General features: G+C 71.5%; 99 protein-coding genes, 5 tRNA genes, 4 pseudogenes and 1 riboswitch (2 of these 109 cut by a window edge). Of the genes and pseudogenes, 77 read left to right on the top strand and 31 right to left on the bottom strand.

Annotated elements, in window-relative coordinates; genetic code table 11:
- On the bottom strand, positions 1-3,748 hold the 5' portion of the coding sequence (locus ACFYXC_RS24070) for a nitrate- and nitrite sensing domain-containing protein (protein ID WP_389554001.1). It extends 86 nt beyond the left edge of the window; 3,748 of the gene's 3,834 nt are visible here — the first part of the coding sequence; it begins with the start codon at positions 3,746-3,748; the stop codon falls past the left edge of the window.
- A gap of 599 nt (positions 3,749-4,347) precedes the next feature.
- Here ACFYXC_RS24070 and ACFYXC_RS24075 point away from each other — a divergent pair.
- The 9 genes from ACFYXC_RS24075 (at position 4,348) to ACFYXC_RS24115 (ending at position 8,351) form a co-directional block, all read left to right on the top strand.
- Positions 4,348-4,536, top strand: a complete 189-nt coding sequence (locus ACFYXC_RS24075; protein ID WP_388911135.1) for a hypothetical protein — start codon at positions 4,348-4,350, stop codon at positions 4,534-4,536.
- Between the two features lie 106 nt (positions 4,537-4,642).
- Complete coding sequence (locus ACFYXC_RS24080) at positions 4,643-5,431, top strand: fumarylacetoacetate hydrolase family protein (RefSeq protein ID WP_389554002.1); 789 nt, start codon at positions 4,643-4,645, stop codon at positions 5,429-5,431.
- Positions 5,424-6,938, top strand: a complete 1,515-nt coding sequence (gene gltX, locus ACFYXC_RS24085; RefSeq protein ID WP_389554003.1) for a glutamate--tRNA ligase — start codon at positions 5,424-5,426, stop codon at positions 6,936-6,938. The genes ACFYXC_RS24080 and gltX overlap by 8 nt, the downstream gene beginning before the upstream one ends.
- 49 nt (positions 6,939-6,987) lie before the next feature.
- On the top strand, positions 6,988-7,755 hold the full coding sequence (locus ACFYXC_RS24090; RefSeq protein WP_388911142.1) for an HAD family hydrolase: 768 nt from the start codon (positions 6,988-6,990) through the stop codon (positions 7,753-7,755).
- 90 nt (positions 7,756-7,845) lie between these two features.
- Positions 7,846-7,917: transfer RNA gene (locus tag ACFYXC_RS24095), tRNA-Gln, on the top strand.
- A 41-nt stretch (positions 7,918-7,958) separates the two neighbouring features.
- Positions 7,959-8,031, top strand: a tRNA-Glu gene (locus tag ACFYXC_RS24100).
- A gap of 62 nt (positions 8,032-8,093) precedes the next feature.
- Positions 8,094-8,166, top strand: a tRNA-Glu gene (locus ACFYXC_RS24105).
- 20 nt (positions 8,167-8,186) lie between these two features.
- Positions 8,187-8,258 (top strand) — tRNA-Gln (locus ACFYXC_RS24110).
- 20 nt (positions 8,259-8,278) lie between these two features.
- Positions 8,279-8,351 (top strand) — tRNA-Glu (locus tag ACFYXC_RS24115).
- 125 nt (positions 8,352-8,476) lie between these two features.
- Here the strand turns inward: ACFYXC_RS24115 and ndgR are convergent.
- Positions 8,477-9,193, bottom strand: a complete 717-nt coding sequence (ndgR, locus tag ACFYXC_RS24120; RefSeq protein WP_123997509.1) for an IclR family transcriptional regulator NdgR — start codon at positions 9,191-9,193, stop codon at positions 8,477-8,479.
- A gap of 190 nt (positions 9,194-9,383) precedes the next feature.
- Between ndgR and leuC the strand changes: the two genes are divergently transcribed.
- From leuC to ACFYXC_RS24140, 4 genes are all read left to right on the top strand, one after another.
- Positions 9,384-10,817, top strand: coding sequence for a 3-isopropylmalate dehydratase large subunit (gene leuC, locus ACFYXC_RS24125; protein ID WP_388911147.1), 1,434 nt, complete (start codon positions 9,384-9,386; stop codon positions 10,815-10,817).
- Between the two features lie 2 nt (positions 10,818-10,819).
- A complete protein-coding gene (gene leuD, locus ACFYXC_RS24130) occupies positions 10,820-11,413 on the top strand; it encodes a 3-isopropylmalate dehydratase small subunit (protein ID WP_388911150.1) in 594 nt (197 codons plus the stop codon).
- A gap of 276 nt (positions 11,414-11,689) precedes the next feature.
- Positions 11,690-11,920, top strand: a complete 231-nt coding sequence (locus ACFYXC_RS24135) for a hypothetical protein (protein WP_389554004.1) — start codon at positions 11,690-11,692, stop codon at positions 11,918-11,920.
- A 138-nt stretch (positions 11,921-12,058) separates the two neighbouring features.
- Complete coding sequence (locus ACFYXC_RS24140; protein WP_388911157.1) at positions 12,059-12,736, top strand: HU family DNA-binding protein; 678 nt, start codon at positions 12,059-12,061, stop codon at positions 12,734-12,736.
- Between the two features lie 62 nt (positions 12,737-12,798).
- Here the strand turns inward: ACFYXC_RS24140 and ACFYXC_RS24145 are convergent, their stop codons facing one another.
- Together ACFYXC_RS24145 and cofC are read right to left on the bottom strand one after the other, a co-directional pair.
- Positions 12,799-13,002: a hypothetical protein gene (locus tag ACFYXC_RS24145; RefSeq protein ID WP_388911160.1), complete on the bottom strand. Its 204-nt coding sequence runs from the start codon at positions 13,000-13,002 to the stop codon at positions 12,799-12,801.
- Between the two features lie 158 nt (positions 13,003-13,160).
- Positions 13,161-13,793 carry a 2-phospho-L-lactate guanylyltransferase gene (gene cofC / locus ACFYXC_RS24150; RefSeq protein WP_388911163.1) on the bottom strand — a complete coding sequence of 211 codons (633 nt, stop codon included), beginning with the start codon at positions 13,791-13,793 and terminating at the stop codon, positions 13,161-13,163.
- Between the two features lie 141 nt (positions 13,794-13,934).
- On the opposite strand from cofC, the gene ACFYXC_RS24155 reads away from it, so the two are divergent.
- The 3 genes from ACFYXC_RS24155 to ACFYXC_RS24165 are packed head-to-tail and all read left to right on the top strand — an operon-like array spanning position 13,935 to position 17,028.
- On the top strand, positions 13,935-14,795 hold the full coding sequence (locus ACFYXC_RS24155) for a lysophospholipid acyltransferase family protein (protein ID WP_389554005.1): 861 nt from the start codon (positions 13,935-13,937) through the stop codon (positions 14,793-14,795).
- Positions 14,792-15,811, top strand: a complete 1,020-nt coding sequence (locus tag ACFYXC_RS24160) for an NAD(P)H-dependent glycerol-3-phosphate dehydrogenase (RefSeq protein WP_388911170.1) — start codon at positions 14,792-14,794, stop codon at positions 15,809-15,811. Before ACFYXC_RS24155 ends, ACFYXC_RS24160 begins: the two co-directional genes overlap by 4 nt.
- 59 nt (positions 15,812-15,870) lie before the next feature.
- Positions 15,871-17,028: a D-alanine--D-alanine ligase family protein gene (locus tag ACFYXC_RS24165; protein WP_388911175.1), complete on the top strand. Its 1,158-nt coding sequence runs from the start codon at positions 15,871-15,873 to the stop codon at positions 17,026-17,028.
- A gap of 124 nt (positions 17,029-17,152) precedes the next feature.
- Here ACFYXC_RS24165 and ACFYXC_RS24170 read toward each other — a convergent pair whose 3' ends face one another.
- Positions 17,153-17,662 carry a DUF3515 domain-containing protein gene (locus ACFYXC_RS24170; protein ID WP_388911178.1) on the bottom strand — a complete coding sequence of 170 codons (510 nt, stop codon included), beginning with the start codon at positions 17,660-17,662 and terminating at the stop codon, positions 17,153-17,155.
- Between the two features lie 20 nt (positions 17,663-17,682).
- A complete protein-coding gene (locus ACFYXC_RS24175; protein WP_388911181.1) occupies positions 17,683-17,916 on the bottom strand; it encodes an Lrp/AsnC ligand binding domain-containing protein in 234 nt (77 codons plus the stop codon).
- 254 nt (positions 17,917-18,170) lie between these two features.
- Between ACFYXC_RS24175 and ACFYXC_RS24180 the strand changes: the two genes are divergently transcribed.
- Positions 18,171-19,136: a thiamine-phosphate kinase gene (locus tag ACFYXC_RS24180; protein ID WP_388911184.1), complete on the top strand. Its 966-nt coding sequence runs from the start codon at positions 18,171-18,173 to the stop codon at positions 19,134-19,136.
- The gene (thiD, locus tag ACFYXC_RS24185; protein WP_389554006.1) at positions 19,133-19,969 is read left to right on the top strand and encodes a bifunctional hydroxymethylpyrimidine kinase/phosphomethylpyrimidine kinase; all 837 of its coding nucleotides are present in this window, start codon (positions 19,133-19,135) and stop codon (positions 19,967-19,969) included. Before ACFYXC_RS24180 ends, thiD begins: the two co-directional genes overlap by 4 nt.
- Positions 19,970-20,103: 134 nt before the next feature.
- On the opposite strand, the gene rpmB is transcribed toward thiD, so the two are convergent.
- The gene (gene rpmB, locus ACFYXC_RS24190; RefSeq protein WP_013000438.1) at positions 20,104-20,289 is read right to left on the bottom strand and encodes a 50S ribosomal protein L28; all 186 of its coding nucleotides are present in this window, start codon (positions 20,287-20,289) and stop codon (positions 20,104-20,106) included.
- Between the two features lie 247 nt (positions 20,290-20,536).
- Here rpmB and ACFYXC_RS24195 point away from each other — a divergent pair, with 247 nt between their 5' ends.
- Entirely contained in the window at positions 20,537-22,282 is a 1,746-nt protein-coding gene (locus ACFYXC_RS24195) for a DAK2 domain-containing protein (RefSeq protein ID WP_389554007.1), read from the top strand.
- A gap of 262 nt (positions 22,283-22,544) precedes the next feature.
- Here the strand turns inward: ACFYXC_RS24195 and ACFYXC_RS24200 are convergent, their stop codons facing one another.
- Positions 22,545-25,559: a tetratricopeptide repeat protein gene (locus ACFYXC_RS24200; RefSeq protein WP_389554008.1), complete on the bottom strand. Its 3,015-nt coding sequence runs from the start codon at positions 25,557-25,559 to the stop codon at positions 22,545-22,547.
- Positions 25,556-27,394: an HSP90 family protein gene (locus ACFYXC_RS24205; RefSeq protein ID WP_389554009.1), complete on the bottom strand. Its 1,839-nt coding sequence runs from the start codon at positions 27,392-27,394 to the stop codon at positions 25,556-25,558. The genes ACFYXC_RS24200 and ACFYXC_RS24205 overlap by 4 nt, the downstream gene beginning before the upstream one ends.
- Positions 27,395-27,557: 163 nt before the next feature.
- Here ACFYXC_RS24205 and recG point away from each other — a divergent pair, with 163 nt between their 5' ends.
- The 8 genes and pseudogenes from recG (at position 27,558) to mutM (ending at position 35,408) form a co-directional block, all read left to right on the top strand.
- Positions 27,558-29,777, top strand: a complete 2,220-nt coding sequence (gene recG, locus ACFYXC_RS24210; RefSeq protein ID WP_389554010.1) for an ATP-dependent DNA helicase RecG — start codon at positions 27,558-27,560, stop codon at positions 29,775-29,777.
- Positions 29,778-30,006: 229 nt separating this feature from the next.
- Positions 30,007-30,603 (top strand): annotated as a pseudogene (rsmD, locus tag ACFYXC_RS24215) (16S rRNA (guanine(966)-N(2))-methyltransferase RsmD); the annotation flags it as partial.
- A 26-nt stretch (positions 30,604-30,629) separates the two neighbouring features.
- Entirely contained in the window at positions 30,630-31,109 is a 480-nt protein-coding gene (gene coaD / locus ACFYXC_RS24220; protein ID WP_389554081.1) for a pantetheine-phosphate adenylyltransferase, read from the top strand.
- Positions 31,110-31,219: 110 nt separating this feature from the next.
- Complete coding sequence (locus ACFYXC_RS24225) at positions 31,220-32,332, top strand: ATP synthase F0 subunit B (RefSeq protein WP_389554011.1); 1,113 nt, start codon at positions 31,220-31,222, stop codon at positions 32,330-32,332.
- 123 nt (positions 32,333-32,455) lie between these two features.
- Entirely contained in the window at positions 32,456-33,109 is a 654-nt protein-coding gene (locus ACFYXC_RS24230) for a YceD family protein (RefSeq protein ID WP_388911499.1), read from the top strand.
- A 2-nt stretch (positions 33,110-33,111) separates the two neighbouring features.
- Complete coding sequence (rpmF, locus tag ACFYXC_RS24235) at positions 33,112-33,285, top strand: 50S ribosomal protein L32 (RefSeq protein WP_028802425.1); 174 nt, start codon at positions 33,112-33,114, stop codon at positions 33,283-33,285.
- A gap of 7 nt (positions 33,286-33,292) precedes the next feature.
- Positions 33,293-34,282, top strand: coding sequence for a ribonuclease III (gene rnc / locus ACFYXC_RS24240; RefSeq protein WP_389554012.1), 990 nt, complete (start codon positions 33,293-33,295; stop codon positions 34,280-34,282).
- A gap of 265 nt (positions 34,283-34,547) precedes the next feature.
- Positions 34,548-35,408, top strand: coding sequence for a bifunctional DNA-formamidopyrimidine glycosylase/DNA-(apurinic or apyrimidinic site) lyase (mutM, locus tag ACFYXC_RS24245; RefSeq protein WP_388911209.1), 861 nt, complete (start codon positions 34,548-34,550; stop codon positions 35,406-35,408).
- On the opposite strand, the gene ACFYXC_RS24250 is transcribed toward mutM, so the two are convergent.
- Together ACFYXC_RS24250 and ACFYXC_RS24255 are read right to left on the bottom strand one after the other, a co-directional pair.
- Positions 35,381-35,779, bottom strand: a complete 399-nt coding sequence (locus ACFYXC_RS24250) for a winged helix-turn-helix transcriptional regulator (RefSeq protein WP_388911212.1) — start codon at positions 35,777-35,779, stop codon at positions 35,381-35,383. The genes mutM and ACFYXC_RS24250 overlap by 28 nt on opposite strands.
- A gap of 109 nt (positions 35,780-35,888) precedes the next feature.
- Positions 35,889-37,040, bottom strand: a complete 1,152-nt coding sequence (locus tag ACFYXC_RS24255; protein ID WP_389554013.1) for a CAP domain-containing protein — start codon at positions 37,038-37,040, stop codon at positions 35,889-35,891.
- A 132-nt stretch (positions 37,041-37,172) separates the two neighbouring features.
- On the opposite strand from ACFYXC_RS24255, the gene ACFYXC_RS24260 reads away from it, so the two are divergent.
- From ACFYXC_RS24260 to ACFYXC_RS24275, 4 genes are all read left to right on the top strand, one after another.
- Positions 37,173-37,454: an acylphosphatase gene (locus ACFYXC_RS24260; protein ID WP_388911218.1), complete on the top strand. Its 282-nt coding sequence runs from the start codon at positions 37,173-37,175 to the stop codon at positions 37,452-37,454.
- A 389-nt stretch (positions 37,455-37,843) separates the two neighbouring features.
- Complete coding sequence (locus ACFYXC_RS24265) at positions 37,844-38,047, top strand: hypothetical protein (protein ID WP_028802434.1); 204 nt, start codon at positions 37,844-37,846, stop codon at positions 38,045-38,047.
- Positions 38,048-38,261: 214 nt separating this feature from the next.
- Complete coding sequence (locus ACFYXC_RS24270; RefSeq protein ID WP_389554014.1) at positions 38,262-41,960, top strand: AAA family ATPase; 3,699 nt, start codon at positions 38,262-38,264, stop codon at positions 41,958-41,960.
- Between the two features lie 340 nt (positions 41,961-42,300).
- On the top strand, positions 42,301-43,719 hold the full coding sequence (locus ACFYXC_RS24275) for a sugar porter family MFS transporter (RefSeq protein WP_389554015.1): 1,419 nt from the start codon (positions 42,301-42,303) through the stop codon (positions 43,717-43,719).
- A gap of 94 nt (positions 43,720-43,813) precedes the next feature.
- On the opposite strand, the gene ACFYXC_RS24280 is transcribed toward ACFYXC_RS24275, so the two are convergent.
- The gene (locus ACFYXC_RS24280) at positions 43,814-44,794 is read right to left on the bottom strand and encodes an LLM class flavin-dependent oxidoreductase (RefSeq protein ID WP_389554016.1); all 981 of its coding nucleotides are present in this window, start codon (positions 44,792-44,794) and stop codon (positions 43,814-43,816) included.
- Between the two features lie 361 nt (positions 44,795-45,155).
- Between ACFYXC_RS24280 and ftsY the strand changes: the two genes are divergently transcribed.
- Positions 45,156-46,346 carry a signal recognition particle-docking protein FtsY gene (ftsY, locus tag ACFYXC_RS24285; protein ID WP_388911231.1) on the top strand — a complete coding sequence of 397 codons (1,191 nt, stop codon included), beginning with the start codon at positions 45,156-45,158 and terminating at the stop codon, positions 46,344-46,346.
- Positions 46,347-46,502: 156 nt separating this feature from the next.
- Here ftsY and ACFYXC_RS24290 read toward each other — a convergent pair whose 3' ends face one another.
- Positions 46,503-47,156, bottom strand: a complete 654-nt coding sequence (locus tag ACFYXC_RS24290) for a bifunctional DNA primase/polymerase (RefSeq protein WP_388911234.1) — start codon at positions 47,154-47,156, stop codon at positions 46,503-46,505.
- A 448-nt stretch (positions 47,157-47,604) separates the two neighbouring features.
- Here ACFYXC_RS24290 and ACFYXC_RS24295 point away from each other — a divergent pair, with 448 nt between their 5' ends.
- The 5 genes from ACFYXC_RS24295 to ffh all read left to right on the top strand — a co-directional run bounded on the left by ACFYXC_RS24295 (position 47,605) and on the right by ffh (position 55,371).
- Positions 47,605-49,092 (top strand): hypothetical protein, encoded by a 1,488-nt coding sequence (locus ACFYXC_RS24295; RefSeq protein WP_389554017.1) that lies wholly within the window; start codon positions 47,605-47,607, stop codon positions 49,090-49,092.
- Between the two features lie 411 nt (positions 49,093-49,503).
- On the top strand, positions 49,504-50,844 hold the full coding sequence (locus tag ACFYXC_RS24300) for an ammonium transporter (RefSeq protein WP_389554018.1): 1,341 nt from the start codon (positions 49,504-49,506) through the stop codon (positions 50,842-50,844).
- Positions 50,841-51,179: a P-II family nitrogen regulator gene (locus tag ACFYXC_RS24305; RefSeq protein ID WP_388911245.1), complete on the top strand. Its 339-nt coding sequence runs from the start codon at positions 50,841-50,843 to the stop codon at positions 51,177-51,179. The genes ACFYXC_RS24300 and ACFYXC_RS24305 overlap by 4 nt, the downstream gene beginning before the upstream one ends.
- A 22-nt stretch (positions 51,180-51,201) precedes the next feature.
- Complete coding sequence (locus tag ACFYXC_RS24310) at positions 51,202-53,691, top strand: [protein-PII] uridylyltransferase (protein ID WP_389554019.1); 2,490 nt, start codon at positions 51,202-51,204, stop codon at positions 53,689-53,691.
- A gap of 126 nt (positions 53,692-53,817) precedes the next feature.
- Positions 53,818-55,371 carry a signal recognition particle protein gene (gene ffh, locus ACFYXC_RS24315; protein WP_389554020.1) on the top strand — a complete coding sequence of 518 codons (1,554 nt, stop codon included), beginning with the start codon at positions 53,818-53,820 and terminating at the stop codon, positions 55,369-55,371.
- Positions 55,372-55,586: 215 nt separating this feature from the next.
- Here the strand turns inward: ffh and ACFYXC_RS24320 are convergent, their stop codons facing one another.
- Positions 55,587-56,441 carry an SAM-dependent methyltransferase gene (locus ACFYXC_RS24320; RefSeq protein WP_389554021.1) on the bottom strand — a complete coding sequence of 285 codons (855 nt, stop codon included), beginning with the start codon at positions 56,439-56,441 and terminating at the stop codon, positions 55,587-55,589.
- 879 nt (positions 56,442-57,320) lie between these two features.
- Here ACFYXC_RS24320 and ACFYXC_RS24325 point away from each other — a divergent pair.
- The 17 genes and pseudogenes from ACFYXC_RS24325 to ACFYXC_RS24405 all read left to right on the top strand — a co-directional run bounded on the left by ACFYXC_RS24325 (position 57,321) and on the right by ACFYXC_RS24405 (position 70,636).
- Complete coding sequence (locus ACFYXC_RS24325; RefSeq protein WP_388911257.1) at positions 57,321-57,917, top strand: hypothetical protein; 597 nt, start codon at positions 57,321-57,323, stop codon at positions 57,915-57,917.
- Between the two features lie 360 nt (positions 57,918-58,277).
- Positions 58,278-58,697: a 30S ribosomal protein S16 gene (gene rpsP / locus ACFYXC_RS24330; RefSeq protein ID WP_388911260.1), complete on the top strand. Its 420-nt coding sequence runs from the start codon at positions 58,278-58,280 to the stop codon at positions 58,695-58,697.
- 2 nt (positions 58,698-58,699) lie between these two features.
- Positions 58,700-58,939 carry an RNA-binding protein gene (locus ACFYXC_RS24335; protein ID WP_149515387.1) on the top strand — a complete coding sequence of 80 codons (240 nt, stop codon included), beginning with the start codon at positions 58,700-58,702 and terminating at the stop codon, positions 58,937-58,939.
- A 103-nt stretch (positions 58,940-59,042) separates the two neighbouring features.
- Positions 59,043-59,654 (top strand): ribosome maturation factor RimM, encoded by a 612-nt coding sequence (gene rimM / locus ACFYXC_RS24340; protein WP_389554022.1) that lies wholly within the window; start codon positions 59,043-59,045, stop codon positions 59,652-59,654.
- Positions 59,654-60,475, top strand: coding sequence for a tRNA (guanosine(37)-N1)-methyltransferase TrmD (gene trmD, locus ACFYXC_RS24345; protein ID WP_388911266.1), 822 nt, complete (start codon positions 59,654-59,656; stop codon positions 60,473-60,475). The genes rimM and trmD overlap by 1 nt, the downstream gene beginning before the upstream one ends.
- 137 nt (positions 60,476-60,612) lie before the next feature.
- Positions 60,613-60,963: a 50S ribosomal protein L19 gene (gene rplS / locus ACFYXC_RS24350; RefSeq protein ID WP_388911269.1), complete on the top strand. Its 351-nt coding sequence runs from the start codon at positions 60,613-60,615 to the stop codon at positions 60,961-60,963.
- A 44-nt stretch (positions 60,964-61,007) separates the two neighbouring features.
- Complete coding sequence (gene lepB, locus ACFYXC_RS24355; RefSeq protein ID WP_389554023.1) at positions 61,008-61,763, top strand: signal peptidase I; 756 nt, start codon at positions 61,008-61,010, stop codon at positions 61,761-61,763.
- Positions 61,756-62,448: pseudogene (gene lepB / locus ACFYXC_RS24360) on the top strand (signal peptidase I); the annotation flags it as partial. The gene lepB (ACFYXC_RS24355) and the pseudogene lepB (ACFYXC_RS24360), both read left to right, overlap by 8 nt.
- Positions 62,449-62,725: 277 nt before the next feature.
- Positions 62,726-63,709, top strand: coding sequence for a signal peptidase I (gene lepB / locus ACFYXC_RS24365; protein ID WP_389554024.1), 984 nt, complete (start codon positions 62,726-62,728; stop codon positions 63,707-63,709).
- A 79-nt stretch (positions 63,710-63,788) separates the two neighbouring features.
- Positions 63,789-64,535, top strand: coding sequence for a signal peptidase I (gene lepB / locus ACFYXC_RS24370; RefSeq protein WP_389554025.1), 747 nt, complete (start codon positions 63,789-63,791; stop codon positions 64,533-64,535).
- Positions 64,536-64,623: 88 nt separating this feature from the next.
- Positions 64,624-65,100, top strand: a complete 477-nt coding sequence (locus ACFYXC_RS24375; protein WP_388911501.1) for an NUDIX hydrolase — start codon at positions 64,624-64,626, stop codon at positions 65,098-65,100.
- Between the two features lie 55 nt (positions 65,101-65,155).
- A complete protein-coding gene (locus tag ACFYXC_RS24380; protein ID WP_055510545.1) occupies positions 65,156-65,464 on the top strand; it encodes a DUF2469 domain-containing protein in 309 nt (102 codons plus the stop codon).
- A 129-nt stretch (positions 65,465-65,593) separates the two neighbouring features.
- Positions 65,594-66,046, top strand: a complete 453-nt coding sequence (locus tag ACFYXC_RS24385) for a YraN family protein (protein ID WP_389554026.1) — start codon at positions 65,594-65,596, stop codon at positions 66,044-66,046.
- Positions 66,046-67,668, top strand: a complete 1,623-nt coding sequence (locus ACFYXC_RS24390; protein WP_389554027.1) for a YifB family Mg chelatase-like AAA ATPase — start codon at positions 66,046-66,048, stop codon at positions 67,666-67,668. Before ACFYXC_RS24385 ends, ACFYXC_RS24390 begins: the two co-directional genes overlap by 1 nt.
- Before the next feature lie 5 nt (positions 67,669-67,673).
- Positions 67,674-68,822, top strand: a complete 1,149-nt coding sequence (gene dprA, locus ACFYXC_RS24395) for a DNA-processing protein DprA (RefSeq protein WP_389554082.1) — start codon at positions 67,674-67,676, stop codon at positions 68,820-68,822.
- Between the two features lie 271 nt (positions 68,823-69,093).
- Entirely contained in the window at positions 69,094-69,930 is an 837-nt protein-coding gene (gene whiG, locus ACFYXC_RS24400) for an RNA polymerase sigma factor WhiG (protein ID WP_388911290.1), read from the top strand.
- A 148-nt stretch (positions 69,931-70,078) separates the two neighbouring features.
- Positions 70,079-70,636 (top strand): TetR/AcrR family transcriptional regulator, encoded by a 558-nt coding sequence (locus ACFYXC_RS24405; protein ID WP_389554083.1) that lies wholly within the window; start codon positions 70,079-70,081, stop codon positions 70,634-70,636.
- On the opposite strand, the gene ACFYXC_RS24410 is transcribed toward ACFYXC_RS24405, so the two are convergent.
- Positions 70,590-71,630 carry a peptidoglycan DD-metalloendopeptidase family protein gene (locus ACFYXC_RS24410; protein WP_389554028.1) on the bottom strand — a complete coding sequence of 347 codons (1,041 nt, stop codon included), beginning with the start codon at positions 71,628-71,630 and terminating at the stop codon, positions 70,590-70,592. The genes ACFYXC_RS24405 and ACFYXC_RS24410 overlap by 47 nt on opposite strands.
- A gap of 281 nt (positions 71,631-71,911) precedes the next feature.
- On the opposite strand from ACFYXC_RS24410, the gene rpsB reads away from it, so the two are divergent.
- The 5 genes from rpsB to ACFYXC_RS24435 all read left to right on the top strand — a co-directional run bounded on the left by rpsB (position 71,912) and on the right by ACFYXC_RS24435 (position 76,625).
- Entirely contained in the window at positions 71,912-72,856 is a 945-nt protein-coding gene (gene rpsB, locus ACFYXC_RS24415) for a 30S ribosomal protein S2 (RefSeq protein ID WP_389554029.1), read from the top strand.
- Between the two features lie 148 nt (positions 72,857-73,004).
- Positions 73,005-73,841, top strand: a complete 837-nt coding sequence (tsf, locus tag ACFYXC_RS24420) for a translation elongation factor Ts (protein ID WP_389554030.1) — start codon at positions 73,005-73,007, stop codon at positions 73,839-73,841.
- Between the two features lie 205 nt (positions 73,842-74,046).
- Positions 74,047-74,820 (top strand): UMP kinase, encoded by a 774-nt coding sequence (pyrH, locus tag ACFYXC_RS24425; RefSeq protein ID WP_388911302.1) that lies wholly within the window; start codon positions 74,047-74,049, stop codon positions 74,818-74,820.
- Between the two features lie 120 nt (positions 74,821-74,940).
- Positions 74,941-75,498: a ribosome recycling factor gene (frr, locus tag ACFYXC_RS24430; protein ID WP_149515371.1), complete on the top strand. Its 558-nt coding sequence runs from the start codon at positions 74,941-74,943 to the stop codon at positions 75,496-75,498.
- Entirely contained in the window at positions 75,498-76,625 is a 1,128-nt protein-coding gene (locus ACFYXC_RS24435; protein WP_388911306.1) for a phosphatidate cytidylyltransferase, read from the top strand. The genes frr and ACFYXC_RS24435 overlap by 1 nt, the downstream gene beginning before the upstream one ends.
- 137 nt (positions 76,626-76,762) lie before the next feature.
- Here ACFYXC_RS24435 and ACFYXC_RS24440 read toward each other — a convergent pair whose 3' ends face one another.
- Both ACFYXC_RS24440 and ACFYXC_RS24445 read right to left on the bottom strand, forming a co-directional pair.
- Positions 76,763-77,008, bottom strand: coding sequence for a hypothetical protein (locus ACFYXC_RS24440; protein WP_389554031.1), 246 nt, complete (start codon positions 77,006-77,008; stop codon positions 76,763-76,765).
- Positions 77,005-77,334 (bottom strand): DUF6233 domain-containing protein, encoded by a 330-nt coding sequence (locus ACFYXC_RS24445; RefSeq protein ID WP_389554032.1) that lies wholly within the window; start codon positions 77,332-77,334, stop codon positions 77,005-77,007. The genes ACFYXC_RS24440 and ACFYXC_RS24445 overlap by 4 nt, the downstream gene beginning before the upstream one ends.
- A gap of 129 nt (positions 77,335-77,463) precedes the next feature.
- On the opposite strand from ACFYXC_RS24445, the gene rlmN reads away from it, so the two are divergent.
- From rlmN to ACFYXC_RS24465, 4 genes are all read left to right on the top strand, one after another.
- On the top strand, positions 77,464-78,570 hold the full coding sequence (rlmN, locus tag ACFYXC_RS24450; RefSeq protein ID WP_388911315.1) for a 23S rRNA (adenine(2503)-C(2))-methyltransferase RlmN: 1,107 nt from the start codon (positions 77,464-77,466) through the stop codon (positions 78,568-78,570).
- 29 nt (positions 78,571-78,599) lie between these two features.
- Positions 78,600-78,705, top strand: a riboswitch (TPP riboswitch).
- 82 nt (positions 78,706-78,787) lie between these two features.
- Entirely contained in the window at positions 78,788-79,891 is a 1,104-nt protein-coding gene (locus tag ACFYXC_RS24455; RefSeq protein WP_389554033.1) for a thiamine ABC transporter substrate binding subunit, read from the top strand.
- Entirely contained in the window at positions 79,867-81,558 is a 1,692-nt protein-coding gene (locus ACFYXC_RS24460; RefSeq protein WP_389554034.1) for an ABC transporter permease, read from the top strand. The genes ACFYXC_RS24455 and ACFYXC_RS24460 overlap by 25 nt, the downstream gene beginning before the upstream one ends.
- 2 nt (positions 81,559-81,560) lie before the next feature.
- The gene (locus ACFYXC_RS24465; protein WP_389554035.1) at positions 81,561-82,595 is read left to right on the top strand and encodes an ABC transporter ATP-binding protein; all 1,035 of its coding nucleotides are present in this window, start codon (positions 81,561-81,563) and stop codon (positions 82,593-82,595) included.
- 189 nt (positions 82,596-82,784) lie between these two features.
- On the opposite strand, the gene ACFYXC_RS24470 is transcribed toward ACFYXC_RS24465, so the two are convergent.
- The 7 genes and pseudogenes from ACFYXC_RS24470 to ACFYXC_RS24500 form a co-directional block, all read right to left on the bottom strand.
- Positions 82,785-83,477 (bottom strand): LAETG motif-containing sortase-dependent surface protein, encoded by a 693-nt coding sequence (locus ACFYXC_RS24470; protein WP_389554036.1) that lies wholly within the window; start codon positions 83,475-83,477, stop codon positions 82,785-82,787.
- A 144-nt stretch (positions 83,478-83,621) separates the two neighbouring features.
- Complete coding sequence (locus ACFYXC_RS24475; protein WP_388911334.1) at positions 83,622-84,746, bottom strand: LOG family protein; 1,125 nt, start codon at positions 84,744-84,746, stop codon at positions 83,622-83,624.
- A gap of 42 nt (positions 84,747-84,788) precedes the next feature.
- Positions 84,789-85,196 carry a VOC family protein gene (locus ACFYXC_RS24480; protein WP_389554037.1) on the bottom strand — a complete coding sequence of 136 codons (408 nt, stop codon included), beginning with the start codon at positions 85,194-85,196 and terminating at the stop codon, positions 84,789-84,791.
- Between the two features lie 119 nt (positions 85,197-85,315).
- Positions 85,316-85,942 (bottom strand): annotated as a pseudogene (locus ACFYXC_RS24485) (hypothetical protein); the annotation flags it as partial.
- 1,475 nt (positions 85,943-87,417) lie between these two features.
- Complete coding sequence (locus ACFYXC_RS24490; RefSeq protein WP_389554038.1) at positions 87,418-88,155, bottom strand: ABC transporter ATP-binding protein; 738 nt, start codon at positions 88,153-88,155, stop codon at positions 87,418-87,420.
- A 236-nt stretch (positions 88,156-88,391) separates the two neighbouring features.
- Positions 88,392-89,789 carry an aspartate aminotransferase family protein gene (locus ACFYXC_RS24495; RefSeq protein ID WP_389554039.1) on the bottom strand — a complete coding sequence of 466 codons (1,398 nt, stop codon included), beginning with the start codon at positions 89,787-89,789 and terminating at the stop codon, positions 88,392-88,394.
- Positions 89,774-90,289: an Lrp/AsnC family transcriptional regulator gene (locus ACFYXC_RS24500; protein WP_388911346.1), complete on the bottom strand. Its 516-nt coding sequence runs from the start codon at positions 90,287-90,289 to the stop codon at positions 89,774-89,776. The genes ACFYXC_RS24495 and ACFYXC_RS24500 overlap by 16 nt, the downstream gene beginning before the upstream one ends.
- Before the next feature lie 198 nt (positions 90,290-90,487).
- Here ACFYXC_RS24500 and ACFYXC_RS24505 point away from each other — a divergent pair, with 198 nt between their 5' ends.
- Positions 90,488-91,924, top strand: a complete 1,437-nt coding sequence (locus ACFYXC_RS24505; protein ID WP_388911349.1) for a gamma-aminobutyraldehyde dehydrogenase — start codon at positions 90,488-90,490, stop codon at positions 91,922-91,924.
- A 154-nt stretch (positions 91,925-92,078) separates the two neighbouring features.
- Here ACFYXC_RS24505 and ACFYXC_RS24510 read toward each other — a convergent pair whose 3' ends face one another.
- Positions 92,079-92,627, bottom strand: coding sequence for a hypothetical protein (locus tag ACFYXC_RS24510; protein WP_388911352.1), 549 nt, complete (start codon positions 92,625-92,627; stop codon positions 92,079-92,081).
- 206 nt (positions 92,628-92,833) lie between these two features.
- On the opposite strand from ACFYXC_RS24510, the gene ACFYXC_RS24515 reads away from it, so the two are divergent.
- The 4 genes from ACFYXC_RS24515 to ACFYXC_RS24530 are packed head-to-tail and all read left to right on the top strand — an operon-like array spanning position 92,834 to position 96,183.
- Entirely contained in the window at positions 92,834-93,487 is a 654-nt protein-coding gene (locus ACFYXC_RS24515) for a response regulator transcription factor (RefSeq protein ID WP_389554040.1), read from the top strand.
- Positions 93,484-94,743 carry a sensor histidine kinase gene (locus tag ACFYXC_RS24520; RefSeq protein WP_389554041.1) on the top strand — a complete coding sequence of 420 codons (1,260 nt, stop codon included), beginning with the start codon at positions 93,484-93,486 and terminating at the stop codon, positions 94,741-94,743. The genes ACFYXC_RS24515 and ACFYXC_RS24520 overlap by 4 nt, the downstream gene beginning before the upstream one ends.
- A gap of 33 nt (positions 94,744-94,776) precedes the next feature.
- Positions 94,777-95,595, top strand: coding sequence for an SGNH/GDSL hydrolase family protein (locus tag ACFYXC_RS24525; protein ID WP_389554042.1), 819 nt, complete (start codon positions 94,777-94,779; stop codon positions 95,593-95,595).
- Between the two features lie 9 nt (positions 95,596-95,604).
- A complete protein-coding gene (locus ACFYXC_RS24530; RefSeq protein WP_389554043.1) occupies positions 95,605-96,183 on the top strand; it encodes a PadR family transcriptional regulator in 579 nt (192 codons plus the stop codon).
- 48 nt (positions 96,184-96,231) lie between these two features.
- Here the strand turns inward: ACFYXC_RS24530 and ACFYXC_RS24535 are convergent, their stop codons facing one another.
- The 4 genes and pseudogenes from ACFYXC_RS24535 to ACFYXC_RS24550 form a co-directional block, all read right to left on the bottom strand.
- Positions 96,232-97,434 carry a serine hydrolase domain-containing protein gene (locus tag ACFYXC_RS24535; RefSeq protein ID WP_389554044.1) on the bottom strand — a complete coding sequence of 401 codons (1,203 nt, stop codon included), beginning with the start codon at positions 97,432-97,434 and terminating at the stop codon, positions 96,232-96,234.
- A 124-nt stretch (positions 97,435-97,558) separates the two neighbouring features.
- The gene (locus tag ACFYXC_RS24540; protein WP_389554045.1) at positions 97,559-98,242 is read right to left on the bottom strand and encodes a glycerophosphodiester phosphodiesterase; all 684 of its coding nucleotides are present in this window, start codon (positions 98,240-98,242) and stop codon (positions 97,559-97,561) included.
- Positions 98,243-98,267: 25 nt separating this feature from the next.
- Positions 98,268-99,351: pseudogene (locus ACFYXC_RS24545) on the bottom strand (adenosine deaminase).
- Positions 99,352-99,697: 346 nt separating this feature from the next.
- A complete protein-coding gene (locus tag ACFYXC_RS24550; protein WP_389554046.1) occupies positions 99,698-100,279 on the bottom strand; it encodes an NADAR family protein in 582 nt (193 codons plus the stop codon).
- A 207-nt stretch (positions 100,280-100,486) separates the two neighbouring features.
- Between ACFYXC_RS24550 and ACFYXC_RS24555 the strand changes: the two genes are divergently transcribed.
- The 8 genes from ACFYXC_RS24555 (at position 100,487) to ACFYXC_RS24590 (ending at position 110,127) form a co-directional block, all read left to right on the top strand.
- Positions 100,487-102,007, top strand: coding sequence for a gamma-aminobutyraldehyde dehydrogenase (locus ACFYXC_RS24555; protein ID WP_389554047.1), 1,521 nt, complete (start codon positions 100,487-100,489; stop codon positions 102,005-102,007).
- A gap of 50 nt (positions 102,008-102,057) precedes the next feature.
- Positions 102,058-103,314 carry a spermidine/putrescine ABC transporter substrate-binding protein gene (locus ACFYXC_RS24560; RefSeq protein ID WP_389554048.1) on the top strand — a complete coding sequence of 419 codons (1,257 nt, stop codon included), beginning with the start codon at positions 102,058-102,060 and terminating at the stop codon, positions 103,312-103,314.
- Positions 103,314-104,531 carry an ABC transporter ATP-binding protein gene (locus ACFYXC_RS24565; RefSeq protein ID WP_388911507.1) on the top strand — a complete coding sequence of 406 codons (1,218 nt, stop codon included), beginning with the start codon at positions 103,314-103,316 and terminating at the stop codon, positions 104,529-104,531. The genes ACFYXC_RS24560 and ACFYXC_RS24565 overlap by 1 nt, the downstream gene beginning before the upstream one ends.
- Positions 104,531-105,460 (top strand): ABC transporter permease, encoded by a 930-nt coding sequence (locus tag ACFYXC_RS24570; protein ID WP_389554049.1) that lies wholly within the window; start codon positions 104,531-104,533, stop codon positions 105,458-105,460. Before ACFYXC_RS24565 ends, ACFYXC_RS24570 begins: the two co-directional genes overlap by 1 nt.
- A complete protein-coding gene (locus tag ACFYXC_RS24575) occupies positions 105,461-106,264 on the top strand; it encodes an ABC transporter permease (protein WP_388911384.1) in 804 nt (267 codons plus the stop codon).
- Positions 106,261-107,673, top strand: a complete 1,413-nt coding sequence (locus ACFYXC_RS24580; RefSeq protein ID WP_389554050.1) for an NAD(P)/FAD-dependent oxidoreductase — start codon at positions 106,261-106,263, stop codon at positions 107,671-107,673. Before ACFYXC_RS24575 ends, ACFYXC_RS24580 begins: the two co-directional genes overlap by 4 nt.
- 115 nt (positions 107,674-107,788) lie before the next feature.
- Positions 107,789-108,241: a hypothetical protein gene (locus tag ACFYXC_RS24585; RefSeq protein ID WP_389554051.1), complete on the top strand. Its 453-nt coding sequence runs from the start codon at positions 107,789-107,791 to the stop codon at positions 108,239-108,241.
- 89 nt (positions 108,242-108,330) lie between these two features.
- Positions 108,331-110,127 carry a chitinase gene (locus ACFYXC_RS24590; RefSeq protein ID WP_389554052.1) on the top strand — a complete coding sequence of 599 codons (1,797 nt, stop codon included), beginning with the start codon at positions 108,331-108,333 and terminating at the stop codon, positions 110,125-110,127.
- Here ACFYXC_RS24590 and ACFYXC_RS24595 read toward each other — a convergent pair.
- Together ACFYXC_RS24595 and gabT are read right to left on the bottom strand one after the other, a co-directional pair.
- Positions 110,066-110,794, bottom strand: a complete 729-nt coding sequence (locus ACFYXC_RS24595) for a phosphatase PAP2 family protein (RefSeq protein WP_388911396.1) — start codon at positions 110,792-110,794, stop codon at positions 110,066-110,068. The two genes, ACFYXC_RS24590 and ACFYXC_RS24595, sit on opposite strands and share 62 nt — an antisense overlap.
- A 466-nt stretch (positions 110,795-111,260) precedes the next feature.
- Entirely contained in the window at positions 111,261-112,595 is a 1,335-nt protein-coding gene (gene gabT / locus ACFYXC_RS24600) for a 4-aminobutyrate--2-oxoglutarate transaminase (RefSeq protein WP_388911400.1), read from the bottom strand.
- 272 nt (positions 112,596-112,867) lie between these two features.
- Here gabT and ACFYXC_RS24605 point away from each other — a divergent pair, with 272 nt between their 5' ends.
- Positions 112,868-113,806: the start of an ATP-binding protein gene (locus ACFYXC_RS24605; protein ID WP_388911510.1), read on the top strand. 1,185 nt of this gene lie beyond the right edge of the window; only the first 939 of its 2,124 coding nucleotides appear in the window; the start codon lies at positions 112,868-112,870; its stop codon lies off the right edge, out of view.

Genomic DNA, 113,806 nt, shown 5'->3' on the forward strand with positions numbered 1-113,806 from the left:
GGTTGGTCAGCCGACCGCGTACGTCATCGGGCGCACGCGAGACCTGCGGACCGGTTTGGTGCTGTTGCTGCTGAGCCGTCCCGGCGACGAGGTTCGCGCGGGGAACCCGGCGCGGCAGACCCGAGACGGTGACGCCACCCGCGGTGGGCTGGCGTACCCGCTCGGCCTGGCGGCCGAGTTCGTCATTGGGGGTGGACCGCCATGAGGCGGCAGCGCCGGCGGGTGCCGGACGCTGGGGTGCCGCGGGAGCCTGTGCGGGCTGCTGCGGCACCTGCTCGTTCTGGGCGCCGTCGCCGCCCTGCGCCTGGCCCTGCGACTGGTTGAACCAGTTGGTCTCCAGGGTGTCGTACAGCGGCGTACGCCCGTCGCCGGGACCCGTCGCCGGCGGCAGCTCCCAGCCGTCGTTCGGCCCCCGGACCTCGTCGGGCCGCTGCGCGGCACCCCGGGTGTCCGGCTCCTGGGGGAGCGAGGGGCGGCGCCGCGACTGCGGGCGCTGCTGCGGACGGCTGCCGCCCGCGGGCCGCTCGAACTGCCCGGTGCCACCGCCGCCCTGCCGCTCGCCGTAGCCCTGCGCCGGGAACTGGCCGGTGTCCTGCTGGGCCTCGCGGCCCTGCGCCGGGAACTGCCCGGTGGAACCGTTGTCGTAGCCGTTCGGCGCGTACTGGGCCGGGTCCTGGCGGTTGTACTGCGCCGGGTCCTGACGGTTGTACTGGCCGCCCGCCTGCGGGTTGTGCCCCGCGGCGGAAGGATTCGGGGTACCGAACACGTCCGGGCGGACGAACTGCCCGCCGCCCTGCTGCGCACCCGTACCGGGACGCGGGGCGTCGTAGTCGGGCCGCTGGAACTCGGCGGTGGAGGCGGGTCCGCCCTGCCGGTCGTCGATCCGCGGCATCTGCGAGGTGACGTCCGGCTCCTCGTGGCCGCGCGGGGCGTCCGGCGCGGAACGCGGCACCGGCGGCTGCGCGTTGTCGTCGCTCCAGCTGGGCACGCGCGGCTGCGGGTTGCCGCCCGGCAGCTCGGCGCGCGGACCGCCGCGGGGCGGCAGCTGCGGCGACTGCGGCTGGGACCGGTGGCCCTGCTCGCCGTTGCCGGCGGGCCGCTGCTGGGGCTGCTGCGGGGACCCGGGGCCGCGGTTGCCGCCCATGGTGTCCTGGCGCCCGCCGCCGAACATGTCCGGCCGGCCGGAGTCGTTGCCGAAGCCGTTGAAGCTCTGCGGAGCACCCGCGCCGGCGGGGGCCGGCCTGTTCTGCGGAGGCTGCTGCGGCTGCTGGGGAACCTGCTGGCCACGCCCGCCGGGCGCACCCGGTCCACCGGGGAAGCCGCCTCCCTCGGGCCTGGGCAGCGCGGCCCGCGGGGCGCTGCCGGCGCCGACCTGTCCGCGCTGCGGCGGCGGGTTGAGCCGGCCGCCGTTGCCACCGCCGGGAGCACCTCCGCCGAGGGCGGGACCGCTTCCGGCACCGCCCCGGCGGGCCGCCGCGACACCGGCCGCGGCCTGCGCCGCCGCCGGACCGCCGACGCCGGGGGCACCCTGGCCCTGCTTGTTGCCCGGTACCTTCTTGCCGCCCTGCGCGACGTCGACCGGCAGCATGACCAGCGCGGTCGTACCACCGGAGTCGGACGGGCGCAGCTGGATGCGGATGCCGTGGCGCTGCGAGAGGCGGCCGACCACGAACAGACCCATGCGGCGGGAGACGGAGACGTCCACGGTGGGCGGCGAGGCGAGCCGCTCGTTGATCGCCGCGAGGTCCTCGGGCGAGAGGCCGATACCGGTGTCGTGGATCTCGATCAGTACGCGGCCGTCGGGCAGCGCGTGACCGGTGACCTTGACCTTGGTCTGCGGGGAGGAGAACGAGGTGGCGTTCTCCAGCAGCTCGGCGAGCAGGTGCACGAGGTCGTTGACCACGCGTCCGGCGACCTCGGTGGTGGGCACCGACGAGAGCTCGATGCGCTCGTACTGCTCCACCTCGGAGGCCGCGGCACGCAGCACGTCGACCAGCGGGACCGGGCGGGTCCAGCGGCGGCCGGGTTCCTCACCGGCGAGGACGAGGAGGTTCTCGCCGTTACGGCGCATGCGGGTCGCGAGGTGGTCGAGCTTGAACAGCGAGGACAGCTGGTCCGGGTCGGCCTCGCGGGACTCCAGCTCGGAGATGAGCGAGAGCTGACGCTGGATGAGACCCTGGGAGCGGCGCGAGAGGTTGGTGAACATCGCGTTGACGTTGCCCCGCAGCAGGGCCTGCTCGGCGGCCAGTCGGACCGCCTCGCGGTGCACGTCGTCGAAGGCCGCGGCGACCTGGCCGATCTCGTCCTTGGAGTGCACACCGACCGACTCGACGGATGTGTCGACGTCCTGCGGGTCGGACTCGGAGAGCTGCTTGACCAGCTCGGGCAGCCGGTCCTGGGCGACCTTCGTCGCCGTGTCCTGCAGCCGGCGCAGCGAGCGGATCATCGAGCGGGCCACCACGAAGGCGCCGACCAGCGACACACCGAGCACCAGCAGGATCAGCGCACCGGAGATGATCGCTTCCTGCTCGGCCTCGTTGCGCAGCTCGCGGGCCTTCTGCTCCATCTGGTTGAGGAGCGTGAGCTCGATCTTCGACATCTCCTGGATGCGCGAGGAGTCCGCGTCCACCCAGTCCAGGTACGAGCGCTTGGCCCGCGCCTGCAGACCGTTGTTGCGCTGCAGCACGCGCTGCAGGTAGCCGTCCGCGTCCTTGATGGTCGGGCTCGGCTCGTCCAGCGGCTTGGTGAGCTCGGCCGCGTTGCCCTCGTAGATGCTCGCGAAGCTGGTGAGCTCGAAGCGCTGGTTCTCGAAGGCGGAGAGACCGTACTGCCGGTCGTTCGGGGAGAGCTCACCGAACGTCTTGTCGGTGGGAGGCAGGGCCGCGGCGATGATCGCGCGCTGGATGGACGCGTACTCCTTGGCGGACGAGAAGGCCGCCAGGGCGCGCGTGCGCTGGATCATCTCCGGGTTGCTGGTCGCCTCGGCCATGTCCTGGGAGAGGCCGAGCAACTGCTCGATGAGCCGGTGGTACGCCTCGACCGACTGGGAGGAGTTCTGGTCGTCCTGGAAGGCGTTGTTGCGGATGCCGCTGAGGGTGTTCAGCTGGGTGGCGATCGCCACCACGTTGTCCCGGACGCCGTCGAGGTTCTCGTTGTTGTCCGCGTCGTCGAGCTCGTGGGTGCCTTCCATGAAGGCGGCACGCGCACGGTCCGTCTTGTCGCGCAGGCCCTTGATCGAGACGTCGCTGGCCTTCGTGCCGTTGGCGAGCGGACCGGCCGACTTGTCACGCTCCTCCTGGAGCGCGGCGGCGAGCTCGGTCGCCTGCTTGGTCATGTCGGTCAGCAGCTTCATGTTCTCGAGCTGCTGGATCTCGTCCATGGTGTCGCTGATGCGCAGCGCGCCCAGCGAGGTGGCCGCGACCACGGGCAGCGCGAGCAGCGAGACCAGACGCGTGGAGATGCGCCAGTTGCGCAGGGCTATGCGCGGGCCCGGGCCGGGGGTCTTCGCCTTCGCCTTCGGGGACGCGGTGGGCGCGGCGCCGGGAGCGCCGTTCGCCGCGTCGGGACCGTTCTTGCCCTGAGTGCCCTTGGGCGCGCCGGGGCGAGAGCGGTCACCACTGTTGCCGGCCTGCGCCGGTCCCGGGTTCTGGGCGTGCTGGGGCGAGGAGCCGACTGCCCGGGGGCCAGTCCCGCCTTGCGGCTCCGGCTCCGCCGAAGCGCTGCCATCCCTCTTGAAACGTCCCTGCACTAGCGTCGCAACCTCTGGACCAGGCGCCCCTCCGCGTGAACGGCGGGACGGTGTCGGCGTCTTGGGAGCGCCCTGAACGCGCTCCCAGTGGTGGTCGTGAGTGACCGGCGCAGGTTCCCCTTTCCCGCCGCCACTCGGCGCTGCGTTGCGCCCCTGCGCGCCGGTTCGTTCCTGCGGCGGTCCGAGGAATTTCAGCACAGTGCCGGATCTCCAACAAGGCCCATGAGCCATGCTGTGACCTCCGTGACAGCACGTGAGGGGGGTGTCACCAGCCGTAGAGGGTGACCTCATCCATAACGGACACATGGGGACGAGACCTTCTCGGGCAAGCGGTGTCCCAGTCGCCATGATCAGGAGCGGAATGATGTCTTCCGTGGCGTAATGCCCTGTTCGTCCCCTGGGGTTGGGGGCCTGAATTGACCGGTTTGCCTAGCAGTAAGTGAGGAAACTCACACAACGATCACGGCGTCTTCACGGGTTCGACAGGGAATCGCATGTTTAGCCTGACGCTTTACAGGGATGGCAAATCCGACAACCCGCGCCTGAACGGCGGTTCCTGAGCCGCCGGCGCCACGATCGAACAGGGCCTGTAACCCCAGATGAAGACGACGATGATGTTCCGCAACATAGCCAACCCGCGACGCACCACGCTGGCGCACCTCGAGGACGCCGAAGAGCTGGGTGCGCCGGAACAGCAGGAGCACGCCGTCGAGCTCCCCGCGCAGACCGCCAACCCCCGCCGCACGATCCTGATGGACGTCCCGGTCGCGGCGGCCGTCACCGAGTAAAGCCTCCCACGGGCTCCCCGGCCCGATGCGAGCGAGGCGGCGCCCCCCGCCGCGTTAGCCTGGAGCATCAGACTCCGGCCAGCTCAGTGAGGGGCGCAACGATCCCGTGCGCATCGCCAGGTTCTCCATCGACGGCAACGTCGCGTTCGGTGCGGTCGAGGGCGAGAGCCCTCCTGGATCGACCGACGGCCTCGTGCTCGACATCATCAAGGGCATCCCGTTCGCGGACTTCGAGCTCTCCGGGACCAAGGTCCCGCTGAGCAAGGTCCGCCTCCTGCCGCCCGTGCTCCCCAACAAGGTCGTCGCCTTCGGCCGCAACTACGCGGACCACGCCAAGGAGATGGGCGGCGAGGTGCCCGACGCCCCGTTCGCCTTCTTCAAGCCGTCCACCTCGGTGATCGGCTCCGGCGACGACATCGCGTACCCCTCCTTCTCCGAGGAGCTGCACCACGAGGCCGAGCTGGCCGTGGTCATCGGCCGGATGTGCCGCGAGGTGCCGCGCGACCGCGTCAAGGACGTGATCCTCGGCTACACCTGCGCCAACGACGTCACCGCGCGTGACGTCCAGCGGCGCGAGAAGCAGTGGGCCCGCGCCAAGGGCTTCGACTCCTCCTGCCCGCTGGGCCCCTGGGTGGAGACCGACCTCGACCCGTCCGACCTCACCATCCAGTGCACGGTCAACGGGCAGCAGCGCCAGCTGGGCCGTACCGGCGAGATGATCCACTCCATCGAGGACCTGATCGTCAACATCACCGAGGCCATGACGCTGCTCCCCGGCGACGTCGTCCTCACGGGCACCCCGGCAGGGGTCGGCCCCCTCACCGTCGGCGACGAGGTCGCCGTCACCATCGAAGGCATCGGCACTCTCACCAACAAGGTGATCAAGCGTGGCTAACGCGAACTCCCCCAAGTCGTCGACTCCGCTCGGACAGGGGGTGCCCCCACGCGTACGTTTCTGTCCGTCCCCGACCGGCAACCCCCACGTGGGCCTGGTCCGCACGGCCCTGTTCAACTGGGCGTACGCCCGCCACACCGGCGGCACCTTCGTCTTCCGCATCGAGGACACCGACGCGGCCCGCGACTCCGAGGAGTCGTACGAGCAGCTCCTGGACTCGCTGCGCTGGCTGGGCTTCGACTGGGACGAGGGCCCCGAGACCGGCGGCCCCCACGCGCCGTACCGCCAGTCGCAGCGCATGGACCTCTACAAGGACGTCGCCCAGAAGCTCCTGGACACCGGCCGCGCCTACCATTGCTACTGCTCGACGCCGGAGCTGGACGCCCGCCGCGACGCCGCGCGCGCGGCGGGCAGGCCGTCCGGTTACGACGGCCACTGCCGCGAGCTGACCGCCGAGCAGAAGAGCGCGTACGAGGCCGAGGGCCGCACGCCCATCGTCCGCTTCCGCATGCCCGACGAGCCGATCACCTTCACGGACCTGGTCCGCGGCGAGATCACCTACCTCCCGGAGAACGTGCCGGACTACGGGATCGTCCGCGCCAACGGCGCCCCGCTCTACACGCTGGTCAACCCGGTCGACGACGCCCTGATGGAGATCACCCACGTCCTGCGCGGCGAGGACCTGCTCTCCTCCACCCCCCGCCAGATCGCCCTCTACAGGGCGCTGACCGAGCTGGGCGTCGCCAAGGAGACCCCGGCCTTCGGCCACCTCCCCTATGTGATGGGCGAGGGCAACAAGAAGCTCTCCAAGCGCGACCCGGAGTCCTCGCTGAACCTCTACCGGGAGCGCGGCTTCCTCCCGGAGGGCCTGCTGAACTACCTGTCGCTCCTCGGCTGGTCGCTCTCCGCGGACCGCGACATCTTCACCGTCGAGGAGATGGTCGCCGCCTTCGACGTCGCGGACGTGAACCCCAACCCGGCCCGCTTCGACCTCAAGAAGGCCGAGGCCATCAACGCGGACCACATCCGGCTGCTCGACGTGAAGGAGTTCGCCCAGCGCTGCGCCCCCTGGCTCAAGGCCCCCTTCGCGCCCTGGGCACCGGAGGACTTCGACGCCGCCAAGTGGGACGCGATCGCCCCGCACGCCCAGACCCGCCTCAAGGTCCTCTCCGAGATCACCGACAACGTCGACTTCCTGTTCCTCCCGGAGCCGGCCTTCGACGAGGCGTCCTGGACGAAGGCGATGAAGGACGGCTCCGACGCGCTGCTCGCGACGGCCCGCGAGAAGCTGGAGTCCGCCGACTGGACCTCCGCCGAGTCCCTCAAGGAGGCCGTGCTGGCCGCCGGTGAGGCCCACGGCCTCAAGCTGGGCAAGGCGCAGGCGCCGGTCCGGGTCGCCGTCACCGGCCGCACGGTCGGCCTGCCGCTCTTCGAGTCCCTGGAGATCCTGGGCCGGGAGAAGGCGCTGGCGCGCATCGACGCGGCGCTGGCGAAGCTGGCCGCGTAGGCGTGCACGGGGCCACGGGAGGGGCGGCGTCCGGCGGTACCGTCGAGCCATGACGATCCGAGCCGTGCTGTGGGACGTGGACGACACGATCTTCGACTACACCACGGCGGACCGTGCCGGGATGCGCGGGCATCTGGCGGCCGAGGGCCTGCTCGACCGGTACGCGTCCGTCGAGCAGGCCCTCGGCCGGTGGCGCGAGCTCACCGACCAGCAGTGGGCGAGGTTCGCGGCGGGCGAGGTGGACTGGGCCGGCGGCCGGCGGGACCGGGTGCGGGCGTTCCTGGACCGGCCCATGACCGACACGGAGGCGGAGGACTGGTTCGTCCGGTACCTGCGCCACTACGAGACGGCCTGGGCGCTGTTCCCGGACGTGCTGCCGGTCCTCGACCTCCTGGCGGGCAGCCACCGCCACGCCGTGCTCTCCAACTCGAGCCTTCGCGTCCAGGACCACAAACTGCGCGTCCTCGGCGTACGGGATCGCTTCGAGACGGTGCTGTGCGCGGCCGAACTGGGCGTCTCCAAGCCCGCGGCGGAGGCTTTCCACGCGGCCTGCGAGGCCCTGGAACTGCCACCGCACCAGGTCGTGTACGTCGGGGACCACCCGGAGATCGACGGGCGCGGCGCCGCCGACGCCGGACTGTTCTCGGTCTGGATCGACCGCACGGGCGTGAGTGCCGTCACGCCTCCCGGTCCGGACGCCGCGGCGGACGGGCCGGCGGATCGGCTCTCCCGCCTGCGCCGCATCGTGTCGCTGGCCGAACTCCCGGCGATCCTCGGGCCCGATACCCGTTTTGGAGCGCCGTCCACCTTCAGGTAATGTTCTTCCTGCGCCGCCGAAGAGCAGGTCGAAAGGCCGGAGGTCGGAGACGCAAGCTAAAACAAAATCCCCACGGGGGTTGAGTTTCAGTGGCCTATGGTGTAATTGGCAGCACGACGGTTTCTGGTTCCGTTAGTCTAGGTTCGAGTCCTGGTAGGCCAGCTCGCAGAGCTTATCTGCATCGCAGACACCAGTTCTGCAAGGCCCCCGTTGTGTAGCGGCCTAGCACGCCGCCCTCTCAAGGCGGTAGCGCCGGTTCGAATCCGGTCGGGGGTACAGATCCTTCCCAGGGGGACAGTACGGGTCGCACCCGCTGCCTCTCATGCAGGATCGCTAGGGCCCCCGTTGTGTAGCGGCCTAGCACGCCGCCCTCTCAAGGCGGTAGCGCCGGTTCGAATCCGGTCGGGGGTACGAGTGGTCTAGACCACTATTGGGCTATGGTGTAATTGGCAACACGACGGTTTCTGGTTCCGTTGTTCTAGGTTCGAGTCCTGGTAGCCCAGCTGGATCACTTGTGGTCCTCGCCCCCGTTGTGTAGCGGCCTAGCACGCTGCCCTCTCACGGCAGTAGCGCCGGTTCGAATCCGGTCGGGGGTACACGAACAGGAAGCCCTCCCCACCAGGGGAGGGCTTCTTCGTGCTGCGCACCGTCAGGACATCGACTCCGGCCGTTCGCTGCGGCGTTGGAGCGACCGGCCGGGGGGACGTCGAAGGGTGCGGGGTCAGCTGGTGCGGCGCAGGGCCTCGGACAGGCGGCCGGCCGCGTCGATGACCGCCTGGGCGTGCATCCGGCCCGGGTGACGCGTCAGACGCTCGATCGGCCCCGACACCGAGACGGCGGCGACCACGCGGTTCGAGGGCCCGCGCACCGGCGCGGAGACGGACGCGACGCCCGGCTCGCGTTCGCCGATCGACTGGGCCCAGCCCCGGCGCCGTACGCCCGACAGGGCCGTCGCCGTGAAGCGGGCGCCCTGGAGCCCGCGGTGCAGGCGCTCCGGCTCCTCCCAGGCCATCAGGATCTGGGCCGAGGAGCCCGCCTTCATGGTGAGCGTCGAACCGACCGGGACCGTGTCCCTGAGACCCGACAGGCGCTCCGCCGCGGCGACGCAGATGCGCATGTCGCCCTGGCGGCGGTAGAGCTGCGCGCTCTCGCCCGTGATGTCCCGCAGATGCGTGAGCACCGGGCCCGCCGTCGCGAGGAGCCGGTCCTCGCCGGCGGCCGCGGCCAGCTCCGCCAGCCGGGGGCCGAGAATGAAACGCCCCTGCATGTCACGCGCCACCATGCGGTGGTGTTCGAGTGCCACGGCGAGCCGATGTGCCGTGGGCCGTGCCAGTCCGGTCGCCGCGACCAGGCCCGCGAGGGTGGCCGGACCGGACTCCAGTGCGCTCAGGACAAGGGCTGCCTTGTCCAGAACGCCGACGCCGCTGCTGTTGTCCATGAAACGATACTCGCGTCTCACTCTGTGAAACGCAAGTTCAATTTCCCGTGGAACGCGCCACCCTGATACATACACGGCCCGCGGACCAACGGGCCCGGCGGAAGACGTCCGGTACGGGGGGTACGGACGCGGCCGCCCCGGAAATCTCTAGTTGGGCCGGCGCCCACACAGGCCGGCCGGAGGGAAAGCGATGGGTAGGACACTCGCGGAGAAGGTCTGGGACGACCATGTCGTCCGGCGCGCGGAGGGCGAGCCCGACCTCCTCTTCATCGATCTGCACCTGCTGCACGAGGTGACCAGCCCCCAGGCGTTCGACGGTCTCCGTCAGGCCGGGCGCCCCGTGCGCCGGCTCGACCTCACCATCGCGACCGAGGACCACAACACCCCCACCCTCGACATCGACAAGCCCATCGCGGACCCGGTCTCCCGGGCCCAGCTGGAGACGCTGCGCAAGAACTGCGCCGAGTTCGGCGTGCGCCTGCACTCGCTGGGCGACGTCGAGCAGGGTGTCGTGCACGTCGTGGGCCCGCAGCTGGGCCTGACCCAGCCCGGCACCACGGTCGTGTGCGGTGACTCCCACACCTCCACGCACGGCGCCTTCGGAGCGCTGGCCTTCGGCATCGGCACCTCCCAGGTCGAGCACGTGCTGGCCACCCAGACCCTGCCGCTGGCGCGCCCCAGGACCATGGCCATCACGGTCGACGGCGAACTGCCCGAGGACGTCACGGCCAAGGACCTGATCTTGGCGATCATCACCAAGATCGGCACGGGCGGCGGCCAGGGCTACATCCTGGAGTACCGGGGCTCCGCCATCGAGAAACTCTCGATGGAGGCCCGCATGACCATCTGCAACATGTCGATCGAGGCCGGCGCCCGCGCGGGCATGATCGCCCCCGACGAGACCACCTTCGCGTACATCAAGGGCCGCGCCCACGCCCCCGAGGGCGAGGACTGGGACGCCGCCGTCGCGTACTGGAAGACCCTGAAGTCGGACGAGGACGCCGAATTCGACGCGGAGGTCGTCATCGACGCCGCCTCCCTCGCGCCGTTCGTCACCTGGGGCACCAACCCGGGCCAGGGCGCCCCGCTTTCGGCGGCCGTCCCCGACCCGGCCTCGTACGAAGACGCATCGGAGCGCTTCGCCGCCGAAAAGGCCCTGGAGTACATGGGGCTGACCGCCGGACAGCCGCTGCGCGACATCAAGGTCGACACCGTCTTCGTAGGTTCGTGCACCAACGGCCGTATCGAGGACCTGCGGGCCGCCGCGTCCGTCGTCGAGGGCCGCAAAGTCGCCGACGGCGTACGGATGCTGGTGGTCCCCGGCTCCGCGCGCGTCGGTCTGCAGGCCGTCTCCGAGGGCCTGGACCTGGTCTTCAAGGAGGCCGGCGCCGAATGGCGGCACGCGGGCTGCTCGATGTGCCTGGGCATGAACCCCGACCAGCTGGCCCCCGGTGAGCGCTCCGCGTCCACCTCCAACCGCAACTTCGAGGGCAGGCAGGGCAAGGGCGGCCGTACCCACCTGGTGTCACCGCAGGTCGCCGCCGCGACGGCGGTGCTGGGCCATCTGGCCTCCCCCGCCGACCTGTCCGAAGCCGACGACCGCACGCCCGCTGGAGTCCGATAGCCATGGAAGCATTCACCACGCACACCGGCCGGGCGGTCCCGCTGCGCCGCAGCAACGTCGACACCGACCAGATCATCCCCGCCCACTGGCTCAAGAAGGTGACCAGGGACGGCTTCGAGGACGGGCTCTTCGAAGCCTGGCGCAAGGACCCGTCCTTCATCCTCAACCAGCCCGAGCGCGAGGGAGCCACGGTGCTCGTCGCGGGACCCGACTTCGGCACGGGATCCTCGCGCGAGCACGCCGTGTGGGCGCTGCAGAACTACGGCTTCAAGGCCGTGATCTCGTCCCGCTTCGCGGACATCTTCCGCGGTAACTCGCTCAAGAACGGCCTGCTCACGGTGGTGCTGGAGCAGAAGATCGTGGACGCGCTGTGGGAGCTCACCGACCGGGACCCCGAGGCCGAGGTCACGGTCGACCTGGAGGCCCGTGAGGTGCGCGCCGAGGGCATCACGGCCGCCTTCGAGCTCGACGAGAACGCCCGCTGGCGGCTGCTGAACGGGCTGGACGACATCTCCATCACCCTGCAGAACGAGGCGGACATCTCGGCCTACGAGGCCAAGAGGCCCTCCCACAAGCCGCGGACCGTCCAGGTCTGACCGGCCGCCGGACCGCACGGCTGATTCCAGCCAGGCGCAGCCCGGCGACAAGCTGCTGTACCCCCAATCGTGGACGGTTGGGGGTACATCTGTGTCTGCCCGCAGAAGGGGTGTTCCGGACTTTGTGATTGGCCTCAACTCCCCTTGTTTCAAGAGTCCTTGCTGGGGTAGCCGAGATTCGGCAGAGCCTTGTGGGCAGGTGCGCGGGAGGCCCTCGGGAGGCGGTAGTTACCCCCTGCGCAGGCGACAACTCGCCCCAGATGGCACAATCTGTGCATGGAACACGACGGCCAACTCGAGCTCTATGCGGCGGTCGCGTCCCAACTCAAGGAAGCGCACACAGCGGTGCGCGCACTGCAAGTCCCGGAGGGCGTACGGATGGCGCTGACCCGGAAGCTGCTGGTCATTACGGCCGTGGCCAAACACGATCTCGCCGATGCGACAAGGCGTCTGGAGCGGTTCACCACGGACCTCGACGAGGGCCGAATCCCCGAAGAGGAACGCTGAGGAACTTGGCGGCAGGCCCAGTTCGTTGCGGCACAAGGGTGATTAGCCCGTTTCGTGTTTGATTTGCGGTATATATCTGCCTAACGTGCGAAAAAGCTTGAACACTTTCGTTCTGGCAATGTCTCCGAAGGGGAAGACGTGAACAAGGCGCAGCTCGTAGAAGCGATTGCCGACAAGGTCGGCGGGCGTCAGCAGGCCGCCGACGCGGTCGACGCCGTACTGGACGCGGTGGTCCGTGCGGTGGTCGGCGGGGACCGGGTCTCGGTCACCGGCTTCGGTTCCTTCGAGAAGGTGGACCGTCCGGCCCGTTACGCCCGCAACCCGCAGACCGGAGAGCGCGTTCGGGTCAAGAAGACCTCCGTGCCGCGCTTCCGCGCCGGTCAGGGCTTCAAGGACCTGGTGAGCGGGTCGAAGAAGCTCCCGAAGAACGACGTCGCGGTCAAGAAGGCCCCCAAGGGCAGCCTGACCGGCGGCGCCTCCGCCACGGTCAAGAAGGCCGCGGCCAAGAAGGCCACCACCGCCAAGAAGGCGACGGCGACGGCCAGGAAGACCTCGGCCCCGGCCGCGTCCACGGCCAGGAAGACGTCCGCGAAGAAGACCACGCCGGCCGCCAAGAAGACCACCAGCACGGCGAAGAAGACGACCGCGAAGAAGACCTCCGCGGCCGCCAAGAAGACCACGGCGAAGAAGACGACCGCCAAGAAGGCGGCGGCGAAGAAGGCCCCCGCGAAGAAGGCCGCGGCCAAGAAGGCGCCGGCCAAGAAGTCGGCGGCCCGCAGCACCACCACCGCCAAGAAGGCCACCGCCCGCAGGTAGCAGGGGCGCAGGGCACACACGCGCCGGGCCGGGCTCCCTCGGGAGCCCGGCCCGCGGCGTTCTCAGAACGTCTGCAGGGTCACCAGGGTGATGCGGCGGTCGTCCTTCCCGCCCTCGGTCTCGATCCGTACGCGCTGGCCCGGACGGAGGAGTCTGAGGCCGCCCCTGTCGAACGCCGGGGCGTCGAAGGGGACGGGAGTGCCGTCGTCCAGCAGCACTTGGCCGCTGCGGGTGGCGGGGTCGTATGTGTACGCGGTCGCCTGCATGGAGGAAGCGTATGCGGTTCATCGGGGAAAGGGTCCGCGAGGCGGTGGGGGGAATGCGGGCCGGCGGGGCCGGTCGCGTGGATTCCCGCGTTCCAGGGAAGCACCCGTGCGGGCGGCATTCTCCCGAGAGGTGATCGTTCCGACGGAGGACTCGAAGCTCAGGCCGCTTTCAGGCGCTGTACGGCGGATGCCGTGCGGGGGCCCACGCCCAACGCCAATGCGGCCCGCAGGTCCGCGCCGGTGTCCACGTCCTGGCGTACGGAATCCACCTCGGTCAGCAGGAGTTCCGCGGCGCCCGACGCGCGGTGCCGGGCGCGGGAATCCGTTCCGAATGCGGGAAGCAATTCACGGTCCGCGGACGAGGCCAGGAGAGTGGTACCGAATCCGGCGGCATCCGCGAGGAAAGCGCGGGGGAATTGTGCGGCAGCGGTGAGCACGCGGGCCAATTCCGGCGGGCGCAGCGCGGGCAGATCGGCGTTCAGGGCCGCCAGCGGAGTTCGGGGGCGGTGCGCGCGTACGGCCGTCGCCGCGTGCCGCAGCGCGGCGTTCAGACCGCCACCCGGCTCGTCGGGGACGATCCGGGCGCCGAGGGCGGCCAGCTCGCGGCCGGCCAGCGCATCGCCCGTGACCACTGCCACATCCGCGACTTCCGGGCAGGCCAGCGCCGCGGCCACCGTGTCCTGCGCGAAGGCGAGGGCGAGTCCCGGACGCAGGCCGTCGGCCGCCGTGTCCGAGAGCCTGCTCTTCGCCCGCGCCAGGGCTTTGAGGGGTACGACCAGGGTCCACTGCACGAGTGCTCCGTCCCTCCTTGTCCCGCCCATTGTCACCCGCGCACCGGAGTCGGCCCGAAGCCGGGGCGTACGGTGTTCTCGACAGACAGGCGGCCCGGGGTGACACTTGTGCGGCCCCAGGCCCAAGAGGAAGGTGTTCGCGTGTCCCGCCGCAGAATCGGCTTCTGGTACCGCTTCGCCGCGGTCCTGTGCAAACCACCTCTGGTGGTTCTGCTCAAGCGGGACTGGCGCGGAATGGAGCACATTCCTGCCGAGGGCGGATTCATCACCGTGGTGAACCACAATTCACACGTGGATCCGCTCGCGTACGGACACTTCCAGTACAACACCGGCCGGGTTCCGCGCTTTCTGGCCAAGAGCGGGCTTTTCAAGAGCGGTTTCGTGGGGGCGGCCATGCGGGGGACCGGGCAGATCCCGGTGTACCGCGAGAGCAGTGACGCGCTCAGTGCCTACCGGGCGGCGATCGACGCCGTACGGCGCGGGGAGTGCGTCGCCTTCTATCCCGAGGCCACCCTCACCCGTGACCCCGACCTGTGGCCGATGACCGGCAAGACGGGCGCCGCGCGGGTCGCCCTGGAGACCAGGTGCCCGGTCGTTCCGGTGGCCCAGTGGGGTGCCAACCACCTGCTGGCCCCCTATGCCAGGAAGCCCGACCTCCTTCCGCGCAAGACGCACCACGTGCTCGCCGGACCACCGGTGGACCTCTCCCGTTTCTACGGCAAGGAGATGACGCCCGAGCTCCTGAAGGAGGCGACCGGGGTCATCATGGCCGCGGTCACCGCGCAGCTGGAGCAGATCCGTGGCGAGAAGGCCCCCGCCACGCCGTACGACCCGCGCACGGTGCGCGGCGAACAGCGGCGCAGGACGGAAAGGCGGGAAGAGCGGGGAGAGCGGCAGGAGCACGGGGAACCGCGGGAGCGGGAAGAGCACGAAGGGGCCGCGCGGGGCGAGACCGTGCGGGACATCACCGAGGCAGAGCGTGAAAAGGGGCATGGCAAGTGACGACATCCGGCACACCCGCCAGGGCGGCCGTCTTCGGAGCCGGATCGTGGGGCACGGCCTTCGGGATGGTGCTCGCCGACGCCGGGTGCGACGTGACGCTGTGGGGACGGCGGCCCGAGGTCGCCGAGGCGGTCAACTCCACGCGGACGAACCCCGACTACCTGCCCGGCATCGAGCTGCCCGAGAACCTGCGGGCCACCACCGACGCCGCCGAGGCGGCCCGTGACGCCGACTTCACCGTGCTCACCGTGCCCTCGCAGACGCTGCGCGAGAACCTGGCGGACTGGGCGCCGCTGCTCGCGCCCGGCACCGTGCTCGTCTCCCTGATGAAGGGCGTCGAACTGGGCTCCGCGATGCGGATGAGCGAGGTGATCGAGGACGTCGCGAAGGTCGGCGCCGACCGGATCGCCGTGGTCACCGGGCCCAACCTGGCCCGTGAGATCGCCGCCCGCATGCCGGCCGCCGCCGTGGTCGCCTGCAGCGACGACGAGGTCGCCCAGCGGCTCCAGGCCGCCTGCCACACCCCCTACTTCCGTCCGTACACCAACACCGACGTGGTGGGCTGCGAACTCGGCGGCGCGGTCAAGAACGTCATCGGCCTCGCGGTCGGCATCGCGGACGGCATGGGACTCGGCGACAACGCCAAGGGGTCCCTGATCACCCGCGGACTGGCGGAGACGACCCGGCTCGGGCTCGCGATGGGCGCCGACCCGCTGACGTTCTCCGGACTCGCGGGCCTCGGCGACCTCGTGGCGACCTGCTCCTCGCCGCTCTCGCGCAACCACACCTTCGGCACCAACCTCGGCAAGGGCATGACCCTGCAGGAGACCATCGCGGTCACCCGGCAGACCGCCGAGGGCGTCAAGTCCTGTGAGTCCGTACTCGACTTGGCGCGCCGGCACGGAGTCGACATGCCCATCACGGAGACCGTCGTCGGCATCGTCCACGAGGGCAAGCCGCCCGTCGTCGCCCTCAAGGAACTGATGTCGCGCAGCGCCAAGCCCGAACGGCGCTGAACGAACGGGCCCCGCGGACGCTGACTCGGCGCCCTACCACCGGGTAGTCTCAACCCGATATGAGCACCGAGAACCTCCCCCAGAGCACCGAGCAGCAGCTCCGCAAGCCGCGTGTGGCCGTCGTGTTCGGCGGCCGCAGTTCCGAACACGGAATCTCCGTGGTCACCGCCGGCGCGGTCCTGCGGGCCATCGACCGTACGAAGTACGACGTACTGCCGATCGGCATCACCCAGGACGGCCGCTGGGCGCTCACCGCCGACGAGCCGGAGCGGATGGCGATCGTCGACCGGCGCCAGCCGAACGTCGAGCAGCTCGCGGAGTCGGCCGAGGGCGGCGTGATCCTGCCCGTCGACCCCGCCAGCCGTGAAGTGGTCTACAGCGAGCCCGGCTCGGTGCCCAAGGCGCTCGGCGAGGTCGACGTCGTCTTCCCGATGCTGCACGGTCCGTACGGTGAGGACGGCACGCTGCAGGGTCTGCTGGAGCTCTCCGGTGTCCCGTACGTCGGTTCGGGCGTGCTCGCCTCGGCCGTCGGCCAGGACAAGGAGTACATGAAGCGGGTGTTCACCTCCTTCGGGCTGCCGGTCGGCCCGTACGCGGTGATCCGCCCCCGTGAGTGGGAGCAGGACGAGGCGGCGGCCCGCAAGAAGATCATCGACTTCGCGGGGGAGCACGGCTGGCCGCTCTTCGTGAAGCCCGCGCGCGCGGGGTCGTCGATCGGCATCACCAAGGTCGACGACCTGTCCGGGCTCGACGAGGCGATCGCCGCGGCCCGGCACCACGACCCGAAGATCCTCGTGGAGGCGCTGCTGCGCGGCCGCGAGATCGAGTGCGGCGTACTGGAGTTCGAGGACGGGCCCCGGGCCTCCGTGCCGGCCGAGATCCCGCCGGTGCAGTCGCACGCGTACTACGACTTCGAGGCGAAGTACATCGACTCGACCCCCGGCGTCGTGCCCGCGCCGCTGACCCCCGAGCAGACCGCCGAGGTGCGGCGCCTCGCCGTCGACGCCTTCGAGGCCGCGTCCTGCGAGGGACTGGTCCGGGCCGACTTCTTCCTCACGGAGGACGGCGGGTTCGTGATCAACGAGATCAACACGATGCCCGGCTTCACCCCCATCTCCATGTACCCCAAGATGTGGGAAGCGACGGGAGTCCCGTACCCGGAACTGGTCGACCGCCTGATCCAGGCGGCCCTGCGCAGGCAGACGGGCCTGAGGTAGGGCGCGTCCCGTCAGGGACGCGGGGAGCGGCGCAGGCCGTCGTCCTCGAAGGGGCACCGGGAACCGCGCGACCGGCCGATAGGCACCTGTAGCCGGCGCACGACCGGGGCCTCGTCCCGCGATCTCAGTCCGCGATCCCCTCGGGGACCGACTTCTTGATCGCCCCGGCCAGATCGACGAGCACGGAGGACGTGTCCCGCCCGGAGGGCACGGTGACCTCGACGTACGCGAGCCGCCGCGCGGAGGTGAAGCGGGTCGACCCGTCGTCCCGCTCCTCCATCAGCCACCCCACCCCGTTCACCCCGCCGCCTATCGCATCGGGATCGCTCCCATCGGCCACCCTCGGGTCGACCATCTTCGCGGGCCGCGACACCCCGCAGCGCAGTATGATCGCCGGGCTTCCCCAGCCCGCGGTCAACGCCGACCGGGGCTCGGGATCCTCCCGACCGAGGCCGTCCACCTTCCGTGGCAACGACTTGTCCAGGTTCCGGCACAGCTGGGTGGCCTTCGCACCCGGACGGGGAACCGAGGCCGTGGTGTTGTCGTCTGCTGAGGAGCAGCCAGTGGCAGCGATCAGCAGGACAAGGGCTGGCAGCCCGACCAGAGAAGCACGCCGGTGACGGAAGAGGTCCACCGGCCCAGCGTAGACGGGGGCTACAGGTGCACGACCGGGCAGGTCAGGGTACGCGTGATGCCGTCCACTTGCTGGACCCGCGCGACCACCATGCGGCCGAGCGCGTCCACCGTGTCGGCCTGGGCCCGCACGATCACGTCGTACGGCCCCGTCACGTCCTCGGCCTGGATCACCCCCGAAATCTTGCTGACCATCTCGGCGACGGTCGACGCTTTGCCGACCTCCGTCTGGATCAGGATGTACGCCTGTACCACGGAACCTCCAGGGCGGCCACGAGGATCATGTGGGGAAAAGGAACGCCACGGTATCGCGTCGTCGCGCGCCACGGGGAGACCCGCGGGGGCGGGGTCTTGCGCGTTGGGGTACCCGGGCCGCGCGGGTTGACGGCCGACTCGACCGTACCGAGATATGAGACGGCCCGCGACCGGGCGGCGGGCGCAGGAACAGCAGGAGACGAATCGGCCCATGGGCACGAGCGCGTGGGCACGAAGGGAACAGGTGAGACTCGGTGAAGGGAACCGTGGGCGAGTTGGGGGAGTTCGGGCTCATCAGGGAGCTCACCTCCCGGCTCACCACCACCCCGGCGGTACGCGTCGGGCCCGGTGACGACGCAGCCGTGGTGGCCGCCCCCGACCGCAGGGTCGTGGCGAGCACCGACATCCTCCTGGAGGGGCGGCACTTCAGGCGCGACTGGTCCACGGCGTACGACGTCGGGCGCAAGGCGGCCGCGCAGAACCTCGCGGACATCGCCGCCATGGGCGCCGTGCCGACCGCACTGCTGCTCGGCCTGGTCGTCCCGGCGGAACTGCCCGCCACCTGGCCCTCCGAGCTGATGGACGGCCTGCGCGACGAGTGCCAGGTCGCGGGTGCGGCCGTGGTCGGCGGAGACGTCGTACGCGGCGACACGATCACCGTGGCGATCACCGCGCTCGGTGATCTGCGCAACCACGAGCCGGTGACCCGGGCCGGCGCCCGGCCCGGTGACGTGGTGGCGGTGACGGGCTGGCTGGGCTGGTCCGCGGCCGGGCACGCCGTGCTCTCCCGCGGCTTCCGCTCGCCGCGCGCCTTCGTCGAGGCACACCGGCGCCCGGAGCCGCCCTACCACGCGGGTCCCGCCGCCGCCGGACTCGGCGCGACGTCCATGACGGACGTCAGTGACGGACTGATCGCCGATCTCGGGCACATCGCCGAGGCCAGCAAGGTGCGCATCGACGTCCGCTCGGGCGACGTCGACATCCCCACGCAGATGAACGACATCGGGCAGGCCGTCGGCGTCGACCCGCTCCAGTGGGTGCTCACCGGCGGCGAGGACCACGCGATCGTCGCGACCTTCCCCCCGGACGTGAAGCTGCCCGCGCGCTGGAAGGTGATCGGCGGGGTCCTCAACCCGTCGGCGCTGCCCCAGGTCACCGTCGACGGGGCGCCCTGGACCAGCAAGGGCGGCTGGGACCACTTCGGGGACATCGAGTCATGAGCACACCGCCCCGCGCGTCAGCCCCTGCGCCGGACCCGGTTCCGGCCCCCGTACCGCCCCGTGTGCTGACGGTCGCCGGCTCCGACTCCGGGGGCGGGGCCGGGATCCAGGCCGACCTCAAGACCATGCTCGCGCTCGGCGTGCACGGCATGAGCGTGCTCACCGCCGTCACCGCCCAGAACTCCCTCGGCGTGCAGGGTGCCTGGGAGCTGCCGGTGGAGGCGGTGCGCGCCCAGTACCGCAGTGTGGTGGACGACATCGGCGTCCAGGCGGTCAAGACCGGCATGCTCTCCTCCGCCGAACTCGTCGAGGCCGTCGCCGAGTTGCTGGGCGCCACCGACGTGCCCACCGTCGTCGACCCGGTCGGCGTCTCCAAGCACGGCGACTCTCTCCTCGCCTCCTCCGCCCTGGACTCCGTACGGACCAGGCTGCTGCCGGTGGCCACGGTGGCGACGCCGAACCTCGACGAGGTGACCCAGCTCACCGGTGTACGGGTGGAGTCGGCGGACGGGATGCGGCGGGCGGCGGCGTCCGTGCTGTCGTACGGGCCGGTCTGGGCGCTGATCAAGGGCGGCCACCTGAGCGGCGAGGCGGTGGACTTCCTGACCGACGGCTCCGACGAGCTGTGGCTGCGGGCGCCGCGGCTCGACAACCGGCACACCCACGGCACGGGGTGCACGCTCGCCAGTGCCATAGCCTCCGAGCTGGCGAAGGGGCAGCCGGTGCCGGATGCGGTCGTGGCGGCGAAGGAGTACGTCACCGGGGCGATCGCGGCCGGGTTCCCGCTCGGGGACGGCATCGGGCCGGTGCATCACGGCTGGCGGTTCGTCTGAGGAACAGCAGGAACAGCAGAAACAGCGGAGAGCCGGCGAGCGACGAAGAGCCGGACGACAGCAAAAAGCCGGTCCACCGTGAGGTGGGCCGGCTTTGAGCGGTGGACCAGCAGTGGCCGCGCGCTAGCAGAGCGTCAGCGCGAGACCTTGCCGGCCTTGATGCACGAGGTGCAAGCGTTGACGCGCTTCGGCGTCCCGCCGACCACGGTACGTACGCGCTGGATGTTCGGGTTCCAGCGACGGGACGTACGGCGGTGCGAGTGCGAGATGTTGTTGCCGAAGCTCGGCCCCTTGCCACAGACGTCGCAGTTGGCAGCCACGGGTCACTCCAAGACTTCAGATGCTCTTACGGGTTGATCCCGGCATGCCGAGATCAAGATCTAGGATCTGAGTGGCGGTGCCAGGGGGAAGGCCCGATCGGATCGGGCAACCGGAGCAGCATACAACGACTGCGTCCGTACAACGAAACTACCATGTCCCGCGCGGGGTCCGTCCCGGCCCTCTTCCGGCGCAGACCTCACCTGGGTCTACGCTGCGTCGAACGTTCGGCTGCTCAGGGAGGCGCAGGTGGCGCAGGTGCCGCAGACATTGGACGCATCCGCGGTACGCGCCTGGTGCGGACTCGCGCTGGAGGCCCTCGGCCGCGCACGCGAGGAGATCGACGCGATCAATGTCTACCCCGTCGCGGACGGGGACACCGGCACCAATCTCTACCTGACCGTCGAGTCCGCGGCCGCGGCCGTCGAGGCGGTCTTCGCGGCGCACGCCGCCGTCTCCGTCATCGGCGACACCACGGGCACCGGCACCGGCTCAGGCGGGCCGGTGATCGAACCGCCCACGCTCGCGGACGCGGTACGGGCCATGGCGCACGGCGCGCTGATCGGGGCCCGGGGGAACTCCGGAACGATCCTGGCCCAGCTCCTGCGGGGCATGGCCCAGGTGCTCGCCGCGGACGGCGGCACCGGGGAGACCGACGGGGAGGGCCTGCGGCTCGCCCTCCGGCACGCGTCCGACGCGGCCAGGCAGGCGGTCGCGCATCCCGTCGAGGGCACGGTCCTCACGGTCGCCTCGGCCGCCGCCGACGCGGCCTCGGACGCCCGGGGGGACTGCGCGGTGGTGGCACGGGCCGCCTACGAGGGTGCGCGGACGGCGCTCGCGGCGACCCCCGGGCAACTGGCGGTCCTGGAGCGGGCCGGGGTGGTCGACGCGGGTGGCCGCGGACTCGTGGCCGTGCTGGCGGCGCTGGTGGAGACGTTCACGGGCGAGGCTCCCGTGGCGGGCGCGGTGCCGGTCCTCGCGTCCCACGCGCGCGTGGTGGCCGACGCGGACGTGACGGCTCTGGAGTGCGCGGACGGCGGCCCCGTCCCGGAGGAGAGCGCGGAGAACGGGCCCGCGTTCGAGGTGATCTACCTCCTGGACGCGGACGACACGGCCGTGGCGCGGCTGCGCGCCCGGCTGGACGCGCTCGGGGACTCACTCGTCGTGGTCGGCGGGGACGGCCTGTGGAACGTCCATGTGCACGTCGACGACGCGGGCGCGGCCGTGGAGGCGGGCGTCGAGGCGGGCCGGCCGCACCGGATCCGGATCACGCACTTCGGGCCTGCCGACGCCCACACCACGGGCTCGACCGCCCGGCCGGTCCGCGAGAGGGCCCAGCGCGCGGTCGTGGCCGTCGTCCCCGGGGAGGGCCTCGCGGGGCTCTACGCCGAGGCCGGGGCCACCACCGTCCTAGCGCGCCCCGGAGAGCCGCCGGCGAGCGGGGAACTCGTCGAGGCGGTACGCCGGGCCCACGCGCTCGAGGTCGTGCTGCTGCCCAACGACGCCGAACTGCGCCACACCGCGGCCGTGGCGGCCGAGCAGGCCCGGAGCGAGGGCGTGCGGGTCGCGCTGATCCCCACGCGCTCCGCGGTGCAGGGGATCGCGGCGCTCGCCGTGCACGAGCCGGAGCGGCGCTTCGACGAGGACGTGGTCGCCATGACCTCGGCGGCCGGCGCGACCCGGTACGCCGAGGTGGAGGTCGCGGAACGCCAGTCCTGGACCATGGCCGGCATCTGCCAGGCCGGCGACGTCCTCGGCCTCATCGACGGTGACGTGGCCGTGATCGGCTCCGACATCACGGCCACCGCGGAGACGGTCCTGAACCGCATGCTCTCGGCGGGCGGCGAGATGGTCACCCTGGTCCTGGGCGACGAGGCCCCCGAAACGATCGCGTCCCACCTGGAAGCACGAGTCCGCGAGTCCTACCTGGCAGTGGACACGATCACCTACCGAGGCGGCCACCAGTCCCCCCTCCTCCTGATCGGAGTCGAGTAGCCGAACCCCACCACGACGCTCCCGCGCGTGAGGGCGGCCGGCGGCGCCACCCCGTCAGGGGCGCGGGGAACGGCGCTCAACCACGACGCACCCGCGCGTGAGGGCCGTCGGCCGGCGGCGGCGCCCCGTCAGGGGCGCGGGGAACGGCGCGCTCAACCACGACGCACCCGCACGAGAAGGCCGGCGGCGCCACCCCGTCAGGGGCGCGGGGAACGGCGCGCCCAGCCGCAACGCTCCCGCACCCACACTCACACCCCGACCCTCAGAGCCCCTCAACAGCCCGCAGCAACCGCTCCGCCTCGGCAACACGAGCCACCACGATCTCGTCAGCGCCGGAGCCAGCGCCAGCGTCGGCGTACGCGTCAAGCACAGCCCGCGCCCGCGCCCCCGCCCACCCCGCATGCTCCAGATCAGCCTCCAGCCACCCCGCGGCGAGCTGCGCCCCGGTCAGGTCGTGGAGGGCGTCCTCGCCCAGCGAGAGGAACCCGGAGACGGCCAGGGTGAGGTGCGCGAGCGCCTCCTCGAACAGCGCACGGATCATGTCGTCCGTGGCGTCGCCGGGCACGGAACGCGCGACCAGGTCACCGAACTGCCGATGCGTGTGGGCGAGCTCGGCCACGAGCCGGCCACGCGCCTCGTCGTCGCCCAAGCCCAAACCCGAGTCCTCGTCCTCGCCCTCGCCCTCGCGCACGGCGGCCTCGCCCACGCCCACCGCCCGGCCCATCAACTCCCGTGCCGCGTCGAGCCCCGCCCCCTCCGGCCCCTCGGAGTCCCGCCCGCGCACCGCGAGCCACGCGCGGGCGCGCAGCGAGCGGATCAGCCCGTGCACGTTGCCGAGACCGCGCCACAGATCACCGGCGCGCGCGTACGCCTGATCCGCCTCGGCGGGCAGCCCCGCGTGACCGAGCGCCTCCGCGGCGAGGTGGGCGAGCATCGCGTGGTCGTGCTGCTCGGGCCACTGCCGGGCGATGTCGGCGGCCCGGAGCCAGTGCTCGGCGGCCTCGCGGTGTTCCCCCAACTCGGTGAGACAGTCGCCGAGCCACCACCGGGTCTGCACGATCGCCCCGTCCCCGTGTGTCCGCGCGCTCAGCTCGGGCAGCGCCGACTCCAGGATTTCCGCAGCCTCCGCCCACCGCCCCTGGCGCAGCAGGAAGCCGCCCAGCTGGTGCCGGGCCCAGGCACCGAGCGTGGCGTCCTCGCCGGCCTCGTCGGCCCAGTGCGACGCCTCCAGGGCGTGGTCCGCGGCGGGCCCGAACCGCCCCCCGGCGCCGAGTATCTCGGCCAGCTGGAGATGCAGCTGGGCATGACCGGCCGCCTCCATGAAGGGCGCCCCGTGCTCCAGCGCCGCCCGGGCGGCCCGCTCGGCCGCCCCGGCATCGCCCAGTTGGCGGGCGAGCCCGGTCAGCCGGGCCTCGTACTCCACCGCGAACCACGGCAGCCCGGCGGCGACGAACGCCTCCGAAGCCTCCGTGAGCAGCTCCGCGGCCCTCTCGACGTCCCCGGCGTGCGCCGCGAGCTCCCCGAGCATGGCCTGCGCCTCCGCGGCGCGCGCGGCGACCAGGACGTCGCCCCCGGCATCCGGCCCGGTGAGGGCACGCAGTTCCCGCGCCGCCGTCTCCGCGGCGGCCAGGGCCGCGGCCTCGTCACCCGCCCCGTTCGTCCCGGCCGCCTCGTGCACCCGCTGCAGCAGGATCCGGGCCCGTCCGACCAGTACGGAAGCGGCCTGCCGGAGACCCGTCCCGCCGTCCGCGAAGAGGGCGAGCACCCGCTCGTACGGCTCCTCGACCGCGGCCAGCGCCGCGTCGCTCCGGCCGGACAGGGCCAGTACGTACGCTCCACGCGCGCGTGCCGCCAGGGCCTCGCCCGGGTCGCCCGCCTCCTCGTACAGCTCGGCGGCGCGGGCGAACAGCTCCACGCCCCCGGGCCCCGCACCCATCGCCTCGTGGTCGGCCATCTCCGCGCGGTCGCGCGGCGCCAGCTCCTCGTCCTCCGCCGCTGCGGCGACCGCGGCCCAGGCCGCGACGGACTCCGGGTGCAGCGACTCCGAGAGCCGGCGGGCCTCGGCGAGCAGCGCGGACAGCTCCGGCGCCGCGTCGGCGGTGGCCGTGGGCGCGGGTGCGGGCGCGGGCCGCACGGCGGGGGTGACGGCCGACGTGGCGCGTACACCCAGCGGCAGACGCTCGACCAGCGGTTGCTGGTCCATCCGCCGGCGGATCCGGTCGCTCACATGTGTCGTCCCGTTGCGCTCGTCGAAGCGCCCGGCCAGCGAAAGGGCCTCCACGCGCGCGTGGGCGGCGAGTTCGGCCGCGGTCCAGGCGCGGCCGGCCGGGCCCGGCACGGTCCGCCCGCCGAGTCCGAGGGAGGTCAGCCGGTCCGCCAGCAGGGCCACCACGGCCAGGAAGTCCATCCGGCTGCGCGGCTCCCCGCTGTCCGTGAAGTAGGCGGGCCGCTCCGCGAGCAGCTCCAGCGCACGCGCCTCGTTGCCGCTGAGCGCGCAGAACTCCACATGGTCCGCGTACGCGCCACGCATGCTCTCCATGGGGCGTACGAGCCGGAGACCCCGCAGGTGGTGGGCCCGCGCCTCGTCCGGACGGCCGAGGCGCAGCAGCGGCAGCAGCGAGGACGCGAGGACGGCGTGCGGTTCGTGGGCGCACGTGTACTCGCCCTCCAGGACCGGCCGCCACAGTGCGAGCGCCTCGGCGTCCGCGCCCCGCTCGGCCCGCCACCCGCCCTGGTCGTGCAGTTCGCAGGCGCGGCAGTCGGCCATCCGGTCCCGGTCCGCGGCGAGCCACGCCGCGTACGCGCGCTCGGCCCGCGGCAGGTCCCCGATCTCCCGCGCGACACAGAACTCGGTGCTGCGCACGGCCCGTTCGGAGTGTCCGGCGAGCCGGTAGCGGTGCTCCATCTCGCCCAGCCACTTCTCTATGGAGGCGAGCGGTATGTGCGGCTGGCCGAGCATGCCGGAGGACACCCACTTGAAGACCCAGTGCAGGGAGTGGGTCTCGTACGCGTCGAAGTCCTCGGGCCGTTCGTCCCACATGCGCAGCAGGCGCGCGAAGGGGACGAACATCTTGTCCTTCTCGGAGCTGTAGTTGTAGACCTTCAGCTGGTGGCCGAGCGCCTCGATGACGGCGAGCGGGATGTCCAGCTTCTCCGCCTCGCCGAGCAGCTGCTCGGCGCGCGCGTTGCGGGCGGGACCCTCCGGCTGCTCGTAGTTCTCCTGCATGGCCCGGCGCAGCGTCTCGAAGTCCATGGGCTGGTCTGCGGGGCGGCTCATCGGTGGCCCTCCTCCGGGGGGTTGCTGTGGGTGGCCCACTCCAGGAGCCCCAGGAAAGACCGGTTCAGGAGCGCCGAGTCCGCGGGCCGCAGCGGGCGCTGCGCCATCAGCAGGGCCTGTCCGTAGAGCGCCTCCGTGGCCGTGCCGATCAGTTCCCGGTCGTCGAGCGAACTGACCCGCCGGATCAGCGGGTTGAGGTGGTTGAGCACCAGCCGCGCGCGCGGGGCGCTGCCGCGCAGCGAACCCAGGATGCCCGCCCACAGGTCGTCGGCCTGTTCCTCGGCGTCCGCGCGGGCCTGCTCGTGGCGGGCCGCCCGGTCGTCCAGGTGCAGCGCGGGCACGGAGAGCGGATGGAAGGCCCGCAGGACGACATCGCAGCCCAGCGGGTCGAGCTTCGCCCGCGCGGCGGCCAGGAAGGCCGACAGCGCCAGTTCCAGGGCCGGGTCGACCGCGTCCAGATGCGCGGTCACCGTGTCGGCGTCCAGCTCCGCCACGACCGTCCCCCGGCGCACCGACGGCAGCGCCTCGATCAGCTCGCTGTCGTACGTGTAGCCGCCGTTGACGACGCCCACGCCCTGGGCCGACGCGATCGGCGCGACCTGGCGGTACTCCTCCACGGTCCGGGTGAAGTGCACCACCGGATGCCGCTGGGCGAACTCCTCCAGGGACAGCCGCCCGTCGGTGGTCTCGAAGGGCAGCCACGGCAGCATCGTGCGCAGCATCTCCCGGTCGTGCCGCGCCAGGGACTTCACCCCGAGGTGGTGCACCGACAGGAAGGCGGCCAGCCGCTCCGGGTCCCCGGCCGCGAGCCCCGTCAGCCAGGACCGGATCCGCTCGCCCAGCGCCTCCCGTACGCCCGCCAGGGTCTCGTCCTCGTACAGCGACTCCCGGGACGCGGTGGGCCGCAGGCTGTCCGTGTCCAGGACGCAGCGCACGAAGAACGCCCAGTCGGGCAGCAGCTGTTCGGCCCGCTCGGTGAGCAGCATGCCCTTCAGGTGCACGCGGTGACCGGCGCGCTGGGCGGGGCTCACCGCGGACGGCAGCACGTACGCCACCCCGCGGATCCCGGCCAGCGGCACGGTCAGCTCGATCGAGTCCAGCGGGGTGAACCCGAACAGGTCGTGGCAGTGCCGCGCCAGGGCGACCCGCCGGGTGGCGGGGCTGGGATACGTGCGGTCCCAGGGCGCCGGGAGATCCGTCACCTTCTCGTCGCCGACCCGGACGTCGTACGGCAGCAGCGAACCGAAGTCGCGGGCCAGCGCCAGCACCCGCCCCCCGGACAGCCAGTCGGCGGCGCCGGGCCTGGCCTCCAGGTACACCGTGGTGCCCGCTTCGGTACGGGCCTCGTCGGGCAGGGTCCGCACCCGGTAGGAGCCGTCGTCGGTCGCCGTCCACTCCACGGGCGGCGCGTCGGGCGTACGGGCGCTGCGGCTGACCACCCGGATGCGCTCGGCGACCACGAAACAGGCGAGCAGGCCGATGCCGAACTGGCCGAGGAAGTCGGAGCGCGCCGACTCCAGGCCGTCGGCCCGCTTGGAGCTGCGGCCGATGGTCGCCAGGAGGCTGTGCACGTCCGACTCGCTCAGCCCGATCCCGGAGTCCTCCACGCGCAGGGTGCCGCCCCCGGCGTACAGCCGCACCAGGGCGGGCGCGTCCGGCTGCTCGGCGCGCCGGGCGGTGATCGCGTCCACGGCGTTCTGCAGCAGTTCGCGCAGATAGACCTTGGGACTGGAGTAGAGGTGGTGGGAGAGAAGGTCCACGAGGCCGCGCAGGTCGACCTGGAACGTGTGAGGTGACGGGGATGCCTGAGAAGGCTGTGAGGTCTGGGAGTCCATCGTCGCTGCGCCGGTGGGGGGACGTGCGACGGCGCGGGGTCGGGCGGTCCCGGTACAAGGTGACCGCGAACAGGGCCGGAGCACGCCATCCTAGAGCCCGAACGAGCCGTCTGACCAGCGGATTTCCGGGACGTATACGGCATTGTCAGTGCGGTGGTGTGCAATGGATCTCGTGCCCGCGCTCGAAGAACCACTGAAGAAGGTGCTCGGATCCGCCACCGCGAAGGTGATGGCCGAGCACCTCGGCCTGCACACCGTCGGCGACCTGCTGCACCACTATCCCCGCAGGTACGAGGAGCGCGGGCAGCTCACCCACCTCGCCGACCTGCCCCTGGACGAGCACGCGACGGTGGTCGCCCAGGTCGCCGACGCCCGCCTGCACACGTTCGCCTCGCCCAGGGCCCCCCGCGGCAAGGGCCAGCGCCTCGAAGTGACCATCACCGACGGCAGCGGGCAGCTCAAACTGGTCTTCTTCGGCAACGGCGTGCACAAGCCGCACAAGGAGCTCCTCCCCGGCACCCGCGCGCTGTTCGCGGGCAAGGTCTCCGTCTTCAACCGCCGCCTCCAGCTCGCCCATCCGGCGTACGAGCTGCTGCGCGGGGAGGACGCGTCCGAGACGGTGGACACCTGGGCCGGGGCACTGATCCCGCTCTATCCCGCCACCGCCAAGCTGGAGTCCTGGAAGATCGCCAAGGCCGTGCAGACGGTGCTCCCGAGCGCCCAGGAGGCCGTCGACCCGCTGCCCGAGCCGCTGCGGGCCGGCCGGAGCCTGCTCCCGCTGCCCGAGGCGCTGCTGAAGATCCACCGCCCGCACACCAAGGCGGACATCGAGGACGCCCGCTCCCGCCTCAAATGGGACGAGGCGTTCGTCCTCCAGGTGGCACTGGCCCGCCGCCGCCACGCCGACTCCCAGCTGCCCGCCGTGGCGAGGAGGCCCAGGAAGGACGGACTGCTCTCCGCCTTCGACGCCAAGCTCCCCTTCACCCTCACCGAGGGCCAGCGCAAGGTCTCCAAGGAGATCTTCGACGACCTGGCGACGGAACACCCGATGCACCGGCTGTTGCAGGGCGAGGTGGGATCCGGGAAGACGATGGTCGCGCTGCGCGCCATGCTCGCCGTGGTCGACGCGGGCGGGCAGGCCGCGATGCTCGCGCCCACCGAGGTGCTCGCCCAGCAGCACCACCGGTCGATCACCGAGATGATGGGGGAGCTGGCCGAGGGCGGGATGCTCGGCGGGGCCGACGACTCCACGAAGGTGGTGCTGCTCACCGGTTCCATGGGCGCGGCCGGCCGCCGCCAGGCACTGCTGGACCTGGTCACGGGCGAGGCCGGGCTCGTCATCGGCACGCACGCGCTGATCGAGGACAAGGTGCAGTTCCACGACCTGGGCCTGGTCGTGGTGGACGAACAGCACCGGTTCGGCGTCGAGCAGCGCGACGCCCTGCGCGGTAAGGGCAAGCAGCCGCCGCATCTCCTCGTGATGACCGCCACGCCCATCCCGCGCACGGTCGCCATGACCGTCTTCGGCGACCTCGACACCTCGGTCCTGGACCAGCTCCCCGCCGGGCGCTCGCCCATCGCCAGCCATGTCGTGCCGGCCGCGGACAAGCCGCACTTCCTCTCGCGCGCGTGGGAGCGCGTGCGGGAGGAGGTGTCCAACGGCCATCAGGCGTACGTGGTCTGCCCCCGGATCGGTGACGAGGACGACGACCCGAAGAAGAAGGGCAGGAAAAAGCCGTCCCCCGAGGACACGGCCGAGGCCGACAAGCGCCCGCCCCTCGCCGTCCTGGAGGTCGCCGACCAGCTCGCCGGAGGTCCGCTCCAGGGTCTCGGGATCGAGGTGCTGCACGGCCGCATGGCACCGGACGACAAGGACGCCGTGATGCGCCGCTTCGCCGCGGGGGAGACCCAGGTCCTGGTCGCCACGACGGTCATCGAGGTCGGGGTGAACGTGCCGAACGCGACCGCGATGGTGATCATGGACGCCGACCGCTTCGGAGTCTCCCAGCTCCACCAGTTGCGTGGCCGCGTCGGCCGTGGCTCCGCCGCGGGCCTGTGCCTCCTCGTCACCGAGATGCCGGAGGCGAGCCCCGCCCGGCAGCGCCTGAATTCGGTGGCGTCCACGCTCGACGGCTTCGAGCTCTCCCGCATCGACCTCGAACAGCGCCGCGAGGGCGACGTCCTCGGCCAGGCCCAGTCCGGGGCCCGCACCTCACTGCGGATGCTCGCCGTCATCGAGGACGAGGACATCATCGCCGAGGCCCGCGAGGAGGCGACCGCGGTGGTGGCGGCCGACCCCGACCTCACCCACCTCCCCGCCCTCCGCACAGCCCTCCAGGCCCTCCTGGACGAGGAGAGAGAGCAGTACCTGGACAAGGGCTGAGAGCGGCCGAAACCGCCCTTGTCAGGGGCGCGGGGAACGGCGCGCCCGGCCATGACCGGCCCGCACCCGACGGACGACCTCGAAGCCAGGGACCTCGCAGGCAGGGGCCCGGCCCTGCCTGCCAGGGCACGGGGAACGGCGCGGGCAACCACGACGGACCCGCACCCGCCCACCCCACGCACACCACCCCCACCTGCCAGACTGACCCCGTGACCACCCCCTCCAGCAAGGACCCGCGATGACCCGCGTGATCGCCGGCGTCGCAGGCGGCAGACGCCTCGCGGTCCCGCCCGGCACCGGCACGAGGCCGACCTCCGACCGCGCCCGCGAGGGCCTCTTCTCCACCTGGCAGTCCCTGCTCGGCGGCCCCCTGGAGGGCGACCGCGTCCTCGACCTGTACGCCGGCTCGGGCGCCGTCGGCCTGGAGGCGCTGAGCCGCGGCGCCGCCCACACCCTCCTCGTCGAGGCCGACGCCCTCGCGGCCCGCACGATCCGCGAGAACGTGAAAGCACTCGGCCTGCCCGGCGCCGAGGTGAGACCCGGCAAAGCGGAACAGATCATCCGTACCGGCGTCCCGGAAGCCCCGTACGACCTGGTGTTCCTCGATCCGCCGTACGCGGTCACGGACGACGATCTTCGGGAGATCCTGCTCACACTCCGCGCCGAGGGCTGGCTCGCGGGCGACGCGCTCGTCACCGTTGAACGCAGTACCAGAGGCGGCGCATTCCAGTGGCCGGACGGCTTCGCAGCACTGCGCTCCCGTCGCTACGGCGAGGGAACGTTTTGGTACGGTCGCGCCGCCTCTACGTGCGAAGACGCACGATGACCGGACCGGAGAGCGAGGGATCTGAAGTGCGCCGCGCCGTCTGTCCCGGGTCGTTCGACCCGATTACCAACGGACATCTCGACATCATCGCCAGAGCGTCCAGGCTGTACGACGTGGTCCACGTCGCGGTGATGATCAACCAGTCCAAGAAGGGCCTCTTCGAGATCGAGGAGCGGATCGACCTGATCCGTCAGGTCACCGCCGAGTTCGGGAACGTCGAGGTGGAGGCGTTCCACGGCCTTCTCGTCGACTTCTGCAAGGAGCGCGACATCCCGGCCATCGTCAAGGGCCTGCGCGCGGTCAGCGACTTCGACTACGAGCTGCAGATGGCCCAGATGAACAACGGCCTCTCCGGCGTCGAGACGCTCTTCGTCCCGACCAACCCCACCTACAGCTTCCTCTCCTCCTCGCTGGTCAAGGAGGTCGCGACCTGGGGCGGCGACGTCTCCCACCTGGTCCCGCCGGTGGTCCTCGAAGCGCTCGCCGAGCGGCTGAGGAAGGACTGAGGGGAGCACGCGGGCCAGGGAGTGCGCCATCCGGTGTCGGGCGGGGCAGGAGTGGTCGTACAGTCGAACCGTCCGTCTCCAACACAGCTGTAGAGAGTGGCGAGCACACGGTGGACGTGCAGAAGAAGCTCGATGAGATCGTCTCGGCGGTCGGCAGCGCCCGCTCCATGCCCATGTCGGCCTCGTGCGTGGTCAACCGCGCCGAGCTCCTCTCCCTGCTCGAAGAGGTGCGCCAGGCGCTGCCCGGCTCCCTCGCCCAGGCGCAGGAGCTGATCGGCGGCCGTGAGCAGCTGGTCGAGCAGGCCCGCATGGAGGCCGAGCGGATCATCGAGTCCGCGCACGCCGAGCGTGGCTCGCTGATCTCCGACACCGAGATCGCCCGCCGCTCGCAGAACGAGGCCGACCGGATCCTGGCCGAGGCCCGCAAGGAGGCCGAGGAGGTCCGCGCCGAGGCCGACGAGTACGTCGACTCCAAGCTCGCCAACTTCGAGGTCGTGCTCACCAAGACCCTCGGCTCGGTCGGCCGCGGCCGCGAGAAGCTCCTCGGCACCGGGCCCGGCACCGACGAGCAGGGGTACGAGGACGAGGACGCCCCCGAGCGCAGCCACGACCCCGAGACCCTGCGCCGCAACGCCGACGAATACGTCGACGTCAAGCTCGGCGCCTTCGAGGCCGTCCTCGCCAAGACCCTGGACGCCGTCGGCCGGGGCCGCCAGAAGCTGCACGGCCGCATCGCCAGCGACGACCTGGGCGACCTGGTCCCCTTCGGGGAGGACGGGACGCCGGGGCAGCACACCACCGACGCCGAGTTCCTGGACGGCCTCGCGGAGATCCCCGAGCAGTCCGCCCGGCCCCGGGCCGCCGACCAGGTACGGCCCCCGGTGGATCACCCGGCGGGCCCGCCCCACCAGCAGCAGTACGCACAGCAGGACGCCTACGCGTACCAGCAGCAGCACACCACCGACCAGTACGGCTACCAGCAGCAGTACGCGCAGCAGGACGGCTACGGCTACCAGCAGAACGCCGACCCGTACGCCGCCTACCCGCAGCAGGGCTACGACCAGCAGGCCGCGTACGACCAGGGCGGACAGCAGGCGTACCCGTCGTCGCCCCAGACACCCCAGGCGCCGCAGGCGCACGAGAACGCGCTCGACGAGACCAGCCTCTTCGACACCACCATGATCAGCGCGGAGCAGCTGCGGGCGTACGAACAGGGCCGCTGACGCCGGATTGGGCCGAGAGCGAAAGGTCCAGTATCCTGGCTCTTCGGTCGTGTGCACATCCGCGATCAACGCTGCCCGGTGAACACCGAGGGCAGTGCTCCGAGTTCAAGATCGAAAGCAGGAATGGCTCTGAACGCCCGCCTCGACCACCGCAACCCTCTCGTGTTCGACACACACGAGCTGGGACGGCGTCCCGGTGCGCTGCAGCGCCTGACCCGCGAGATCGACGCTCCCGCGGATCTGGGTATCGCGGGGGTCATCGGGGTGCCGGAAGGCGCCCCGGTGAAGCTCGACCTCCGGCTTGAGTCGGTCATGGAAGGGGTGCTTGTCACAGGCACCGCCCGTGCACTGGCCAAGGGGGAGTGCGTAAGGTGTCTGGAGCCGGTCGAGCAGCAGCTCGAAGCGGATTTCCAGGAGATGTTCTCGTACCCTGACGCCGACGACCGGGGCCGTGTGAAAGCGGAGCCGGCCGACGACGCCGAGGATGATGAGGACACGCTCTTCATCGAGGACGGCTTGTTCGACCTCGAACCCGTGCTGCGGGACGCGGTGGTGCTCGCACTGCCGATGCAGCCGGTGTGCCAGGACGACTGCCCCGGCCTGTGCTCCCAGTGCGGAGCCCGGCTCGCGGACGACCCGGACCACCGTCATGACGCCGTCGACATCCGTTGGGCGGCACTGCAGGGACTCGCCGGTTCACTCGAAGATGGCGAGAAGGACGAGTTGGGCGGCGGCGCGCTTCCATCAGCGCACGCCGACGAGAAGCAGGAGAAGTAGCCGTGGCTGTTCCGAAGCGGAAGATGTCGCGCAGCAACACGCGCCACCGCCGGTCGCAGTGGAAGGCTGCGGTCCCCACCCTGGTTGCGTGTGAGCGCTGCCACGAGCCCAAGCAGCAGCACATCGCCTGCCCCGCTTGCGGCACCTACAACAAGCGCCAGGTCCTCGAGGTCTGAGCGGCTGGTGAGAGGCACTGTGTCCAGCCCCAAGAAGGCGGACGACGTCAAGGCGGAAGTCAGCGCCAAGGACGTCGGCGCCAAGAAAAAGGCGGAGAACACAGCCTCGTCCCACACCCTTCTGGAAGGGCGGCTCGGGTACAAGCTCGAGTCCGCCCTTCTGGTGCGTGCACTGACCCACCGTTCGTACGCGTACGAGAACGGCGGTCTGCCGACCAACGAACGCCTGGAGTTCCTCGGGGACTCCGTGCTCGGCCTCGTGGTCACGGACACGCTGTACCGCACCCACCCCGACCTGCCCGAAGGCCAGCTGGCCAAGTTGCGGGCCGCGGTGGTCAACTCGCGTGCGCTTGCGGAGGTGAGCCGTGGGCTCGACCTCGGCTCCTTCATCCGGCTCGGCCGGGGCGAAGAGGGCACGGGGGGCCGGGACAAGGCATCCATCCTCGCCGACACCCTCGAAGCGGTGATCGGCGCTGTCTATCTCGACCAGGGTCTGGACTCGGCGGGCGAACTCGTCCACCGGCTCTTCGACCCGCTGATCGAGAAATCCTCGAACCTGGGCGCGGGCCTGGACTGGAAGACCAGTCTCCAGGAGCTCACGGCGACCGAGGGGCTCGGTGTTCCCGAGTACCTGGTCACCGAGACCGGCCCGGACCACGAGAAGACCTTCACCGCTGCTGCCCGCGTCGGAGGCGTCTCGTACGGCACCGGCACCGGCCGCAGCAAGAAGGAGGCGGAGCAGCAGGCCGCGGAGTCCGCTTGGCGGGCCATCCGCTCCGCCGCGGACGAACGGGCGGCGGCAGCCGCGGCGGCCTCGGCCGCCGAGGCGGCAGCTCCGACGTCGGCCGAACCGATTGAGGCAGCCGAACCGGTCGAGGCGGCCGAGCCGGCTGAACCGGTCGAGGCGGTCGGACCGGCCGGATCGGTCAAGGCGGCCGAGGAGGAGACGCTCGACGCCTCCCCGGCACCGGCGTCCGACCCGGCGGCTTCCGCCTGACGTAACAGCCTTTGCCCGTTCCCGTCCGCCGGGGGCGGGCGAAGCTGTTCACCGGCGCGCGGAGCGCCCTGAAGGGGCGCGGGGAACTGCGCGACCGGCCCCGTGGGACCGCGGCCGGCAGCGGAGTTCCCGGCACGGCGTCGGCCGCCGTCACCGCACCGGCTGCCGGGGGCGACGACCTCGTCCCGCGCCACCAGAGGTACGCTGCGGGCGCGCGCCGCCCAGACGCCGCCCACCCGACCGGCCACCCTCCGGAGGAGACACCGTGCCCGAACTGCCCGAGGTCGAGGTCGTACGCCGTGGCCTCGAACGCTGGGTCAGCGGTCGGATCATCGCGGACGTCCAGGTACGTCACCCACGCGCGGTACGCCGCCACATCGCGGGCGGCGAGGACTTCGGAGCCCGCTTGAAGGGCCACCGCGTCGGGCTGGCCCAGCGCCGCGGCAAGTACCTCTGGCTGCCGCTTGCGGACTCCCCGAGCGCCGTGCTCGCGCACCTCGGCATGAGCGGACAGCTCCTCGTCCAGCCGTGGGACGCGGCCGACGAGAAGCACCTGCGCATCCGCGTCCGGTTCGACGACGGCCTCGGTACGGAACTCCGCTTCGTCGACCAACGCACCTTCGGCGGGCTCTCGTTGCACGAGACGTCGCCCGACGGCCTGCCCGACGTCATCGCGCACATCGCCCGTGACCCCCTGGACCCGCTGTTCGACGACGACGCGTTCCACGAGGCGCTGCGCCGCCGGCGCACGACCGTCAAACGCGCCCTGCTCGACCAGTCGTTGATCAGCGGCGTCGGCAACATCTACGCGGACGAGGCACTGTGGCGCTCACGGCTCCACTACGAGCGCCCCACCACCGGGTTCACGCGCCCGCGCACGGCCGAACTCCTGGGCCACGTACGGGACGTGATGAACGCGGCCCTGGCCGTCGGCGGCACCAGCTTCGACAGCCTCTACGTCAACGTGAACGGCGAGTCGGGTTACTTCGACCGCTCGCTCGACGCGTACGGCCGTGAGGGGGAGCCGTGCAGGCGCTGCGGCACGGTGATGCGGCGCAGGCCCTGGATGAACCGGTCCAGCTACTTCTGCCCGCGCTGTCAGCGTCCGCCGCGCGCGGTGTCGTAGCGCTCGCGCGCCCCCAGCACGTCGTCCATGTGCCCCTGCACGAACTGGATGAGGGACAGCAGCCGCCCGGCGACCTCGCGGCCCAGCGGCGTCAGTTCGTAGTCCACCCGCGGCGGGTTCGTCGGCTGTGCGTCCCGGTGCACCAGTCCGTCGCGCTCCAGGGCGTGCAGTGTCTGGGAGAGCATCTTCTCGCTCACGCCGTCCACGCGCCGGCGCAGTTCGTTGAAGCGCAGTGATCCCTCGGGCAGCGCCGCCAGCGCCCCCATGGTGAGCGCGCCCCAGCGTCCCGTGACGTGTTCGAGGGTCTCCCGGGACGGGCACGCCCTGGAGAACACGTCGTACGCGAGACCCGGCTGATCCGTGACGTCCATACCCCGAGCGTACTCGCAGGCAGCGCTGACCAGAGGTTTGCGCTAACCGGCACCCGGAGGCCACCGGTGGAACCGGACGGGACGAACCCGCCGCGTGTCCGCGCGGGTGTCAGTAGCCGAAGTCCTGCGTCCACCACGGGCCGCCCGACGCGAAGTGCGCGCCCACGCCGAGGGTCTTGAAGTCGCAGTTCAGGATGTTCGCGCGGTGGCCGGGGCTGTTCATCCAGGCTTCCATCACGGCGGCGGCGTCGGCCTGGCCGCGGGCGATGTTCTCCCCGCCGAGGTTGGCTATGCCGAGCTTCTCCGCCCGGTCCCAGGGGGAGGCCCCGTCCGGGTCCGTGTGGTCGAAGAAGCCCCTCGCGGCCATGTCCTCGCTGAAGGTCTCGGCCAGCGAGGCCAGCGAGCTGGACGCGGTCACCGGGCTGCAGCCGGCCTTGGCCCGCTCCTCGTTGACCAGGGTGAGGACCGTGGCCTCGGCCGTCGAGGGCGTGGAGACCTCCTTCGGCGGCGTCGTCCTGGCGGGCGCCTTCGTCGCCGGGGCCTTCGTGGCCGGCTCTTCCGTCTTCGACTCCTTGGCGGGAGCCTCGGCCGACGGCGTCGCGGCGGGCTTCTTCTCGGTCTTCTTCTCCGGAGCCTTCGTCGGCGAGACCGAGGGGGACGGGGAGCGCTCCAGGTCACGGCTCGTGCCCGGGTCGTCCGTGCGGTCGTCCGCGGAGCCGCTCGTGCCGCCCTGGGTCTCCACGTCGCTCGGCGTGTTCTGGGCGCGCACCTTGTCCGCGCCGCCCCCGCCGATCGAGAGGCTGTCGCTGCCCGGTATCAACCCGGACGCGACGGCGACGGCACCCATCGCGACGGCGGCCGAGACGCCGAGCAGTCCGGTGCGGACGGGGGTCACGGCCTTCTTGCGGCGGCGCTGGCCCCGGGGGCCGCGGTCGGGCGCGTAGTCGCCCGAGCCGTGGCGGGCGGTGTCGTCCGCCTCGAAGAGGTAGGTGTCGCTCTTCGAGTAGAGGTCGCCCGTCTCGTGGATGCCGCCCGGCGAGTCGTACAGGCCGGCGGTCGAGTACGGGCCGCCGGTCAGGTAGTCCCCGGCGGTGCGGTGGTCACCCGCGGTGGCGTAGTCACCCAGGCTTGCGTACTCGCCCGCGTCAGGGGTTCCGTAGCCGCCCGTGTACGTCTCGTACGACTGGTCGTACGTCTGTGTGACCCCGGTGGCGCGGCCTGTGGCGGCGCGGCCGGCGGCGGAGCGTCGGTGGCGTCCCATCTTCTGGCCTTCCTCAATCCTTGCGGTCAACGTTCCTCACCCGAACGAGTGAGGCTCATTGGGTCGGGACGGTACCCCATGGCGCAAGGGGAGGAAGTGCTCCGAGGGCAATTGGCCGGTTAGCGTGCAGCCATGAGTGAGCATGCACGGCTGGTCGCCTGGGTACGCGGGCGCGTCCAAGGTGTGGGTTTCCGCTGGTACACGCGAGCCAGGGCTCTGGAGATCGGCGGCCTGAGTGGTTTTGCTCTCAATTTGGAGGACGGACGGGTCCAGGTGGTCGCGGAGGGCCCGAAGGACGGGTGTCAGGAGTTGCTCAAGTGGCTCGTGGGAGACGACACGCCGGGCCGTGTCGACGGAGTCACTGAGATCTGGGACACGCCCAGGGGCGGTTACGACGGCTTCGCCATCCGCTGAGATCCACTCCCGCCGCCCCGTCGCGGCGCCCCGGCCGGGTCCGCGGGGCGTGCGCCGGACCCCTGCCCGAAGTGAAAAGCACCAGGTGGTTGCCAAGAAACACCTCGCCGTGGCAGGCTCCGGCAACAAGGATGATCTCCACGCCCCCGGGCCCCTGAAGTGAAGCCGCGCCGCCTTCGCCGGGCCGTGCGCCCAGGGTCGCCGCCCAATACGGGGCGTGATCGTGTTGACCGTCAAACTTTTTGGTGAGACGCTGAAAACCCCGCGCACCTTAGCTGTTTGGCATGTGGGAACGGCAGTAGAACTCAACACCGCCAAGCATCGCGGGTGCGATTCCCTCACGACCCACACCGCTTCGGTCGGTCACTCAGTGTGGAGGACCATCCATCATGGCAAAGGCGCTTCTCGGTTACGTCGGCGGTTCCGACCCGCGACTCATCGCCGAGATGCGACGGCTCCAGCAGCGCGTCCAGGACCTCGAATCCGAGCTCGTACGGATTCAGGCCGAGAACGACGCGCTCGCGGCTGCCGCGTCTCACGACTCGCTTCTCGAGAGCATCGACGTACCCCAGGCGGAGCCTGCGCTCACCTGATCACTGAACAGCGCAGTCACCAACAACAGTGAACAGGCTGCCCGTGTCAGCCGCTAACACAGTTGCAAGGGACGCTTCGGCGTCCCTTCTTTTTTGCGCCCGCGCTCCGTCGTCGACCGTTCATCCTCTACAACGTCTGATGTGCCCTGCACGTTCATGAGCGAAACCGCGCGTTCGTGGAGTGAGACGGACCCGGAAGGTAAAGTCCGGCTGCGTGCACCTCAAGGCCCTGACCCTGCGCGGGTTCAAATCGTTCGCCTCGGCCACCACGCTGCGGTTCGAGCCGGGCATCACCTGCGTCGTGGGGCCCAACGGCTCGGGCAAGTCCAACGTCGTGGACGCCCTCAGCTGGGTCATGGGGGAGCAGGGCGCCAAGTCGCTGCGCGGCGGCAAGATGGAGGACGTCATCTTCGCCGGCACCACCGGGCGGCCCCCGCTGGGCCGTGCCGAGGTCTCGCTGACGATCGACAACTCCGACGGTGCGCTGCCCATCGAGTACGCCGAGGTCACCATCACGCGGATCATGTTCCGCAACGGCGGCAGCGAGTACCAGATCAACGGCGACACCTGCCGCCTGCTGGACATCCAGGAACTGCTGTCCGACTCCGGCATCGGCCGTGAGATGCACGTCATCGTCGGGCAGGGCCAGCTCGACTCCGTCCTGCACGCCGATCCGATGGGCCGCCGCGCCTTCATCGAGGAGGCCGCGGGCGTCCTCAAGCACCGCAAGCGCAAGGAGAAGGCGCTGCGGAAGCTGGACGCGATGCAGGTCAACCTCGCGCGCGTGCAGGACCTCACGGACGAGCTGCGCCGGCAACTGAAGCCGCTCGGCCGGCAGGCCGCCGTCGCCCGCCGGGCCGCCGTCATCCAGGCCGACCTGCGCGACGCCCGCCTGCGGCTGCTCGCCGACGATCTCGTACGGCTCCGGGGGGCGCTGCGGGCCGAGGTCGCCGACGAGGCCGCGCTCAAGGAACGCAAGGAGGCCGCCGAGGCCGAGCTGAAGAAGGCCCTCCAGCGGGAGGCGGTGCTGGAGGACGAGGTGCGGCGGCCCGCCCCGCGCCTGCAGCGCGCCCAGCAGACCTGGTACGAGCTGTCCCAGCTGGCGGAGCGGGTGCGCGGCACGGTCTCGCTGGCGGACGCCCGGGTGAAGAGCGCCACCGCCCAGCCGCCGGAGGAGCGGCGCGGACGCGACCCGGAGGACATGGAGCGCGAGGCCGAGCGGGTGCGTGAGCAGGAGGCCGAGCTGGAGGCCGCCCTGGAGGCCGCCGAGCACGCCCTGGAGGACACGGTCGCCCACCGGGCCGACCTGGAGCGCGAACTGGCGGTGGAGGAGCGGCGCCTGAAGGACGTGGCGCGAGCCATCGCCGATCGCCGTGAGGGCCTGGCCCGGCTGAGCGGGCAGGTCAACGCGGCCCGTTCGCGCGCCGCCTCCGCCCAGTCCGAGATCGACCGCCTCGCCGCCGCCCGCGACGAGGCACAGGACCGCGCGGCCACCGCCCAGGAGGAGTACGAGCAGCTCAAGGCGGAGGTCGACGGCCTGGACGCGGGCGACGAGGAACTCTCCGCACAGCACGAGGCCGCCAGGACCGCTCTCGCCGACGCCGAGTCCGCGCTGACCGCGGCGCGCGAGGCGGCCACGTCGGCCGAACGCAGGCGCGCGGCCACCCAGGCCCGCCACGAGGCCCTGGCCCTGGGGCTGCGGCGGAAGGACGGCACCGGAGCGCTGCTCGAGGCGAAGGACCGGCTGTCCGGTCTGCTCGGCCCCGCCGCCGAACTGCTCTCGGTCGCCCCGGGCCACGAGGTCGCGCTGGCGGCGGCCCTCGGTGCCGCGGCGGACGCGATCGCGGTGACCACGCCCGCCTCGGCGGCGGACGCCATCCGCCTGCTCCGCAAACAGGACGCGGGACGGGCCGCGCTCCTGCTGGCCGGAGCACCGGAGCCCGCGGACGCGCCGCGGGCCACCGCCTCCGCGGCCGCGGACGGCCCCCCGCCCCGTCCGGTGCCGGACGCGCCCGCGGCGGACGACGGCCCCCGAGGCGGTCCCGCCGGTCAGGGTGATCTGCCGGGCGCCGACGGCGGCTTCGGCGGACAGCCGCACGCGCCGGCCGGCGGGGCGCCGTTCGCCGCCGATCTCGTGCGGGCGCCGTCCGATCTCGCGCCCGCCGTACGGCGACTGCTGCGCGGCATCGTCGTGGTGGGGACGCTGGAGGACGCCGAGGATCTCGTCCACGCGCGCCCGGAGCTGACCGCCGTGACCGCCGAGGGCGACCTGCTCGGGGCGCACTTCGCGCAGGGCGGTTCCGCCGGAGCGCCCAGCCTGATCGAGGTGCAGGCATCGGTCGACGAGGCGGCGGCCGAGCTGGCGGAACTGGGCGTGCGGTGCGAGGAGCTGAGCGTGGCCCAGCGCCGGGCCACCGCGCTGCGCGGCGAGCGGGCGGCTCTCGTCGAGGAGCTGGGCGAGCGGCGACGGGCCGGTGAGCGGGAGAGGTCCCAGGTCGCCCAGCAGCTCGGCCGGCTGGCCGGACAGGCACGTGGCGCGGCGGGGGAGGCCGAACGGAGCGCCGCGGCCGCGGCGCGTGCGCAGGACGCCCTCGACCGTGCCGTGGAAGAGGCGGAGGTGCTGGCCGAACGGCTGGTGGTGGCCGAGGAGATGCCGGTCGAGGAGGAGCCCGACACCTCCGTACGGGACCGGCTCGCGGCGGACGGGGCCAACGCGCGGCAGACCGAGATGGAGGCCCGGCTCCAGGTGCGTACGCACGAGGAGCGGGTCAAGGGCCTGGCCGGGCGGGCCGACTCGCTCGACCGGGCCGCGCGGGCCGAACGTGAGGCCCGCGCTCGCGCCGAGCAGCGCCGGGCCCGGCTGCGGCACGAGGCCGCGGTCGCCGGAGCGGTCGCCTCGGGTGCGCGGCAACTGCTCAGCCATGTGGAGGTCTCGCTCGGCCGGGCGGACGAGGAACGCACGGCGGCGGAGAGCGCCAGGGCGCGACGGGAGCAGGACCTCGCGCTCGCCCGCAACCAGGGGCGCGATCTCAAGGCCGAACTCGACAAGCTCACCGACTCGGTGCACCGCGGTGAGGTGCTCGGGGCCGAGAAGCGGATGCGGATCGAGCAGCTGGAGACGAAGGCGCTGGAGGAGCTGGGCGTCGAACCGGAAGGGCTGATCGAGGAGTTCGGGCCCGGCCGGCCCGTACCGCCCTCGCTGCCCGCTGAGGGCGAGGAGCTCCCGGACGACCCGGAGCATCCGCGCAACCAGCCGCGTCCGTTCCACCGCGCCGAGCAGGAGAAGCGGCTCAAGGCGGCCGAGCGGGCCTATCAGCAGCTCGGCAAGGTCAATCCGCTCGCGCTGGAGGAGTTCGCCGCGCTGGAGGAGCGCCACCAGTTCCTCAGCGAGCAGCTGGAGGACCTGAAGAAGACGCGGGCCGATCTCCTCCAGGTGGTGAAGGAGGTCGACGAGCGGGTCGAGCAGGTCTTCACCGAGGCGTTCCGGGACACGGCACGGGAGTTCGAGGGGGTCTTCGGCCGCTTGTTCCCGGGCGGGGACGGACGGCTGATCCTGACCGACCCCGACAACATGCTGACCACGGGTGTCGACGTCGAGGCACGGCCGCCGGGCAAGAAGGTCAAGCGGCTCTCGCTGCTCTCCGGCGGGGAGCGGTCGCTGACCGCCGTCGCGATGCTCGTGTCGATCTTCAAGGCGCGGCCCAGCCCGTTCTACGTGATGGACGAGGTCGAGGCGGCGCTGGACGACACCAACCTGCAGCGGCTGATCCGGATCATGGAGGAGCTGCAGGAGGCGTCGCAGCTGATCGTGATCACGCACCAGAAGCGGACGATGGAGGTCGCCGACGCGCTGTACGGCGTGTCCATGCAGGGCGACGGTGTGTCCAAGGTCATCAGCCAGCGGCTGCGCTGACCCCTGCCCGAACGGCGGTACGGCGCGTACCGCCGTTCGCGGCGCGGCGCGGCGCGGCGGCGGGCGCCGGGCGCAGGCTGTGGCGTTCCCCGCGCCGGTTCCGGGGTATGCGTAGCTACGCGGTCTCTATCTCTTCAATACTTGAACACAAGTCTGTCACTCGGTGAGCTTTCTCTTCAAAGGCCCCCCTCTTGACTTCGAAACTTGAAGGCATAGTCTCTGCTTCGTTGCTTTTACCTTCAGGTGGTGGGTGGCGTAAACGTGTGCGCCACTGGAGACACCGTCCGGAAGGGCTCGCCCCCACCCCCGGCAGTGAGGCCGGTGGCCCGAGGAGTTACACGTGACCAGCACAGCGCAGCCACCCCCGTCAGGAGCCCAGGCGGCTCAGCCCGAACATCTCGGGCACGTCATCTTCATCGCCGCGGCGGCCGCGATGGGTGGCTTCCTCTTCGGTTACGACAGTGCCGTGATCAACGGCGCCGTCGAGGCCATCCGCGACCGGTACGACATCGGCTCCGCGGCCCTGGCCCAGGTCATCGCCATCGCCCTGATCGGCTGTGCGATCGGCGCCGCCACCGCGGGCCGGATCGCCGACCGCATCGGCCGTATCCGCTGCATGCAGATCTCGGCCGTGCTGTTCACCGTCAGCGCCATCGGCTCGGCGCTGCCGTTCGCCCTGTACGACCTGGCGTTCTGGCGGATCGTCGGCGGCTTCGCCATCGGTATGGCCTCGGTCATCGGCCCGGCCTACATCGCCGAGGTCGCCCCCGCCGCGTACCGCGGCCGGCTCGGCTCCTTCCAGCAGGCCGCGATCGTCACCGGCATCGCCATCTCGCAGCTCGTCAACTGGGGCATCCTCAACGCCGCCGACGGCGACCAGCGCGGCGAGGTCATGGGCCTGGAAGCCTGGCAGGTCATGCTCGGCGTGATGGTCGTCCCGGCCGTCCTCTACGGGCTGCTCTCCTTCGCGATCCCCGAGTCGCCGCGCTTCCTGATCTCCGTCGGCCGTGACGACAAGGCCCGCGAGGTGCTGCGCGAGGTCGAGGGCGACAAGATCGACCTGGACGCGCGCGTCGCCGAGATCGAGCACGCCATGAGGAGCGAGCACAAGTCGGTCTTCAAGGACCTGCTCGGCGGCACCTTCTTCTTCAAGCCGATCGTCTGGATCGGCATCGGGCTCTCGGTCTTCCAGCAGTTCGTCGGCATCAACGTCGCGTTCTACTACTCCTCGACGCTGTGGCAGTCGGTGGGTGTCGACCCGACGGACTCGTTCCTCTACTCGTTCACCACGTCGATCATCAACATCATCGGCACCGTGATCGCCATGATCTTCGTCGACCGGATCGGCCGCCGGCCGCTCGCGCTCATCGGTTCCGTGGGCATGGTCATCGGGCTCGCCCTGGAGGCATGGGCCTTCTCCTTCGACCTCGTCGACGGCAAGCTGCCCGAGACCCAGGGCTGGGTCGCCCTGGTCGCCGCCCATGTGTTCGTCCTCTTCTTCGCCCTGTCCTGGGGTGTCGTCGTCTGGGTCTTCCTCGGCGAGATGTTCCCGAACAGGATCCGCGCCGCCGCGCTCGGCGTCGCCGCCGCCGCGCAGTGGATCGCCAACTGGGCCATCACCGCGAGCTTCCCGTCGCTGGCCGACTGGAACCTCTCCCTGACCTACGTGATCTACACGGTCTTCGCCGCCCTCTCCATCCCGTTCGTGCTCAAGTTCGTGAAGGAGACGAAGGGCAAGACGCTGGAGGAGATGGGCTGACCCGGCCCCGGCCCCGGAACTCGGGGGGACGGGCCAAGTCCCCGCCGCCCTTCTCCCCGGACTCGTGAGCGACGTACCGCCCCGGCTCGACGGCCTACCGGCCCTTGAGCCGGGGCAGTACGTTCTCGCAGAACAGGTGCATGCTGCGCCAGCCCTCGTCGACGGGCATCCCGCCGGACAGCGGATGCAGTACGTAGCTGTCGAGGCCCAGCGCCAGGCACTCCTCCGGCGTCACGATCCGGTAGACACCCTCGGCGCGCAGCTCGTCCACCGTCGTGGCCGCCGACCGCACCGCCGACCTGATGTCGGAGGACTGCCAGGAGGCGTACGTCCGTGCCTCGTGCAGGAAGTGCCTCCCGTGCTCGGCCCAGGCGCGGTCCGGGTCCTCGGCGAGGTGCAGCAGCGGGGTGACCGCCGCGGGCATCATGGTCCAGCCCGCTGTCCCGTACTCGACGAGCAGCTCCTTGTAGTACGCCTCCAGCTCCGGCAGGTGCGCGCTCGGGAAGAACGGCAGTCCGAGCCGGGCCGCGCGCCGGGCCGCGGCCCTGGAGGAACCGCCCACCAGCAGCAGGGGGTGCGGGTCGGAGAAGGGCCGCGGAGTGATCCGTACCGTACGGCCCCGGTAGTCGAACTCCTCTCCGGTCCACGCCTTCAGCAGGGTCTCCAGGAGCTCGTCCTGAAGCCGGCCGCGGCGCTTCCAGTCCACGCCGAACAGGGCGTACTCCTCGGGGCGGTAGCCGATGCCCGCCACCGTGACGAGGCGGCCGCCGCCGAGCAGATCGAGTACGGCGATGTCCTCGGCCAGGCGCAGCGGCTCGTGGAGCGGGCCGATGATCGCCGAGACCGTGACCGCGATGGTGCGCGTCGCGCCGAGGACCGCGCCCGCGAAGGTGAACGGCGAGGGTAGCCAGTTGTTGGCCACGCCGTGGTGTTCCTCGGTCTGCACGGTGGTCATGCCGCGGGCGTCGGCGTAGGCGGCCATCTCCAGGGCGGCCTTGTAGCGGTCGCCGAGGGAGGCGGGTGTGGCGTCCGGTTCGACGAGGTTGAGACGTACGACCGTCACGGGCGCGGACATGGGAGGGTCCCCCTTCGCCGGGCGGGGTGGAACGGGGTCGTGGTGGTTCCGGTGCGGTGACGGTAGCTGACGGATCGTCAGGTGGCCAGGGGTCTGCCCGCCGAGGCGTTTTCGCCCCCGCCGCCCCTTCCCGTCCCGACCCTGGGGGCTGCGCCCCCAGACCCCCCTGTCGCGCTGCGCGCTCGTCCTCAATCGCCGGACGGGCTGAGAATCAGCCCGTCCGGCGATTGAGGACCGGGGGTTCGGGGGCGGAGCCCCTGAGGTCGGGACGGGAAGGGGCGGCGGGGGCGAGGAAACGGTTCGGGCAGGCCCCCGTGGGTGACGGACGGCCGCGAGGGTGGTCGCGCATACTGGACCCGTTATGGAAATCGTCATCCTTGCTGTAGTCATCGCCGTGGTCGTGATCGGCGCGCTCGGCGGACTGGTCGTCGGCAGCCGCAGGCGCAAGCAGCTGCCCCCGCCGCCCCCCGCCGCCCCCGACATCACCGCCCCGCCGGCCGAGCCGCACGTCGGCGACGAGGCCGAGACGCCGCGCGACGAACCGCGCCGCACGATAGAGGAGGTGGATCTTCCGGACACCTCGGCGACCGCTCCGGTCGTCGTCGAAGCACCCCCGGTCGAGGTCCCGGAACCGACCGCCGGCCGTCTGGTGCGCCTGCGCGCCCGGCTCTCCCGCTCGCAGAGCGCGCTCGGCCAGGGGCTGCTCACGCTCCTCGCGCGCGAGCACCTCGACGAGGACACCTGGGAGGAGATCGAGGACACGCTGCTCACCGCCGACGTCGGCGTGCAGCCCACCCAGGAACTGGTCGAGCGGCTGCGCGGGCGCGTGCGGGTGCTCGGCACGCGGACGCCCGAGGAACTGCGCGCCCTGCTGCGCGAGGAACTGCTCACGCTGCTGGTGCCCGACTTCGACCGCACGGTGAACACCGAGTCCGGTCTCGACACGCCCGGCATCGTGATGGTCGTCGGCGTCAACGGCACCGGCAAGACCACCACCACCGGCAAGCTCGCACGCGTGCTCGTCGCGGACGGCAAGCACGTGCTGCTCGGCGCGGCCGACACCTTCCGCGCCGCCGCCGCCGACCAGCTGCAGACCTGGGGCGAGCGCGTCGGCGCCCGTACGGTACGCGGTCCCGAGGGCGGCGACCCGGCCTCCATCGCCTTCGACGCCGTCAAGGAGGGCATCCAGGAGGGTGCCGACGTCGTGCTCATCGACACGGCCGGCCGGCTGCACACCAAGACCGGCCTCATGGACGAGCTCGGCAAGGTCAAGCGCGTCGTCGAGAAACACGCCCCGCTCGACGAGGTGCTGCTCGTCCTGGACGCCACCACCGGCCAGAACGGCCTGGTGCAGGCGCGGGTCTTCGCCGAGGTGGTCGACATCACCGGCATCGTCCTGACCAAGCTCGACGGCACGGCCAAGGGCGGCATCGTCATCGCCGTCCAGCGCGAGCTGGGTGTTCCCGTCAAGCTCATCGGTCTGGGCGAGGGCGCGGACGACCTGGCCCCGTTCGAGCCGGAGGCGTTCGTGGATGCCCTTATCGGAGAGTGAGATCGCGTACGACCGGTACGCGCACGAGGAAGAGCCCCGCCCCATGGTGCAGATGGAGTGGGGCTCTTCCGTATCGGCGGTCCCGTATCGGCAGTCCCGTACCGGCAGTCCCGTACCGGCAGTCCCGTGTCGGTCTCGGTTTCCGTACCGGTGGTCCTAGGCGCGGGACCGGTGCGCCACGTACGCCAGCGTGCCCAGCAGGAGCCGGGCGGCCGGCGGTTTCGTCGCCGAGTCGAGGGCGGGGGAGCGCAGCCAGCGGACCGGGCCGAGGCCGCCGCGGTCGGACGGCGGGGCGGTGATGTGCGCGCCGGGCCCCAGGGCGTGCAGGTCGAGGGTCGCGCCGTCCCAGCCCGTGCGGTAGAGCAGCTGCGGCAGTTCGGCCGCCGATCCGGGTGCGACGAAGAAGTGGGCGCGGCCCTCGGGGGTGACGGTCACGGGGCCCAGCGGGAGCCCCATGCGTTCGAGCCGGACCAGGGCCCGTCGGCCGGCGGACTCGGCGACCTCGATGACGTCGAAGGCGCGGCCCACCGGGAGCATCACCGCGGCGCCGGGGAACTCGCCCCAGGCCCGCGTCACCGTGTCCAGGGTGGCGCCCGCGGGGAGCACGGGTGCGAAGTCCAGGGGATGCGCGCCGCGGTCGGGGCAGTCGGCCCGGCCGCACGAGCAGGCTCCCGCGGCGGCGCGGGCACCCGGCACCACGTCCCAGCCCCACAGTCCGGTGAACTCGGCCACGGCGGTGCACTCCGAGGAGCGGCCGCGGCGACGCGAGCCGGACCGGATGTCACGGATACCGCCGATCGTGAAGTCCATGCCCCCTCCAACGGGTCCAGCGCGCCCGTGGTTACGTCACGGGGTCAGCTCGTCACTCTCTGTGTTCATCGGTGCCCATCGACGCACGGTTCACACGGCGCTCAGAAGTGCCGCAGGTGGTGCGCTCGATTGCATGCGCCCCGGTGTGCATCCCTGCACCCACTCGCGGCCGACATGTGTCAAGTGAATCGCGTGACGGCCACCGCGAGTTCATTCGAAGGGGTGGCGAATGGTGGCGTTTCCTGGATCGCCATGGCTGAGGCGGTGATTGTAGGATTACTGTGAGTGCACGAGCCCTGGGGACGCTTGAACTTGTGAGTATGCCGGAGGCAACTCGACTTCCCGTTCGATGGGTGACAACGGCCGGACGGGCGGCCCTGTTTACCGGCATTCTGGTAGGGCTTGGCGCACACAGCGCACAAGTGGGTTCAGGGATGGGGGCGTTCCAGTGGGCGGCAACGGCGGAAGCGGGACGACCGCGACTGGCACGGACAAGCGCCCGAATGAGTTGTTGGGCTCGTGGTTCGTGCGCAGCGGCTGGTCCAAGGGTGAGCTCGCGCGTCAAGTGAACCGCAGAGCACGTCAGTTGGGCGCCAACCACATCTCGACCGACACCTCGCGTGTCCGCCGCTGGCTCGACGGCGAGAATCCCCGGGAGCCGATCCCGCGCATCCTCTCCGAGCTGTTCTCCGAGCGCTTCGGCTGTGTCGTCGCCGTCGAGGACCTGGGCCTGCGCGCCGCCCACCGGGCACCGTCCGTCTCGGGCGTCGACCTGCCCTGGACCGGCCCGCAGACGGTCGCCCTGCTCAGCGAGTTCTCCCGCAGCGACCTGATGCTGGCGCGCCGCGGCTTCCTCGGTACGTCCCTGGTCCTGTCCGCGGGACCCACACTCATCGAGCCCATGCAGCGCTGGCTGGTGCCCAGCCCCGCCACCCCACGCGACGAGCCGACCCTCTCCTCGGCCGCCTCCCGGCGCCCCGGCCGGCTCTCCCAGCCCGAGCTGGAGCTTCTCGAGTCCACCACCGTCATGTTCCGCCAGTGGGACGCCCAGTGCGGCGGTGGCCTGCGCCGCAAGGCGGTCGTCGGCCAGCTGCACGAGGTGACCGACCTGCTCCAGGAACCCCAGCCCGAACCCACCACCCGCCGGCTCTTCAAGGTCGCCGCCGAACTGGCCGAGCTGGCGGGCTGGATGAGCTACGACGTGGGGCTCCAGCCCACCGCGCAGAAGTACTTCGTCCTCGCCCTGCACGCCGCCAAGGAAGCCGCCGACCGGCCGCTGGGCTCGTACATCCTCTCCAGCATGAGCCGCCAGATGATCCACCTGGGCCGGCCCGACGACGCGCTGGAACTGATCCACCTCGCCCAGTACGGCAGCCGTGACTGTGCGAGCCCGCGCACCCAGTCCATGCTGTATGCGATGGAGGCCCGCGCCTACGCCAACATGGGCCAGCCCGGCAAGTGCAAGCGGGCCGTCCGGATGGCCGAGGACACCTTCGGCGACGCCGCGGACTTCGACGAGCCCGAACCCGACTGGATCCGCTTCTTCTCCGAGGCCGAGCTGCACGGCGAGAACAGCCACTCCTACCGCGACCTCGCCTACGTCGCGGGCCGCAGCCCCACCTACGCCTCACTGGCCGAGCCCGTCATGCAGAAGGCCGTCAGCCTCTTCGAGGGTGACCTCGAGCACCAGCGTTCGTACGCACTCAACCTCGTCGGGATGGGCACGGTCCACCTGCTCCGGCGGGAGCCGGAGCAGAGCACGGTCCTGGTGCGCAAGGCCCTCACCATCGCCAAGAAGGTGCGCTCCGAGCGGGTCAACACTCGTATCCGAAAAACCGTCGACACAGCCGTACGCGACTTCGGTGACCTCGCCGCCGTCGTCGACCTGACCGAGCAGCTCGCCGTCGACCTGCCGGAGACCGCCGAGGCGGTCTGACCCCCGAGTACGCCGGCCGCGACCGCCCGTCCATAACAGCCCGACTCGGCTCCCCCGCCAGGTCATCGGACGGACGGCCGCGGCCGGTCACCTTTTCGCGGCTGGACCGGCGCCGCTCCCGCGCAGGTGGCTCGGCGCCGTCGTGAGGGCGCGATCGACGGCCCGGCCCCGCGGTCGTCCAGCGCCCCAAGGGCAGCCGGGGAAGGTTGCGCCACGATAACGATCGGAAGCGCCGCGATCCGGCGGTTCATCGACGCGTAACACGTACGCCCTCTTCGTCACCCGGGCGAAACATGCAGGGGCGCCGGTCGAAACCGCGCTGCGCCAATCTCTGGCACATAACCGGCCCACCCCTCACAACCGCTCATGGCTTCGCCCGCACGGGGCCGTACCAACGACGAGGAGACGCCGATGGCACCAGCCATCACGCTTGCCGCAGACGCTCCCACGCTGTCTGCCGCCAACACCGGGTTCATGCTCATCTGTTCCGCCCTGGTGCTGATCATGACTCCCGGTCTGGCCTTCTTCTACGGAGGCATGGTCCGGGTCAAGAGCACCTTGAACATGCTCATGATGAGCTTCATCAGCATGGGGATCGTCACGATCCTGTGGGTCCTCTACGGCTTCTCCCTCGCCTTCGGTACCGACTCGGGCGGCGTCATCGGCTGGTCCTCGGACTTCGTCGGCCTCAGCGGCATCGGCAAGGTGGAGCTCTGGGACGGCTACACCATCCCGATCTACGTCTTCGCCGTCTTCCAGCTGATGTTCGCGATCATCACGCCCGCCCTGATCAGCGGCGCGCTCGCGGACCGCGTGAAGTTCACGGCCTGGTCGCTGTTCGTCGCGCTGTGGGCCACGGTCGTCTACTTCCCCGTCGCGCACTGGGTCTGGGGCGCCGGCGGCTGGGCCTTCGAGCTCGGCGTCATCGACTTCGCCGGCGGTACGGCGGTCCACATCAACGCGGGTGCCGCGGCGCTCGGCGTGATCCTCGTGATCGGCAAGCGCGTCGGCTTCAAGAAGGACCCGATGCGCCCGCACAGCCTGCCGCTGGTGATGCTCGGCGCCGGTCTGCTGTGGTTCGGCTGGTTCGGGTTCAACGCCGGCTCCTGGCTCGGCAACGACGACGGCGTGGGCGCGCTGATGTTCGTCAACACGCAGGTCGCGACCGCCGCCGCCATGCTCGCCTGGCTCGCCTACGAGAAGATCCGCCACGGCGCGTTCACCACCCTGGGTGCCGCCTCCGGCGCGGTCGCAGGTCTGGTCGCGATCACCCCGTCCGGCGGCGCCGTCTCCCCGCTCGGCGCGATCGCGGTGGGCGCCGTCGCCGGTGTGCTGTGCGCCATGGCCGTCGGCCTCAAGTACAGGTTCGGCTACGACGACTCGCTCGACGTCGTCGGTGTCCACCTCGTCGGCGGCATCGCCGGCTCCCTGCTGGTCGGCCTCTTCGCCACCGGCGGCGGCCAGTCCGACGTCGCGGGCCTCTTCTACGGCGGCGGCCTCGACCAGTTCTGGAAGCAGTGCGCCGGTGTCTTCGGTGTCCTCGCCTACTCCCTCGTGGCCTCCGCGGTGCTCGCCTTCCTGATCGACAAGACGATGGGGATGCGCGTCCCCGAGGACGTCGAGGTCGCGGGCATCGACCAGGAGGAGCACGCCGAGACCGCATACGACTTCAGCGGCGCCGGCGGCGGCGCCGCCCGGACGGCGGTACCGGCCCCCGTCGCCGGCACCGCGAACAAGAAGGTGGACGCATGAAGCTCATCACCGCCGTCGTCAAGCCCCACCGGCTCGACGAGATCAAGGAGGCCCTGCAAGCCTTCGGCGTCCACGGCCTCACGGTCACCGAGGCGAGCGGTTACGGTCGTCAGCGGGGCCACACCGAGGTCTACCGCGGTGCCGAGTACACCGTCGACCTCGTCCCCAAGATCCGTATCGAGGTACTGGTCGACGACGCCGACGCCGAGCAGCTGCTCGATGTCATCGTGAAGGCGGCCCGTACCGGCAAGATCGGAGACGGCAAGGTCTGGTCCGTCCCGGTCGAGACGGCGGTGCGCGTGCGGACCGGCGAGCGCGGACCCGACGCGCTCTAGACAGAAGAACAGGAGCCACTGGGTGACGAGTACGGGCATGCGTACGGAAGCAGAGGACTCGGGACCCAGCGGCTACGCGGCGGCCCGGCTGCGCCTCCTCCAGGAGGGGGCGCGGTCCGGGCCGTCGCGCCGTGCGGCCCTCGCCGAACTGACCGACGACTGGCTCTCCGGTCTCTTCGACGCGGGCGCCGAGAAACTGCGCGGCGTCTCACTCGTCGCCGTCGGCGGCTACGGGCGCGGCGAACTCTCCCCGCGCAGCGACCTCGACCTGCTGCTCCTGCACGACGGCAGCGCCGACAGCGCGGCGGTGGCCTCGCTCGCCGACCGCATGTGGTACCCGATCTGGGACCTCGGACTCGACCTCGACCACTCCGTCCGCACGCCCGCCGAGGCGCGCAGGACGGCGGGCGAGGACCTCAAGGTGCAGCTCGGTCTCCTCGACGCCCGGCACCTCGCCGGCGACCTCGGCCTGACCGCCGGACTGCGTACGGCCGTCCTCGCCGACTGGCGCAACCAGGCGCCGAAACGCCTCCCCGAACTCCAGGAACTGTGCGCCGAGCGCGCCGAGCGCCAGGGCGAGCTGCAGTACCTCCTCGAACCCGACCTCAAGGAAGCCCGCGGCGGCCTGCGCGACGCCACCGCGCTGCGTGCCGTCGCCGCCTCCTGGCTCGCCGACGCCCCCCGCGAAGGACTGTCCGACGCCCGCAGGAGCCTCCTCGACGTCCGTGACGCGCTGCACCTCGCCACCGGCCGCGCCACCGACCGCCTCGCCCTCCAGGAGCAGGACCAGGTCGCCGCGGAACTCGGCCTGCTGGACGCCGACACCCTGCTCCGCCAGGTGTACGAGGCCGCCCGCGTCATCTCGTACGCCAGTGATGTCACCTGGCGCGAGGTGGGGCGCGTGCTGCGGTCGCGCGCCGTACGGCCGCGGCTGCGCGCCATGCTGGGCGGTGGGCGCGCCCTCGGTGGCGGCAAACCGGCCCCCGAACGCTCACCGCTGGCGGAGGGCGTCGTCGAGCAGGACGGCGAGGTCGTCCTCGCGCGAGCCGCCCGGCCCGACCGCGACCCCGTACTGCCGCTGCGGGCCGCCGCCGCTGCCGCCCAGGCCGGCCTGCCGCTCTCGCTGCACGCGGTCCGCCGGATGGCCGCCGCGGCCCGTCCGCTGCCCACGCCGTGGCCCGCCGAGGCCCGCGAGCAGCTCGTCACGCTGCTCGGCTCGGGGCCCTCGACCATCGAGGTCTGGGAGGCACTGGAAGCGGAAGGGCTGATCACCCGGCTGCTGCCCGACTGGGAGCGCGTCCGCTGCCGGCCGCAGCGCAACGCCGTCCACATCTGGACCGTCGACCGCCACCTGATCGAGACGGCCGTCCGCGCCGCCGAGTTCACCCGCCGCGTCCACCGCCCCGACCTCCTCCTGGTCTCCGCCCTGCTGCACGACATGGGCAAGGGCTGGCCCGGCGACCACTCGGTGGCCGGCGAGATCATCGCGCGGGACGTGGCGGCCCGTATCGGCTTCGACCGCACGGACGTGGCGACCCTCGCCACGCTCGTACGCCATCACCTGCTGCTCATCGAGACGGCGACCAGGCGCGACCTGGAGGACCCGGCGACCGTACGTTCCGTCGCGGACGCGGTCGGCTCGCAGGGCACGCTGGAACTGCTGCACGCGCTCACCGAGGCGGACGCGCTGGCCACCGGTCCCGCCGCCTGGTCCTCCTGGCGCGCGTCCCTCGTCGCCGACCTGGTCAAACGGGTCTCCGCCGTGCTCGCCGGCGACGACCCCGAGGAGCCCGAGGCGGCGGCGCCCACCGCCGAGCAGGAGCGGCTCGCCATCGAGGCGTTCCGCACCGGCGGACCCGTGCTCGCGCTGCGCGCCCAGACCGAACCGCCCGCCGGCGAGCCTTCGGGGGAGACCTCCGGGGACCCGTCGGGAGAACCGGAACCCCTCGGCGTGGAACTGCTCGTCGCGGTGCCCGACCAGAAGGGCGTCCTGCCCGCCGTGGCGGGCGTCCTCGCCATGCACCGGCTCACCGTCCGGACGGCGGAACTGCGGGCACTCGACCTGCCCGACGGCGTCTCCGGCTCCGTCCTGCTCCTCGACTGGCGGGTGGCCGCCGAGTACGGGTCCCTGCCGCAGGCGGCCCGCCTGCGCGCCGATCTCGTACGCGCGCTCGACGGGTCCCTGGACATCGCCGGACGCCTCGCCGAGCGGGACGCCGCCTATCCGCGCAGACGGGGCATCGTGGCGCCGGCGGCCCGGGTGAGCGTGGCCTCGGCCGCGTCCCGGCTCGCCACGGTCATCGAGGTGCGCGCCCATGACGCACCCGGACTGCTGCACCGGATCGGACGGGCGCTGGAGGACGCGCAGGTGCGGGTGCGCAGTGCGTATGTCTCGACGCTCGGGGCCAACGCGGTGGACGCGTTCTATGTGACGGGACCCGAGGGTGACCCGTTGCCGGCGGAGCAGGCGGTCTCGCTGACGCGGACGCTGGAGGACACGTTGCGGGAGTAAGGGCGCGCGCTTCCGGGCCCTCCCGGGCGGAAGGCCGTGACGGGGTGGAGACCCTTGCAGGTGCGGGCAGATACCCTGGAGGGCGGACCTGCCCCCATGCCCCCTACTCGAGGACTCGCGACTGCCGTGTTCGACACTCTCTCCGATCGCCTCGCAGCGACATTCAAGAACCTTCGCGGCAAGGGGCGCCTGTCCGAGGCGGACATCGACGCCACCGCGCGCGAGATCCGTATCGCCCTGCTGGAGGCGGACGTCGCCCTGCCGGTCGTCCGGGCCTTCATCAAGCAGGTCAAGGAGAGGGCCCTCGGGGCCGAGGTGTCGCAGGCGCTCAACCCCGCCCAGCAGGTCATCAAGATCGTCAACGAGGAGCTCGTCGGCATCCTCGGCGGCGAGACCCGGCGGCTGCGCTTCGCCAAGCAGCCACCGACCGTGATCATGCTCGCGGGTCTGCAGGGTGCCGGTAAGACCACGCTCGCCGGCAAGCTCGGCAAGTGGCTGCAGGGCCAGGGACACGCTCCGCTGCTGGTCGCGTGCGACCTGCAGCGTCCGAACGCGGTGAACCAGCTCAGCGTGGTCGGCGAGCGCGCGGGCGTCGGCGTCTACGCGCCCCAGCCGGGCAACGGCGTCGGGGACCCGGTCCAGGTGGCCAAGGACTCCATCGAGTACGCGAAGCAGAAGCAGCACGACGTCGTCATCGTCGACACCGCGGGCCGCCTCGGTATCGACACCGAGCTGATGCGGCAGGCCGCCGACATCCGTGACGCGGTCTCGCCGGACGAGATCCTCTTCGTCGTCGACGCGATGGTCGGCCAGGACGCGGTCAACACCGCGGAGGCGTTCCGCGACGGGGTCGGCTTCGACGGCGTGGTCCTCTCGAAGCTCGACGGCGACGCCCGCGGTGGTGCGGCGCTCTCCATCGCGCACGTCACCGGCCGCCAGATCATGTTCGCCTCCAACGGCGAGAAGCTGGACGACTTCGACGCGTTCCACCCGGACCGCATGGCGTCCCGCATCCTCGGCATGGGCGACATGCTCACGCTGATCGAGAAGGCCGAGCAGACCTTCTCGCAGCAGGAGGCCGAGGCCATGGCCTCGAAGCTGGCCTCCAAGAAGGGCCAGGACTTCACGCTCGACGACTTCCTGGCCCAGATGGAGCAGGTCAGGAAGATGGGCTCCATCTCCAAGCTGCTCGGCATGCTGCCCGGCATGGGCCAGATCAAGGACCAGATCAGCAACCTCGACGAACGCGACGTCGACCGCACGGCCGCGATCATCAAGTCGATGACCCCGGCCGAGCGCCGGGAGCCGACGATCATCAACGGCTCGCGCCGTGCCCGTATCGCCAAGGGTTCCGGTGTCGAGGTCAGCGCGGTCAAGGGCCTGGTCGAGCGGTTCTTCGAGGCCCGCAAGATGATGTCCCGCATGGCCCAGGGCGGCGGCATGCCGGGGATGCCCGGGATGCCGGGCATGGGCGGCGGGGCCGGTCGGACGAAGAAGCAGCCCAAGAAGAGCAAGGGCAAGCAGCGGTCCGGCAACCCGATGAAGCGCAAGCAGCAGGAGGAGGAGGCCGCGGCGCGGCGGGAGGCCGCGGGGCAGGCCGGCGGTGCGTTCGGCCTGCCGGGCGGTCAGCAGCCGCAGGACTTCGAACTCCCGGACGAGTTCAAGAAGTTCATGGGCTAGGGCTTCCTCTCGCCTTCGGGGGCGCTGCCCCCGAACCCCCGGTCCTCAGACGCCGGACGGGCTGAAAGATGACGCCCGGCCGCGGAATCTTCAGCCCGTCCGGCGTCTGAGGACGAGCGCGCAGCGCGACAGGGGGTCTGGGGGCGCAGCCCCCAGGGGTGGGAAGGGCAAGGGCGGCGGGGGCGGAAACCGCTCCCGCCGCGGACACGTACCCCTCAGACCGTTCGGGCGACCAGGTAGCGGAAGACGTTCGGCATCCACACCGTCCCGTCCCGGCGAGCGTGCGGATGCAGAGCCTCCCGCACCTCCTTGTCCACCTGGACCCGATCCGTGGCCGCCACGGCCGCGTCGAAGAGCCCCGTCGACAGCAGCCCCCGCACCGCGTTGTCCGCGTCCGCGTACCCGAAGGGGCAGGCGACCCGCCCGGACCCGTCGGGCCTCAGACCGGCCCGCCGGGCGACCTCCTCGAGGTCGTCACGCCGGGCCGGGCGCCAACCGCCGGCGCCACGCACGGGAGCCGCCAGCTTGGTGGCGACCCGAAGGACCGAGGACGTCGCGCACCGCTCCGGAGGCCCCCAGCCCGCGAGGACCACGGGAACCCCGGGTCCGACGAGTGCCGTCGCCGCCGCCAGCGACTCGGCGGCACCGTCGGAGCCGCCGGCCACGCACCCGATCGGCTCGAAGACGGTCACGAGGTTGTACGGCGCCGTACCCGCGTCGCCGATGTCCGCCGGCTCACCGTCCGTCAGCCGCGCACCGGCGCGCGCGCGTGTGCCCGCCGCGGGCAGCAGCCGCTCCCGCGCGAGCGCCAGCCGCTCCGGCGCGTGCGTCTGCAGACCGGTGACCGAGGCACCCCGCGCCGACGCCATCAGCAGCGCCAGTCCGGATCCGCAGCCGAGCCCCAACAGCCTGGTCGAAGGGCCTACGTCGAGTCGCTCGTAGACCGCCTCGTAGAGCGGTACGAGCATCCGCTCCTGGATCTCGGCCCAGTCACGCGCGCGTGCCCACTGATCCACCTGGGGCGTAGCCCTTGAGTGAGGTAGGTGCCGCCGCACGAGCGTAGGTGTCATCGAATGTGCCCCAATCCACCGAGAGTTGCTTCTGTGACCCGTTTCCTCACCCCCGTGCAGTGCGCTCGCACTCCCCCCGTATGCCAGGAAACTCCGCGCTCGTCGTGGCGTCCAGGGGTTGAAGGGCCCGGTTTGCGTACCATCGGCGCGCGCCGCGGAAATTCACATACCGGCAACATGTGCCCCCACCGGCGCGCCATGACGTAGGCACCTGTTCTTCCTTCGCGGGAGCACGGCTTCTTTCTTCGCGGGAACACGACCGGCCGTGGCCGGTTCACGTCGCACGGCGATGACGGTGGGTCGCGGGGACCGCCGCGCCGTACCCCGGGACGGTCCGCGGACACCGTGGCCCGGGCCTCCGGGAGCGACGACACGGTTCCGGCCAAGGTCCGCACGTGCCCGAGCCGGGTGTGCCGGGGTTCTCGGCGATCACGGAGACCGTCGAAGCCGTCGTGACCCACGGCCCGGCGCGCGTCCGGTGGGTCACCCATGGTGAAGAGGAGGAAGCCGGGCACGCCCGCCCGCGGCGGCCGTACCGTGTCTGATGGCCGAAGGCGGCCCGGTGCCCGCCCACGACCGCGCACCCGGTAACGTCACCGTTGTGGCCCGCGCCTACTGCGCCCCGTCATTCCGCCGCGAGAAGGACCGAAACACCTCTTGCGCATCCGGTGACCCCAGCCGCCCCCGCCCGCAGACGGCGCCTACTGGCCGGGGCGTACACGTCACTACGTACCGGCTGGGTGGGAACTGTGAGGCTTCTCCGCAGATCAGCGCACCCGCCCTCGTCAGGACGCATCAGCGGCAACTGACGGGTACGTGCAAAATATTTGGGATGCCCCGGAATAGGAACACAGAGGCACCCCGGCTCGTTGCCATTACGTGAGCACGACACCACCTGTTCTCGCCGCAGAGCTGGCAGGGGCGTGGGCCGACATTCAGCGGCACCACCCCGAGCTGCCCGACCTTGCCGCGCCAGAGTCCCTGATCGGAGAGTCGTCGTCCGCCTGCGGACACGAACTCTCTTTCGAGCGACTGCTTCATGAGGCAGTCCACGGCATCGCCGCCGCCCGAGGAGTCCGTGACACCTCCCGCGCCGGCCGGTACCACAACCGCAGATTCCTCGCGATCGCCGAGGAGCTGGGCCTGGACCACCCCGAGGAGCCGCATCCCAGCAGCGGTTTCTCGCTGGTCACGCTCAATCCCGACGCGAGACGGCGTTACCGCCCGACGATCGAGCGGCTGCAGCGCGCCCTCAAGGCGCACACGGTCGCGACCGCCGCCGACACGGCCCAGAGCTTCCGGGGCCCGGCCGCCCGGCACGGCTCCTCCGGAGGGGGCGTGCGCGTGAAGGCGGTCTGTGACTGCGGGCGAAACGTCCGCGTCGTCCCGTCGGTCCTCGCGCAGGCCCCGATCGTGTGCGGAGGGTGCGGGAAGCCGTTCCGCATTCCGGAGGTGGTCGGCGCGGCGGCGGGCTGAGCGGGCGGCCGACGCGGCGGCACGATCGTCGTACGGCCGAGGGGGTCCGTCCGGGCGGTGCGTCCGGAGCGGTGCGGAAGAGCGCGGCGGCACCTCGTGGGTGCCGGTTCGAGCGAGGGCCCACCGCGGCCCGCGGCACCCGCGCGCGGTCCCGCGGTGCCGCCGGCCGGCCACGGGACGCCCTGGGCCACCCGGGTCGAGGCGTCCGTCAGGGTGTGGCAGAATGGCGAGCTGTACTCGCAGCCGCACAGGACCCCTCTCTCCTCCGGCTGACGCGTCCATCGGGCACTCGGGTACCGCAACCCCACGCGGCAACTTCGCCGTGCCCAACCACGTCAAGTACCAGGAGAGACCACTCCCGTGGCAGTCAAGATCAAGCTGAAGCGTCTCGGCAAGATTCGCTCGCCCCACTACCGCATCGTCGTCGCCGACTCCCGCACCCGCCGTGACGGCCGGGCCATCGAGGAGATCGGCCTGTACCACCCGGTGCAGAACCCCTCGCGCATCGAGGTCGACTCCGAGCGTGCGCAGTACTGGCTGGGTGTCGGCGCGCAGCCGACCGAGCCCGTTCTCGCCATCCTCAAGCTGACCGGCGACTGGCAGAAGCACAAGGGCGAGCCCGCCCCGGCCCCGCTGCTCGTCGCGGAGCCGAAGGCCACGCGCCCGTCGTTCGACGCCCTGGGCGGCGACGACGAGGGCAAGGGTGAGGCCATCACCCAGAAGAAGAAGGCTGAGAAGAAGGACGAGGCTCCCGCCGAGTCCGCGTCGACCGAGGCCTGAGCATGCTCGAGGAGGCTCTCGAGCACCTCGTGAAGGGCATCGTCGACAACCCGGATGAGGTGCAGGTCGCCTCGCGCGACCTGCGCCGCGGGCGCGTCCTGGAGGTCCGGGTCCACCCCGACGACCTCGGCAAGGTGATCGGCCGCAACGGCCGCACCGCGCGCGCCCTGCGCACCGTCGTGGGCGCCATCGGCGGCCGCGGCGTCCGCGTCGACCTCGTCGACGTGGACCACGTCCGCTGACGTACACGTAGCACCGGCTCGGGCCGGGGAGGGCCACTGGCCGTCCCCGGCCCGTGGTCGTCCACGCGCCGATGCCGTGGACACACGACAGGAGATCAGGCAAGTGCAGTTGGTAGTCGCACGGGTGGGCCGCGCCCACGGCATCAAGGGCGAGGTCACCGTCGAGGTACGCACCGACGAGCCGGAGCTGCGGCTCGCGCCCGGCGCCGTCCTGGCCACGGACCCCGCCGCCACCGGTCCGCTGACCATCGAGACGGGACGGGTCCACAGCGGCCGCCTCCTGCTGCGCTTCGCGGGAGTACGGGACCGCAACGCCGCCGAGGCGCTGCGCAACACCCTGCTGATCGCCGAGGTCGACCCGGACCAGGTGCCCGAGGACCCGGACGAGTACTACGACCACCAGCTCATGGACCTGGACGTCGTCCTCAAGGACGGCACCGAGGTCGGGCGGATCACCGAGATCTCGCACCTGCCCTCGCAGGACCTCTTCGTGGTGGAGCGGGCGGACGGGACCGAGGTGCTGATCCCGTTCGTCGAGGAGATCGTCGTCGACATCGACCTGGAGGAGCAGCGGGCCGTCATCGACCCGCCGCCCGGGCTGATCGACGACAGGGCGGAGATCGCCTCCTCCAGGGAGGCGTCCGACGAGACAGCCCCCTCGGAGGAGACCGGCGACGGCTCCGGCGCGGACGGCGCCCCGGGAGCCGGCGTCTGATGCGGCTCGACGTCCTCACGATCTTCCCCGAGTACCTGGACCCCCTGAACGTCTCCCTCGTGGGGAAGGCACGCGCGCGTGGACAGCTGAACGTGCACGTGCGTGATCTGCGGGAGTGGACCTACGACCGGCACAACACGGTCGACGACACCCCCTACGGTGGCGGCCCCGGCATGGTCATGAAGACCGAGCCCTGGGGCGACGCGCTGGACTCCGTCCTCGCGGACGGCTACGAGACGGGCTCCCACGGACCCGTCCTGGTCGTCCCCACCCCCAGTGGCCGTCCTTTCACCCAGGAACTGGCCGTCGAGCTCTCCGAGCGCCCCTGGCTGGTCTTCACACCCGCCCGCTACGAGGGCATCGACCGCCGGGTCATCGACGAGTACGCGACCCGCATGCCCGTCTACGAGGTCTCCATCGGTGACTACGTGCTGGCCGGCGGCGAGGCGGCCGTCCTCGTCGTCACGGAGGCCGTGGCTCGGCTGCTGCCGGGCGTCCTCGGCAACGCCGAGTCGCACCGCGACGACTCGTTCGCGCCGGGGGCCATGGCGAACCTCCTGGAGGGCCCGGTCTACACGAAGCCGCCCCGGTGGCGCGGCCGGGAGATCCCGGACGTGCTGCTCAGCGGCCACCACGGGAAGATCGCCCGCTGGCGCCGGGACGAGGCCCTGCGGCGCACGACCGCCAACAGGCCGGACCTCATCGAGCGCTGCGACCCCGCCGCCTTCGACAAGAAGGACCGCGAGATGCTCTCCATCCTCGGCTGGCAGCCCGGTCCCGACGGCCGATTTGGGCGCAGGCCCGACACCGTGGAAGAATAGGCCGCTGCTGTACGTCGTCCGGCGTGCGCCCCTGCCACAGGGGGACACGACGCCCGCCCCGACGAGAACAGCCCCTTTTTCTGGCAACACCGACTTCCGTCGATGACCTGTGGCATCGCCGAAGAAAGCAGACGATCATGTCCAACCTGCTCGCGTCCGTCGACTCCGCGTCGCTGCGCAGCGACGTCCCGGCCTTCCGCCCGGGTGACACCGTCAACGTCCACGTCCGCGTCATCGAGGGCAACCGCTCCCGTGTGCAGCAGTTCAAGGGCGTCGTCATCCGCCGCCAGGGCGCCGGTGTCCGTGAGACCTTCACGGTCCGCAAGGTGTCCTTCTCCGTCGGCGTCGAGCGCACCTTCCCCGTGCACACCCCGATCGTCGAGAAGATCGAGCTCGTGACCCGCGGTGACGTGCGCCGCGCCAAGCTCTACTACCTCCGTGAGCTGCGCGGTAAGGCCGCGAAGATCAAGGAGAAGCGCGACAACTGAGCTCGCGCCGGGTCCGTGTGAGGGCCGGATAGCATCTGGCCCACATGGACGCCGAAGCACAGCAGACGGAGCGCGACCGCTCCTCCCACCCCGCCGTGCCCGAGGAGATCTCGGACACAGAGGGGGCGGAGGGCCGGTCGCGTTTCGCGTTGGTGGGCCGGGCCGCCGACTGGCTTCCCGGCGGACGGATCACCCTGACCGTGCTGTTCTGCCTGTTCTCCCTGCTGCTCCTCACCCGTTTCGTGATCCAGCCGTTCGAGATTCCCAGCGGCTCGATGGAGCCCGCATTGAGGATCGGGGACCGCGTTCTCGTAAATAAGTTGGCGTACCGTTTCGGTGCTGAGCCGAGGCGCGGTGACGTCGTCGTGTTCGACGGCACCGGTTACTTCGGCGACGCCGACTACATCAAGCGTGTCGTCGGCGTGGGGGGAGACCAGGTGGTCTGCTGCGACAGGCAGGGGAGGATCGAGGTGAACGGCCGTCTCGTCGACGAGTCGACGTTTCTGTACCCGGGGGACGAGCCGTCCGAAGTGCCCTTCGACGTCGTCGTCCCCGACGGCACCCTCTTCGTCCTCGGTGACCATCGCGGCGACTCTAGCGACTCCCGGGACCACCTCGGCTCCCCGGGCGGCGGCATGATCCCCGTCGACGACGTGATCGGCAGAGCCGACTGGATCGCCTGGCCCCTCGGTCACTGGACCCGTCTCGAACGCGCCGACGGCCACGCGCGCGTGCCCGCGGGCCCCCGCATCACCGCAGGGACGAGCGGGCGCACCACCGCGGACGGTGTCCATGGGTAACCGCGGCAAACCCCGCGGCACCCACAGTGCCGCCGAGGACCTCCTGCCCACCGGCACCCGGCGCACGGCCCGCCCCGTGCTGCCCGGCCGGGCCGACCGGCGCAAGCTGGCCCGGCGGGTCAAGCGGCGCAGACAGCGATCCGCCATCAAGGAGATACCGCTTCTGATCGGTGTCGCCCTGCTCATAGCGCTTGTCCTGAAGACGTTCCTCGTCCAGGCGTTCGTGATCCCCTCGGGGTCGATGGAGCAGACGATCCGCATCGGCGACCGTGTCCTGGTCGACAAGCTCACGCCGTGGTTCGGCTCGAAGCCCGAGCGCGGCGACGTCGTCGTGTTCAAGGACCCCGGCGGCTGGCTGGAGGACGAGCAGCCGGTGGCGAAGTCGGACGATCCCATCGTCGTCAAGCAGGTCAAGGAGGTGCTCACCTTCATCGGCCTGCTGCCCTCCGACAACGAACGCGACCTGATCAAGCGGGTCGTCGCGGTCGGCGGCGACACCGTCAAGTGCTGTGACACCCAGGGGCGCGTGACCGTCAACGGCATGCCGCTGGACGAGCCGTACATCAACCCCGGCGACAAGCCCTCGTCGCTCGTCTTCGAGGTGCGGGTCCCCGCGGGGCGCCTGTGGGTGATGGGCGACCACCGGTCCAACTCCGCCGACTCCCGCTTCCACCGCACCGAGAAGTACAACGGCACCATCTCCGAGGACGTCGTGGGCCGCGCCATGGTCATCGCCTGGCCCATCGGCCACTGGAGCCGCCTCAAGGAGCCCGACACCTACGCGTCCGTACCCGACGCGGCCGGCGGCGGGGTCACCGCACTCGACACGTCGCATAGGGTGGCCCCCGCGGATCGATACGGATTGATCCCGCTCCCGACCCCTGCGGAACTCCCGCTCGTTATGGGAGTGGTGGGCCTGCGTCGTATCCGTCGCAGGCGGCGGCACGGAGTGAGGAGTGGATGTGGGGGATTTGGCGGTCGGCGCACGATCCGGACACGAGGGCCCCGAGGAGCGACCGGGGCGATCCGAGGAGCGGCCCGGACGATCCGAAGAGCCGGTCCCCCCGGCCCCGGGGGACGCCGTACCCCCCGGAGCTGACTTCGGTGACGACGAGGGCAGGGACGAGCAGGACCGGGACGAGCAGGGCGACGGCGCCGCTCCGGGGCCGAGGAAGCCGCGGTCCTTCTGGAAGGAACTTCCCCTGCTCATCGGCATCGCGCTGGTTCTCGCGCTGCTGATCAAGACCTTCCTGGTGCAGGCGTTCTCGATCCCCTCGGACTCGATGCAGAACACCCTCCAGCAGGGCGACCGCGTCCTCGTCGACAAGCTGACCCCGTGGTTCGGCTCGGAGCCCGAGCGCGGCGAGGTCGTCGTCTTCCACGACCCCGACAAGTGGCTTGCGGGCGAGCCGACGCCGAACCCGAACGCGATGCAGAAGGGGCTCAGCTGGATCGGCCTGATGCCCTCCTCCGAGGAGAAGGACCTCATCAAGCGGGTCGTCGGAGTCGGCGGCGACACCATCGAGTGCAAGGGCACCGGCCCGCTGAAGGTCAACGGCAAGGCGCTGAACGAGCCCTATGTGTACCCGGGGAACACGCCGTGCACGATGGACGACATCGGCGGCCAGTTCAAGCTGAAGGTTCCCGAAGGCAAAATCTGGGTCATGGGCGACCACCGGCAGAACTCGCTGGACTCCCGCTACCACCAGCAGGACAAGCACAAGGGCTTCGTGCCCGTGGACAACGTCGTGGGTCGCGCCATCGTCGTCGCCTGGCCGCCCACCCGCTGGTCCGCGCTCCCGGTGCCGGACACCTTCGACCAGAACCTGAGCGCCGCAGCTCCGGGTGTGCTCGGGCTCGCGGGCGCGCTCCCGCTGGTGCTGTGGCGCAGGCGTCGCCCCACCGCCGGGAACAGCAGGGTTTCTGGCTCGCGTACCGCCGGGTAGGGTGCCGTCCCAGATCGCCGATCAGCGCGGCCCGGACCTGGGCCACGAGGTCGATTCTCCGAGTCGGGGGAGTACTGGGATGAGCGGGACACGTCGTACGGACGAGGGCCACGGACGGCTCGGCAGCAAGCTGTCGGGGCTGGCCGTGGCCCTCGGCTGTGTGCTCTTCCTCGGTGGCTTCGCCTGGGGAGCGGTCGTCTACCAGCCGTACACCGTGCCGACCGACTCGATGGCGCCGACCATCGCGGGCGGCGAGCGGGTGCTCGCCGAGCGGATCGACGGTTCGGAGGTCGAGCGCGGTGACGTCGTCGTCTTCAAGCAGGCCAGCTGGGGCGACCTCCCGATGGTCAAGCGGGTCGTCGCCGTCGGCGGGGACACGGTCGCCTGCTGCACGCAGGACAAGCTGACCGTCAACGGCAAGAAGATCGAGGAACCGTATCTGCCCAAGGGCGGCGCGGCCGAGTCGGCCACGATCCCGTCCATCGAGGTCCCCGAGGGGCGGCTCTTCCTGCTCGGCGACGAGCGCAGCGGTTCGCTGGACTCCACTGCCCACCTCACCGAGGCCGGCAACGGCACGGTGCCGCGCAGCGCGGTGAGCGCGCGCGTCGACGCGGTGGCGTGGCCCATGGACGGCATGCTGGCCCGTCCCACCGGCTTCGAGGCGCTGGGCGGCATCTCCGAACCGGGACCGCTGCGGCTGGTCCTCACGGCGGTCGTGGCGGGCGCGGTCCTCGTGCTCGGCGGGGCGGCGTACGGCCCGGTCGCGAACCGCGCGGGGCGCCGTCGCAGCGGTACGGGACCGAGGGGGCGGGCCCTTGCCGGCTGACGGACCTCCGGTGGCGGGTGACCGGCCGGTCGCGGGGCCCGGGCGTACGGGCGAGGCGCCGGCCCCGGTTGCCGGCCGGCCCGGTGCGCTGCGGAGGGTCGCCCGGGTGGTGCTGCTGGACCCGCGGGACCGCATCCTGCTGCTGCACGGCCATGAGCCCGACGACCCGTCGGACGACTGGTGGTTCACGCCGGGCGGAGGTCTGGAGGGCGACGAGACACGGGAAGAGGCCGCGCTGCGGGAGCTCGCGGAGGAGACCGGCATCACCGACGTGGAGCTGGGTCCGGTGCTGTGGCGGCGGACCTGTTCCTTTCCCTTCGCCGGACGCCGCTGGGACCAGGACGAGTGGTACTTCCTGGGCCGTACGACCCGGACGGCGGTCGAGGCGACCGGTCTGACCGAGCTGGAACGGCGCAGTGTCGCCGGAGCGCGCTGGTGGACGTGCCGGGAACTTCACCAGGCACATGAGACGGTGTATCCGACCAGACTCGCCGAGCTGCTGCGCAGGCTGCTCGACGAAGGGCCCCCGGCCAGGCCCGAGACCCTCGACACGGAAATCGTCTAGGGGCTCGCGGGGCTGGCGCACAATAGGGGGACGCACGGCTGAAGGGGAACATGCCATGAGCGCCGAGGACCTCGAGAAGTACGAGACCGAGATGGAGCTGAAGCTCTACCGGGAGTACCGCGATGTCGTCGGTCTGTTCAAATACGTGATCGAGACCGAACGGCGCTTCTACCTCACCAACGACTACGAGATGCAGGTCCACTCGGTTCAGGGTGAGGTGTTTTTCGAGGTGTCCATGGCGGATGCCTGGGTGTGGGACATGTACCGGCCTGCCCGGTTCGTGAAGCAGGTGCGCGTCCTGACGTTCAAGGACGTGAACATCGAGGAGCTGAACAAGAGCGACCTCGAGTTGCCGAGCAGCTAGGTCCTGTCCTGTGATCCTGCGGCGGCCGCTCGTGCGGGTGACTGAGTTGTCCACAATCGGGCAGCCGTCCACCAAGATCCAATAGCGGATCGGGATGGGTTCACTGTTGGCGCCGGAGGTGGTGCCGACATGAATACGCCCGAGGCATCCAGGACAGGCAAGGCATCCAGGACACGCGGGACGTCCACGACAGGCGGGACGTCCACCGCAGGCGGGACGTCCAAGGCGCGCAACGCACTGGGCAAGTACGGCGAGGACCTGGCCGCGCGGCGGCTGACCGAGGCCGGAATGACCATCCTGAAGCGCAACTGGCGCGGGGGCAGGACCGGCGAGATCGACATCGTGGCCCGGGACGGCGACGCGCTCGTCGTCTGCGAGGTCAAGACCCGCCGCGCCGGCGCCTTCGAGCATCCGATGGCCGCCGTCACCCCGGTGAAGGCCCAGCGCCTGCGCGGCCTCGCCGAGCGCTGGCTGCAGGAGCACGGAGGGGCGCCACCCGGCGGCGTCCGCATCGACGTCGTGGGTGTCGTGCTGCCCGACCGCGGCGCCCCCGTCGTGGAGCATGTGCGAGGGGTGGCCTGATGGGCTTCGCGCGTACGTGCTCGGTGGCCCTGGTGGGTGTGGACGGCGTCGTCGTCGAGGTCCAGGCGGACCTGGAACCGGGGGTCGCGGCGTTCACCCTGGTGGGGCTGCCCGACAAGAGCCTGACGGAGAGCAAGGACCGGGTCAGGGCGGCCGTGGTCAACTCCGGCGGCGAGTGGCCGCAGAAGAAACTCACGGTGGGCCTCAGCCCGGCCTCGGTGCCGAAGAGCGGCAGCGGCTTCGACCTCGCCATCGCCTGCGCCGCGCTCGGCGCCTCCGAGCGCATCGATCCCCGTGTGCTCGCCGACATCGTGATGATCGGCGAGCTGGGCCTGGACGGACGGGTCCGGCCCGTACGGGGGGTGCTGCCGGCCGTGCTGGCGGCGGCCGACGCGGGATACGAGCAGGTGGTGGTTCCGGAGAGCGCGGCCGCCGAGGCGTCCCTCGTGCCCGGCGTGTCCGTCCTCGGCGTCCGCAGCCTCCGCCAGCTCATCGCCGTCCTCACGGACGAACCCGTGCCCGACGAGGACCCGGACGAACAGGGCCGGACCGATCCGCTCGCGGGACTGCGTCTGCCGGGCGCGGGCGCCGCCACGGGCATGCACGGCATGGGCGCCGCCCAGTACGACCAGGGCCACGACCTCGCCGACGTCGTGGGCCAGCTCTCGGCACGGACCGCGGTGGAGGTCGCCGCGGCCGGCGGACACCATCTGTTCCTGGAGGGACCACCGGGAGCGGGCAAGACGATGCTCGCCGAGCGGCTGCCCGCCATCCTGCCGCCGCTCGGGCGGGGCGAGTCCCTGGAGGTCACGGCCGTCCACTCGGTCGCCGGCCTGCTGCCGCCCGGCAAGCCCCTGGTCGACGTCGCTCCCTACTGCGCCCCGCACCACTCGGCGACCATGCAGGCCCTGGTCGGCGGCGGCCAGGGGGTGGCACGGCCCGGCGCGGTGTCGCTCGCCCACCGGGGAGTGCTCTTCCTCGACGAGACCCCCGAGTTCAGCAGCCATGCCCTCGACGCACTGCGCCAGCCCCTGGAATCGGGGCACGTCGTGATCGCGCGCAGCGCCGGCGTCGTGCGCTTTCCGGCGCGGTTCCTGATGGTGCTCGCCGCCAATCCCTGCCCCTGCGGACGCTTCTCCCAGCGGGACACCCTCTGCGAGTGCTCACCCTCCGCGATCCGCCGTTACCAGGCCCGCCTCTCCGGGCCACTGCTCGACCGCGTCGACCTGAGGGTGGAGGTGGACCGCGTCACCCGTTCCCAGCTGACGGAGCGGGGGGCGCGCGGCGAATCGACCGAGACGGTCGCCGACCGGGTCCGGACCGCCAGGGAGCGGGCCGCCGCGCGCCTGGCGGGCACGCCCTGGCGCACGAACAGCGAGGTGCCCGGCCGCGAGCTGCGCAGCCGGTGGTACGCGTCGCCGGGCGCCATGGAGGAGGCGGAACGCAGCCTGGAGCGGGGTGTCCTCACCGCCCGGGGGCTCGACCGTGTCCTGCGGGTCGCCTGGACCGTCGCCGACCTCGCGGGCCGCGACCGGCCGGGGGCCGCGGACGTGACCCTCGCGCTGCAACTGCGCACCGGGGTCCCGCGGGGGGTGCCGATGGCGATCGGGGCCTCGTCGTGAGCGTCGTGAGCGAGGGCGACGAGCGGCTCCACCGGGCACTTCTCGCCCGTGTCGTCGAACCGGGGGACGAGATCTGCGGCCGGTGGCTGCGCGAGCACGGGGCGGGGGAGGTGGTCCGGCGTCTCACCGGAGGCGGACAGCAGCTGCCGGGCGTGACCGACACGCGGTGGGCGGGTCTGCGGGCCCGTGCCGAGCGGACCGACCCGCGGGGGGACCTCGCGCTGGCACGGGACTCCGGGACACGTTTCGTGTGTCCCGGTGACGCCGAGTGGCCCGCTCAACTGGACGACCTGGGGGATGCCGGACCGATCGGGCTGTGGGTGCGAGGACTGCCCAGCCTGCGGATGTGGGCGCTGCGCTCGGTCGCCGTCGTGGGCGCCCGGGCCTGCACCGAGTACGGCGCCCACATGGCGTCCACGCTCGGCGCCGGGCTCGCGGAGCGGGGGTGGGTCGTGGTGTCGGGTGGCGCCTACGGCGTGGACGGGGCCGCGCACCGCGGGGCCCTCGGGGCGGGCGGCGCCACCGTCGCCGTGCTCGCCTGCGGCGTCGACCGGCCCTATCCGCGCGGCCACACCCAACTGATCACCAGGATCGCCGAACAGGGACTGGTGATCGGGGAGTTGCCACCCGGCGACCACCCGACACCGAGCAGGTTCATCCAGCGCAACCGGGTCATCGCGGCGTTGACGCGCGGCACGGTCGTCGTCGAGGCGGCCTACCGGAGCGGCGCGTTGGTGACGGCCCGGGCCGCCCAGCGGCTGGGCAGATCCACCATGGGGGTGCCGGGACCGGCGACCAGCGGCCTCTCGGCGGGCGTGCACGAACTCCTGCGCGGGGAAGCGGTCCTGGTCACCGACGCCGCGGAAGTGGCCGAATTCGTCGGCGACATGGGCGAGCTGGCCCCGGCCCGCCGTGGTCCCGTGCTGCCGCGTGACCTCCTGGACCCGGCAGCCGCCCGGGTGCTGGCCGCGCTGCCGGCCCGGGACGCGGTGTCGCGGCAGGAAGTGGCCAGGGGCGCCGGGACGACTGAGGACGACGCGGTCGCGAGACTGTACGAACTCCGCTCACTTGGCTTCGTCGAACGACACGGCGACGGCTGGAAGTTGACACACCGGGCCGCCGAGTCCGGCGGCACCGGTCGGGAGCGAGGTTGACCGAGCGTGTTCGGCCGTTCGGGCGACCCCCGAAGTCCCTGGTATTCCCGTCAGTTGACGCCTCGTCGCGGTTACTCACGGCGATGGCCGTGGGCCTGAGCGGCGTCCAGAGGAACGAATCTGCGCACGGTGAGTCCACCGCTGTTCGCACACTGCGACTCTCCAGTCACGCTACGCTCACGGGGAATCCGACGCAGACAGGCAACTCGACATCAGACCGACGACTCACGCAGGTACCCACAGTTCACTGCAGAACGGCACAAGGCGACGAATGCCCCAGCACACCTCCGGGTCAGACCGGGCGGCAGTTCCCCCCGCTGCCCGCGGCGGCGTGCGCCCGCCCGCCCCCTCGACACTCGACGAGCTGTGGAGGTCGTACAAGGCCACGGGCGACGGGCGGCTGCGCGAGCAGCTGATCCTGCACTACTCCCCGCTGGTGAAGTACGTCGCGGGCCGGGTGAGTGTGGGCCTGCCGCCCAATGTGGAGCAGGCGGACTTCGTGTCGTCGGGGGTGTTCGGGCTGATCGACGCCATCGAGAAGTTCGACATCGAGCGGGAGATCAAGTTCGAGACGTACGCGATCACGCGCATCCGGGGCGCCATGATCGACGAACTGCGGGCGCTGGACTGGATCCCCCGCTCGGTGCGGCAGAAGGCCCGCAACGTCGAGCGCGCCTACGCGACGCTGGAGGCACGCCTGCGGCGTACGCCGTCGGAGAGCGAGGTGGCCGCCGAGATGGGCATCGCGGTCGAGGAACTGCACGCGGTGTTCGGCCAGTTGTCGCTGGCCAACGTCGTGGCCCTGGAGGAACTGCTGCACGTCGGCGGCGAGGGCGGCAACCGGCTGAGCCTGATGGACACGCTCGAGGACACCGCGGCCGACAACCCCGTGGAGGTCGCGGAGGACCGTGAGCTGCGCCGCTTCCTGGCGCGGGCCATCAACACACTGCCCGAGCGTGAGAAGACGGTCGTCACCCTCTACTACTACGAGGGGCTCACCCTCGCCGAGATCGGCAATGTGCTCGGGGTGACGGAGAGCCGTGTCAGCCAGATCCACACCAAGTCCGTGCTCCAGCTCCGGGCGAAGCTGGCGAGCTTCGGTCGCTGACCTGGTGGGATCGCTCGGCGCCGGGGCGCGGCAGCACAGCGGGGCACTCTCGGTCCGGGGCGTCGATCAAGCCCTCCGGGGTGAGAGACTCCCGTCCCGGGCGAGGCGTCCGTAAAGTGGGGGCGTGCCAAGGATTCGAGCGGCCTCCGTGGCCGAGCACCGGTCGATGCAGCGAGCCGCCCTGCTGGACGCGGCTCGGTCACTGCTGTCCGAGGGCGGGACGGAGGCGCTGACGTTCCCGGCGCTCGCCGAGCGGACAGGGCTCGCGCGGTCCTCCGTGTACGAGTACTTCCGCTCCCGGGCGGCCGTCGTCGAGGAACTCTGCGAGGTCGACTTCCCGCTGTGGGCCGCCGAGGTCGAGGCGGCGATGTCGCTGGCCGGGACGCCCGAGGGCAAGGTCGAGGCGTATGTCCGCCGCCAGCTCGCCCTGGTCGGGGACCGGCGGCACCGGGCCGTGGTGGCGATCTCCGCGAGTGAGCTCGACGCGGGCGCGCGCGAAAAGATCCGCGCGGCGCACGGCGGACTCGTCGCGATGATCGTGGAGGCGTTGCGGGACATGGGGCACGAGCAGCCCCGGATGGCCGCGATGCTCCTCCAGGGGATGGCGGACGCGGCGGTGCGCAGGATCGAGCTCGGCGCGGCCGAGGAACCCGAAGTGATCACCGAGGCGGCCGTCGCGATGGCGCTGCGCGGCGTACGGGGCTGAGCGCTTTCGGCGCGCTGCCGGGTTGTCTGTGACCGGAGGGGCGTCCGCCGGGGTGGAGCGTTCTTCGCCGGGCCCGGGCTGTGGGGGATCGGGCACCTCCGTGCCGGCGCGAGGGCGCCGATGCCGGTGGTGTCCGGCGCGGCCCGCGGCCGGCGGTGCGTGACCGTCCGGTCGGACCCGCCCCGCGAGCCGGGCCCGGGGCCCGACCGAGGGGCTGGTGGACGGTGAGAGCGTCCGCCGGCTCGGGTGCTCCGGTGACCGGCAGGAGGCGGGACGGGCCGCGGTGGAGCAGCCACGGGGGAAGCAGGGACAGCGGGTCCAGGTAGGTGTCCCCTCGGCGCAGGCCCCAGTGCAGGCAGGACGCCGGACAGTGCGACCCCGCCGGCTCCAGCACACCGACCGCCTCGCCCGCGGTCACCTCCGCGCCCTTCTTCACCGTCGCCCGCACCGGTTCGTACGTCGTGCGCAGGGGTGGGTTCCCCGTGCCGGACAGTTCGACGGAGACGACACCGCGGCCCGCGACCCGGCCCGCGAAGGAGACGCGGCCCGTCGCGACCGTCCGCACCGGGGCGCCGGGGGCCGCGGTGAGATCGACGCCGCGATGGCCCCTGCCGTAGGCGGTCGCCGGCGGCTCCCAGCCGCGTGCCACCGACGGGCGCGATCCCACCGGCCAGGCGCGGCCGACCGTCGGGACCGGCGGGTCCGCGCCACCGGAGCCGCCGCCCGCCCCACCCGAGCCGCTTGAGCCGCCGCCCGCGCTGCCCCGGTCACTTTCGCCGCCGCCCGAGTCGCTTGAGTTGCTCGGACGGCTTGAGCCGGCGCCCGGCCCGCCGGTCGCCCCGCCGCCCGGGTCGCCCACGGAACCGGCGACCGGACCGTCGTCCCGGGCGGTCGCCGCGGAACCGCCGAGCGTGAGGCCGAGTACCAGCACGGCGGCCACCATCAGGGCCGGCGGCGACGCCGGCCACGTACGAAGACATCGTTCTGCTCGCATGCGAGAACGGTGCCGTGCGCGGCACGAAAAGGTGGATCATGGTCGAGATCTGTGGAGTACCCGCCGGTTGTGGACAACGGCGTCATCCGGCGCCTCGCGGGTCCCGTACACTTCTTGTGGCGATCCGGGTCACCGGGTCGACTTCGCACGCCCCGACATCAGGTTGTCGAACAGCCGGTGTCAGCGCCCCTCGGTCCCTTGTGGCAAGGCGCAACGCGGGCGTCAGGCGCGACCGCCGTCCGGCGGACGCGGCACAACCGAGAACACCTAGGAGTACGGCCATGGCCGTCGTCACGATGCGGGAGCTGCTGGAGAGCGGCGTCCACTTCGGTCACCAGACCCGTCGTTGGAACCCGAAGATGAAGCGCTTCATCTTCACGGAGCGCAACGGCATCTACATCATCGACCTGCTCCAGTCGCTGTCGTACATCGACCGCGCCTACGAGTTCGTCAAGGAGACCGTCGCCCACGGCGGCACGGTCATGTTCGTCGGCACGAAGAAGCAGGCGCAGGAGGCCATCGCCGAGCAGGCGACCCGCGTCGGCATGCCCTACGTGAACCAGCGCTGGCTGGGCGGCATGCTCACCAACTTCTCGACCGTCTACAAGCGCCTGCAGCGCCTCAAGGAGCTCGAGCAGATCGACTTCGAGGATGTGGCCGCGTCCGGCCTCACCAAGAAGGAGCTGCTCGTCCTCTCCCGCGAGAAGGCCAAGCTGGAGAAGACCCTCGGCGGTATCCGCGAGATGTCCAAGGTGCCCAGCGCCGTCTGGATCGTGGACACCAAGAAGGAGCACATCGCGGTCGGTGAGGCCCGGAAGCTCAACATTCCGGTCGTCGCCATCCTCGACACCAACTGCGACCCCGACGAGGTCGACTACAAGATCCCGGGCAACGACGACGCGATCCGCTCCGTCACCCTGCTCACCCGCGTGATCGCCGACGCCGTCGCCGAGGGCCTCATCGCCCGCTCCGGCGCCGGCAAGGCCGCCGAGGGTGACAAGGCCGCGGGCGAGCCGCTCGCCGCGTGGGAGCGCGACCTGCTCGAGGGCGGCGAGAAGAAGGCCGACGAGACCGCTGCCGAGGTGCCCGCCGCCGACGCTCCGGCCGCCGAGGCCGAGACCCCCGCCGCTGAGGCCGAGGCGCCCGCCGCCGACGCCGAGGCTCCGGCCGCCGACGAGGCCCCCGCCGCCGAGGCCGAGAAGCCGGCCGACGCCGAGCAGGTCTGATCCAGCGTCACGGTCGTGTGACTGCGGGCGGCGCCGAGCGCGTCGCCCGCGGTTCACCCCCAGCCCGTAGATCTTCGGTGGACGCCCGCCCGATCAGCGGCGGACGCCGACTTCGAGACTTCGAACTCCGAGAAGAGATTCACTGATCATGGCGAACTACACCGCCGCCGACGTCAAGAAGCTCCGTGAGCTCACCGGCGCCGGCATGATGGACTGCAAGAAGGCGCTGGACGAGGCCGACGGCAACGTCGACAAGGCCGTCGAGGCGCTGCGCATCAAGGGCCAGAAGGGCGTGGCCAAGCGCGAGGGCCGCTCCGCCGAGAACGGCGCCGTGGTCTCCATCATCGCCGACGACAACACCTCCGGTGTCCTGGTCGAGCTGAAGTGCGAGACGGACTTCGTCGCCAAGGGCGAGAAGTTCCAGGCCGTCGCCAACCAGATCGCCCAGCACGCCGCCGCCACCTCCCCGGCCGACATCCAGGCGCTCCTCGCCTCGGAGATCGAGTCCGGCAAGACGGTCCAGGCGTTCGTCGACGAGGCCAACGCGAACCTGGGCGAGAAGATCGTCCTCGACCGCTTCGCGCAGTTCTCCGGCGCCTACGTCACCGCGTACATGCACCGCACCATGCCCGACCTGCCCCCGCAGATCGGTGTCCTGGTCGAGCTGGACAAGGCCGACGCCGCCCTCGCCAAGGGCATCGCGCAGCACATCGCCGCCTTCGCGCCGAAGTACCTCTCCCGTGAGGACGTTCCGGCCGAGGTCGTCGAGTCCGAGCGTCGCGTCGCCGAGGAGACCACGCGCGCCGAGGGCAAGCCCGAGGCCGCGCTCCCGAAGATCGTCGAGGGTCGCGTCAACGGCTTCTTCAAGGAGGCCACCCTCCTCGGTCAGCCGTACGCGCTCGACAACAAGAAGTCCGTCCAGAAGGTCCTGGACGAGGCCGGTGTCACCCTGAAGCGCTTCTCGCGCATCAAGGTCGGCATCTGAGTCCGTACCGCGATCCACGCGCGATCCCGCTAGGGTCGACAGCAGTCGTCCGTGCCGGTCGCGTACACCGCCACCCGCGGACGCGCGGACGACAGCAGATCTGACGAGGAGGCCACCGCCGAGCATGGGATGCGAACAACACCCCACCGGCAGTGGCCTTCTTCGTATGTGCGACACGTGCGACAGGTAAAGAGGCGAGATCTCCATGACCACCACCCAGGCCGCCGACAAGGACGAAAAGAGCGACACCGGCAAGGGCGCCGGCCGCTTCCTGCTGAAGCTCTCCGGTGAAGCCTTCGCCGGCGGCGGGGCACTCGGCGTCGACCCCGACGTGGTGCACAAGATGGCCCGGGAGATCGCCGCGGTGGTCCGCGGCGGTGCCCAGATCGCCGTGGTCATCGGCGGCGGCAACTTCTTCCGCGGGGCCGAACTGCAGCAGCGCGGCATGGACCGGGCCCGTTCCGACTACATGGGCATGCTCGGCACCGTCATGAACTGCCTCGCCCTCCAGGACTTCCTGGAGAAGGAGGGCATCGACTCACGCGTGCAGACCGCCATCACCATGGGGCAGGTCGCCGAGCCGTACATCCCGCTGCGGGCCGTGCGCCACCTGGAGAAGGGCCGTGTGGTGATCTTCGGCGCCGGTATGGGCATGCCGTACTTCTCCACCGACACCACGGCCGCCCAGCGCGCCCTGGAGATCGACGCCGAAGCGCTGCTGATGGGCAAGAACGGCGTGGACGGGGTCTACGACTCCGACCCGAAGACCAACCCCGAAGCGGTCAAGTTCGACGCGCTCGGCTACGGCGAGGTCATCACCCGCGACCTGAAGGTCGCCGACATGACCGCCATCACGCTGTGCCGCGACAACAAGCTTCCGATCCTCGTCTTCGAGCTTCTGACCGAGGGCAATATCGCCCGGGCGGTCAAGGGTGAGAAGATCGGCACGCTTGTGGGTGACCAGGGCGGTCGGGCCTGACCGGGGGATGGACAATGTCCTGCCGGTCGGGAACCGTGCAGGAATAAGACGCGACGCAGCCGGCCGCCTACCCTCCGAGGAACCGCAGCCGGGCCTACTCAAGACACGCAGGAGCAAGTGGTGATCGAAGAGACCCTCCTCGAGGCCGAGGAGAAGATGGAGAAGGCCGTCGTGGTCGCCAAGGAGGACTTCGCCGCGATCCGCACCGGCCGTGCGCACCCGGCGATGTTCAACAAGATCGTGGCGGACTACTACGGTGCGCTGACACCGATCAACCAGCTGGCCTCGTTCTCGGTGCCCGAGCCGCGTATGGCCGTGGTGACCCCGTTCGACAAGAGCGCGATGCGCAACATCGAGCAGGCGATCCGTGACTCCGACCTCGGCGTCAACCCGAGCAACGACGGCAACATCATCCGGGTGGTGTTCCCCGAGCTCACCGAGGAGCGCCGCAAGGACTACATCAAGGTCGCGCGGACCAAGGCCGAGGACTCGAAGATCTCGATCCGCTCGGTCCGCCGCAAGGCCAAGGACGGCATCGACAAGCTGATCAAGGACGGCGAGGTCGGCGAGGACGAGGGCCGCCGTGCGGAGAAGGAGCTCGACGACACCACCGCGAAGTACGTCGCCCAGGTGGACGAGCTGCTCAAGCACAAGGAAGCTGAGCTGCTCGAGGTCTGATGAACGACTCTTCCTGGGGAGCGCCGCCACAAGCCGGGTACTGGGGGCCGTCCGACCAGGGGCCTGTCCAGGGGGCCGCCCCGGCGGGTCCCGCGTACGATGCGTACCACGCGCAGCAGACTCGCCCCATGCCCATCGTGCCCGACGTACCCGCGCATGGCGGAAACCAGGATGACGGCCGGGGGGCCGCTCGGACGGGCGGCCCCCCGTTCCGCGACGAGACGCCGTCGACGCCGCCCTTCCAGGCTCCGTCGCAGAATCCGCAGGAGCCCATGACCAGCGCCGCCCACCCCGCACCCGCGCCGCAGAAGAAGAGCGCGGGCCGCGACCTGAGCGCTGCCATAGGGGTCGGTGTCGGACTCGGTGTGGTCATCGCCGCGTCGTTGTTCTTCGTCAAGGCGGCCTTCGTCGGCGTCATAGCTGTCGCCGTCGTGGTCGGCCTGTGGGAGCTCACGTCGAGGCTCGCGGAGCGCAAGGACATCAGGGCGCCGCTCGTGCCGCTGGCGGTGGGCGGTGCGGGGATGGTCGTCGCCGGATACGTCCGCGGGCCCGAGGGCGCCTGGGTGGCGATGGCGCTCACCGCGCTGGCGGTCCTGGTCTGGCGGATGACGGAACCTCCCGCGGGCTACCTCAAGGACGTCACCGCGGGTGTGTTCGCGGCCTTCTACATCCCGTTCCTCGCCACGTTCGTGGCGATGATGCTCACGGCGGACGACGGTGCGCGGCGGGTGCTGACGTTCCTGCTGCTGGCCGTGATCAGCGACACGGGCGCGTACGCCGTCGGCTGGCGCTTCGGCAAGCACAAGCTCGCTCCGCGCATCAGCCCCGGCAAGACCCGCGAGGGCCTGCTCGGCGCGGTCGCCTTCGCGATGGCGGCGGGTGCGGTGTGCATGCAGTTCCTGATCGACGACGGCACCTGGTGGCAGGGCCTGATCGTCGGCTTCGCGGTCGCGGCCAGCGCCACGCTCGGCGACCTCGGCGAGTCGATGATCAAGCGCGACCTGGGAATCAAGGACATGGGCACCCTGCTCCCGGGCCACGGCGGCATCATGGACCGACTGGACTCACTGCTGCCCACCGCTCCCGTGGTGTGGCTGCTCCTGGTGCTCTTCGTGGGCTCCAGCTGAGCACCGGACCTCGCTGCGCGGTACGAGGACCCCTGGCCGAGGGCGGCCGGGGGTCCTTCGCGTACGGCGACGGTCTGATCGTGTGTGCGGAGCCGTGCGCGACGCGGTGTACGGCGGGCGCCGGGGCCGGGGCGGCGTCAGCCCTGGCCGCCGTACTCGTGGGGACGGCCGCCCTGCCACTCCACCCACTGGGGATCGTCCAGCAGTTCCCCCGCGTCCGGCAGGCCCGCGCGGCGCAGGAACTCGACCACGTCGGCATCGCTGTGGGCGAGACCGGCGACCTGGGCGCGGATGGACACGCGGCGCCCACGGCCACCCGTCGGACGGTGCACCACGATGGGCGCCGTGCCCGTTCCCTCGGACTGCGGCCGCTCGCGGTTCACAGCACACCGAGCCCGGTGTCGGGACGGCAGTAGGGGCACGCCGTGACGCCGTCCTCCGTGATCGCGCGGAGGGCCTGGTCCCGGCCCAGCGGTTTCGTGTTCTTGCCCGCCATGCCGCAGTCGTCCGTATGGACGGAGTCGGGGGCGGGCCGGCCGCCCGCCCGTCGCATGGCGAGCCTGTACCCGAACGCGGGTGACGGCAGCGTGCGCGCCGCACGCGCGGTGACGACCTCCTGCCGCTCCAGCTCGGCGATGGTGTCGTCAGTGCGGCGGAGCTGCCAGACCAGCCATTCGCGGACGCTGCGCAGGCGATCGAGACGAGACACTTTTTCGGACACGAGTTCGATTCTAGGTCCTGATGCGACTCCTGGGACAGCACCCCCACCGAAGCCCGGCCCGAGCCGGGCAACCGGCGGCCCGGGTCACACGAATCGATCTGCGACACTGGTACAGCCATGCCTAAGCCCGGAGAACTTACATTCGTCGCCCCCCGCGGAGCCAAGAAGCCGCCGCGGCACCTTGCCGATCTCACGCCTGCCGAGCGTAAAGAGGCCGTTGCCGCGGTCGGTGAGAAGCCGTTTCGTGCCAAGCAACTCTCGCAGCACTACTTCGCGCGGTTCGCGCACGATCCGGAGCAGTGGACCGACATCCCGGCCGGGTCGCGCGCCAAGCTGCAGGAGGCGTTGCTGCCCGAGCTGATGACGGTCGTGCGGCATCTGTCCACCGACGCGGACACCACCCGCAAGACCCTGTGGCGGCTCTTCGACGGCACCCTCGTCGAGTCCGTGCTGATGCGCTACCCGGACCGGGTCACCATGTGCATCAGCTCACAGGCCGGCTGCGGGATGAACTGCCCGTTCTGCGCGACCGGGCAGGCCGGCCTCGACCGGAACCTGTCGACCGGCGAGATCGTGCACCAGATCGTCGACGGGATGCGGGCCCTGCGCGACGGGGAGATCCCCGGCGGTCCGGCGCGGCTGAGCAACATCGTCTTCATGGGCATGGGCGAGCCCCTCGCCAACTACAAGAGGGTCGTCCAGTCCATTCGCGCCCTCACCGACCCGGAGCCGGACGGGCTCGGACTGTCGCAGCGCGGTATCACCGTGTCGACCGTCGGTCTCGTCCCCGCCATCAACCGGTTCTCCGACGAGGGCTTCAAGTGCCGCCTCGCCATCTCCCTGCACGCGCCGGACGACGAGCTGCGCGACACCCTCGTACCGGTCAACACGCGGTGGAAGGTCCGGGAGGTGCTGGACGCCGGCTGGGAGTACGCGGCCAAGTCCGGGCGGCGCCTCTCCATCGAGTACGCGCTCATCCGGGACATCAACGACCAGGCGTGGCGCGGTGACCGGCTCGGGCGGCTGCTCAAGGGCAAGCCGGTGCACGTGAACCTGATCCCGCTGAACCCGACGCCCGGCTCCAAGTGGACCGCCTCGCGGCCCGAGGACGAGAAGGCGTTCGTCGAGGCGATCGCCGCCCATGGTGTGCCCGTCACCGTCCGGGACACCCGTGGTCAGGAGATCGACGGGGCGTGCGGGCAGCTGGCGGCCACCGAGCGGTAGTCTGGCAGCGTTCGTACCGACACATCTTCATATTCCGACAGGGGAGCGCCACAGCGCTGAGAGTGCGGGAGAGCCCGCAGACCCTCTGAACCTCGCCCAGGTCATTCTGGGTAGGAAGTTCGGTCACTACTCAAGCTGTTGCGCCCTGCCCGGGACCGACCGAGGTCCCGGGCAGGGCCGCGTCTCTTCCTGGACAACCCAGGAGGAACCAGAACCAGTGCGTACCACGAGCATCACCCACCGGCTCACCGCCGCCGTCGCGGCCACCGGGCTCGGCCTCGTCGCGCTCAGCGCGTGCGGGTCCTCCGACTCCGGGGACGGGGGTTCGGGCGACGAGGGCTCCGGGACCGTGACCCTCGTCAGCCACGACTCCTTCGCCTACAGCAAGGACGTCCTCAAGGCGTTCGAGGAGGAGTCCGGCTACAAGGTCAGGGTCCTCAAGGACGGCGACGCCGGGCAGGCCGTCAACAAGGCGATCCTCACCAAGGACAACCCGCAGGGCGACGTCTTCTTCGGCGTCGACAACACCCTGCTCTCGCGCGCGCTCGACAACGGGCTGTTCCAGTCGTACGAGGCCAAGGGAGCGGACCTCGTCCTGCCCGAGTACCGGGTCGACCCGGACAGGCACCGCGTCACGCCGATCGACTCCGGTGACATCTGCGTCAACTACGACAAGACCTACTTCAGTAAGCGTGACCTGGCGCCGCCGACGTCCTTCGACGATCTGATCAAGCCCGCGTACAAGAACCTCCTCGTCACCTCGAACGCCTCGACCTCCTCGCCCGGCCTCGGCTTCCTGCTCGGCACCGCCGCGAAGTACGGGGACGACGGGTGGGAGGACTACTGGAAGAAGCTCAGGGCCAACGGCGTGAAGGTCGTCGACGGCTGGGAGCAGGCATACAACGAGGAGTTCTCCGGGTCCGCCGGCGGCAAGAAGGCCAAGGGCGACCGGCCGCTCGTCGTCTCGTACGCCTCCTCCCCGCCCGCCGAGGTCATCTACGCCGACCCGAGGCCGAAGACCGCGCCGACCGGTGTCGCGGACGGCACCTGTTTCCGGCAGGTCGAGTACGCGGGGCTGCTGAGCAACGCGGAGAACGCGAAGGGCGGCAAGGCGCTCGTCGACTTCCTGATCAGCAAGAGGTTCCAGGACGACATGCCGCTCAACATGTTCGTGTACCCGGTCCGTGAGGGCGCCCGGGTGCCCCAGGAATTCGTGAAGTTCGGCCCGCAGGCCGAGAACCCCGAGACCCTGGACCCCGCCAGGATCGCCGACAACCGTGACGAGTGGGTCAAGTCATGGACCTCGCTCGTACTGAAGTAGAGGCGCGGCCGCGCGCACACAGGCGTACGGGGAGCGCGGCGCGGCTCGGTCTCATGGCCGTGCCCGTCGCGTTCTTCGGGCTCTTCTTCGCCTATCCGGTCGCGGCGATCACCGCCCGCGGGCTGCGTACCGGCGGGAGCTGGCGGTTCGGGCGGATCTGGGACGTGCTCGCCCAGCCCGACATCCGGCACGTCCTGTGGTTCACCACCTGGCAGGCGCTCGCCTCGACCGCGCTCACCCTGCTGATCGCGCTCCCCGGCGCGTACGTCTTCGCGCGCTTCGAGTTCAGGGGCAAGCAGGTGCTCCGGGCCGTCGTGACCGTACCGTTCGTGCTGCCGACCGTCGTCGTGGGCACGGCCTTCCTGGCGCTGCTCGGCCGGGGCGGACTGCTGGACGACCTGTGGGGCGTACGCCTGGACACCACCGTGTGGGCCATCCTGCTCGCGCACGTCTTCTTCAACTACGCGGTCGTCGTCCGTACGGTCGGTGGCCTCTGGTCGCAGCTCGACCCGCGGCAGGAGGAGGCCGCACGGATGCTCGGCGCCTCACGGTTCGCGGCCTGGCGCACGGTGACGCTCCCGGCGCTCGGCCCGGCCGTGGCCGCCGCCGCACTCATGGTCTTCCTCTTCACCTTCACCTCCTTCGGCGTCGTGCAGATCCTCGGCGGCCCCACCTTCTCGACGCTGGAGGTCGAGATCTACCGGCAGACCTCGGAGATCTTCGACCTCTCCACGGCCGCCGTGCTGACGATCATCCAGTTCGTGGCCGTGGGCGCGATCCTCGCCGTCCACGCGTGGACCGTACGGCGGCGGGAGACCGCGCTGCGGCTGGTCGACGCCGCCACGACCGCGCGACGGCCGCGCGGGGCGGGGCAGTGGACCCTGCTCGCCGCTGTCCTCGCCACCATCGCCGTCCTGCTGGTCCTGCCGCCGGCCGTCCTGGTCGCGCGCTCGTTCGACGCCCCGGGATTCGGCTACTACAAGGCACTGACCAGCGACGAGGGCGGTCTGTTCCTGGTGCCGCCGATCGACGCCGTCGGCAACTCGCTGCGGTACGCCCTCGCCGCCACCGCCATCGCCCTGCTGATCGGCGGACTCGCGGCCGCCGCCCTCACCCGCCGGGACGCGGGACGTCTCGTACGGGGCTTCGACGCGCTGCTCATGCTGCCGCTCGGGGTCTCCGCCGTGACCGTCGGCTTCGGTTTCCTCGTCGCGCTCGACGAACCGCCGCTGGACCTGCGCAGCACCTGGATCCTCGTGCCCCTCGCGCAGGCGCTGGTGGGTGTCCCCTTCGTCGTACGGACCATGCTGCCGGTGCTGCGGGCCGTGGACGGGCGGCTGCGCGAGGCGGCGGCGGTGCTCGGGGCCTCGCCCTGGCGGGTGTGGCGCGAGGTCGATCTGCCGATGGTGCGGCGGGCGCTGCTGATCGCGGCCGGGTTCGCCTTCGCCGTGTCACTGGGCGAGTTCGGCGCGACCGTCTTCATCGCACGGCCCGACAACCCGACGCTGCCGGTCGCCGTGGCACGGCTGCTGGGACGGGCGGGCGAGCTCAACTACGGGCAGGCCATGGCCCTTTCCACCGTCCTGATGGTGGTGTGCGCGGTGGCGCTGCTGGTCCTCGAACGCCTTCGCACCGACCTTCGCTCCGACCGGACGGGAGAGTTCTGAAGATGCTCGAACTGGAAGGGGCGACCGTACGGTTCGGCGGGCGGGCCGTGCTCGACGACGTCGGTCTCGATGTCGCCGAGCAGGAGATCGTATGTGTGCTGGGGCCCAGCGGCAGCGGCAAGTCGACGCTGCTCAGGGCCGTCGCCGGGCTGCAGCCGCTGGACGGCGGGCGGGTGTTCCTGGACGGCCGTGACCTCGACGGCGTGCCCGCGCACAGGCGGGGCGTCGGCCTGATGTTCCAGGACCACCAGCTGTTCCCGCAGCGGGACGTCGCCGGGAACGTGGCCTTCGGGCTGCGGATGCGCGGCGAGTCGAAGCGGCAACAGGCCGCTCGGGTCGGTGAGTTGCTGGAACTCGTCGGTCTGCCGGACTCCCACCGGCGGGCCGTGGCCTCCCTCTCCGGCGGCGAACAGCAGCGGGTCGCTCTTGCCCGGGCGCTCGCTCCCCGGCCCCGGCTGCTCATGCTCGACGAGCCGCTCGGCCAGCTCGACCGCTCGCTGCGTGAACGGCTCGTGATGGAACTCCGCGAACTGTTCCGCGAGTTGGGCACCACCGTGCTCGCTGTCACGCACGACCAGGGTGAGGCATTCGCGCTCGCCGACCGGGTCGTCGTGATGCGGGACGGACGGATCGCCCAGTCGGGTACGCCACTTGAGGTCTGGCAGCGTCCGGCGGACGCGTTCGTGGCCCGGTTCCTCGGCTTCGAGAACGTGACCGGGGCGACCGTCTCGGGTGAGGTGGCGGACACCCCCTGGGGCAAGGTGCCGGTGCCCTCCGGCACCCCGCAGGGCGAGGTCACGCTCCTCGTCAGGCCGGCGGGCGTAGGGCTCGTGCCGGCCGCGGAGGGGCTGCGCTGCGCGGTGGCCGCACGGACCTTCCGGGGCACTCATGTGGCCCTGCGGTTGCAGCCCGAGGGCGCGCCGCGGCTGGAGGCGGCGTGTGCGCTGCGGGATGCGCCGGAGACCGGGGACGAGGTGGGGGTGGCGTTCGACGCCGCCGAGATCGTCGTGCTCGCCGGGGCCCGGGGCGCGGCCTAGGGGGTGCCCGGCCGGGGCTCGGGGGCGAGTGGCTCGTCGCCGGTGATGAGGGTGCGGGTTGGTGGGGGCTGAGCGCGCAGTTCCCCGCGCCCCTTGCGGGGCGGGGTGGGGCTCGGTGTGGGTGGGGGTCGGTGTGGGTGTGGCCCGCTTCCCTGGGTGGGGGCGGGCCACTGGTGTAGCTGGTGGGTGTCAGCGGTTGTTCGATGCGCCGCGGCGGCGGAGCGCGAACATCACGCCGGCGCCGGCGGCGACGAGCGCCGCCGCTATGCCGACGATGGCACCGGTGTTGGAGCTCGAACCGGTCTCGGCGAGGTTCGACTCACCCGCGGGCGAGGGGTTGTTGTCGCCGGTCGACGCGGCGGGGGAGCTCGCCGACTCCGCGGGCTCGGAGGGCTCCGAGGAGCCGGGGGCCTCCGAAGGCTCCGAGGGGGAGGACGGCTCCTCCGAGGGCGACGGGGTCGCCGGAGGCGTGGACGTCTCCGGGGACTCGCACGCCTCGGACGGAGTGACGAGGTTGGGCTTGATGTCCTCGTCGACCTGGTTGCCGGCCTTGACGTGGATGCGGTAGGTCGCGTTCGGCTTCCAGTCCTCGGAGAAGTCGATGGTCACGCCTTCGCGCGTACCTTCGACGACCTGTTCGCCGACGAGCTTGGCGTCGGCGTTGTTCGACTGGAGGAAGACGGAGACCGTGGCCTTGACGCCCGACGGGTCCTTGTCCGTGACGCTGATGACGCCCTTGGTGCCGTCGCACTTGGCGACGGCGGAGAACTCACTGATGTTGCAGGCGAGCGCGTTGCCGGCCAGGCCGAGCGTGAGCGCGGCCGAGGCGGAGGCAACTCCGAGAATGCGCACGGAACGTGCGGTACGGCGAGATATGGACACGATTGCCCTTCACGGGATGCACAAAAACGAGGGGGGTGGTGGGGGGCTGCTGTGAAACAGCAATCCCAGACGCCTCACAGGTTTATTGGGCACCGTCTCCCGTTGTCAATCCGTGTGTCCGTCTTGACCCTTGGCTTTTAGGTTTCATTTACGTGACAGACGGTCCAGCGCCTCCGGCACCTCCTCGATGCGGTCCACGAGGGCGATACGGGACTCCATCGACCTGTCCCGGGCGAGGGCCTGGAGCAGCGGCCACACGGGCAGACGCTCCGTCCAGTGGGCGCGGTCCACCAGCACCATGGGGGTCGGTTCACCGCGGGACTCGTAGTAGTTGGGGGTCGCGTTGTCGAAGACCTCCTGGACCGTTCCGGCGGCGCCGGGCAGGAAGACCACGCCCGCGTTCGAGCGGGCCAGCAGGCCGTCCTCGCGGGTGGCGTTGGCGAAGTACTTGGCGATGTGCGAGGCGAAGGCGTTCGGCGGCTCGTGGCCGTAGAACCAGGTGGGGACGCCCACCGAGGTGTTGCCCTTCGGCCAGCGGTCGCGCACCGCGAAGGCGGCGCGCGCCCAGTCGGTCACCGACGGGACGAACGAGGGCGCCTTGGCGAGGATCTCGCACGCCTCGTCCAGCATGCCGTCGCGGTACGGGGCCGCGTACGCGCCGAGGTTCGCCGCCTCCATCGCGCCGGGGCCGCCGCCCGTCGCCACCGCGAAACCGGCGCGGGCGAGCGCGCGGCCGAGCCGGGCCGCGCCCCCGTACACGTCCGTGCCGCGAGCCATGGCGTGACCGCCCATCACGCCCACCACCCGTGCCCCGCGCAGGAGTTCGTCGAGAGCGTCCGAGACGGAGTCGTCGTGGACCGAGCGCAGCATCGACGCGTAGATGTCCCCGTCGGCCCCGGTCCGCTGGAACCAGGCGTACGTGACGGCGTCCGGTGTCTCCTCGTACCCCTTGTCGAGGGTGCCGAACAGTTCGTCGGGCGTGTAGAGGTGGCCGCGGTACGGGTCGAACGGCAGATCGGGAAGGGGCGGGAAGACCAGGGCGCCGTCGGCGCGGACCTTCGCCGCCGCGTTCTCCCGCATCGGGCAGCCCAGGAAGACGGCGCCCGTGGTGTCGCTGGCGAGCAGCTCTCTCGTACGGTCCGTCAGATCGACGGCCTGGACGCGGAAGCCGGCGAGGGTACCGCGTGCCGAGACGGTCGCGTCGAACTCAGCGAGCGTCTCGATCTCACGGTCACCGTGGTGGGCCACATGGGCGGGGCTGGTCTGCACCCGCCCATGTAAGCACGGCCTCCGGGGACGCGGTCGGGCGCTTCAGCCCTGGGCGGCCGCCGGGTCCATCCACATGATCTCCCAGGTGTGGCCGTCCGGGTCGTCGAAGGCGCGCCCGTACATGAAGCCGTGGTCCTGGGTCTCCCCGCTGGCCGAGCCGCCCGCCGCGATCGCCTTGTCGACCAGCTCGTCCACCTTCTCGCGGCTCTCGGCGCTGAGACACAGCAGCACCTCGCTGGTCCTCGTCGAGTCCGCGATCTCCTTCTTCGTGAAGTCCGCGTAGCGCTGCTTGTCCAGCAGCATCGCGACGATCGTGTCGCTGATGACGACGGACGCGCAGTGCTCGTCGGAGAACGTCGCGTTGATCGTGTAGCCGATCTCCGTGAAGAACTTCTTCGACGCGTCCACGTCGTTCACGGCCAGGTTCACGAAGATCATCTGCTGGTACATGGGAGGTCCTCCATCGCGTGAGTCGCTGTTCGGAGGGTTAGACCGGGGTGTCGTCGAAAAATCATCGCGGCGCGCGATTTTTTTTCGTACGCGTGGCCGGACCCGCCGCTCACGGCGGGTCAGCGCGCCAGGGGCAGGGCCGCGAGCTTCGCGATCGCCCAGGTCAGCGGACCGAGGACGACGAGCAGGGCGCCGGCACGGAAGGCGGCCGCGGTGCGCAGGGTCGCGGCGGGCGCGCCGATGCGCAGCAGGGCCGCCGTGGTGTCGGCGCGCGCGTTCCTCGCCTCGACGGCGGCGGTCAGGAGCGTCGCGACGGAGCAGCCGGCGACGAGGAGCGCGCCGAGCGTGGTGAGGGGGCCGATGTCGGGACGCGCACCGGTGTGCAGCACGGTCATGGCGTACGCGCCCGACGCCACCGCGCACACGACGCCGAGCGGGCGGCCGATACGGGTCGCCTCCTCCATGAGCACGCGCCCGGCGAGCAGCCGCAGGGCGCCGGGCCGTACCGACTGGAGCAGTCTGCCGCTGAGGTGGGTGAGCGCGGGCCCGGCCAGCGCCAGCCCGATCGCGGTGAGCGCCCAGCCGACCAGCACACCGAGGGAGCCGCCGGTGAGCCCGCCCGGCAGGAGGGGCCCTCCGTGCGCGGGGGCGGTACGCCCGGCGTACGTCGCCACCGCGATTCCGCCGGCGATCACGGCGGCCCCCCAGGGGAGACCGCCGGGGGCGGGGAGGGGGGCGCAGGGCCGGTGGGGGTCGAGCGGGTGATCGACCCCCCACACGACGACGGAACCGCCCGCGCCGCCTGCGCCGCTTGCGCCGTCCGCACCGGACGGGCTCGCCGCGCCGCCCGAGCCGCTTGTGCCGTCCGCGCCGCCGGTGCCGGTCGTGTCGCGCGGGCCGTGTGCGCCGTGCACGCCGGTGGTGTTGTCCAGCCCGCGCGGGCCGACCGGGCCTGCCGGGCCGACCGGGCCTGCCGGGCCGACCGGCCCCGCCGGACTGACCGGGTCAGGCGTGGGGTGCTGGCCGTGTGGGAGTGCCGGGTCGGTGGGGCCGGTCGCGTCCGCCGGACCGTCTCGGTGGGCGGACGTGTTCCGGTGGCTAGGTGCGTCCGAACCGGCGTGTGCGGGGGGCAGGCCCTGGCCGATCGGGTGGGTGTCGATCCGCGTGGTGACGCGGGTGCCCGGGCGGCGGGGGATGTCGAACGCGACGACACCGGCGGCGCCCGGCCCCTCCTTGGTCCCGGGCTCGGCCCTGACGCCGGGCTCGGCCCGTCCGGCGGGAGTGCTCCGCGCGCCCGGCGCCTCGGGTGCACCGTTCCGGCCGGAGCCGGCGGTGGGGAGGCCCGGTCCGCCGGGAGGGCTGTCCGTCCCCGCGGGGGCGCGGGTGTCAGGGCGGCGGGGAAGGTCCAGCGTGATGACGCCGACACCCGGCAGGCCCCCCGCGCCCGGCATGTCCGGGGCACCGTGGTCCGTGTGGCCGGCAGGACTGCTGTGACGAGTGTGATCAGTGAGCCCCGTGTGATCGGTGAGACCGGTGGGTGTGACGGCGGCGCCGTCCCGGCCCGGGTGGTCGGCGCCGGACGCGGTCCGGCTCTCCGCGCGGACCCGCGCCCGAGCGTCCGTGCGGGCGCCGAAGCGTCCGTAGGCGCCGAATCCGACGCGGTCGCTGGAGCGTCCGTAGCCGCCGAAACCGCTCAGCCGGCCGGGGCGGCCGCCCGCCGGGGGACGCGGGCCCCGCGGGCGCAGCGCCACCGCGCCGGCCACCGACGCGGTGACCGGCACCAGGGCGAGGAGCGTCAGCACGGCGGGCAGGGGGAGGGGCTGGTTCGCGGCGAGGAGGACGTCCGCGGCGCCGTCGAAGGGGAGGCCCGTCAGGTTCCCGCGCAGGTGCAGGAAGACCAGCAGGGCGACCACCGAACCGAGCGTGCAGGACACGGCGGTGGTGACGGCCGCCAGGGCCAGCAGCCGCGCGGGGCCCAGACCGACCGCCGCGAGTCCGGCCCGTGGCCGGGTGGCCGGGTCGGTCCGGGCGACGGCGACCGCGAACTGGACGGTGGCGGCCAGCGGCGCGACGCACCAGGCGAGCCGCAGCGCGGCCCTCGCGGAGTCGTCCGGGTGCCCCAGCGCGTATCCGAGGGTGCACAGGAGCAGGAACCCCGTACCCGCGGACGCCGCGGCGACGAGGAGTCTGCGGAACTGGACGGCCGGGCGGGCGCCCCGGGCTAGGCGGAGAGCGAGCACGCGGTCCGGCCCTCCGTCTCGCCGACCGGCGGCAGATGGACGGTGTCCACCCGCCTCCCGTCGAGCAGCGACACCGTGCGGTCGGCGAACGCCGCCGTGTCCGCGTCGTGCGTGGCCAGGACGACGGTGATCCCGTGCGAGCGGGCGGCCGTCGTGAGCGTACGCAGCACCTGGGTGCGGTCCGCGCAGTGCAGCGGCGCGGTCGGCTCGTCGGCGAAGATGACGGTCGGCGCGGGGACCAGGGCACGTGCGATGGCCACGCGCTGGCGTTCCGTCTGCCGCAGGGCGTACGGGCGTTTGCGGGCGCAGTCGCCGATGTCGAAGCGGTCCAGCCACTCCATGGCGGTCGTCCTGGCCCGGCGGCGGCCGGTGCCGCGCAGCATCAGGAGCAGGGCCGCGTTCTCCCAGGCGGTCAGCTCGGGGACGAGGACCGGTGCCGGGTCGATCCACCCGAACCGGTCGCGGCGCAGCCGCTCACGCGCCGACGGAGCCAGGCGGTGCAGCGCGGTGCCGCTGAACCACACCTCGCCCTCCTGCGCCGTGAGCTGTCCCGACAGGCACCGGAGCAGGGTCGTCTTGCCGCTGCCGCGTGGGCCGCCGAGGGCGAGGATCTCGCCCTCGCGCACCCCCAGTGAGACACCGGTGAGCGCGGGTGAGCCGTCGTGTCTGACGTGCAGGGCGCGTGCCCACAGCACCTCGTTGTCCGGCGGAGCCACCATCGCGTACACCTCTTCAGATCTGATGCGCGCTGCCCCGGGCGGCCTCGGAAGGCCGCGCGGCCCCCGGCCGGGGGAAAGGAGGCAGGCTGATCGGTCACTGGGCACGCTAGGGAGTCGGGGCCCGGAGGCCGGACAGCACGCGGCCCCGGGCCGCCCATTCTCACTCGAACGGGCGGCACCGGGGCCGGTGATCATCACAGGTTCAGCTCATCATGCGACCGTAGGTCCGGTCGCGGTCACAGCTTCGCCCACGCCTCCGTCAGCACCTGGCGGACGATCCCCTCGATCTCGTCGAACGTCGACTGGTCCGAGATCAGCGGCGGCGACAGCTGGATGACCGGGTCACCGCGGTCGTCGGCGCGGCAGTACAGGCCGTACTCGAAGAGCTTCTTGGAGACGAAGCCGTAGAGCACGCGCTCCGACTCCTCGTCCGTGAAGGTCTCCTTGGTGGTCTTGTCCTTCACCAGTTCGATGCCGTAGAAGAAGCCGTGGCCGCGGACGTCGCCGACGATCGGCAGGTCGTGCAGCTTCTGCAGGGTGGAGAGGAACGCGCTCTCGTTGTCCAGCACGTGCTGGTTGAGCTTCTCGCGCTCGAAGATGTCGAGGTTCGCGAGGCCGACGGCCGCCGACACCGGGTGACCGCCGAAGGTGTAGCCGTGCAGGAAGGTGTTGTCTCCCTGGTAGAACGGCTCCGCGAGCCGGTCCGAGATGATGCAGGCGCCGATCGGGGAGTATCCCGAGGTCATGCCCTTGGCGCAGGTGATCATGTCGGGTACGTAGCCGAACTTGTCGCAGCCGAACATCGTGCCGAGCCGGCCGAAGGCGCAGATGACCTCGTCCGAGACGAGCAGTACGTCGTACTGGTCGCAGATCTCGCGCACCCGCTGGAAGTAGCCGGGCGGCGGCGGGAAGCAGCCGCCCGCGTTCTGTACGGGCTCCAGGAAGACGGCGGCCACCGTCTCGGGGCCCTCCATGAGGATCTGCTCCTCGATCTGGTCGGCGGCCCAGCGGCCGAACGCCTCGGGGGAGACGCCCGACCCCTGGTCGAGGAAGGCGGGCGCGCGGTAGATGTTGGTGTTCGCGACCTTGTGGGCGCCGGGGACCAGCGGCTCGAACGGGGCCTTCAGATCGGGCAGCCCGGTGATGGACAGGGCGCCCTGCGGGGTGCCGTGATAGGCGACGGCGCGCGAGATGACCTTGTACTTGGTGGGCTTGCCCCGCAGCTTGAAGTACTGCTTGGCGAGCTTCCACGCGGTCTCGACGGCCTCGCCGCCACCCGTGGTGAAGAAGACCTTGTTCAGGTCGCCCGGAGCGTGGTGCGCGAGGCGCTCGGCCAGCTCGACGGCCTTCGGGTGGGCGTAGGACCAGATCGGGAAGAAGGCCAGTTCCTTGGCCTGCCGGGCGGCGGTCTCGGCCAGTTCGGCACGGCCGTGGCCCGCCTGGACCACGAACAGGCCGGCCAGACCGTCGAGGTAGCGCTTGCCCTGCTCGTCGTAGACGTAGGTGCCCTCGCCACGGACGATCGTGGGGACGGGCGCGTTCTCGTACGAGGACATGCGGGTGAAGTGCATCCACAGGTGGTCGTACGCGGTGCGGCTGAGGTCCTTGGCAGTCACGGCTATCGGGTTCCCCACATGTAGGTCTGCTTCTTGAGTTTCAGGTAGACGAAGCTCTCGGTGGAGCGCACGCCGGGCAGGACCCGGATGCGTTTGTTGATGACGTCCAGCAGGTGGTCGTCGTCCTCGCAGACGATCTCGGCGAGGATGTCGAAGGAGCCCGCGGTCATCACCACGTACTCGACCTCGTGCATGGCGGTCAGGGCGTCGGCCACCGGTTCGAGGTCGCCGTCGACGTTGACGCCCACCATCGCCTGTCTGCGGAAGCCCACGGTGAGCGGGTCCGTGACGGCGACGATCTGCATCACGCCCTGGTCGAGCAGCTTCTGCACACGCTGGCGCACGGCCGCCTCGGAGAGGCCGACCGCCTTGCCTATCGCGGCGTACGGGCGGCGGCCGTCCTCCTGGAGCTGCTCGATGATGGCGAGGGAGACGGCATCCAGCTGGGGGGTGCCGTTCCTGGACTCGCGGGAGTCCTTGGGATCTGCGCTTCGACTGGCCACGCGCTCACTGTGCACGAGGGCTCGACAGTTCCGCAAGGTGTGATCGATGAAATTCGTTGTATAGGTGTTCTCAGTCTGCGGATTTCGCAGCTATGGGGCGAGTGGGGGTGTTGAAAACGTCGGGACGAGGATTAGGGTGGGAGTCCAGGCGTCTCAGCCAGTGGACACCTGGGGCCGACACGACAACAGGACATCCGACAGGAGGGCCGGGCAGTGAGCACCGAGCTGCGTCGTCTGCGCAATTACATCGCCGGAGAGTTCCGCGATGCCGCCGATGGACGGACCACGGACGTGGTCAACCCCGCGACGGGCGAGGCGTACGCCACCGCGCCGCTGTCCGGCCAGGCCGACGTCGACGCCGCGATGGAGGCGGCCGCCGCCGCCTTCCCCGCCTGGCGCGACCAGACGCCCGCCGAGCGGCAGAAGGCCCTCCTCAAGATCGCGGACGCCTTCGAGGAGCGCGCCGAGGAACTGATCGCGGCCGAGGTGGAGAACACGGGCAAGCCCATCGGGCTGACCCGCTCCGAGGAGATCCCGCCCATGGTCGACCAGATCCGCTTCTTCGCGGGCGCGGCGCGGATGCTCGAAGGCCGGTCGGCCGGCGAGTACATGGAGGGTCTGACCTCGATCGTCCGCCGCGAGCCGGTCGGCGTCTGCGCGCAGGTCGCGCCGTGGAACTACCCGATGATGATGGCCGTGTGGAAGTTCGCCCCGGCGCTCGCCGCGGGCAACACGGTGGTGCTCAAGCCGTCCGACACCACGCCGGCCTCCACGGTCCTGATCGCCGAGATCATCGGTTCGATCGTCCCCGAGGGCGTCTTCAACGTCATCTGCGGCGACCGTGACACCGGGCGCCTCATGGTCGAGCACAGGACCCCGGCGATGGCGTCCATCACCGGTTCCGTACGGGCGGGTATCTCCGTCGCCGAGTCCGCCGCCAAGGACGTCAAGCGGGTCCACCTGGAACTCGGCGGCAAGGCACCCGTCGTGGTCTTCGAGGACGTCGACATCGCCAAGGCCGTCGAGGACATCTCGGTGGCGGGCTTCTTCAACGCCGGCCAGGACTGTACGGCCGCCACCCGCGTCCTCGTCCAGGAGTCCGTCCACGACGAGTTCGTGGCCGCGCTCGCCAAGGCCGCCGCCGACACCAAGACCGGCATGCCGGACGACGAGGACGTCCTGTACGGCCCGCTCAACAACCCGAACCAGCTCAAGCAGGTCACCGGCTTCATCGAGCGCCTCCCCGCGCACGCCAGGGTCGAGGCCGGCGGCCACCGGGTCGGCGAGAAGGGCTACTTCTACGCCCCGACCGTCGTCTCCGGCCTGAAGCAGGACGACGAGATCATCCAGAACGAGGTCTTCGGCCCGGTCATCACCGTCCAGTCCTTCACGGACGAGGACCAGGCCGTGGCGTACGCGAACGGCGTCGACTACGCCCTCGCCTCCTCCGTCTGGACGAAGGACCACGCGCGCGCGATGCGCATGTCCAAGGTCCTCGACTTCGGCTGCGTGTGGATCAACACGCACATCCCGCTGGTCGCGGAGATGCCGCACGGCGGCTTCAAGAAGTCCGGGTACGGCAAGGACCTGTCGGGATACGGGTTCGACGACTACACGCGGATCAAGCACGTCATGACGTCGCTGGGCTGAGCCGCCGGCCGCCCTCCAACGAACGTGGTACGGGGCCCCGGGCGGAGCGACCTCCGCCCGGGGCCCCGTTGGCGTCCGACGTCCGCCTCGGTCCGCCTTCGCCGCTCGCGGGGCGACGGCTCCTGGCCGTGGGCCGACCGCAGCCAGTCGTGGGTCAGCCGCTGAGGACGAGTCCCGCGGCGCTCGGCTCGGCCTCGCGGTCCTCGCGCTGCCCGCCGCTCCCCTTCTCGTCCGGCCTGTGCTCGCCGCAGCCGGGCCCGGGCCGGTCGCCCCTGCCGGGCAGGTCCCGCGGCGGCACCGGGAGCTTCACGCCGATGTCCTCGAGGATGTGCCCGCATGCCTTGGCGGCCTTGCGGAACTCCTTCGAACCCGGGTCGGGGTGCTTCGCCCGGTCGCCCCGCTCGATCCGCACCTTCACGCCGTGGCCGTCGTCCGCCGTGTGGATGACGAGGTCGGGGAAGTCCTCCAGGCCGTTGTCGCGCATGCACGCGGTGTACGCGCGCGACGCCTTGTCCTGGCGCGTCCAGTCGGCGGAGTCGGTCGGTCCGTCGTCCTTCGGGGGCGTCGACGACGAGCCGCCGCTCGGGGGCGAGGAGGAGTCGGCGGCCACGGACTGGCCCGCGTACACCCCGCCGAGCGCGAGGGCGCTGATCAGTGCGCAGGCCGCGGTCAGCCGGCGGCGCGGTTCGGTCCTGCTTCGCATGAGGTTCTCCTCGGTGTTCGGGTGTTCCGGTGTTCGGGTGTTCCGGTGTTTTGGTGTTTTGGTGATTCGGGACAGTGGGTCTGCGGAACACCCCAGCGCGCGGGCGGTTACGGCACGGGAACGGGCGCTCTTACCACCCTGTTACCGCCCGGCGGGCACGCTGTCCGCAGGGTTCGCAGCAGCCGGAGGAGCAGCCGGAGAAGCCGATGCGCGTATTGGTGGTCGAGGACCACGAGGAACTCGCCGAGACCGTCGCGGCGGGACTGCGCAGGGAGGGGATGGCCGTCGACATCGCACTGGACGGCCATGCGGCGCTGGAGCGGGCCATGGTCAACGGCTACGACGTCGTGGTGCTCGACCGTGACCTGCCCGGACTGCACGGGGACCGGGTCTGCCGGATCCTGGCCGAGGGGGGCAACCGGGCGCGGGTGTTGATGCTCACCGCGTCCGGCACGGTCGCCGACCGGGTCGCGGGGCTCGGCATGGGCGCCGACGACTACCTGCCGAAGCCGTTCGCCTTCACCGAACTCGTCGCGCGGATACGGGCCTTGAGCAGGCGCGCACAGCCGGCGCTGCCGCCCGTACTGGTCCGCGGTGATCTGCGGCTCGACCCCGCCCGCCGGGTGGCGACCCGCGCGGGCCGCCGACTGCCGCTCAGCCCGAAGGAGTTCGCGGTCCTGGAACTGCTGATGGCCGCTCACGGGGCGGTCGTCTCCGCCGAGGAACTGCTGGAGCGCGCCTGGGACGAGGCGGCGGACCCCTTCACCCAGACGGTGAAGGTGACGGTCAGCAGGCTGCGGCGCAAGCTCGGTGGGCCGCCGTTGATCGAGACGGTGGCGCAGGCCGGGTACCGGGTATGAGCGGGCGGTTCGCGTTCCCGGGACGGAGATGGGCCGGGGACGGGGAACCCTCGAAGGGCCGGCGGCCGCAGAGTGTCCGGTGGCGGCTGACCCTGCTCTACGGCGGCCTGTTCGCGGTGACGGGAGCGGTGCTGCTGGCGCTCACATACGCGCTCGTGGCCGAGGACCAGTCACTGGCCGTGTCCGGATCGGGCGCCCGGCCGGAGCCCTCGGCCCCGAGCCCCGGCGCGGACGCGGGCGCGGGGGCCAGGGTCAAGCCGGGTACGGCGGCGGCCAAGGGCGTCGAGGGGTACGTACGCGAGCGCCTCGCCGTCCAGCGCAGCGACCAGCTTCACCAACTGCTCGTCGAGTCGGGGATCGCGCTCGGTGTCATGGCGGTGGCCTCGCTCGTCCTCGGGTGGCTGGTCGCGGGCCGGGTGCTCGCACCCCTGCGGGACATGGCGGTCGCGGCCCGGCGGATCTCCGCGGACGACCTGCACCGGCGGCTCGCCGTGTCCGGTCCGGACGACGAACTGAAGGGCCTCGCCGACACGTTCGACGACCTGCTCGCCCGGCTGGAGGGCGCTTTCGAGGCGCAGCGCCGGTTCGTGGCGAACGCCTCGCACGAGTTGCGTACGCCGCTCACCCTGCAGCAGGCCGTCGTCGACGTGGCCCTGGCCGACCCCGACGCCGACGCCGCCTCCCTGCGGGCGGCCTGCCTGCGGGTGCGGGCCGCCGGGCAGGAGCAGGAGCGGCTGATCGAGGCGCTGCTCATGCTGGCGCGGGGGCAACGGGGGTTGCAGGGGCGGGAACGGGTGGATCTCGCCGACCTGGCGGGTGACCTGTTGCCCGAGGGCGGGCCCCGGGTGTCCGCCGAGCTGACTTCCGCGCCGCTCCTCGGGGATCCGCAGCTGGTCGGACGGCTGGTGAGCAACCTCGTGTCGAACGCCGTGCGGCACAACCTGCCCGAGGGGGAGGGGGGTTGGGTGACCGTCTGGACCGGGGTCGTCGAGGGGCGGGCCTCCCTGCGGATCGTGAACAGCGGGGCGGTGGTGCCCGGTGACCAGGTGGGCGCGCTGTTCGAACCGTTCCGGAGGGTGGGGGTGGAGCGGGTGCGGGGGCGGGAGGGGTCGGGGCTGGGGCTGTCGATCGTGGCGGCGATCGCGGCGGCGCACGGGGGAGAGGTGGAGGCGCGGGCGCGGAAGGAGGGCGGACTGTGGGTGGAGGTGGTGTTTCCGGTCGAGGACACCGCTTGTCATACTCAACGAAGTGAATAGACTATTCGTAGGCTATGGCGAAAGGCGGTCCCCGTGTCCGAGCGCGGATATCTTCGGTACGTCGCCCTGGGGGACAGCCAGACCGAGGGGCTCGGTGACGGTGACGACGTGCGGGGACTGCGCGGGTGTGCCGACCGGTTCGCGGAGGGGGCGGCCGCCGGGGGATGCCCGGACATCCTGTACGCCAACCTCGCCGTCCGCGGGCGGCTCGCCGGGCAGGTGCGCGCCGAGCAGCTTCCGGCCGCGCTCGCGCTGAGACCCGACCTGGCCACCGTGGTCGCCGGGATGAACGACCTGCTGCGGCCCCGCTTCGACGCGGACGAGGTGGCCGGTCACCTGGAGGCCGTGTTCGCCGCTCTGACCGCGCAGGGCGCCCGCGTCGCGACGGTCACCTTTCCCGACATCGGGCGGATCACCCCGCTGGCCCGGCCCCTCGGCCGCCGCGTCCTCGCCCTCAACGCCCGTATCAAGGAGGCGGCCGGCCGCCACGGGGTGGCCGTCGCCGACCTCTCCGTCCACACGGCGATGACGGACCCCCGGCTGTGGAGCCCGGACCGGCTGCACGCGAGCCCGCTCGGCCATGCGCGCATCGCCGCCGCGGTCGCGCACGCGCTCGCCCTGCCGGGCAGCGACGACACCTGGACGCTGCCCCTGCCCCCCGGCGCACCGGCGCCCGGAGGGCTGCGCGGCGTCGGCACGGAACTGCGCTGGGCGGGCGGCTTCCTGGGACCCTGGCTCCTGCGCCGGGTCCGGGGCCGCTCGTCGGGCGACGGCCGGCGGGCCAAGCGGCCGGACCTGCTCCCGCCCGTCGCCCTCCACAGCGGTTCCTTTGACTGGTCAACGCGGTGCTAGCTTGAGTTCATGGCGTTGCGCAATGCGGTGATGGCCGCGCTACTGGAGGGTGAGGCGTCCGGGTACGACCTCGCGAAAGGCTTCGAAGCCTCGGTCGCCAACTTCTGGATGGCCACCCCCCAGCAGCTCTACCGCGAGCTGGAGCGCATGGAGGGCGAGGGACTCGTCCGCGCCCGCGTCGTCCAGCAGGAGCGCCGGCCCAACAAACGGCTCTTCTCGCTCACCGAGGCCGGCCGACAGGTGTTGCGCGCGTACGTCTCCGAAGGGCCCGCGAAGCCGTTGGCCATCAGGGACGAGCTGATGGTCAAGGTGCAGTGCGTCGACATCGGGGACACCGGCGACATCGAGGCCGTGCGGACCGCGGTCGCCGAGCGCGTCGAGCGGGCCACCGCCAAACTCGCCCGCTACCTGCGCATGCAGGAACGCATGCTCGCGGGCCGCAGCGAGGACGAGTACCTGACGACCGCCGAACGGGTCGGTCCCTACCTCACCCTCCAGGGCGGGATGGCGCTGGAGCGGGCGAACCTCCAGTGGGGCGAGACCGTCCTGAAGCGCCTCGCCCAGCGCGCCGCGGCGCTCAGCGGCTGACCGGTCCCTTCACGAGGCCGGCCGGCCCGCGCGCCACCGCCGCCGGCCTCAGCCGCCGAAGGCCGCCCGGACGATCCGTTCGGCCACCGGGTTCATGTCCTCGCTCTTCGCGTCGGTCCCGTTGACCGAGTACACGAGCGCGCGGGACAGATCGCGCGTCGCCGCGACGAGCGTGCCGTAGCCGGGGCGTGCCCCCGTCTTGAGCCACAGGATCCTGCCGTTGCCCAGGTCGTGCCGTTGCAGGCCGGCGCTCATGGTCGCGCCGGGCACGTCGGGAAGGGTGAACATCTCCTTCTCCAGGAGCGGCCCGGGGACCAGCCGGCCGCGGAACAGCGCGTGCAGGAGCCGCTCCAGGTCCGCGGTCGTGGAGATCATGTCGCCCGCCGCCCACCGGTCCGACATGTTCCACTCGGTGGCGTCCACCAGCCTGCCGTCCGCCAGCTTCTGGTAACCGCGGTTGTGCGGTCCGTGGACGCGCGGGTCGGGGCCGCCGGGGAAGGACGTGTGCCGCATCCCGGCCGGCCGCAGGACTCGTACGGCCGCCTGGTGCTCGTACGAGTCGCCGGTCACCTTCTCGATGAGCAGGCCGAGCACGGTGTAGTCGATGTTGCCGTACTGCTGCCGCTCGCCGGGGCGGAAGGCGGGACCCGGGGCGACGGAGGCGGCCACGACGTCCTCGGGGGTCAGCGTCTCGTACCGCCGTTCGTACCCTTCGCCGTTCACGTCCCCGAGTGACGAGCCCGGCTTCAGCCCGCTGGTGAAGGTCAGCAACTGCCGTACGGAGATGGGGTCGAACGCCTTCGGGAGGAGGCCGGGGAGGTACGTCTGGACGTGTTCGTCCAGGTCCACCCTGCCCTCGGCGGCGAGCCGCAGCACGACCGCCGCGGTGACGACCTTCGTGGTGGAACCGGCCCGGAAGCGCCCGTTCTCCAGCGCCGCACGGCCGCTCGGCAGGTCGTGCACGCCGGCGCTGCCCCGCCAGGTGCCGTCCCTGCCCGACACGCGGACGAGCGCGGCCGTCGCGTCGTCGTCCGGGAGCCCCGCGATCGCGGCGCGCAGGGCCCGGCCGGTGGCCGGATCCACGCTCTCGCCCTCGACGGCGTGCCGAGCGGCGGCCGTGGGGGAGGAGGGGACGGCGACGGCGGTCCCGGCCAGCGGGACCGCGGTCAGGCCCAGCACCACGGCGGCGGCGCAGGCGGTACGGATACGGACATGCATCAGCTGACTCCCGGAGTGATCGGTGACCTTCATCCTCCGGTCGTACGCCGCCCCGCGGATCCTCTCCCAGGAGGGCGCCGCCCCTGGCCCGCACCCCTACCGACCACCCTGCGGGGCAAGGGTGTTGTCGGGGATCGCCCCTAGGTCGTGCCCCGGCTCAGGAGTCGCGCAGCGCGCACAGCGTGCCGACGCGGTTCGTCGTGATCGAGTCGACGCCCGCGTCCAGGAGCCGTCGCATGGACCGCCGGGTGTCGGGCGTCCACACCGAGACCAGGTATCCGTCCCGGTGGACCCTGGCGACGAGGTCGGGGCCGGCCAGGGTGAAGCGGTAGTTGAGCCACCGCGGCCGCACCGCGTCGAGCAGGGCGGGCCGCGGCGGGGCGAGGCTCGTCCAGGTGAGGGCGATCTCCGCGGCGGGGTCGGCCGCGCGGACGGCGAGCATGGTGTCGGCGCCCGCGCAGTAGTACACGCGTTCCTCGGCGCCGAGGTCATGGACGGCCCCGACGATCCGGCGGACGGCGCGCGCGTCCGCCGGACCCGGCAGGTCGACCATCAACCGGCTGTCGCCCGTGGCCTTCACGGCCTCCTCCAGCGTGGGCACGCCGCCGGATGTCAGCCCGCGCACCTCGTCGGCGGAGAGCGACCGCAGCGGCCTGTCGTGCTCCCACAGCCGCCGCAGCGTGTCGTCGTGCAGCAGGACGGGCACGTCGTCGCGGGTCAGCCGGACGTCGATCTCGACGGCGTCCGCGCCCCTTCGGAGCGCGGAACGCAGTGAGTCGGTCGTGTTCTCACGGACGCGGTAGGGGTCGCCGCGATGGGCCACGGCAGTCACGGTACGCATCGGCCCATTGTGCTGGTGGGCCGGTTCAGGGTGCGAGCCACCCGGCGGTGTACGTGTCGATCTCCGCGGCCAGCGCCGCCTTGCCCGGGCCGTCCAGGAAGGAGACCTCGACGGCGTTCTTGGCGAGCGCGGCGAGACCCCGCTCGTCGAGGTCGAGGAGGCGGGCGGCGACCGCGTACTCGGCGTTCAGGTCGGTGCCGAACATCGGCGGGTCGTCGGAGTTGACGGTGACGACGACGCCCGCGTCCACGAACGTCTTCAGGGGGTGCTCGTCGAGGGTGCGGACCGCGCGGGTGGCGATGTTGGAGGTGGGGCAGACCTCCAGCGGGATCCGGTGCTCGGCGAGGTGTGCGAGGAGCTTCGGGTCCCGGGCGGAGCTGGTGCCGTGCCCGATGCGCTCGGCGCGCAGGTCCGTCAGCGCGGACCACACGGTCTCCGGGCCCGTCGTCTCACCCGCGTGCGGCACGGAGTGCAGGCCGGCCGCGATCGCCCGGTCGAAGTACGGCTTGAACTGCGGCCGGGGTACGCCGATCTCGGGCCCGCCGAGCCCGAACGAGACCAGGCCCTCCGGGCGGAGCCGGTCGGAGGTGGCGAGCCGGGCCGTCTCCTCGGCGGATTCGAGTCCGGCCTCGCCCGGGATGTCGAAGCACCAGCGCAGGACGGTGCCGAAGTCGGCCTCGGCGGCCTTGCGGGCGTCCTCGATCGCGTCCATGAAGGCGCGCTCGTCGATACCGCGGCGGGTGGAGGAGAACGGGGTGATCGTCAGCTCGGCGTAGCGGATCTGCTGCCGGGCCATGTCGCGGGCGACCTCGTACGTGAGGAGGCGTACGTCCTCCGGGGTGCGGATGAGGTCGACGACGGACAGGTACACGTCGATGAAGTGGGCGAAGTCCGTGAACGTGAAGTAGTCGACGAGGGCCTCGGGGTCCGTCGGCACCTTGGAGTCGGGGTGGCGGGCGGCCAGCTCGGAGACGATGCGGGGGGAGGCGGAGCCGACGTGGTGGACGTGCAGTTCGGCCTTGGGCAGTCCGGCGATGAAGGCGTGCAGGTCGGTCAAGGGTTCCTCCCCGGGAACGGCGCCGGGCCGGTGTGCGGCGGGCGCGGGTGATCGGCTGATCGGTGGCTCGGGGATCATCGTAGGCCGCGGCTCGCCTCCGGCGGGGTGGGGTGTGGGTCGGGTGCGGGTTGTCGTGGGCTGAGCGCGCAGTTCCCCGCGCCCCTAGGTGGGTCGGGGCGCCGCCAGCGAATCAGCCGCGCCCCGTCAGGGGCGCGAGGAACTGCGTGACCAGCTCCCACCGACCCGCAGAAGCCCTGTCCCCACCGGCCCGCAGGGGCCCCGTCAGGGGCGCGGGGAACTGCGCGCTCAGCCCCCGCCGACCCGCAGAGGGGCCTGTAAGGGGCGCGGGGAACTGCGCGTCCGGCCCCCTCGGGCCGCGGGCGGGCGCGGGGGGGCCGTCAGGCGGCGCGGAGGTCGGTTCGGGCCTGCATCAGGGCGAAGCCCAGGAGGTTGGGGCCCAGCCACGTCGCCGGGTCGGACGCCCGCTCGTCGTCCGCGGCCAGCCCGATGCCCCAGACCCGGTCCACGGGACTGGCCTCGACCAGCACGCGCTCGCCCGTGCCCAGCAGAAACCCGCGGAGCGCGGCGTCCGAGGCGAACTTCCGCACGCTCCCCTCCACCACGATCCCGAACCGCTCCCGCTCCCACACGGCCTCGTCGAACCCCCGCACCAGCCGCCCGGCCTTCTTCGCGAGCGCGGGGCTCGACGCGTCCAGCGCGAGCCGCTCCGCCTCCGTGTCACCGAACAGCCGCGCCTTGTGCGCCATCATCCAGTGCTCGGCCGTCCGGTACTCGACCCCGTCCGCGGTGAACGGCGACGGCCACCACTGGCTCAGACAGCTCGCCCCGATCCGTCCGTCCGGGCGCGGCCGGTGCCCCCAGAAGTACAGGTATTTGATTTTCGCGCCCGCCCGGACGGCGCTGACCAGCGCCTCCCGGGACGCGATCCGCGATGTGCCTCCCGCTGCGATCTCCCCCATGCATGCGAGTCTGGCACGCACCACTGACACACCGTCCTGCCTTTTCCCCGACAGCTCGACACCTGATCGACAGATTCCGTCGCGTAACCAAAAGGCAACAACGGAATCACTTGTTGGAGCACCATTGCTCTGTCAGGATCGGCACTCAAATCGAGCTGGAGCTACGCCGCCCCCCGGGCTGCGGGGCGTGCGGCGGAGGAGAGCGACATGCACAATCCGGGCCATCGCTTCCAGGCGCAGGACCGTTTCGCGGACGGCGCCCAGTACATCGCGGGCGAGCTGAGAAAAGGAACGTCCGGTCGCCGCCACACCGTCGTCGACCCCGCCACCGGCGACGAGCTCCACACCTACGAACTGGCCGGCCCCGGCGACGTGGACGCGGCGGTCGAGGCCGCCCGGCAGGCGTTCCCCGGCTGGTCCGGCGCCACCCCGGGCGAGCGCTCCGACGCCATGCACCGCTTCGCCGCCGTCCTCGCGGAGCGTGCCGAGGAGTTCGCGCAGGCCGAGTCCCTCCAGTGCGGCAAGCCGGTCAAGCTGACCCGCGAGTTCGACGTCCCGGGCACGATCGACAACACCGCCTTCTTCGCCGGCGCGGCCCGCCACCTCCAGGGCCAGTCCGCCGGCGAGTACTCGGGCGACCACACCTCGTACGTACGCCGTGAGCCCATCGGTGTGGTCGGTTCCGTCGCCCCCTGGAACTACCCCCTCCAGATGGCGGCCTGGAAGGTCCTTCCGGCGATCGCCGCGGGCAACACCATCGTCCTGAAGCCCGCCGAGCTCACCCCGTTCACCTCCCTGCTGTTCGCCGAGGCGGCGACGCGCGCGGGCATCCCGGACGGTGTCGTCAACATCGTCACCGGGGCCGGCCGGGACGCCGGCGAGCACCTGGTCGGGCATCCCGACGTCGTCATGACCTCCTTCACCGGGTCCACCGCCGTCGGCAGGCGGGTCGCCGAGATCGCCACCTCCACGGTCAAGCGCCTGCACCTGGAACTCGGCGGCAAGGCCCCCTTCGTGGTCTTCGACGACGCGGACCTGGAGGCCGCCGTGCACGGCGCGGTGGCGGGCGCCCTCATCAACACGGGCCAGGACTGCACGGCCGCCACGCGCGCGTACGTGCAGAGGCCCCTCTACGAGGAGTTCGTCGCGAGGACGGCCGACCTCATGGACACCGTCCGGCTCGGCGACCCGTTCGCGCCGGACACCGACCTCGGGCCGCTGATCTCGGTCGCCCAGCGCGACCGCGTCGCCGGCTTCGTCGACCGGGCACGTGGCTACGCGCGCGTGGTCACCGGCGGTGAGATCCCGAAGGGTCTGGAGCACGGCGCGTACTACCGGCCCACGCTCGTCGTGGACGCCGCGCAGGACAGCGAGATCGTCCAGTCCGAGATCTTCGGCCCGGTCCTGGTGGTCGTGCCCTTCGACGGCGACGACGAGGGCATCCGGCTCGCCAACGACACCCCGTACGGTCTCGCCGCCTCCGCGTGGAGCCGTGACGTCTACCGGGCGAACCGGGCCACGCGCGAGATCAGGGCGGGCTGTGTGTGGATCAACGACCACATCCCGATCATCAGCGAGATGCCGCACGGCGGATACCGGGCGTCCGGCTACGGCAAGGACATGTCCGCGTACTCGTTCGAGGAGTACACACAGATCAAGCACGTCATGTTCGACAACACCGCGGTGGCCAGGAAGGACTGGCACCGCACGATCTTCGGGGACCGCTAGACGTCGACGGCCCGGACCAGGCCGAACCCTCCCGAAAGGGCACCACGAGCATGGAGCAGTACGAGCCCGACAGTCTGTCCCCGGCCCGGCCGGCCGCCGCACGGCGCGGCCTGCGCGGCGGCCCCCGTGGCGGCGGCGCCTCCCTCAGCCGCCGTTCGCTGCTGCGCGCCTCGACCGGCGGAGCGCTCGCCCTGGGCGGCCTCGGGACGCTGAGCGCCTGCGGGATCCCCGCGGCGAAGAACACCGCGGGTGTCTCGTCCGAGGACCACTCGGCCGACGAGAAGCGGATCAGCTTCTCCAACTGGACCGAGTACATGGACGTCGACGACAGCGAGAAGCGTCACCCGACGCTCGACGCGTTCGCCGCACGCACGGGCATCAAGGTCAAGTACACCGAGGACATCAACGACAACGTCGAGTTCTTCGGAAAGCTCAAACCGCAGCTCGCGGCGGGCCAGGACACCGGACGCGACCTCATCTGCGTCACCGACTGGCTGGCCGCCCGGCTCATCCGGTTCGGCTGGGTGCAGAAGCTGGACGCGTCCAACCTGCCGCACGCCTACGCCAACCTCTCCCAGCAGTTCCGCACCCCGGACTGGGACCCGGGACGCGCGTACTCGTACCCCTGGACCGGTATCTCCACCGTCATCGCCTACAACAAGAAGGCGCTGGACGGGGTGGAGGTGACGTCCCTGTCCGACATGCTCGACAACCCGAAACTGAAGGGGCGCATCGGCTTCCTGTCCGAGATGCGCGACAGCGTCGGCATGACACTGCTCGACCTGGGCAAGGACCCGGCGAAGTTCACGGACGACGACTACGACGCGGCGATCGCCCGTCTCCAGAAGGCCGTCGACAAGGGCCAGATCCGCCGCTTCACCGGCAACGACTACACGTCCGACCTCGCCAAGGGCGACCTCGCGGCCTGTGTCGCCTGGGCCGGCGACGTCGTCCAGCTGAAGGCGGACAGCCCGGACGTCGACTTCGTCATCCCGGACAGCGGCTATCTGACCTCCACGGACAACCTGCTCGTCCCCAACAGGGCACGGCACAAGACCAACGCCGAACGGCTCATCGACTACTACTACGAGCCCGGCCCGGCGGCGCGGCTCGCCGCGTACATCAACTACGTGTGTCCCGTCGACGGGGTGAAGCCGGAACTGGCCAAGATCGACAAGTCGGCGGCCGACAACCCGCTGATCATCCCCGACGCCGCGATGGCGGCCAAGTCGCACTCCTTCCGCTCCCTGAGCACCAAGGAAGAGACGGCGTACGAAGAGAAGTTCGCAAAGCTGACGGGGGCGTGATCACCGTGACTACCGACAACAGCGCGAAAAGCGGCGCGAAGGGCGGCGTGGAGGCCGGCGGCGACGTCCGCCTCTCCGGCATCAGCAAGACCTACGGCTCCTTCACCGCCGTCCAGCCGCTCGATCTCACCGTCCCCCAGGGGTCGTTCTTCGCCCTGCTCGGGGCGTCGGGCTGCGGCAAGACCACCACGCTGCGGATGATCGCCGGTCTGGAGGAGCCTTCCTCCGGCACCGTCCGGCTCGGCGAGCAGGACGTGACGGGCCTGCCCCCGTACCGGCGCCCGGTGAACACGGTCTTCCAGTCGTACGCCCTCTTCCCGCACCTCGACATCTTCGAGAACGTCGCCTTCGGTCTGCGCCGGCGCGGCATCAAGTCGGTGAAGAAGCAGGTCGGGGAGATGCTCGACCTGGTCCAGCTCGGCGAGCAGGCCCGCAAGAAGCCGCACCAGCTCTCCGGCGGCCAGCAACAGCGCGTCGCCGTGGCCCGCGCGCTGATCAACACCCCGAAGGTGCTCCTCCTCGACGAGCCCCTCGGCGCCCTCGACCTCAAGCTGCGCCGCCAGATGCAACTGGAGCTCAAGCGCATCCAGACCGAGGTCGGCATCACCTTCATCCACGTCACGCACGACCAGGAGGAGGCCATGACGATGGCCGACACGGTCGCCGTGATGAACGCGGGCCGCGTCGAGCAGCTCGGCTCGCCCGCCGACCTCTACGAGAACCCGCGGACCACGTTCGTCGCGAACTTCCTCGGCACCTCCAACCTCATCGAGGCGGAGGTCGACTCCGGGAGCGGCGACGAGATCGTCCTCAGGACGGGCGACTGCAAACTCGTCCTGCCCCGGGCGCGGTGTTCCGCCTCCACCACGGCCGGCGGCAAGATCCTGGTGGGCGTGCGCCCCGAGAAGATCAGCCTCACGCACGCCGACGAGGCGGGCGGGATCCCGGCGGGCCGCAACCGCATCACCGGCACCATCGCCGACTCCAGTTTCATCGGCGTCTCCACGCAGTACGTCATCGACAGCCCGGTCTGCCCGGAGTTCGAGGTCTACGCCCAGAACATCGACCGTGACCCCCGGCTCGTCCCCGGCGCCGAGGTGGTCCTGCACTGGAACCCGGCGCACACCTTCGGCCTGGACGCCGGCCAGTCCCCGCTTGCCGGGACAGTGGGCTCCGCCGGGGTCGAGACGGCCGGGGAAGAGGGGGCGGCGGCCTGATGGCGACCGTGACCGACGCGCCACCCCTGGCGCCGGCGCCCGCGCCGAAAGAGCGCCCTCCGCGGCGAAGGGGCCGCCTCACCCCGTACTGGCTGCTGCTCCCCGGCATCCTGTGGCTGCTCGTCTTCTTCGCGCTGCCGATGGTCTACCAGGCGTCCACGTCCGTACAGACGGGCTCCCTGGAGGAGGGCTACCGGGTCACCTGGCACTTCGCGACCTACTGGGACGCGGTGGCCGACTACTGGCCGCAGTTCCTGCGCTCCATCGCGTACGCCGGCACCGCCACCGTCCTGTGCCTGCTCCTCGGCTACCCGCTCGCCTATCTGATCGCGTTCCGGGCGGGCCGCTGGCGCAACCTGATCCTGATCCTGGTCATCGCGCCGTTCTTCACCAGTTTCCTGATCCGTACGCTCGCCTGGAAGACGATCCTCGCGGACAGCGGCCCCGTCGTCTCCGCCCTGGGCTCGCTGCACGTCCTGGACGTCACGAGCTGGCTCGGCATCACCGCGGGCGACCGGGTACTGGCCACACCGCTCGCGGTGGTCTGCGGACTCACGTACAACTTCCTGCCGTTCATGATCCTGCCGCTCTACACCTCGCTCGAACGCATCGACGGGCGGCTGCACGAGGCGGCGGGCGACCTGTACGCGCGGCCCTTCACGACCTTCCGCAAGGTGACGTTCCCGCTGTCGATGCCCGGTGTCGTCTCCGGGACGCTGCTCACGTTCATCCCGGCGAGCGGCGACTACGTGAACGCCGATCTGCTCGGCTCCACCGACACCCGCATGGTCGGCAACGTCATCCAGACGCAGTTCCTGCGCATTCTCGACTATCCGACGGCCGCCGCGCTCTCCTTCCTCCTCATGGCGGGAATTCTCGCGATCGTCACCCTCTACATTCGCAAGTCCGGGACGGAGGATCTGGTCTAGATGGCCCTTCTGCGCTGGCTCAAACGCCGTCTCGTCGTCATCGCGGGTCTGCTGACCCTCGGTTATCTGCTGCTGCCCAACATCGTCGTCACGGTGTTCTCCTTCAACGATCCGCAGGGGCGCTTCAACTACGCGTGGCAGCGGTTCTCCACGGACGCCTGGACCGATCCCTGCGGGGTCGCAGACCTCTGCGGCTCGCTCTCGCTGAGCCTGCAGATCGCCGCCTGGGCGACGCTGGGCGCCACCGTCCTCGGCGCGATGATCGCCTTCGCGCTGGTCCGCTACCGCTTCCGCGCGCGCGGCGCCGTGAACTCGCTGATCTTCCTGCCGATGGCGATGCCCGAGGTCGTCATGGCCGCCTCACTGCTCACGCTCTTCCTCAACCTGGGCGCCGAGCTGGGTTTCTGGACCATTCTGATCGCCCACATCATGTTCTGCCTGAGCTTCGTCGTCACCGCCGTCAAGGCGCGCGTGATGTCGATGGACCCGCGGCTGGAGCAGGCCGCGCAGGACCTGTACGCGGGCCCCCTGCAGACGTTCCTGCGCGTCACGCTGCCCATCGCGGCGCCCGGGATCGCCGCCGGGGCGCTGCTCGCCTTCGCGCTCTCCTTCGACGATTTCATCATCACCAATTTCACCGCCGGCTCGACGGTCACGTTCCCCATGTTCGTCTGGGGTTCGGCACAGCGCGGAACACCGGTACAGATCAATGTCATCGGCACGGCCATGTTCCTCGTCGCCATCCTGTTCGTGCTGGCCGGAATGGTCATCGGAAACCGCCGCAACCGCCGCAGGGCATCATGAGCCGGCACAGGAACCGGGCGAAGTCGCTCTCCGGGGTCCGGCCGGTCCCGTACTGGCTGGACGATCCGGGGCGGCCCGCGCCCGAGCCCGCGCTGACCACCGTCGAGAGCTGTGACCTGCTGGTCGTCGGCGGCGGCTACAGCGGACTGTGGACCGCGCTCCTCGCCAAGGAGCGTGACCCCGGGCGCGAGGTGGTCCTGCTGGAGGGCCGCGAGGTGGGCTGGGCCGCCTCCGGCCGCAACGGCGGATTCTGCGCGGCCTCCCTCACCCACGGTCTGTCCAACGGCCTGACCCGCTGGCCCGACGAGATCCACCGGCTGGAGGAACTGGGCGCCCGCAACCTCGACGCGATCGAGGCGGCCGTCGCCCGCTACTCGCTCGACTGCGACTTCGAGCGCACCGGCGAGATCGACGTGGCCACCGAGCCGTACCAGGCGGCCGAACTGCGCGACTGGCACGAGGAGTCGAAGCAGCGAGGGCTGGCCGAGGGGGTCGAGTACCTGGACGCCGACGCGGTACGGGAACAGGTGGACTCGCCGACCTTCCTGGCGGGCCTGCACGACCCCCGCGGCGTCGCCATGCTGCACCCCGCCAAGCTCGCCTGGGGACTCAAGCGCGCCTGCGTCGGGCTGGGTGTCCGGGTGTACGAGCACACGCCCGCGCTGACCCTGAAGGCGTACGGCGCCGGAATGGCCGTACGCACCCCCTACGGAGGGGTGCGGGCCCGCCGGGTCGCCCTCGGTACGAACGTCTTCCCGAACCTGGTCAAGCGCGTGCGCCCGTACACCGTCCCGGTCTACGACTACGCGCTGATGACCGAGCCGCTCAGCGCGGAGCAGCTCGCCTCCGTCGGGTGGCGGAACCGGCAGGGGCTCGGGGACTCGGCGAACCAGTTCCACTACTTCCGGCTGTCCGCCGACAACCGGATCCTGTGGGGCGGTTACGACGCCGTCTACCCGTACGGCGGCCGGGTGCGCGCCGAGTACGACGACCGGCCGCAGACGTACGCGAAGCTCGCCGGACACTTCTTCACCTGCTTCCCGCAGCTGGAGGGTGTCCGCTTCACCCATGCCTGGGGCGGCGCGATCGACACGTGCTCGCGCTTCTCCGCCTTCTTCGGCACCGCGCACCGGGGGCGGGTCGCCTACGCGGCGGGCTACACGGGCCTCGGTGTCGGGGCGACCCGGTTCGGCGCGGACGTGATGCTCGACCTGCTGGCGGGGGAGCGCACGGAGCGTACGTCGCTGGAGATGGTCCGCAGCAAGCCGCTGCCCTTCCCGCCGGAGCCGTTCGCGTGGACGGGCATCGCGCTCACCAAGTGGTCCCTCGCCCGCGCGGACGCGCACGGCGGCCGGCGCAATCTGTGGCTGCGCACGATGGACCGGATGGGCCTTGGTTTCGACAGCTGAGCCGGACGATCACCCGGCCGGGCAACTCGTGGGCGCAACCCGCGTAATGCCCGGCCCGGACCCCCCTCTCCCCTGTGACGCGACCAGCGTCGACACCAGAGAGGGAGGTTCCGCCATGACAGGGGCCAAGACGGCGGTCGAGTGGCTGGCATCCGTGGCACCGGATCCCGCGGCGTGCCGCCGGGAGTGGGAGCGCGACCCGAGGGGGGTCGCGCTACTGCCGGCGGGCAGGGCCTGGGACGTGCTCATCCTGCCGGGCGGGCTCGGCCGTCCGACGCTCGACGTGCTGACCCGGGTGCTCGACCGGCCCGGACCGGTGCTCGTCGACTTCGGCGACGCGCGGACGGGTTTCTTCGTGCCGCCCGGCACGGCGGCGCGCTGGCTCGGTACCGGGGTGCGGACGGCGGGGCACGGTACGTGGATCGTGGTGCCGTACCCCGGGCGGTCGACCGGCGGGGTCCGCTGGCTGGTCCCGCCGGACGGCTCGGGCACGCTCACCGACCCGGCGCTGCTGGAACTGGCCATGCACGAGGCGGCGGCGGGCCCGCCGGCCGGAGGCCGCGGATGACCGAAGACTGCCGCAGACCTTGACAACCTCATTGGTCTGGACCAAATTGAGCGCGCTCCACCCTCCCCATTCCCCCACAGGAGGTATCCGTGGATCGCGCCAGAACCGTCCTCGCCCTCTGTACGGCCACCGCCCTGGTCGTACCCGGCCTCACCGTGCTGTCGTCGGCCGCCCGTGCGGCCGACGCGGACCTCGCCAGGAACGGCGGCTTCGAGGCCGGCCTCGACAACTGGTCCTGCACGGCGGGGAGCGCGGTCACCTCACCCGTGCGCAGCGGCGCCTCCGCGCTGAAGGCCACCCCGGCCGGCAGCGACAACGCGCGCTGCGCGCAGACCGTGACCGTCCGGCCCGACTCCCAGTACACGCTCGCCGGACACGTCCGCGGCTCCTACGTCTACCTGGGCGCGAGCGGCACCGGCACCACGGACGTCTCGGCCTGGACGCAGTCCGCGCCCGACTGGCAGCGGCTCGCCACCACCTTCCGCACCGGCCCCTCCACCACCACGGTCACCATCTACACGCACGGCTGGTACGGCACCGGCGCCTACCACGTCGACGACATGTCCCTGGTCGGGCCCGGCGGCGACGCGGCCCAGCCGCCGGCCGCACCCACCGCCCTCACGGTCGGCACGGTCACCTCCACCGGCGTCGGCCTGTCCTGGCCCGCGGTGCCGGGCGCGACGGGTTACGCCCTCTACCGCAACGGCACGAAGGTCCAGACGGTGACCGGCACGTCCGTCACCGCCGGCGGGCTGGCACCCTCGACCGCGTACTCCTTCCAGATCACCGCCGTGAACACGGCCGGCGAGTCCGCGAAGTCCCCGGTCGTCACGGCGACCACCGCGGCGGGCCCCGGCGGCGACCCCGCGGACCTGCCCGCCCACGCCCTGGTCGGCTACCTGCACGCGAGCTTCGCCAACGGGTCCGGCTACACGCGGATGGCCGACGTCCCGGACAGCTGGGACGTCATCGACCTGGCCTTCGGTGAACCGACCTCCGTGACCTCGGGGGACATCCGCTTCGACCGCTGCCCGGCCGCCGAGTGCCCCGGTGTCGAGTCCGACGCCGAGTTCAAGGCGGCCATCGAGGCCAAGCAGGCCGCGGGCAAGAAGGTCCTCATCTCGATCGGCGGCCAGAACGGCCAGGTGCAGCTGACGACCACGGCGGCCCGGGACACGTTCGTCTCGTCGGTCTCGAAGATCATCGACACGTACGGGCTCGACGGCCTGGACATCGACTTCGAGGGCCACTCGCTCTCCCTGAACGCCGACGACACCGACTTCGAGAACCCGAAGACCCCGGTGATCGTGAACCTCATCTCGGCGCTGAAGACCCTGAAGGCGAAGTACGGCGACGACTTCGTCCTGACGATGGCCCCGGAGACGTTCTTCGTCCAGCTCGGCCACCAGTACTACGGAACCGGCAAGTGGGGCGGCCAGGACCCGCGCGCCGGGGCCTACCTCCCGGTCATCCACGCCCTGCGCGACGACCTGTCCCTCCTGCACGTCCAGGACTACAACTCGGGTCCGATCATGGGCCTCGACAACCAGTACCACTCCATGGGCGGGGCCGACTTCCACATCGCGATGACCGACATGCTCCTCACCGGCTTCCCGGTGGCGGGCAACGCGGCCGACGTCTTCCCGCCGCTGCGCCCGGACCAGGTGGCCATCGGCATGCCGGCCACGACGAACGCGGGCAACGGCCACGTACCGCCGTCCGAGGTGAACAAGGCCCTGGACTGCCTGACCAAGAGGACGAACTGCGGCTCGTACGCCCCGCACGGCACCTGGCCCGCCCTGCGCGGCCTGATGACGTGGTCGATCAACTGGGACCGCTTCGGGGGCTGGGAGTTCTCGCGGAACTTCGACGGGTATTTCGGCTGACCGCCGACAGACCCAGCAGCAGTACGGCACTCAGGCACCAGCTCCCCGCCACGTCCAGCGGCCAGTGGTAGCCGCGGCGGACCAGGCCGTAGCCCACGGCCGCCACCAGGACCAGGCAGGCGATGGTGAGTTCGCGGCGCAGGTGGCGGCCGGCGAGCCAGGGGAGCAGGAGGAGGACGGCGGCCCCGTAGGCCACGCAGGCCGTGGCGGTGTGGCCCGAGGGGTAGTAGCCGTCGCCCGCCATGCCCGGCGGGCCCGTGCGGCCGACGGCCTCCTTCAGCGGGATGACCAGGGCCGGCACGGCGGCCATCAGGAGCAGGGCCGCCAGCGGTGGCAGCCACCAGCGGGGCAGGGCCGCCCGCCGGGCCCGCCACGCCACGTACGCGGCGACCGCCAGCAGGACCGGGACGGCGACCCCGACATTGCCGAGGTCCGCGAGGAACTCGGCGGCCCTCTCCGGAAAGCGGCTGCCCGCGACCGTCCGGGCGAGACGCTCGTCCGCGCGCCGGACCGGCGTGTCGACGGCGGCCTGCCAGGTGAGGAGGACGAAGAGGACGAGGAGGACGAGCGGGGCCAGGAGCCGGGTCCCGACAGCCGGCCGGCCGTCGCCGTGGCTGCCGCTGTCGGGCTCGTGCGGCGACAGACGCCGGTCCGGGATGCTGGTCATGCACTCAGCGTGCCAGGAGTACCCGGCCGGACCCCGTCAGGGGCGCGGGGAACTGCGCGACCAGCCACGACGGACCCGCACCCGGCCCGAGGCCCCACGCGGGACGCGAACGCGCCGAAGGGCTTGCACCAGGGGGGTAGGTGCAAGCCCTTCGGTGGTACCGGACCGGGTCGTCGCGCGCCCCGGGGGGTTTGGGGCGGGCGACTGTCCGATCGGTGAGGAGACCCGGAGCACGAGGCCCCGGTTGTGTGCGCGAAGGCACGACCAGGGCGAAGCTGGGGAGGCCCCGTCCTGATGTCACCCACAGTCCCCTGTGGGTGCGGTGCATCTCTCATCTGCGTAGAACCTACGACAGGGCGGGGGCCTCCGACAGACGGATTCCGCACCCGCCATGCACCTCGCACACCTTCTTCACACGCCCCGCTCCTGGCACCCCCGTGACCGGAACCGATGAGACCGACCTCGCTCAGATGCGGGCAAAAACCTGCTCGATGATGTCGAGTCCCTCGGTCAGCAGGTCCTCGCCGATCACCAGCGGAGGCAGGAAGCGCAGCACGTTCCCGTAGGTGCCACAGGTCAGGACCAGCAGGCCCTCCTGGTGGCACGCCCTTGCGAGCGCGGCGGTCGACTCCGGGTCCGGTTCCTTCGTCGTACGGTCCTTGACCAGTTCGATCGCGATCATCGCGCCCCGGCCGCGGACGTCGCCGATGATGTCGAACTTCTCCGCCATCGCGCCGAGACGCGCCTTCATCGTCTCCTCGATCGCCTTGGCCCTGGCGTTGAGATCCAGCTCCCTCATCGTCTCGATCGAGCCGAGCGCGCCCGCGCAGGCCACCGGGTTGCCGCCGTAGGTGCCGCCGAGGCCGCCCGCGTGCGCGGCGTCCATGATCTCGGCGCGGCCGGTCACGGCGGCGAGCGGCAGCCCGCCCGCGATGCCCTTGGCGGTGGTGATCAGGTCCGGGACGATGCCTTCGTCCTCACAGGCGAACCACTGGCCGGTACGGCAGAACCCGGACTGGATCTCGTCGGCGACGAAGACGATGCCGTTGGCGGACGCGAACTCGCTGAGCGCCGGCAGGAAGCCCTTCGCGGGTTCGATGAAGCCGCCCTCACCGAGCACCGGCTCGATGATGATCGCGGCCACGTTGTCCGCGCCGACCTGCTTGGTGATCTCGTCGATGGCCTGCGCGGCGGCCTCGGGCCCCGCGTTCTCCGGGCCGGTCGGCCAGCGGTAGCCGTACGCCACCGGGACGCGGTAGACCTCGGGCGCGAACGGGCCGAAGCCGTGCTTGTACGGCATGTTCTTCGCGGTGAGCGCCATCGTGAGGTTGGTCCGGCCGTGGTAGCCGTGGTCGAAGACGACGACCGCCTGCCGCTTGGTGTGGGCGCGGGCGATCTTGACGGCGTTCTCGACGGCCTCGGCGCCGCTGTTGAAGAGGGCGCTCTTCTTGGCGTGGTCCCCCGGCGTCAGCTCGGCGAGCGCCTCGCAGACCTCCACGTACCCCTCGTACGGCGTGACCATGAAACAGGTGTGGGTGAAGTCCTGGAGCTGGGCGGCGGCCCGGCGTACGACGGCCTCGGCGGAGGCGCCGACACTCGTCACGGCGATGCCGGAGCCGAAGTCGATCAGCCGGTTCCCGTCGACGTCCTCCAGGATGCCGCCGCCGGCCCGAGCCGTGAAGACGGGCAGCACGGACCCCACCCCGGCCGCGACGGCGGCACTGCGGCGGGCCTGCAGTTCCTGCGACTTCGGGCCGGGAATGGCGGTGACGATGCGGCGCTCCTGCGGAACTGCGCTCATGAGGGGCTCCCTGAGGTGGTGCGAACGGCCTGCTGCCTTCTGTTTCCTTCTTCGCAGGCTAGGGCCGGGGACGGGGGGCGGGCATGCTCCATCCGGGCGTTGTCCGCGGCGCCGCTTGTCCGACTTGGACAGGGCGCGGCCGGGCGGGGGCGGGCGGTGCGGCCACGGTCTCCGCCGCGTACCCGGCCGGGTGAGCGGTGAACTCCCTTACGGAGGGCGTTAAATTGACTCGCAACCACGTACGGAGCGGCTGGTCAGGGGTGGCAGAGGCGATGGACAGCGACGGCACGCACGACGCACGGGGCACACACGCCGATCGTGTGCCCCGGCCGGCCGGACCGCCCCAGGTGCCGCCGCGGCCCGCCCGGGCCCCCGGCGTGCCCCCGCTGCCGGACGGATCCGCCTTCCTCACCTGGCTGCGGACCCCGAGGCCCGAGGCCGCGCCGGGCGTGTGGCGGTTCGGGCACCGGCCCCGGCCCGAGGCGGAACCGGAGGAGATCCCGGCCCGGCAGCTGCTCAGCGGCGCGTTCATCGCGTTCCTCGTGGGATGGCTGATCTGGTCGCTGCTGTGGAACGGCTACCTCGGCGGCTGGTGGCTGCTGCCGCTGTACGCGATGATCCCGGACTCCTGGGCCGAACCGCACAGCTTCGGCTCCGTCGTGGTCGTCTACGCCTACTACGTGGCCGTCGCCATGACGATCATGATCGGCGTCGGCCGGCTCGGCCGCTGGAGCGAGGTCTGGCGGCGGTACGGACCACCCGCCTGGCGACGCTCCGCGCCCGTCGGCGACCGGCCGCCCGTGCCCGAGGAAGACCCCGCCGAGTGGAACGCGCTGCGGGCCTCCGGTGCCGCCGAGGCCGCCGAACGGCTCGGCGCCGACGCCCGCGCCGGGCTCATGCGCGACGTCGACCACGCGCGGATCACCCGCGCCTGGCAGGGCGTGCGCAGCGGCCGGCACAGCCTCGCCACCTTCACCGGCGCCGTGCTGAGCGAAGGCGCCGCCGCCTGCCCGCACCCCTCCGGCGAGCGGGACCTGCCGGGCCGGCTCGCCCGGCACGACCTCGTCACGGGACAGGTGCGCCTCGGCACCACCGCCGACGACCCGCGCAACCCGTACGCCTACCGCGGCACCGGACTCGCGCTCGGCCCCGAGCTGCTGGGGACCTCGCTGCTCGCCGTCGGACCCGCCGGATCCGGCAAGACCGGCGGC

The sequence above is a fragment of the Streptomyces sp. NPDC002701 genome (genome assembly GCF_042889045.1).
In the GTDB taxonomy this organism is placed as follows: Bacteria; Actinomycetota; Actinomycetes; order Streptomycetales; family Streptomycetaceae; genus Streptomyces.

What these genes read in the sequence shown, in the direction of transcription:
- ACFYXC_RS24075 (WP_388911135.1), top strand. Translation starts at nt 4,348, where the DNA reads ATGAAGACGACGATGATGTTCCGCAACATAGCCAACCCGCGACGCACC.
- ACFYXC_RS24090 (WP_388911142.1), top strand. Translation starts at nt 6,988, where the DNA reads ATGACGATCCGAGCCGTGCTGTGGGACGTGGACGACACGATCTTCGAC.
- ndgR (WP_123997509.1), bottom strand. Translation starts at nt 9,193, where the DNA reads ATGGACAACAGCAGCGGCGTCGGCGTTCTGGACAAGGCAGCCCTTGTC.
- leuC (WP_388911147.1), top strand. Translation starts at nt 9,384, where the DNA reads ATGGGTAGGACACTCGCGGAGAAGGTCTGGGACGACCATGTCGTCCGG.
- leuD (WP_388911150.1), top strand. Translation starts at nt 10,820, where the DNA reads ATGGAAGCATTCACCACGCACACCGGCCGGGCGGTCCCGCTGCGCCGC.
- ACFYXC_RS24135 (WP_389554004.1), top strand. Translation starts at nt 11,690, where the DNA reads ATGGAACACGACGGCCAACTCGAGCTCTATGCGGCGGTCGCGTCCCAA.
- ACFYXC_RS24145 (WP_388911160.1), bottom strand. Translation starts at nt 13,002, where the DNA reads ATGCAGGCGACCGCGTACACATACGACCCCGCCACCCGCAGCGGCCAA.
- ACFYXC_RS24165 (WP_388911175.1), top strand. Translation starts at nt 15,871, where the DNA reads ATGAGCACCGAGAACCTCCCCCAGAGCACCGAGCAGCAGCTCCGCAAG.
- thiD (WP_389554006.1), top strand. Translation starts at nt 19,133, where the DNA reads ATGAGCACACCGCCCCGCGCGTCAGCCCCTGCGCCGGACCCGGTTCCG.
- ACFYXC_RS24200 (WP_389554008.1), bottom strand. Translation starts at nt 25,559, where the DNA reads ATGAGCCGCCCCGCAGACCAGCCCATGGACTTCGAGACGCTGCGCCGG.
- ACFYXC_RS24205 (WP_389554009.1), bottom strand. Translation starts at nt 27,394, where the DNA reads ATGGACTCCCAGACCTCACAGCCTTCTCAGGCATCCCCGTCACCTCAC.
- recG (WP_389554010.1), top strand. Translation starts at nt 27,558, where the DNA reads ATGGATCTCGTGCCCGCGCTCGAAGAACCACTGAAGAAGGTGCTCGGA.
- ACFYXC_RS24230 (WP_388911499.1), top strand. Translation starts at nt 32,456, where the DNA reads ATGGCTCTGAACGCCCGCCTCGACCACCGCAACCCTCTCGTGTTCGAC.
- ACFYXC_RS24250 (WP_388911212.1), bottom strand. Translation starts at nt 35,779, where the DNA reads ATGGACGTCACGGATCAGCCGGGTCTCGCGTACGACGTGTTCTCCAGG.
- ACFYXC_RS24255 (WP_389554013.1), bottom strand. Translation starts at nt 37,040, where the DNA reads ATGGGACGCCACCGACGCTCCGCCGCCGGCCGCGCCGCCACAGGCCGC.
- ACFYXC_RS24260 (WP_388911218.1), top strand. Translation starts at nt 37,173, where the DNA reads ATGAGTGAGCATGCACGGCTGGTCGCCTGGGTACGCGGGCGCGTCCAA.
- ACFYXC_RS24265 (WP_028802434.1), top strand. Translation starts at nt 37,844, where the DNA reads ATGGCAAAGGCGCTTCTCGGTTACGTCGGCGGTTCCGACCCGCGACTC.
- ACFYXC_RS24280 (WP_389554016.1), bottom strand. Translation starts at nt 44,794, where the DNA reads ATGTCCGCGCCCGTGACGGTCGTACGTCTCAACCTCGTCGAACCGGAC.
- ftsY (WP_388911231.1), top strand. Translation starts at nt 45,156, where the DNA reads ATGGAAATCGTCATCCTTGCTGTAGTCATCGCCGTGGTCGTGATCGGC.
- ACFYXC_RS24290 (WP_388911234.1), bottom strand. Translation starts at nt 47,156, where the DNA reads ATGGACTTCACGATCGGCGGTATCCGTGACATCCGGTCCGGCTCGCGT.
- ACFYXC_RS24300 (WP_389554018.1), top strand. Translation starts at nt 49,504, where the DNA reads ATGGCACCAGCCATCACGCTTGCCGCAGACGCTCCCACGCTGTCTGCC.
- ACFYXC_RS24305 (WP_388911245.1), top strand. Translation starts at nt 50,841, where the DNA reads ATGAAGCTCATCACCGCCGTCGTCAAGCCCCACCGGCTCGACGAGATC.
- ACFYXC_RS24320 (WP_389554021.1), bottom strand. Translation starts at nt 56,441, where the DNA reads ATGACACCTACGCTCGTGCGGCGGCACCTACCTCACTCAAGGGCTACG.
- ACFYXC_RS24335 (WP_149515387.1), top strand. Translation starts at nt 58,700, where the DNA reads ATGCTCGAGGAGGCTCTCGAGCACCTCGTGAAGGGCATCGTCGACAAC.
- trmD (WP_388911266.1), top strand. Translation starts at nt 59,654, where the DNA reads ATGCGGCTCGACGTCCTCACGATCTTCCCCGAGTACCTGGACCCCCTG.
- rplS (WP_388911269.1), top strand. Translation starts at nt 60,613, where the DNA reads ATGTCCAACCTGCTCGCGTCCGTCGACTCCGCGTCGCTGCGCAGCGAC.
- lepB (WP_389554023.1), top strand. Translation starts at nt 61,008, where the DNA reads ATGGACGCCGAAGCACAGCAGACGGAGCGCGACCGCTCCTCCCACCCC.
- lepB (WP_389554025.1), top strand. Translation starts at nt 63,789, where the DNA reads ATGAGCGGGACACGTCGTACGGACGAGGGCCACGGACGGCTCGGCAGC.
- ACFYXC_RS24380 (WP_055510545.1), top strand. Translation starts at nt 65,156, where the DNA reads ATGAGCGCCGAGGACCTCGAGAAGTACGAGACCGAGATGGAGCTGAAG.
- ACFYXC_RS24385 (WP_389554026.1), top strand. Translation starts at nt 65,594, where the DNA reads ATGAATACGCCCGAGGCATCCAGGACAGGCAAGGCATCCAGGACACGC.
- ACFYXC_RS24390 (WP_389554027.1), top strand. Translation starts at nt 66,046, where the DNA reads ATGGGCTTCGCGCGTACGTGCTCGGTGGCCCTGGTGGGTGTGGACGGC.
- whiG (WP_388911290.1), top strand. Translation starts at nt 69,094, where the DNA reads ATGCCCCAGCACACCTCCGGGTCAGACCGGGCGGCAGTTCCCCCCGCT.
- ACFYXC_RS24410 (WP_389554028.1), bottom strand. Translation starts at nt 71,630, where the DNA reads ATGCGAGCAGAACGATGTCTTCGTACGTGGCCGGCGTCGCCGCCGGCC.
- rpsB (WP_389554029.1), top strand. Translation starts at nt 71,912, where the DNA reads ATGGCCGTCGTCACGATGCGGGAGCTGCTGGAGAGCGGCGTCCACTTC.
- tsf (WP_389554030.1), top strand. Translation starts at nt 73,005, where the DNA reads ATGGCGAACTACACCGCCGCCGACGTCAAGAAGCTCCGTGAGCTCACC.
- pyrH (WP_388911302.1), top strand. Translation starts at nt 74,047, where the DNA reads ATGACCACCACCCAGGCCGCCGACAAGGACGAAAAGAGCGACACCGGC.
- ACFYXC_RS24435 (WP_388911306.1), top strand. Translation starts at nt 75,498, where the DNA reads ATGAACGACTCTTCCTGGGGAGCGCCGCCACAAGCCGGGTACTGGGGG.
- rlmN (WP_388911315.1), top strand. Translation starts at nt 77,464, where the DNA reads ATGCCTAAGCCCGGAGAACTTACATTCGTCGCCCCCCGCGGAGCCAAG.
- ACFYXC_RS24460 (WP_389554034.1), top strand. Translation starts at nt 79,867, where the DNA reads ATGGACCTCGCTCGTACTGAAGTAGAGGCGCGGCCGCGCGCACACAGG.
- ACFYXC_RS24465 (WP_389554035.1), top strand. Translation starts at nt 81,561, where the DNA reads ATGCTCGAACTGGAAGGGGCGACCGTACGGTTCGGCGGGCGGGCCGTG.
- ACFYXC_RS24480 (WP_389554037.1), bottom strand. Translation starts at nt 85,196, where the DNA reads ATGTACCAGCAGATGATCTTCGTGAACCTGGCCGTGAACGACGTGGAC.
- ACFYXC_RS24490 (WP_389554038.1), bottom strand. Translation starts at nt 88,155, where the DNA reads ATGGTGGCTCCGCCGGACAACGAGGTGCTGTGGGCACGCGCCCTGCAC.
- ACFYXC_RS24510 (WP_388911352.1), bottom strand. Translation starts at nt 92,627, where the DNA reads ATGCGAAGCAGGACCGAACCGCGCCGCCGGCTGACCGCGGCCTGCGCA.
- ACFYXC_RS24515 (WP_389554040.1), top strand. Translation starts at nt 92,834, where the DNA reads ATGCGCGTATTGGTGGTCGAGGACCACGAGGAACTCGCCGAGACCGTC.
- ACFYXC_RS24520 (WP_389554041.1), top strand. Translation starts at nt 93,484, where the DNA reads ATGAGCGGGCGGTTCGCGTTCCCGGGACGGAGATGGGCCGGGGACGGG.
- ACFYXC_RS24530 (WP_389554043.1), top strand. Translation starts at nt 95,605, where the DNA reads ATGGCGTTGCGCAATGCGGTGATGGCCGCGCTACTGGAGGGTGAGGCG.
- ACFYXC_RS24535 (WP_389554044.1), bottom strand. Translation starts at nt 97,434, where the DNA reads ATGAAGGTCACCGATCACTCCGGGAGTCAGCTGATGCATGTCCGTATC.
- ACFYXC_RS24540 (WP_389554045.1), bottom strand. Translation starts at nt 98,242, where the DNA reads ATGCGTACCGTGACTGCCGTGGCCCATCGCGGCGACCCCTACCGCGTC.
- ACFYXC_RS24550 (WP_389554046.1), bottom strand. Translation starts at nt 100,279, where the DNA reads ATGGGGGAGATCGCAGCGGGAGGCACATCGCGGATCGCGTCCCGGGAG.
- ACFYXC_RS24555 (WP_389554047.1), top strand. Translation starts at nt 100,487, where the DNA reads ATGCACAATCCGGGCCATCGCTTCCAGGCGCAGGACCGTTTCGCGGAC.
- ACFYXC_RS24560 (WP_389554048.1), top strand. Translation starts at nt 102,058, where the DNA reads ATGGAGCAGTACGAGCCCGACAGTCTGTCCCCGGCCCGGCCGGCCGCC.
- ACFYXC_RS24570 (WP_389554049.1), top strand. Translation starts at nt 104,531, where the DNA reads ATGGCGACCGTGACCGACGCGCCACCCCTGGCGCCGGCGCCCGCGCCG.
- ACFYXC_RS24575 (WP_388911384.1), top strand. Translation starts at nt 105,461, where the DNA reads ATGGCCCTTCTGCGCTGGCTCAAACGCCGTCTCGTCGTCATCGCGGGT.
- ACFYXC_RS24580 (WP_389554050.1), top strand. Translation starts at nt 106,261, where the DNA reads ATGAGCCGGCACAGGAACCGGGCGAAGTCGCTCTCCGGGGTCCGGCCG.
- ACFYXC_RS24585 (WP_389554051.1), top strand. Translation starts at nt 107,789, where the DNA reads ATGACAGGGGCCAAGACGGCGGTCGAGTGGCTGGCATCCGTGGCACCG.
- ACFYXC_RS24595 (WP_388911396.1), bottom strand. Translation starts at nt 110,794, where the DNA reads ATGACCAGCATCCCGGACCGGCGTCTGTCGCCGCACGAGCCCGACAGC.
- gabT (WP_388911400.1), bottom strand. Translation starts at nt 112,595, where the DNA reads ATGAGCGCAGTTCCGCAGGAGCGCCGCATCGTCACCGCCATTCCCGGC.